The organism is Indioceanicola profundi (assembly GCF_003568845.1).
GTDB classification, from domain to species: Bacteria; Pseudomonadota; Alphaproteobacteria; order Azospirillales; family Azospirillaceae; genus Indioceanicola; species Indioceanicola profundi.
Genome location: NZ_CP030128.1, coordinates 286352 through 401694, shown reverse-complemented (window position 1 = coordinate 401694; position 115343 = coordinate 286352). Strand labels below are relative to the sequence as shown.

The following is a 115343-nucleotide window of genomic DNA, read 5'->3' as shown; positions in this document are numbered from 1 at the left end:
GGATTCCGGGGTCGTCAGCGAGGCCCTGCGGGCATTGGCGGCGAAATCGCTGATCGAGATCATGCCCTCCGGCGACGGAATCCGCTGTCGCATGCTGGACACCACGCGCGAGTTCGCCCGCGCGGAACTCGAGACCTGCGGTGAATTGGACGTCATGGCACGGCACCATGCCGAATACTGGGCGGCATGGCTCGAAACGTGGGCGCCCGATGCTGCGGAACGCGCGGGGCGTTGGCAGGATTGCGAGGCTGTTCTGGCGAATGTCCGATCGGCTTTGAACTGGTGCTGGTCCGACAACGCCCGCCACGCCCTGGGCATCCGTCTCAGCCTGGCCGCAGTGCCGCTGTGGGCCAACCTCTCCCTCATCGGCGAGACGATCGAGAATGTTGAACGCGCCCTTGACGCTTCGGACGTGTCGGACCAGCACGCCACCTTGCGCCTTTACGCCGCCTTGGGCGGCGCCCTGATGAACATCTATGGCGGTGGCGAGCGGGTGACCCAGGTTTGGACCCGGGTGCTTCATCTGGCGGAGCAGAGGGATGTCGGAGCCCGCCTGCAAGCGCTCTGGGGGCTGTGGGTCGGACACCGCAATGATGGCGATGTCCGCAACGCACTAGAGATCGCCGAAATCTATGCCCGGCTTGCTGGCGATGCCGACGATTCCCGGTTCATCGCGCTCGGGGACCGTATGCGCGGGGTATCCTATTTCTTCGTCGGGCGGTTCGCCGAGGCGCGCGCCTGCATCGAACGGACGCTTGCAGGCACTCCGCCCGCCAAGCGCAGGGCCCAGATCGCCGCATTCCAGTTCGATCAGGCAATCGCCGCGCGCTGCTTTCAGGCGCAGATCGCATGGATGCAGGGGTATCCGGACCTGGCGATGACGGTTGCCGCGAAGAACGTGGAGGACGCCGTTGCCTGCGACCACGCTGGATCGCTCAGCTACGCCTTGTCGGAAGGCGCCTGCCCCGTCGCGCTGCACAATGGCGATTTCGACAGCCTGGAGCGGTTTGTCGCACTCCTGCTGACGCGAACCAGGGGCCCGGGGCTGGAAATATGGCACACGCTGGGGCGCTGCTTCGAAAGCCTTCTCCTCCTCCGCCTTGGCAACAAGGCAATCGGCCTGCAACAGCTGGAGGACGTGCTCTGCGAGCTCCGGGCCAATCGGCATGGCCCCATCTACACGCTTGCCCTGGGCGAGTTCGCACTGGCGCTGGCCGATGCCGGGCGCGCGCCTGAAGCCGAATCGGTCATGAGGGCGGCCTTCACCCGCCTCGAGCGGAACGGAGAGCTTTGGTGCTCTCCCGAACTGAAGCGTATCAAGGCGGAACTTGCCGTCCGTAGCGGCGGGACCGAGAAAGCCTTGCACTGGTTTGCGCAGTCCCTGCGGGAAAGTCGAGAGCAAGGGGCGGTCGCCTGGGAGCTTCGGGCCGCGACGGGTCTCGCCAGACTCCACCTGGACAAGGGCTGCGATCAACGTGCTGCCGACGCGCTGGCCGCGGTGCTGGCGCGCTACTCGGAGGGAACAGGGACGAAGGACGTCCTGGCCGCGCGGGCTGTTCTCGATGCGCTGCGATAGGCGATCAGACGTCGCCCCTCCTCACACCACTTCACACATCTTAAGTCGCTGGCGGCAAACGCGGATGGAAGGATTCGTCCCGCGGCAGAATGGTCTGCCGCCGTGCTGAACGGAGCGGCAGATGTCCATGCCCTATTCGCTCGACATCAACGGCGAGACCCATTCTGTGGAGGTGGATGCAGACATTCCACTTCTCTGGGTGCTGCGCGACATCATCGGGTTGACTGGAACCAAGTTCGGCTGCGGCATCGCCATGTGCGGCGCCTGCACCGTGCACCTCGACGGGATGGCTGCCCGTTCCTGCGTCACGACGGTGGCCGATGCCGCCGACCACGCCATCACAACCATTGAAGCCGTTGGCAAGACGCCGGAAGGCGCGCGCATCCAGGAAGCCTGGTTGAAGGCGGAGGTGGTGCAGTGCGGCTATTGCCAGTCCGGCCAGATCATGTCCGCGGCGGCCCTGATCACCCTGAACCCGTCACCGACGGACGCTGACATCGATGCCGTGATGGCCGGAAACATCTGCCGCTGCGGCACGTATCCGCGCATCCGCACAGCCATCAAACAGGCAGCGGCCACCGGGGAGGGCCGGTGATATGGGCACGCTCTCCAATGCCGTTTCCGGCCGTCTCTCCCGGCGGGCCTTCCTGATTTCGGCGACGTTCGCCGGCGGGAGTCTGATGATCGGGCCGCGGTTCATCGCGAGCGCGGAAGCGGCCGACAGCTTCATACCCAACGCCTTCATCCAAATTCCCGAGACGGGAAAGGTCGCGTTGATCATCCCCTCGGCTGAGATGGGCCAAGGCGTCTACATGGGGCTGGCCACGCTGATCGCCGAGGAACTGGAACTGACGCTGGATCAAGTCCAGCCCCTCCCCGCCCCGGCCGATCCATCGCGGTATGCGCACCCGCTGCTGGGGGACCAGGTGACCGGCGGGTCCGTTACCATCCGCGGCTTCTGGGAACCGATGCGTCAGGCAGGGGCCGCCGCGCGCATGATGCTCATCGCCGCCGCCGCGCAGGACTGGGACGTTGCCGCCGCGTCCTGCCGCGCAGAGAAGGGGCTTGTGCGGCATGCGGCAAGCGGGCGCCGTGCGACTTACGGGGAATTGGCCGCAATCGCGGCCAAACAGCCGGTTCCGGATCGCGTCGAATTGAAGCCTGCCAGTGAGTTCAGGCTGATCGGCAAGACGCTGCCACGCATCGACAGTCCCGAGAAGGTGACTGGCACGGCTAGATTCGGCCTGGATGCCCGCCCGCCGGGGTTGAAGTTCGCGGCCATCGCTGTCAGCCCCGCCTTCGGGGGAACGCTCCGCTCCGTGGACGACAGCGCGGCCATGCGGGTCAAGGGCGTACGGCAGGTTGTCCGCCTGAGCGACGCGGTCGCCGTCGTGGCGGATCACACGGGCGCGGCCCGCAAGGGTCTCGCCGCCCTGCACATTGCCTGGGACCCGGGCGCCAATGGCGGCCTGACAACGGCCGAGCTCGAGCGCCGTGCCGAGGCAGCCATGGCCGACGACGGCTTGGTCGCCCATGAGCATGGGGACGTCGCCGGGGCGGAGACCGCCCATGAGGCCGGGATCGAGGCCGTGTACCGCCTGCCCATTCTGGCCCATACGGCCATGGAACCGATGAACTGCACCGTCCATGTGCGCGCGGACGGCTGCGACATCTGGGTGGGTACGCAGGTCGCTGGCCGGGCCCGGCAAGCCGCCGCGGAGGTCATCGGTCTGCCGACGGAGAAGGTGGTGGTCCATAACCATCTGCTAGGCGGCGGGTTTGGCCGTCGGCTCGATCACGATGGCGTGATCATGGCTACCCGCGTGGCGCAGAAGGTCGAGGGGCCGGTCCAGGTCGTCTGGAGCCGAGAGGAGGATATCCGCCACGACAGCTATCGGTATCTCAATCTCAGCCGAATTGCCATCAGGCTGGGGCCGGACGGAATGCCCGTCTCCTGGCGGCATCGCGTGGTCGGTCCGGCCGTGATGGCCCGGTTCCTCCCGATCCTCTTCAAGGACGGCATCGACCTGGACATCACGGGCGGGGCTGAAGGCCCATATGACATTCCCAACAAGCGCGTCGAATATGTCCGTCATGAGGGCCCCGACGGAATGCTGACCGGCAATTGGCGCGGCGTCGGTCCCACTCGCAATGCGCCGGCGGTCGAGGGGGGATCGACGAGGCGGCGCACTTGGCCGGACGCGACCCGGTGGAGTATCGCCGACAACTCCTGGGCAAGAATGCCCGGCTGCGCGCGGTGCTGGATCTGGCCGCGGACCGGGCAGGCTGGACGGCTCCCCTGGGGCCGGACCGCGGCCGCGGCGTCGCCGTACTGTCGGATTTCGGCAGCGTTGCCGCGATGGTGGCGCAGGTGCATGCGACACAGGATGGTGTGCTGCAGGTGGAGCGCATTGTCTGCGCTGTGGATTGCGGGCAGGCCGTAAACCCAGACATCGTCCGGCAGCAGGTGGAGAGCGGCATCGTTTACGGGCTGAGTGCCGCGCTCTATGGGAAACTCAGCATCGAGAACGGCGCTATCGTCGAGGGGAATTTCGACGACAGTCCGGTGCTGCGCATCAACGAATGCCCACAGATCGACATCATCGTCGTGCCGAGCACGGAAGCGCCGGGCGGCGTCGGTGAACTGAGTACGCCGGGCGTTGCCCCCGCGCTCTTGAATGCGATTTTCGCAGCGACGGGCAAGCGGCTGCGAACGCTGCCGATCGACATCTCGCAGTTCGGGAGGGCCTGACGATGCCGCTTCCATATCGAAGAGCCTTGCAGGTCGGGCTCGTCCTCGCCGCCACCGCGGTTGCAACCGAAGGCGTCACCCGTTCCGGCATCAGTAAATTGCCTCACGCCGCCAATGTTGAACGGTCATTGTTGGCCGTCGGCGCGTTCAGCTCCATTGCCGATGTCAATGAACGCTCGCGGGCCCTATTCAAGGAGGCGGCGAAGGTCATCACCGACCCGCGCTGCATGAATTGCCACCCGTCCAGCCGTCAGCCCACCCAGGGTGACGACATGCGCCCGCACATCCCCTTCATGCAGGCAGGTCTATCCGGCATCGGCGTGGATGGAATGACGTGCAACACCTGCCACCGGGCCGAGAACACCGTCATTCTCGGCAGCCGCATCGGCTCCGTTCCTGGCAACAGCCATTGGATGCTCGCGCCCGCAAGCATGGGATGGCAGGACCGGTCGCTGGGGGATATTTGCAGGCAGATCAAAGATCCCGTAAGGAACGGGGGTCGCTCTCTGGCGCAGATCCGCACGCATATGGCGGAGGATCATCTCGTCGGTTGGGCTTGGCACCCCGGGGCAGGTCGGCGCCCCGCGCCGGGCACGCAGGCCGAGTTCGCCGACCTCATCTCCGCCTGGATCGAGACCGGCGCAGCCTGTCCGGAATGAGCAAGGGCCGGCGGCGGATGACCAGGGTCCGACCGCCGGCCCTTGCCACACGGCGAAATCAGGCCGCCTCTGGCCGCAGATGCGGGATCACGTCGGCGATCCTGGCCGTGGCGCCTTCGATCGCCTGGCTGCGGGCATCGGGCCCGAAGCCGATCTTCTCGGCGCGGACGAAGGTGACGTCGGTGACGCCCATGAAGCCGAAAAGCTGGCGCAGGTAGGGCTCCTGGAAATCCAGGGCCTGCGCGGGACCTTCGCTGTAATGGCCGCCGCGCGCCTCGACCACGAGGGCCCGTTTGCCTTGCAGCAGGCCCTTTGGGCCGCTTTCCGAATAGCTGAAGGTCTGTCCCGCCCGCAGGACGTGATCGAACCAGGCCCGCAGGGCGGTCGAGATGCCAAAATTGTACATGGGCGCGCCAACCAGAATGATGTTGGCCGCCTTGAGTTCCGCAATGAGCTGGTCGGAAAGCGCACGCGTGAGGCGTTCCTCCTCCGTCACGGGTTCCCCACGCACGCCCGCGATGCTGGATGTTGTCAGATGCGGGATCGGATACAGCCCGAAATCATGGTGCAAGACGCGGCTCTCCTTGTCTGCGGTGCGCAACCTGTCCAGAGCGTCACGCACCAGCAGCTTGCTGACGGACGAATCGCCGCCTGTTGAGCTTTCAAGGACAAGGATGGTGGTCATTTCGATCCTCACGATTTAGCCGGGTTCTGACCGGGAAGTTGTCGTTGCGAGGACCGCGACGGTAGTGGCATTAACGGGCAAAGCCTGTTGCAGGATCGGCAACGCCAATGTTTGATCTGGATGATCTGCGCGCCTTCACGGAGGTTGTCGAGGCCGGAGGGTTGACCCGTGCCAGTCAGCGCCTGGGCATGTCCAAGTCGCTGCTGAGCCGTCGCGTCGCTCGACTGGAATCGCAACTCGGCGCCCAACTCCTAGCGCGGACCACCCGGGGCATGTCGGTCACCGAAGCCGGGGCGAGCTTCAAGCTTCATGCCGACCGGATTGTTGCGGAGATGCAGGCTGCCATCGACGCCGTGAGCGCCGATGGCGAGGCGTGCGGCCTTCTGCGCATCGCGGCGCCTCTCACCTTTGGTCTGCTGCACCTGGCGCCGATCCTGGCGGAGTTGGCGGTCCGGCATCCCCGCCTGGAGATCCGGACCTCCTACAGCGACCGCTACGTCGACATCGTCGGCGAGGGGTATGACGTCGCAATCCGGCTTGGCAATCTGCCGGACTCCTCCCTGGTCGCACGCCGGATCGCGCCCGTGCATGGCGTATTTGTGGCGAGCCCGGCCTATCTGGCGCGGTCGCCGGCGCTGCGCGTTCCAGCCGACCTGGACGAGCACGAAGCCGTGCGGCAGGGCGACGAGATTTGGCGGATTTTGGACAATGGCCGTGAGGTGAGCATCCGGCCGCAGGGACGGTTCATTGCCGACAACGGCCAAGCAGTCCTTGCGGCCGTCATCGCCGGTTTGGGTGTTGGCCGCCTGCCAGCCTTCCTGGCGGGGCCCGCCATCACGAGAGGCGACGTCGCGCAGGTGCTGTCCGACTTCCCAATTCCCGAGGCTGGCATCTATCTGCTGCGCCCGCCGCCCAGCACGTACCTGCCGAACAAGATCAAGGTGCTTGCAGACCTCCTGATTGAGCGGTTTGGAGGAGATCGGAATTGGGAGGGCTGCCCGCGTATGGCGCGGGTACCAGTGTGACAGGGGCTGTTTTGGTATGTCCGGCGCTGCTTGGATCGCCTGGATCCTCGGCCGGTTCGGCGGCTGGGGTGACAAGGTGATGCGAGCGGCAAGAGCCCGTGCAAGGGCCGGCGGTTCACGGCGGGCGTGATCCTGTGAGCGGTACGCTGATACCTGCAATCCCCGATCAGCGCTGGCGCTTCGCCTCCCGCAGCGCTTTCAAATTTGAAGCAGACCTGTTGCAGCGTTCCGCCCAGGGAGAGGGCCGTGCTTTGAAGCTGCCCAAAAGGTGTAAAGTGAAAATAATCTGCGGCGTGTCACATCGGGCAGCGCCATGTCGTCATGCTGGTGTCAGACCAAACAGGAGATTATCATGGCACCCCGCATGACCGACCATTTCAAACGCGCCGGAGCCGGATTCAAGCCGCTCTTTGCTCTTGAAGCCGCAATCAAGGCCGGCCCGCTCGAGCCGCCGCTGGTGCATCTGGTGAAGCTGCGTGCCTCGCAACTGAATGCATGCGCCTTCTGTATCCAGATGCACGTGGCGGAAGCGCTGAAAGATGGTGAGACGCCCCTGCGCCTGCACATGCTGCCCGCCTGGCGTGAAAGCCCGCTCTATTCTGATCGGGAGCGTGCCGCGCTCGCCTGGACCGAAGCTCTGACGCTGGTCGCTGATACCGGTGCGCCGGACGAGGACTGGGCACGTCTGGAAGCTGTTTTCACGCCTGACGAGCGAGCATGGCTATCGCTGGCGATCGGCGCCATCAATCTCTGGAACCGCGTCCAGGTCGGGTTCCGCGCCACGCATGCCATGGATCTCCCCGGAGCACAGGCTCATGCGGCCTGATCCCGTCGCCATCTTCGAGGCGCAGCGGTCCCGGCTGCTGCGTCTCGCCTACCGTATGCTGGGTTCACACAGCGAAGCTGAAGACATGGTGCAAGAGGCGTGGCTGCGCTGGCATCAAGCCGATTTCAACAGTATCGCCGAACCTGCAGCCTGGCTGACCCGTACGGTGTCGCGGCTCGGCCTTGATCAGATGAAATCTGCCCGGTCGCGTCGGGAGACCTATCCGGGCACGTGGCTGCCCGAGCCGCTCGTCGAACCGGACGATGACGCGCTACGTCCGGACAACCTGACTTTGTCGCTGATGATGGCGCTGGAGCGCCTGTCGCCGCTCGAACGTGCGGCGTTCCTCCTGCATGACGTCTTCGGCCAACCCTTGGAGGAAGTCGCGGTCACCATCAACAGAAGTAACGCCGCTACCCGCCAGCTGGCCAGCCGGGCGCGGGCGCACGTCCAGATCGATCGGCCGCGCTATCCGGTGCCGCGGGACGTGGGCGAGGAGCTGACCCGTGCATTTTTCGAAGCTTGCCGGTCCGGCGATGCGGCCAGGCTTGGCGCCATGCTGGCGGAAGGCGCAACGCTCCATTCGGACGGCGGCGGCAAGGTCCTGTCCTATCCAAATGTGATCGAGGGGCTCGAAAACCTGGTCCGGCTGTTCACTGGCCTCTCGCGCAAGTTCGGACCGCAGATGGAGTTTCTGGGGGCCACTATGATCGATGGTCTTCCGGGCTTTATCAGCCGCATCGACGGCAACCTGCAGACAACGGCGCTGGAGGTCGAAGGTGGCCGCATCACAGCACTCTACATCACCCGGAATCCGGACAAGCTGACAGGCGTCCTGATGCGCTGAGCATTGTTCTCGACCCAGCCGGCCAGCGAGCCGGCATTTTGAGCACAGCCTGCCCTACATGCCGTGGCCGCACGGCCACCATGACCCGACGGTTTCTCCTAAGTGGAGCCCCACATGAAATCTGATGGGGTGGATGGCCCCCTCCCACCGGTGCTGTGGCAGGATGGTTGCCATCGGACCCCAGCAGGACAGGAGTGCGCCAAGATGCAGATCACGACGGTCGGCCTCGATCTGGCCAAGCATGTCTTCCAGCTTCATGCCGTGAATGCCGCCGGCAGCGTCGTCGAGCGGCGTAGTCTGCGCCGCGGGCAGGTCCTGGCCTATTTTGCAAAGCTCTCTCCCTGCCTGGTCGGCATGGAAGCTTGCGCGACTGCGCATTATTGGGCACGGGAGTTGCGCAAGCTCGGCCATGAGGTCTGGCTGATGCCAGCCCAATATGTGAAGGCCTATGTTCGGCGCGGGAAGACCGATGCTGCGGATGCAGCTGCCATTTGCGAGGCGGTGAGCCGCCCAAGCATGCGGTTCGTCTCGGTCAAATCGGAGGATCAGCAGGCGGTGATAACCATGCACCGGGCCCGTGACCTCCTGGTCCGGCAACGCACACAGCTGGTCAATGCCGCGCGCGGGCATCTGGCCGAGTTCGGCTTGGTCCAATCCAGAGGCCTTGCGAACATCCCAGCCCTGCTGGACAGCATGCGCCAGGACCCGGCCATTCCGGCCCTGGCCCGTGAGGTCGTTGAACTGCTCGCGGCACAGCTGGATGCGGTGGAGAAGCGCATCGCGGACCTCGAAGCAAAGATCAAGGCTTGGCATCAGGCGAGTCCGACAAGCCGGCGGCTGGCAACCATCCCCGGTATCGGTCCGCTGGTCGCCAGCGCCATTGCGGCCGCCATTGCCGATCCCATGTTCTTCCGGAACGGCCGGGAGTTCTCGGCCTGGCTGGGGCTCGTGCCGCGGCAGAAATCAACCGGCGGCAAGCAGCGCCTGGGACGGATCAGCCGGCAGGGTGATCAGTACATCAGACGCTTGCTGATCATCGGAGCGCAGACCGTGCTGCTGCGGTCCAGGATGATGCGGTCCAACCCATGGATCCAGGGCATGCTGGCACGCTGCCCGCGCCTGAAAGTCGCCGTGGCCCTGGCGAACAAAACAGCCCGCATTGCCTGGGCGGTGATGGCGAAGGCGGAGCCCTACAGGGGAGCGGCTATGGCATAAGCAGAGCCGTCCACCGAAGGAACGCTTGCTGGGGAGAGGTGATGGGATGGTCGGCGGCGTGCCGACGGGTTGGGAGAACCTGGAGAAGAGATGGGCCTTGAACCCGAGTATCTGATGAGGACCCGACCTGCGGACACCCATAGGGGCCAGCGGCCATGTGCGCCGCGTGAAAGGCCGGACACATGACTGCAAGCAACCTGCCCGCCAAACCTCAACTTTTCCCTTGCGAGCCGGGGGCCATCCACACATGCTCTTCTGGTGAATGCAAGCCCGATGGGCAAGCACGCGCGCGGCTATCAGCTTGCAATGCAGGCCGTTGACAATCTGCGGCGGTCCCATTCCGATTACGCTTTGACCGAACGCGACCTGGCTGCGGGCTGCTTTGGCTGGATATCCGCAGACTGTGCAACCGCCATCATTCAGCGGCTCGACAGGTCTGTGCCTGAATTCCAGGCTTCCGAAGCTCTGATCCGCGAACTCGAAGACACAGATGCGCTGATCATTACGACGCCGATGCACAACTACACGGTGCCTGCCGCGCTCAAGCTCTGGGTCGACCTCGTCCTGCGACATGGGCGCAGTTTTGCTGCGAAGGACGGGCAGAAGGTCGGGCTTCTTGCAGACCGACCAACCCTGGTCATCGTGGCCTCCGGCGGCTATATCCGCGGCGGGAAGGCAAAACAGCCGGATCACCTGACGGGCTATCTCACCGATGTGCTCGCCACCCTCGGGATTCACGACATCCGTTTCGTGTATTTTGAAGCTCTGGCTCAGCCTGATCGTGCCGCACGCGCCATGATCGAAGGCCATAGCGCGATCATCTCTGACGAGCGCTTTAGCAGGCCGTCAAGCAGCCAGCGCGCAAGCTCCTGAAGCGGCAGGGCTGGGCGTGACGGGCCATGTTCACGGACAAGCAGGCCAGTTGTGCGGCGGCAAAGCGGACGATCATGCCCGAGACTGAGCATCGGTAGCACAAAGGGCTGAACAGGGCCGGGACCAGCCACCCGCCGACCCGACGATGTGAGCGGATGATGAAGCGCTTCACGCCGCCGGGCCATGCCCAACGGTACCTCGCCATCCACGACCAGGTTGCCAACCTTTTCCGCCGCCCGGCCAACCTCTTCAATGCCGATGATCGCCGAGACAGGGCTCAGGCCTTCCAGACCTGGAATGCTTCAGGCCGCCTGAACCGGACATGGCCGCCCCATGATTGGGCCAAGGTTCAAGAGCTTGACGGCGCGTTACCGCAGGTCATCCAGCCCGTCGAGTTGATGGCGCCCCGGTTTTTTCCTTATCCATGGGCCGAGGTTACATCGCTGCGCTCCACCGGGAAGATGATCTCAAAGCAGGCTCCCTGCCCCGATGATCTGTTTCCGGCCTTGAAAAGGCCCTCGAGTTGAGCCGCCAGGGCCTGCAGCAGGGTCATGCCCAGGCCGGGCCGTCCAGCCGCGCCAATGCCGGCCTCGAGCCCCTTTCCTTCGTCCTCAACCCGCAAGCTGATCAGATCATGCGCTGGTAAGCAGTGCAGGCCGACATGAACCGGCCCGCGCGCCCGGCCCGCATAGGCATACTTCAAGGCGTTCGTCACCATCTCGTTGGCGGCCAGACCGAGCGGTACCAGCCGGTCCGGCCCGAGGGTGATAGGATCGCAGGAGAAGCGGATATCCACATCGCCGCCGGAATAGGCCAGATCGGCACAAAGATCCCGGAGATAAGCGCCGGCATCTGCCGTTTCCAAGCTGTCGGTCCGATAAAGCCGCTCATGCGCCATGGACACGGCGTCAATCCGCCCGGCTGCTTCAGCCACGGCCTGACGGGCCCTGGGATCCATGGTGTGGGCCAGGGTTATGCTCATCATGCTGGAGACGATCTGCAGCGAATTCTTGACCCGGTGGTTCACCTCCCGCAGCAGGGCCGCTTTTGCCTCCGCAGCCGCGCGCAACTCGGTCTCCAGGCGTTTGCGTCTTGTAATGTTGCGCAGTGACACGGCCACACCATTCCCAACCGGCACGGCCGAGATCGCCATCCAGCCGTCAAAGGCACCATGCTCGACCCGGAGTTCGTCTTCGTACGGCCGCCCCGTTTCCATGACCTGAGCGAACTGTTCGATCAGCATCGCCCAATCCGGAAACCGCACCAGCAACCTGGAAGCTTCCGCCTCGGCCGGATCCAGGCCGAGCAACCGGCCGGCGGCCGGGTTGATGTAGTCCAGCACGAAATCCCCGATGCGTCCCTCCTCCGCCCGAAGTGCGTGCAAGAGGCCGAGGCCTTCGACCGAGGCGTCGCGAGCAGACCGGAAGCGCTGCTCCGCCTGCTCGGCCGCAGCCCGCGCCATCTCCAGTTCAGTCACGTCCAGAACGGCGCCTTCCAGGATCACGGGCTGCCCATCCGGGCTGCGCGTTACCCAGCCACGGTCGAGCACATGGCGCACGCCGCCGTCCGGCTGCAGAATGCGATAGCTGCAGGAATAATGCCCGCCGGCTGCGATCTGCTGATCGACACAGCGCTGGAAATGCGCACGGTCATCAGGATGGATTAGGGCAAGAATGTCGGCGAAGCAGAGCTGGCGACCCACAAAGGCGCCAAAGCCGGGGATGATATCCGGCGCGCCGAAATGCTCAATGCGGTCGGCCGCGATCTCGTACCGGAACAAATAAGCACGGGCGGCCTCGAGGATCAGCGGCAGGCTGCGCGCCCAGGAACCTGCTTGATCCAAATTTCGAAGCAATGGCGCAGGACCTGAAGGCGTCTCGCCTGCGCAACCGGAGCTGGGCTCGTCCGATGATCTCGATTCCGGCATTCTTGGATGTCCAGCATTCATAGCAGAACCTGCATGCCATTATATGCCAGCGTCCAGAGGCACTCCACCACAAGATAAGGTAAATGGGCCTTCTGCGCGCCCTTGTTGCGATGCACCAATAGACTGAGGTGGGTCTCAACTGGAAAACTGGTCCGCGGCAGGCGCGACCATCCAAGCTCCGCCTGTTCAGCAGCCCTGAGCGACGTCGGCGGTCGCCCTTGCCGCCGGGATGCTTCTGCCAATGGCATGGGGCGGTCCAGCAGAAGCCCCTGCCCCACCGCCTGGGCCCGCAGGTTCTGCACCGAGGAGATCGCCCACGGATGCTCGCCTGTTCTGTAGCATCACGGCCCCCGGCACCATTCTCATGGTGCAATTCGGGCCGGACAGCAGCTTCCTGGTCGGCCTTGCAGCCGCAGGCGTTGCCATACCCCTGGCCGTCTCTGTTCCAATCGTCGAGGAATTGATCAGCTGCCTTTGGCCTTATCCCGTCACCTCCGCCAGCGGAGCGCCTTCTTGCTCCGTCCCGGCCTGGTTCATGAGGCGCCGCTGTTCCGCAACCTGCTTGACCCGCAGCGACAGGTCTGCGTTGCTCTTCAGCAGGGTGCGGAACTCCTCGGCGCCAAGCTCGAGCAGATGGCAGTAGGATAGAGCCGTGACGTCGGCCATGCGCCGCCTGCGGCCAAGCAAGCCCATTTCCCCGAAGAAGTCTCCACGGCCCAGCAGTACTTTGCCGGTGCCGGTTGAGATTTCCACCGCACCCGAGGCGATGAAGTACATGCCCGCCGCCCGCTCTCCGCGGGTGATCAGCCGTTCGCCGGGCCTGGCAAATCGCGGCATCAGCAGGGCCGCCACCTCCGCCAGCTGGGCCTCGGAAAGGGGAGCGAAAAGTGGGAACTGCTCCACCAGCGTGCGGCGGTCCAGACGGATGTCGAGGCGGGGCCGCTCGGCTGTCGCGGCCGCTTCGGCAGCCAGATCGTTGCGCAGATTATGATAGAGCTCCGGCCCGATCAGCCCGTCTTGCAGCAGGGCCGCGTATTCCGCCTCCTCCAGCCGGAGCGCATACTGGCGCAGAAACCGCCGCTGCAGCGCCAGGGCATAATGCGGATATTGCAGCTGCAAGGCCTCAAGGCCCTTGCTGGTTGCATCAATCCGCTGCTCCAGAATGTCCCCGAGGATGCCCGTGAGACGCCCGCCCAGCACGGGGCCGAGCTTGTCGGTGGAAAAGCGCCGGAGATCCTCCAGCACGATTCGGCTGACCAGCAGGGTTTCAAAGCGGTCGGCCAGCCGGTTCGCCAGCATGCGCTCAATGCGCAGATGGCGATGAAGGCTGGCCGCCACTGTAAAGGAGCGATCAAAGCCCAGCCAGCGGCGAGCCTCCTTGTTATAGGCGGTGCGCCCGCCACGACGGGCCGCCTCAACGATCCGGTCACTCTGCTGGATCATGGCTTCCAGCACATGGGCTGAAGCCGTTTTTCGATGGAAGTGTTCGAGCAGAACGTCCCGCTCGCGGTCCGCCAGCGCCACCAGCCCAATATTCAGCCGGTCACGGTCGGCAATCGCCTCCTCGTCGACCCCGTCCCCTGCCGCCGCAATGCGGTCAGCATAGGGGTGGAGAATATCCTCGGCTACCGAGTTGGGCAGGTGATAGGCTTCGGCCTCGCGCTGCACCGCGTCTCGGACGGAAACCAGCGAGATCGCAACCACCCGGCGGCGCAGGGCCAGATCCAGCGGGCTGAGGCGGTCCAGCCCGAGCAATCGGATCACCGGGCGCAGCGTGGTTCCGTTCACCAGCAGGGTGAATAGAACATAGCCCGTGGCCAGGATGGCGATGAAGCGCTGCACCTCCGGAGCCATGGCGCGGTTCTCGGTGACGGCAAGCGCCAGGGCCAGCGTAACGGCACCGCGCAGCCCACCCCAGAGGATCACCAGCTTATATGGCGTCGACACGGCCTGGGCCAGTTTGAGGCCGCTCAACACCGGCAGCAGCAGAAAGAGCACGAGGGCCCGTGCCACGAGGCTGGAAACGACGACGATGCCAACCAGGCCGACCTCGTCCCACCCCACCCCGGTCAACAGCCGGGGCACCAGGATGGCGGCCAGGATAAAGACCAGCGAGCTCGCCCAGAAGGCTAGCTGCTCCCAGACCTCCTGCAGATAGCGCCAATGCTCCGGCGAGACGCGGGACCGTCCCATGACCCCGAGCACCAGCCCCGCCGTAACACAGGCCACGACGCCGGATACGCCGAGATAGCGTTCACAGACGACGAACGCCACATAGGGTAGCGCCAGGGTGAGCGTGACTTCCGCCGTACGGATATCCCGCACCACGGGCAACAGAGCCGCCACCAGCCGGGCGGCTACCAGCCCCACCAGCAGGCCGCCGCCGAACGACCGGGCAAAACCCGCCAGGGTGGCGCCGACATCCGGCTCCTGGGCCGCGGTCACATAGCTCAGGAGCACGGTGAAGATGGCGATCGCGGTGGCGTCGTTGAGCAGGCTTTCGCCTTCCACCAGCCGCGTCAGCCGGGCCGGCGCCCCGAGATCCCGGAAGATGGCCACCACCGCTGCGGGATCGGTGGTGGCGATGATGGCTCCCAGCATGAGGCAGATCGCCAATGGAACCGTGGCGAAGGGCTCCAGCGCAAAGCCTACGACCGCTGTCGTAACCACCACCGCGACCACCGCCAGCAGGAGGATGGGGGCGGCATCCTCCGCCATCCGCCGCACGTCCAAGGTCAGCGAGGCCTGGAAGATCAGGACGGGCAGGAAAATGAAGAGGAACGCCTGCGAGGTGACCGGGAACTCCAGGATGAGTTCAGCCGGAACGTTGAAGGCATCCGTCAACGAGGTGTTCAGCAGAAATGCCGAGCCGAACCCGATCAGCACGCCCACTACGGCCAGGAGCACCGTGTAGGAAAGCTGTAGCCGTTGTGCCAGCGGCTGTACCAGGCTGGTCACGCCAAGCAGGAAGGCGATGCTGATCAGGACGGAAGGCAGGTCGGTCATGAAAGGTCCGGTGCTGATGAAACGTCAGAATGGCGCCCAGTGCCGCGCCCGGCACAATTTCTGACACGCGATATAAAACCTGAAAGAACGCCGTTCCGCTCACTCCAAAAGTGGTGCTCGCGGCGGCTCTCCAAAGGCCAGGATCATCAGGCTGGCGATCTGGACAGCACCGACATGCCAGCCCGCTCCCTCGAGCACCCAACCGAACCCGCCGAAATGCCGGAGCAGTCCACCGGTGCGGGCCAGAAGAAGCATCACGTTCAGCGAGGCCAGGTTGATCCAGAGATTCATCTGTTGGCTGTCGCTGATCAGCATATAAAGCACCCCACCCCAAACCAGAGCCACCCAGAGGAAGCGACCAGCCGCCCGATGTTGAATGATGTGTCGCGGGAAATTTCGGTTCATCTATTCGTTCCTGCTCCCATCATGTGGCCTCGCCCGCAGTCGTCGCTCTTCCAAATCAGCCAGTCCGCCGCAGGTCGGATGTTCAGACGAGAAGAAGAAGCACGATCCCGAAGCCAAGGGCCCAGAGCAGCAAGACACCAATCAGGCTTCCGAAGAAAGCCGCCATGGTTCGGGTGTAGCGTCCCAAAAACCGCACCGCTCGCCTCCCATATTCAGCCATTACAGTACACAGACCGCCACTCGGCTGTACCTGTTCTTTGCGCAATCTATTGGCCTGGTTGGATCGCCACATGATTTTTGTATGGTCATGGTCGGATCAGCCCAGCACGCGCTGCGAGGAGGGCGGCCTGAATACGGGAACCGACGCCCAGCTTTCGCATGGCGTTCTCCACGTGAAAGTTCACAGTGCGCTCGGTAACATTCATGAGGATTGCGGCGTCCGCAGATGATTTCCCCCGTGCCGCCCAGGTGAGCGCCTCCGCCTCACGACCCGTCAATTGCACATCGAGGCGCCGTATCCTGGCAGGTCCACGCGAGAGGCGAGCACGCACGATCTCAACCAGCAGGTCGAAGTCGATCGGCTTGGTCACAAAATCGTCCGCACCGAGCCGGCGTCCGTGGAGTTCCGTATCCCGGTCGGCAAAGGCCGTCAGGAAGATGAAGGGAATGCTGTCCAGCTGCGGATAGCCTGATCCCAAATCCTCCAGCAGATCAAAGCCGGAGCGGATCGGCATGGAAATGTCGCAGATGACAAGGTCTGGCTGGAAATCCAGCATGGCTTGCAGGCCGGCTGCGCCATCACCTGCCGTTTTCACGGTGAACCCGGCCTCCGACAATTCCTCGACGATCAGCTCACGCGTTTCCGGATCGTCCTCTATCACCAGCAAGGTATCTATCATTACGCTGCCTTCGCCTTGATTGGTGCAGGACGGGACAGCGGCAGGCGCACAGTGAATTCAGCGCCCCCACCCGGCCGGTTCCGGGCCGTGACCGTTCCGCCATGCAGGTCGACGAGGAGCCGGACAATGTGAAGCCCAACCCCGGTCCCTGGAACCGCCCCTGCATTGCTGGCGCGGAAATAGCGCTCGAACAGCCGCTCCAGATCCGCCTCCGGCAAGCCTATTCCCTTGTCGGCTACGCGGACCAGTGCCCAGCCCGGCTCGCTGGAGCCGACCACCGACACCGTGGTGTCGTCCGGCGAAAATTTCAGCGCATTATCAAGCAGGTTGTCGAATACCTGTCGCAGGAGTGCTGCATCTGCCTCAATCAGGGGTGGCAGATCGGAAAAGCTGCTTTCAACGCGCCGGGCTTCGGCACTGGACTGCGCCGAAATGGCGTCACTGAGCAGGTCGACCAAGCAACACTCCTCCGGCTCGAATGGAATTTGGCCTTCCGGCGTGCGAGCCATCCGGAAGAAGGCATCCATGACGCGCGTCAGCCGGGCCACCGCGCGACGGATCTTGCCGATCCGCTCTGCGAGTTCTTCAGGCGTCAGCACGTCGCGCCGCTTGAGGATGCGGTGCGCCTGGCCGTCGATCACAGTTAACGGGGTCCGGAACTCATGCGACGCCATCGCGACGAAGTTCCGCTGGACCGCGACGATCTCGCGCTCACGAGTCAGCGCATTTTCCAGCACGGAGGCCTGCGTGGCGAGCTGCTTGCGGCTCTTCTCCAGCTCCACGGCATTCTGCCTGAACACCTCGACCGAGCGAGCCATACTGCCGATCTCATCACCGCGCTGCAGGTAGGGCGGCTGAATGGACGTATCCTCACTGGCGAGCGCCCGCATGACGCCGGTAAGGCGAACGATGGGGTGCACAAAGCTGCGTGCGAACAAGGCGCGTGCAAGGACAACCAGAGCAGCCTGCACCAGCAGGGCGACCACGATGAGCGTCAGGCCCTTCTTATAGGCTCGCTCTGACTGCCGAGCGGCATCGATGCCGCCAGCGACATTATAATCGGTCAGTACGGCAAGCTGCTCACTGGCTGCTGTGTAAGCTGGGGCACTGCCCTCCTGGTACATCATGGAGGCGCTGACAGGGTTGGCGCGCGATACAGCGAGCACCTCGTTCAGAGCCGAAAGGTAGGATTGCCAACTGTCCAGGAACGCCTGGTAAAGCCTGGCTTCCTCCCGGCTGCGGGGCAGCTGCTCGTAAGTGGCCTGTGCCGTCCTCACGTCTGCAAGCGCCATGTTCAAGCCTTGCTTCGCCGCATCGGCCTCCTGGTCGGACAGCGCAAGGATGTGCGCGCCTTCCAGCTCCCGCACCAGGGAGATACGCTTGTTCAGGTCTCCTAGAATCTTGGTGCTCGGCAGCCAGTTCTCCTGGAGGCCACGTGCTCCCGCGTTCACGGCGCCGAGTTGGAGCACGGCAACGGCACCGAGGACCACCGTCACAAGGAAGAAGAACCCGAAGGCGATGACCATCTTGCTGGATAGTGGCAAGGACGACAGGGACCGCATCGTCTCCGCTCATGCAAAGGGCCTGGGCCATGGCAGCCAAAGTGCCCACGCCAGCAGCCTGCTGCAACCTGTCAAGCTTCACAGGTTGATCTCATCTCCTGACAACCCTCATCCTGACATCAACCCGCTGGTTGCGGGCGCTGGAGAGGCAGATGTCGGCGGATGCAGATGCTGCGCAATTGCGGCAGATACTGGAGCAGGTGGAGCAGTGCACCCGGTATTTGGTCGGGCTGGGCAGCATGTCGGCAGCCACGCTCGGCGTCACGGCGCTGCTCCTGTCCCGAACATCACTTTATGCCGGTGTCGCCATTCTGGCCCTGCTGATCCTTACAGCGGCTGCTGCAGGGGCCAGCCACCTTGCCGCTGAGCGGCGGCGCTGGAGGGCCGAGGTGCAGCGGCTGCGGCGCGCCATTCTTGCGGCCGGGTATCAGGTCCGCGTGCTGGGTACGGAGGTGCATATCCGCTCCGCAACATCGGGATGGCGGATCGTTCCAAACGGCCGAATACCGTCCGTGCTCAAGGTCGAGGATGCAGCTCGTCGCTCTGGATAGCAACCCTGCAACGAAAGAACATCGACATCGAGCCCCGCGGACACAGCCTGGAGGCATAGAAAGGCGGGCTGAAGCAGGAGAACCTTGCACGGCTGCATCCCGGTGTTGCCTGCCTTTCGGCAGGTGATCATGCCTGCGCGAAACAGGTGCTTGGAGCCGTGGACGGGGCGGACGGCACGGCGGACTTGGCCCGGCTCTGGTTGTTGATGCAGCCGTCCCAGATAAAGCCCGAGGCTGATTGAAGGAACAAACCGCCGCTGATCACGAGCCACTGCGTCCAACGGGCCGGATGCCCGGCTGGTCGGCGGCGATGGTCCGGTCTGCTGTCCGGTGATCAGCAGAATGGAAGCATTGGCCCTCCACCGGCTGAATGGCCATAGTGCGGAGTATATCAGCCTTGGCAGGTGCGCCAATGGACAGCAGGCTCGTTCTCGCGGTGTCTCTGGGTTACGTGGCGGCCTTGTTCGCCATCGCGTGGCGAGGCGACAGCGCTGGCCCCGTTCGTGCCCTCAAGGACCAGCGTCAACCCCTGCTTTATGCGCTTAGCCTTGCCGTTTACTGCACATCCTGGACCTTTTACGGTGCGGTCGGCCGGGCGGCCACAGCCGGATTCGACTTCCTATCCATCTATGCAGGACCCATTCTGGTGCTGATGCTGGGCTGGCCAGTCCTGGCAAAAATGGTTCGGGTGGCCAAGGCGGAGAATGTGGTTTCCATCTCCGACTTCATCTCCGCCCGCTATGGCAAGAGCCGAGGGCTTGCCGCGCTGGTTACCGGGTTGGCCGTGATTGGCGTGCTGCCCTATTTTGCCCTGCAGATCAAGGCAATCACCATCAGCCTGGAGGCGCTGACCGGCGGCGCCCTGACGCCAGGCGATCCGGAACGGCCGGGCTACACCACCTTAACCGTTACAGCGGCCATGGCCGCTTTCGCCATCCTGTTCGGTGTGCGGAATATCCATGCCAACGAGCATCACCGCGGCCTAATGCAGGCGATCGCCACAGAGTCTCTGGTGAAGCTTGGGGCCGCCCTGCTGGTGGGCGGGGGCATTGCAATATTTCTATCTAACGGACCAGGGCGGCTGGCTGATGCAGTCGCAGCCGATCCTGCGCTCCGCGAACTGCTGCGCCCGGACCTTGATGCCGGATGGTGGGCAATGACGCTGCTGGCCGGGCTCGCCATCATCTGCCTACCGCGCCAGTTCCATGTCATGGTGGTGGAGAATACGCATGTGGCCGATATCCGCACGGCATCCTGGCTGTTCCCCGTCTATCTTCTTGGCATCAACCTTTTTGTCCTGCCGGTAGCGCTGACGGGGCTGCTCCTGTTTCCAGACGGATCTGTCAGCGCCGACACCTTCCTGGTCACCATACCCATGCAGCAGGGCTGGCCCTGGCTGGCCCTGGCCGCTTTTATCGGCGGCCTTTCGGCGGCGACCAGCATGATCATCGTCGGCGCGGTTGCGCTCAGCACCATGGTCAGCAACGACTTGGTCGTGCCGTTGCTGATGTATTGGAAGCCGGCCCTGACCCGCTGGCAGTCCAACCCGAAACGCCTGCTTCTGGTCGTGCGCCAACTGGCCGTGGTGGCGCTCCTGGGTCTGGCTTATCTCTGTTATCTAATGATCGGAACGGTGTTTCCCCTGGCCACCATTGGCATGGTCAGCTTCGCGGCGGTGGCCCAGTTCGGCCCGGCCCTGCTGGTTGGGCTGTTCAACCGGCGGGTCACCCGGGCCGGCGCCTTCGCCGGTATCTGCAGCGGTTTTATGGCCTGGACCTGGACTGTGATGCTGCCCAGCTTCGCGGCGGCCGGTCTCATCCCGCCGGATGCATTGGACGGCAAGCTGTTCGGCCTGAGCTGGACGGGCCCCGCTGATCTGGGGGGCCTCCATGATCTGGACACGCTTGCCCGCGGCGCCCTTGTAAGTCTTGGCCTCAATGCGGCTCTGCTTGTCGCGGTTTCTGCGTTGACCCGCCAGTCGGAGTTGGAGCGGCTCCAGGCCCGCCGCTTCGTCAATATGCGGCACGACATGCATGACGGTCTCCGGTCCCAGCGAAGCGTTACCCTGGCTGACCTCTACGAGTTGGCCACCCGCTATGTCGGCCGGGCACGGGCGGAGGCAGTGTTCCGCGATCTTGCGGTCCTGCGCGGCAGCGGGGCGGACATCCTGGAAGGCGCCTTGCTGGTCCGTGTCAACGACGAGGCTGTTCGTGCCACCGAATGGCTGCTGGCTGGCGCCATCGGGTCGGCCTCGGCGCGGGTCGTGGTCGCCGGTTTGCTGACCGACCGGCGCCTGTCCAGGTCTGACGCACGCTCAATCATCGGCGACGCCTCCCGCGCCATCCTGGACCAGCACCTCCTGCTGCGCACCACGCTGGAGCATGTGGGAAAGGGCATCTGCGCCTGGGACCGGGATTTTCGAACGCTGATCTGGAACCGCCGCTTTCTGGAATTGCTGGACGTGCCGGATGGGCTGATGCAGGTCGGGATGCCGCTCTCCGAACTGGTGGCGTATCTTCGCAGTCGGGGCGAGTATGGCCGGAACGGCGAGATGGAAACCCTGCTGGCCCGCCGGTCCGACCCGCAGCGCCAAATCGGGTCCGACCTCTACCACCGGGTCCGTCCAGATGGCACGGTGCTGGAGATTTCGACCGACCCGCTGCCGGACGGCGGCTTCGTCGCTGTATATACCGACGTCACTGAACGGCACCGGGCGGCGGAGGCACTACGGGAGGCAAATGAAGGGCTGGAACGCCGCATCGCCGAGCGCACCCAGGCGTTGGCCGCCGCAAAAGCGGAGGCCGACCACGCCACGCAGGCGAAGACGCGCCTCCTGGCCGCCGTCAGCCATGACCTCCTGCAACCGCTGCATGCGGCCCGGCTTTTCATTTCCGCCGCCATGGAGCGGACACCCGACCCGCTGATTCCTCAAGCCGATGCGGCTCTGCGCTCCGTCGAGCAGTTGCTCGGCGACCTTCTGGACGTCACCAAGCTGAACACTGGCGTCATCAGACCCATGCCCACCAGCGTCTATATCGAGGATGTCCTTCGCCCCTTGGCGGAAGAGACAGCGGTAGTGGCCAGCCGCCAGGGGCTTGCCCTACGCCGGGTACCGTGCCGCTTGTGCGTGAGGACAGATCCCATGCTGCTGCGGCGCATCCTCCAGAATTTTCTGGCCAATGCCGTGCGTTATACGCAAGGGGGGAAAATCCTCCTCGGTTGTCGCCGTGCCGGCGATCATCTGCGGATCGAGGTCTGGGATACCGGCGCCGGCATTCCGGCCGACAAGCTTCAGGAAATTTTCCAGGAGTTCCGCCAGTTGGACGTGGCAGGTGGCCGTAAACAGGCCCCTGACCGAGGGCTAGGTCTCGGCCTTTCCATCGTCGAGCGGTTTGCAGCCCTTCTGGGCCACCGCGTCACCGTGCGCTCTGCCGTCGGGCGGGGAAGCTGCTTCGCCGTGGATGTGCCGCTGGCCGCCGCCGCGGCGCCAGCACGCCTTTCAGCCGGCGGCGCGCAACAGGCGGGTTTGGCAGGAACGCTTGTGCTGTGTGTCGAGAACGAGGCTGCCGTCGCGGCCGCTACCCGGGAATTGCTGAGCGGCTGGATGTGCGAGGTGGTCACGGCCGCCAATGCGGAGGAAGCGTTGGCGGCCCTGGGCGGACGCCGACCGGATGTGGTGCTGACCGACTTCCATCTGGATCAGGGCCGCTCCGGGCTGGAGGTGCTGGCCTGCATTCGGGCCACGTTCGGACAGGACGTGCCGGCGGCGGCCATCACCGCCGACCGTAGCCCCGCTGTTCGTGAGGCCGTGGCGGCCGCCGGCGGCCGCCTCGCCTACAAGCCGATCCGGCCGGGCGCCCTGCGGGCCCTTCTCGGTCATCTCGCTGCGGAGGGACGGCGCGGCAAAGCGGTCTGATCAGGACCAGCTCTAGGCCTGAGGCGTTTCATAGGCCAGGCTTAACTTCAACCGGCTGGCGATCAATGCGGCCTGGGTGCGGCTGTGTACGCCCAGGCGGCGTAGGATGATGGTAACGTGCGCCTTCACCGTTGTCTCCACGACGCCCATCTCATGGGCAATCTGCTTGTTCAGCTTGCCATTTGCGATGCCGGCCAGGACACGGAGCTGCTGCGGGGTCAGCCCGCTTACCCTTGCGGCCAAATCTGCCCCATCCTGCGAACAGGTAGGGTCCGCTATAGGGAACCAGATGGCCCCATCCAGGACCGCCTGCACTGCCTCTCCAATGCGGCCGATCGGGGCGGATTTCGGGACGAAGCCGGAAGCCCCATACTCCATGGTGCGCTGGATGGTGACCGGATCCTCTTGGGCGGAGACGACGATGGCGGGAATCGCGGGATGCTCGTTGCGCAGCAGGGTCAGGCCGATGAGCCCGTCCATCCCCGGCATGTGCAGGTCGAGCAGCATCACGTCGAATCCAGCCGATGTCGCTAAAGCGGATTCCACCTCTTCGAAGCTGGCGGCCTCCACTATCTCTCCATCAGCCAAGAACTGGATCACCGACTGGCGCAAGGCCCCGCGCATCAGTGGATGGTCGTCAGCAATCAGGATGCGGACAGGCATTCGGTCAAAATCCCAGGCGCGCTCCAGGGCCATGATGATGCCGCCTCTTCGGGAGTTGGCAAAGACCAGATGAGGTTCGGTGGCTCATATAAGCAAGGGCGGGCGGGTCATTACCCGCCCGCCCCTGCCTTGTCGCGGAAAACCGCGTCAGTCTTGCGCGTAGATATCGACGTCCTTGGTTTCCTTCACGAACAGCAGGCCGATTACGAAGGTGATCGACGCGATGATGATCGGGTACCAGAGGCCGGAGTAGATATCGCCGGTGGCCGCCACGATGGCGAAGCTGGTGGTAGGCAGGAAACCGCCGAACCAGCCATTGCCGATGTGGTAGGGCAGCGACATGGAGGTGTAGCGGATGCGGGTTGGGAACATCTCGACCAGCATGGCTGCGATCGGGGCGTAGACCATGGTGACATAGATGACCAGTACGGTCAGAAGCGCCACCACGGCAATGGTATTCACCTGGGCCGGATCCGCCTTGGGCGGGTAGCCGGCCGTGCTCAGCGCATCGCTCAGCGACTTTTCGAAATCTGCGCCGGCGCTGGCCGGGTCGACCGGGGCCGCACTGTGGGCGGGCCCGTGCAGGCTGACCTCGGTCTTGCTGGCCTGGCCTGTCGCGTCATAGGACGGGATCACCGTCTGGCCCACGCTGACCTGGGCCACCGTGCCGGCAGGAGCCTCTTCGTTGCTATAGGGGATTCCCCGCTTCACCAGGGCTGCCTTGGCAATGTCGCAGCTCGAGGTGAATTTGGAAGTTCCCACCGGATTGAACTGGAAAGAGCATTCCTCCGGGTTTGCCCTGACTACCACGGGGGAGGTGTCGACGGCGCGCTCCAGGGCCGGGTTGGCGAAGTGGGTGATGCCCTTGAAAATCGGAAAGTAGGTCAGGACGGCCAAGGCCATGCCGGCCAGGATGATCGGCTTGCGGCCAATACGGTCGGACAATGAGCCGAACAGCAGGAAGAAGGGGGTGCCGATCAGCAGGGAGGCGGCAATCATCAGATTGGCTGCCTGCGCGTCAACCTTGAGCGTCTGGGTCAAGAAGAACAGCGCGTAGAACTGGCCCGTGTACCAAACCACCGCTTGACCGGCGACCAGCCCGAACAGGGCCAGCAGAACCACTTTCAGGTTCGGCCAATGCCCGAAGCTCTCGGTCAGCGGCGCCTTGGAGTGCTTGCCCTCCTCCTTCATCTTTTTGAAGGCCGGGCTCTCGTTCAGCATCAGGCGAATCCACACGCTGATGCCAAGCAATACGATCGAGACCAGGAACGGAATGCGCCAGCCCCAGGCATTGAAATCCTCCGCTGGCATGGAGAGGCGGCAGCCCAGGATGATGAGCAGGGACAGGAACAGGCCCAGCGTCGCCGTGGTCTGGATCCAGGAGGTATAGGCGCCGCGACGGCCGTGGGGCGCGTGCTCGGCCACGTAGGTGGCAGCACCGCCATATTCACCGCCCAGTGCCAACCCCTGCAAGAGGCGCAGCACGATAAGGATGATCGGGGCGGCGATGCCGATGGTCGCGTAGTTGGGAAGGATGCCCACGATGAAAGTAGAGACACCCATGATCAGGATGGTGACCAGGAAGGTGTATTTGCGTCCGATCATATCGCCGAGACGGCCAAAGACCAGGGCGCCGAACGGGCGTACGGCGAAACCGGCCGCGAAGGCCATCAGTGCAAAGATGAAAGCGGCCGTGGGATTGACCCCCGAGAAGAACTGGGCCGCGATGATCGCCGACAGCGAACCGTAGAGATAGAAATCATACCATTCGAATACAGTGCCCAATGAGGAGGCGAAGATGACCCGCTTCTCCTCCCGGGTCATGGGCGAGACGGCAGGCGCCCCCCCGACAGCTATGTTTGCCATGTTTCCTCCCGGTCTCATATTTTGAACCGCCGTACGCCTGGACGCGGCGGAGCCGGGTGGTCCGGCATTGGCTGCGGCGTACTCCGTGGCGCCAGCATCCTGTGCTGCAGCTCAAAGCACAGCCCCGACCTTGGTCGGGGGCACCGCTTGCGTCTTTTCGAAAACCGTTCTCGCCACGGAGGCTGCTAAGGGGGTTCGCATCCAGATACTCAGGCGCGCACCGCGGACCCGAGTTCCGCACTGCGAAGTGTCAGCGATCGCGGCCTGCGCAGGTGGGATTGCACAGCCACCAACTTCTTGTGACCGACTAAACGAATACCAGCCGGGCATGCGGCAGGGTGTGACCATCATCCACTTGCGCGCTTTCCGCTCCTCCGACATTACAATCGTCATCGTGGTTTTCAGGAGACGCGGAAGACATGGACTACATTCTTGCCCTGGCCGCGGACCCCGCCGCATGGATTGCGCTGGCGACCTTGATTGCCATGGAGGTGGTGCTGGGGATCGACAATCTGATCTTCATCTCAATCCTCACCAACAAGCTGCCGGAGCACCAACGGGAAAAGGCACGCCGGTTGGGGATCGGGGCGGCGCTGCTGCTCAGGCTCGCTCTCCTGAGCACGGTCGCCATCATTGTCGGGCGACGGCTCCCGTGTTCGAACTCTTCGGGCACGGCTTCTCGTGGCGGGACCTCATCCTGATCGCCGGCGGACTGTTCCTGGTCTGGAAGGCGACCAAGGAGATCCACCACAATGTGGATCCCGACCCGGTACCGGATCTGTTCGACACCGCCCCCGCCAGTTTGGGCATGACCGCAGCCATCGAGCAGATCCTGGTGCTCGATCTGGTATTCTCCATCGGGACTATCGCCTTGACTAATGCGATCCCCAGTTCTATGTACAAAGCATGAACGAAGCGGCTCTCTCCCTGCGCGACTTCAACCGGCTTTTTCCCGACGAAGAGGCCGCTCGCGCTTGGTTCGAGGACTCTCGTTGGCCGGCTGGCCCGGTGTGCCCGGCCTGCGGATCGGTCTCCGATGCCTATTGGCTGAAGTCGGTGCGGCGCTGGCACTGCAAGGGCTGCACGCGCCAGTTCACGGTGACGGCGGGCACGCCGATGCACCGCACCCACCTGCCGCTTCTGGTCTGGGCGCAGGCCATCTACCTGATCATCGTGTCCAGCAAGGGCATCTCCGCCGTGAAGATGGCCGAGATGCTGGGCGTATCCTACGAGACGGCGTGGCATCTCGGTCATCGGATCAGGGCCATGATGGCGGAACGCAACCCGCAGCTGTCGGGCATCGTGGAAGCAACCTGATGTCCCGGACCAAGTCTGCGCATCTGCCTGTCATGCGAACCGACCTGCTCCCGTCCAACATGACGGCGAGCAAGGAGGCAGCAGTTCTGGCCCTGCTGCGGGCCTATCGGGCTGGTGCGGTGCTGCTCGGCCGCGAGCAGTGGCGGCTGTTTTTCGAGACGGGCCGGTTCGACAGGAATCACGACTTGGACAAGGTAACCTTCGCCGCCGTCATCGGCGCGGCTAACCGGGTCCAAATGTGCCGCTATCAGGTCGTGGGGCAGTTGCAGGGCTGGGTGAGCAACCGGGCCAACGAGTTCCGCGATACGGTGAACGCCAGCAGCCTGCCGTCCGACACCAAGCACATGCTTCACACCATCAACCGCGCGGGCGCTTGGTTCTCCCGCACGGACGTGGTGATGAAGGGAACGGGCGAGATCATTTCCGCCGCCGTGCGCAAGCTGGCCCGCAACATCATGCACCACTGCATGGACAGGCACCGTCGCCCGGACCTGTCCTGCATCTCCATGCGGCTGGACCACCGGGCGGGCTCCATTGCTAAGCCCGTAAAGGCGATGCAGGGCGGCCGGGTCGGCTGGTGGGTCAGCCTCTCCACCATGGAGAAGGGCCGGAGGATCTCGGTTCCACTGCTGACCTACGCCTACCACGACAAACGCCCAGGCCGCGCCACGAACGGAATCCAGGTCAACGAGCGGGACGACCGGCTGACCTTCGGCGTGATCACCGATATGGGCGAGGCGTGCGCCAAGGGCCGCGCCGCCTATGAAGGATCGGGCGTGATTGCCTTGGACTTCGGCTTGTCCACGCTGTTCGCCACGTCCGAAGGACAGTTGCTCGGCCAGGGCTGGCTCAAGCAACTCCGGCGCTACGACAGCTTGATCTCCATGATCGCCGCCAGCCAGCAGCGCGCCGGGCGTAAACCCCGTGACAGCAAACGCTACCGCGCCTTCGTCGAGGACGTGCGCGGGTTCCTGCGCACTGAGATCGGGCGCGTGCTGAACAAGTTGGTGGCCGACGGCAAGCCCGCAGAACTGGTGCTGGAGCGTCTGGACTTCCGGCACACGGATCTGTCCCGCCGCCTGAACGCCATCCTGCGCAACTGCGGACGATCGATCATCGAAGCCAAGCTGGCGGACTTGAAGGACCGATTTGGCATTGTGTCCACGGAAGTGAATCCGGCCTACAGCAGCCAGACCTGTTCCTGTTGCGGCTATGTGGACAAGCGCAATCGCCCATCGCAAGGCGTCTTCAAGTGCCTGTGGTGCGGGAACACAATGCACGCCGACCTCAATGCGACAGCCAACATCGAAGCGCGCCGTGCGCGCCCCCATGGTTGGCTGTTCCAGAGCAAGGCTGCGGTCCTTGCCGACCTCGTGCGCGGGTTCGGTGAGCGACGGGTCAGGGCATTACGCTCTGACCGATCCGGGAGCAGGGGTGCCCCCGCCGACCCACGCCTGACCAATCCCTACTTCGGTGGGGTGAAGCCAGTCGTGGTGAGGTCCACCGGAAGCCGCAAGGTTTCCAAATCGCCGAAAACTCGAGCCCTTGTGGCTGCCTGAGTTAAAGCGCTAGTGCCCTTCTCCATCGACAGCATCATCACAGCCGTAGGCATGACCGATCACGTGCCGATCATGATCATCGCTGTGCTTGTCACGGTGGCCGTGATGCTGCTTGCTGCCACACCACTCGCCAACTTCATCCAGGCGAACCCGACTGTGGTCATGCTGGCACTTGGATTTCTGCTGCTGATCGGCAACCACGTTGATCGCGGAGGGGTTCGGAGCGCATGTTCCCAAAGGCTACATCTATGCCGCCATGGCCTTCTCGGCTCTGATCGAGGTGTTGAACATGTTCTCAAGGCGAGCTCGCAAGCGGAAGGTCGCTGCCAACCGTTCAATCCCCGAGGCGCCGCCCCAGTAAGTGCAAAAATCCGGCATCATTGCGCCAGTCGCCGGACCTCATGCGCTCCGGCGGCTTCGTTCATAGTCGCTGCATCGGTGTTCATGACCGTTGCTGTCCCGGTTCGGCCTTGCCCCAAGCGGTAGAACGCCAGGAGCCATCCAGATGAATTCCCTTAGATACTACTATTGGTCATTCCTGTTCACGGCCTTCTGCCTGATCGCTGCCGGCGCCCTTGGCTATGTGGAAAGCGGGACAGTCGGCGGCATACTCAGCGTGCTGTTCATCTGCAGCGTGCTCGGCATTCTCGAGGTATCGCTCAGCTTCGACAATGCACTGGTCAATGCCAAGATACTGAAGGACATGGACGAGGTCTGGCGGCGGCGCTTCCTGACCTGGGGCATTCTGATCGCGGTGTTTGGGATGCGGATCGTCTTCCCCATCCTCATCGTCGCAATTGCCGCAAAGCTGGGTCCGATCGACGCGATCACACTGGCAGCAACCCAACCCGACGAATATTCGCGCATTCTGCACGATGCACATACCGGTATCGCGGCCTTTGGCGGCACCTTCCTGCTCATGGTCGGCCTGAAATATTTAAGGCTTATCCCGTTCCGTCCGGTGAACCCAACCCATAGAATCGCTTGACATTCGATTGCATTGTACATACATTGGGTTACGCCAACACGGAGGTGTTCCATGCGTCAGTCAGTCACCATGCGGCTTGATCCCAGCGTGTTGAGTGCGGCCCGCAACAAGGCAACGCACGATAACCGCAGCCTCACGAATTACGTAGAAACGCTCATGCGGAAAGACCTTCAGATGCGACCCGATGAGCCTTCAATCGAAGTTATCGCGCCGCCCGACATCCGCCGGGCCGTTGCTGTTCCATTGCCGGGCGAGACCGAAGAAGAACGTCAGCGCCGTGACGCGATCTTCCATGCGGTGCTCGATGCTGGCGGCTACTGATGCAGCCGCCCTTTGAGCCTCGTCAATTCGTCTGGTGTCAGTTCCCCTACTCTGAAGAACCCCTTCGGCCGGGACCCGATGAGCATGTTGGATATGTGGCCGACATCCGGCGGATCGACGGCAACGCCCACTTAACGGTCATGTCTCTCTACACGACGACCACCAAATGGGAACCTGGTGTGCGGCTTCCTCTCGGCGTAATCCCCGTCGATCCCGCATTGGCCGCGAAGATGAACCAGAAGGGGTTCGTCATGGACGCGCGGCGAGTTGCTTTCATTCCCGTGAACAACGGGTTCTTCCCTCGTTTGAAGAACCCGGACAAGGGTATCGTTCACACGGCGTCGCTGAAGTTTCATACGCTCGTAGAGAACACGCTGATGGAATTGGCAAAACGCCCGGAACTTATCATCAAGCTCGGGCCTGATGTACCGGGAATGGCACGTCGCCCCTCACGCTCTCAACGAGATGAGGATAGTGGTCCGTCGGGTCCATCTGGCATGTTCTAGCTCAAGCCACTCTGGCCCTGATGTCGTCGTAGGTCGCTGGTCCAACCGCCACGCCAATCCCAATCAGTCGCTCGAAGGCCGAGCGGTAGCTGTGACGCCGGTTCCAGCGAAACACGAACTCGTTCAGATAGGCGTCCAGATACTTCCGCCGGAAGCCATGGAAGACGCCGATACCCCAGCGTTTCAGGTTCGAGAAGACGCGATGAATCCACGGCATGATGATGTGTGCAGCCATCTTGCCGATGACGCGCGGCGTGTGATCGAAGCCGTTCAGCCCGTAGTAGCTCTTGTTGTCATCGGTCCAGATGTGGCTACCGCCCTCGATGTGGTCTTGAATGAAGCCTTTCAAGGTCTCGCCTCGATAGTCCGGGATGACCTTCAGCCTGATGCGGCCGGGCTTGTTGCCCGCCTCCAGTTCGACAGCACCGACGACGGCGATCTTGCCGATGGGGCTCCGGCCCTGGCCGCCGCCGATGGGGTCGTCGAGCGTGCGGAAGGGCAGTGTCGTCTCATCGACCTCGACATCGCCGGACAACATCGTGCGGTCAGGATCGATCATGGCCCGGCGCAGCTTGTGCAGCAGCAGCCAGGCCGTCTTATAGGAGCCGAGATCCAGCTTTGCCTGTAGCTGGAGGGCGGACATCCCGTTCGAGTGCGTCGCCATCAGGTGTGCCGCCAGAAACCATGTGCGCAGCGGCACCTTGGTGCCGTGCATGAAGGTTCCGGCCGTCACGGAAGTTTGCTGCCCGCAATCTCGGCATTCCCAGGTCCATCGCTTGGTCTGGAGCTTCCACCCGCAAACGGAGGCGCACTCCGGGCAGATGAAGCCATCAGGCCAGCGGCGCTGCTCCAGATAGGCGGCGCAAGCGTCGTCATCCGGGAACCGGTCCTTGAAGGATTGGAGCGATGGCGGCCGGTTCGTGCTGTTCCAACGGGCTGGCATAGCCAAAGCCTGCAATTCCCGGCGCGGAGAGTCAATCAGCCTGCCGAGGTCATCCGACTAGGGATGGTGGGCACCGGAAGGAACGGGATAAGCCTTAAATATTTCTTCGATTCCGACAAGGACATCCACTGGATCGCGGTGATTGAACGCAAATTGACGGCCTTCGGCAGGATTGAGGCAATCGAAATAGGTCTAGCCTTGCTGCTGATCTACGGCTTTTCCCGTCTGACCCCGCCAGAAGAGGCCTATACCTTTATCGTTGCGGGTATCTTCGGCCTGCTGACCTATATCGCGGTCGAGGGGCTGGGCAGTGTATTTGAAACCAGCGAGGAAACGATCGAAGCCGCGAAGCGCTCGGGCTTCGCATCCTTCCTATATCTCGAAGTCCTAGATGCGTCGTTCAGCTTCGACGGCGTGATCGGTGCCTTCGCCCTGTCCAACAATCTGTTCATCATCGCGCTGGGGCTTGGCATCGGCGCCATGTTCGTACGCTCAATGACCATTCACATGGTCGAGATGAACACGCTAAGTAAGTTCCGCTACTTAGAGCACGGGGCCTTCTGGGCCATCCTGGCTTTGGCGCTGATCATGTTCCTACAGGTCTATGTCCATATCCCTGAGGTCATCACGGGCCTGATCGGCGCCATGATGATCGGGTTGTCTCTCTGGTCGTCTATCCGGTACCAGCGTACGGAGGCGTCAGGAAGCTCAGGCCTCATCGCCGAGGTTGACCAACAGATGTGAGATTCCTGGATAGAAGCCCGGTGGACGCAGTTTCATACCTCCCATAGACCCCGGACCAAACCCGGGGTCAGGGCCACATGGTCGTCAGGCTATGCCGATCCGGTCACCGCAGCTTCAAGCACGGCGATATCGATCTTCTTCATGGTCATCATCGCCTCCATCGCGCGTTTGGCCTTGGTGCGGTCGGAACTGGCCATCAGGTCCATCAGACGCTTCGGCGTGATCTGCCAGGAAAAGCCCCACCGGTCCTTGCACCAGCCGCAATCGCTCTCGGTGCCGCCGTTGCCGACAATTGCGTTCCAGTAACGGTCGGTCTCTTCCTGATCTTCGGTCAGCACCATGAAGCTGACAGATTCATTCGCTTTGAAGTTTGGGCCGCCATTCAGGCCCAGGAACGACTGGCCAAGGACGGTGAACTCGACCGTCAGCTCGTTGCCTTCCTCACCGCCGGGATAATCGGCCGCGGCCGCGTTCACCCGGCCGACATGGCTGTCTGGAAAGGTGGCGGCATAGAACTCTGCCGCCTTGCGCGCGTCGCCGTGGTCGAACCACAGGCAGGTCACGAGCTTCTTCATTCCCAATCTCCTTGCTTCTTGGGGTTGCTTGCGCCGCTTCAAAGAATCCAGACCGTAGCAATTCAACGGTTCAGTCAGTGTTCATCAGCATGCCCGGGGATGCAGCCCTCGTGCTGACGAGCGTGTCGTCGCGTGAGTGGTTCTCGATGATCCTCATCTCTCGATGCATTGTTACCCAAGGACGAACGGCTGGCGACCTTCCCGACACCGACCCAAAAATTTCCGGCCAGTACACCACTGGCGCGTTCTCCCGGCGCCTGCCTCAGCCACGGTTTGATTGTCGCCGATCCTATGTACATGGCCGGAACTTCACAGCACATGATCGTCTGTTCAGCCCGGCTTGAAGCCGTCACGCCCAGCAACCAGATGTGTGACATGGGGTCCGGGCCCCTCTGGCAGTCAGAACCTGACTGTGATGTCGGACTCTTCCACCTGATGCGCACGCGGCATGCGCTTTGGTTTTGGGAGATGTCTCGGATGCCTTCCTCCGATGTGCAGAGTCCGGTTTTCGAAGCTTCTCCGCCGCTCAAGACGGCAATCCTGGCCCCGCTGGATAGGGCAGACAATATTCGCGCCACCCGGCGTGTCGGCGTTGAGGTTGAATTTACCAGCCTGGGCGCCAGGGCTGCGGCTTATGCCTTGACCACTGCTTGGGGCGGAACTGTCGAGAGGGAGGACGCCCAGGCCTATGTCGCGCGTGGCACTGCGCTTGGCGATCTTGCTGTTGAACTTGATGTCCGGCATCTGCACCCCAAACGGCACCCGGCCGTGCGCCTGCCCCAACTAGGGGAACAGCTAGCTGCTGTAGCAGGATGGATGCTCCATCGCTTGGTTCCGTGCGAACTGATCACCGCACCACGCCCGGTGGATAGGCTAACGGATGTCGATCTCGCTTGTGCTGCCCTCCGCCGCGCGGGTGCTCGTGGAGCAGGAGCGACAGCCTTTGCTTCGCTTGGCATGCATCTCAATATCGAGGCCCCTTGCCTGGAGGCCGGCTATCTCACCGCCGTGTTGAAGGCCTATCTCTTGCTGGAAGCGTGGCTGCGCCGTGAAACACAGCCAGCCAAGCAGGTTTGGGCGCCTCATCGCCCCCAGCGCTTTCCGCACGCCTATGTCCGCCAGGTGATCGCACCGGATTACTGGCCGGACATGGATCGCTTCATACGTGACTATCTCACCGCCAACCCGACCCGCGACCGCGGCCTTGATTTCCTGCCGCTTCTTCTCCACCTCGACGAGGCCCAAGTGAGATCGCGCCTGCCCTATGAAAAGATCGGGGCGCGGCCTGCTTTTCACTACCGGCTTCCCCTCGCCTATGTGGGCGATCCAGCATGGAGCATCAGGCCAGACTGGACTCGCTGGCTTGCGGTCGAGGTACTGGCGGACGACCCTGAGAAGCTAATGGCGCTTGGCGAGCTGTATCTGTGCTTTCAGGGAACGTCGGATGCCTGGGCCGATATGGTCATGCCGGACGAAACCAGCAGGCCTTGTTCAGAACCGAAAAACTGGTCTCCAACAGCCGGGACCTCGTAGGCGCCGGCTATTCAGCAGCCTTAAGCGCTTCGCCAGGCGCCCTTGCCGTCCCGACGCCCTCAGCTATGGCCCGGACCAGCCTCAATCTTCGGCCAGCGCCGACAAGCACCTCACGCGGACCGCTTGGCAGAACCTGGCCTGCAGCCCGCCTGCCATGAAAACGGGGCAGTACCTGTAGAGAACCGCGCCGGAAAAGGCCTGTGCTGGGTCCGGCCGAACGGATGACCTCCGTGACAAGGCCGTCACCGCTCCATCGCAAAGGCGGCTGACCAGCCCTCACGCAGGCTCCGCCTCCCGCACCAGCCCCTGCTCCTTGGCGCGGTCCAGCAGGTTCTTGACCGACGAGCGGCTCCAGCGCAATCCGCCGCGCGGCGTGCGCTGCCCCATGCTCTGGAGCCGGCGCGCAATGCCGTCCAACGTGAGGCCGGGTTCCAGGCGCGCCAAGCCGGCCACCATGAGCACCAGGTCGTCACTGTCAACACGCTTGGGCGCCGCAGCGAGCACGTCCTGGGGGACCAGACCCGCCGCCGCCAGCCGGCGCACAGCCCGGATCAGGCTGTTGGGCGTCCATGGCTTGCGATCCCACGGCCGGATTTGGCCCGAAGCATTCAAGGCGCGCACCACCTGATCCCAGGCCGCGGCCGGCCGAAGCGCCTCCACCATTGGCAGGAACTCCTGCGCGTGGGCGATGACGAGGTCGTCCCGGGCCACCGCCCTCCCCTGCCGCACCTTCTCCAGAGCCGCAGGGTCGCGCCGGCGCAGTCCCGGATTGCCGGGCGCCTTTCCCCTGGCCACGGCCGCTCTGAGCCCGGCGATGGAGCGCTCCCGGATCAAGGCCCGTTCCAGTTCGGCTGCCGCACCCAGGACCTGCAGGGCAAAGCGCCCTTGCGGGCTGGTGGTGTCGATCGGGTCGCCCAATGACTTGAAGGTGACGCCGCGCTGCTCCAGCCCGTCGATCACCTCCGCCAAGTGAAACAGCGAGCGCGCCAGCCGGTCGATGCGGGCCAGCACCAGCGTGTCGCCCCTCTTCAGGCTGGCCAGGACCTTGGCTAGCACCGTCATGTTGACTGCGGACGTTGTTCCGAGCGCCCGGTCCGGGCGTTAGGAGCGGCATGACGACCCGTTCCGATCTGATGTACGCCGGCTACCGCTTTCCTGGTGAGGTGATCAGCTGCGCGGTATACTTATATTCTCGCGCTCTGCTGAGCCTGCGCATGGTCGAGGAAATGCTGGCGCTGCGCGGGATCGTTATCAGCCATGAGACGATCCCGCGCATGGGCACTCAAGTTTGGCCAGCAGATCGCCAATCGCATCCGACAACGGCGTCTGGCCCGCGGCGACACGTGGAACCTCGACAAGGCCGTCATTAGTATCGCAGGCAGGAAGCACTGTCTCTGGCGCGCCGTGGACCAGGACGGCTTAGTGCTCGACGTCCTCGTCCAGAGGCGTCGAAATACTGCCGCCAAGCGGGCGTTGCGCAAGTTGCTGAAGAGGCAGGGCTGGGCGCCGCGAGTGATGGTCTCGAACAAGCTGGCCAGCTACGCCACGGCGAAGCTGGCCGTGATGCCCTGTGTCGAACACCGACAGCGAAAAGGGCTGAAAAAGGGCCAAGAACAGCCACCAGCCTCCCCGACGACGGAAACGGATGATGAAGTGCTTCACATCAACAGGCCAGGCGCAGCGATTCCTGTCTCTCCACGACCAAGTTGCGAACCTCCTCCGCCATCCCGCTTATCTCTCCAATACGGACCATCACTGCCATCGGGTTCAAACTTTCCGGACCTGGACCGCGGTGACCGGTGCGGCCTTCGCGGTCCGAGAGAGAACGCACCAGCCCACTTTGCGACCGACGACCGGCAAGTTGACGGCGCTGCTGGAGATCAAGGTGGAGGCACGCCCGCCAGCGGAATGGGGACGGCAGATATTTTCTCCTCACATTACTGATTCCAGCCCAAGGTAGGGATGAGGATTTAGCCTCTATCCCACTACAAGCGAGTAGAACATCCAGCCGGTGTCTGTTTCCGATCTGTGCGCGAGAAGCAGGAGGTTGGGCAGTACCTATTGGACGCCTGTCTTTGAATCCCGCCCAAACCCGTATCTGGCAAGCTGAAAATCTTAATTTAGTCCAGAATGGACCGCTAAGGCTTACTTCTCCCGATCCGCTTGGGTTAAGCTGTTCTCGCTCTTGATCGTTTTCTCCGGTGACGATCATGGCCAGGCAGGAGTCGGTAATCTCGCAACTGACTCCTGCCATCCTCTGGGATCAAAAGAGTTCCCGTTCAGTGACCTGATGCAGCGGCCTCTCGGATATTCCGACAGCGGCTATTCTGCGATATGAAACCGTCTGAGAAGGCGGGCGCATGCCCCATCATGACCAACCACTCATTCTGCAACTGGTACGCTTCCCGCTCCCGTGCTGCAGGGCAGGGATAGATCCGGCCGGACATGTGTTGGACATGATGTACCAGTTCATGGATCAAAAATCCCATATCCCAGCTGCTTCCTTCATCAAAGCCGGCCTGATCAAGGATGATCAATCCTGGCACGTAGGCAGCCTGGATGGTTGAGCGTCGGTCCAGCGAGGCGTGGATCATCTGTGTGTTGGTATGCTCGTAAAGGGCAGCGCGGCTGATCAGGATCTTGGGCATCTCTGGAACAGGCGCAGCCAGCTGATCCGCCACCCAGGCCAGTTGGAGCCGATAAGTGTCGGGCGACAGCAGGCGTTCCTGCCATCCGGCAGAACAGCCTACCGCCAGGATCAGCGTGATGCCGGCACCGCATAGAGCGAGGCGCGATCCCGTCGCGAGCTGCGGTTTTTTCATGGCGCACCTCCCCCACTTTCGGAGCGGGCCGGTCATGCCGCCCGCTTCCACCTTTTTGTTCTAACAATGCGCACGATCCTCAAAGCTTAACAATAATCCAAGGGACAGCGGGTGACCTATTCCGGGTGTCGACTGGGCGAGCCGCGTGGACCGCGAATAAGGTGACAGGTGCAATCCCCCGGAGTATTCCCTCTCCGTCACCTCGCCGGACTGCGACAATGCCCCTGCTTTCCCCGTCGGTGCTGCCGGCCATCGCCATGATCCTTGCCGTGCTGCTGGGCATGGCGGCCGGTCCTGTCGGCCGGCATCTGGCAGGGTGCGCGGAAGCGGGGCCGCAAGGGTGGCGCAAGCTCCTCCCCGTCGCGGCGGTGCTGGCGCTGTCGGCGCATGCGCTACTGGTTCTGCCGTCCGCCCAGGCGCTGCCGGCCGTTATTCTGGCGGCCGTGCTGGTGGCGATTGCGGAGGCGGATCTGGAAACCATGCTGATCCCGGACGCGCTCAGCCTGCCGCTGATCCCGCTCGGCCTGTTGCTGACGGCGGCCACGGCGCCCGATGGACAGGCATGGCCAGCGCTGGCGCTGCACGGCATTGCCGCGGCTGCGGGATATCTGCTGGTCTGGGGTCTTGCGCTGCTGTGGCGGCGGATGCGCGGCATCGATGCCATCGGCCTTGGCGATGCCAAGCTTCTGGCCGCAGCAGGCGCCTGGGTGGGGCCGGCGGGATTACCCGGCGTCCTGCTCTATGCAAGCGTGGCGGGCCTTCTGGCAGCGCTGATCTGGCAGGGTCTCAAGGGAGGCCGGCTACAGGCGGGGATGGCGATTCCCTTCGGCCCCTTCCTGGCACTGGGGTTCTGGCTGGTCGCGATCCATGGCCCGGCGGGGCTGTGAACCGGCGCGTCAGCCCGGCTCGCAACCGATCAGCCCGGCCACGGGCATGACATGCGACCAGCCATCCGCATCGCGCAGGTCCAGCACCCCGCGCGGCACCAACGCACCGCCCACCAGATCGGGCCGGCGCTCGAATTCCAGGGTCAGGCCGATCTCCGCCCCCTCGCCCTTGAAGGTTTGACGGGGAAACTGGCCAAAGACGGGGTCGCCCTCCGCCGATGCGCGGAGCAGATCGACGATGCGCCCATCCATGGCGATCCGTGCGCCGCCATCGCGGCCGGCCCCGAACAGCACCAGCCGGGCAGGCACCGTCCTGCCCCAGAGGAACAGGCCGCACTGCCCCGCCGCCAATCGTTGCGGCGGCAGCTCGCCAAGGCGCGTGTCCGGGTTGATCGGCGCAGGGCTTCCGGCAGCGGCGGCTTCCCTGGCCGGCTGCAGCTGGGCGGCACAGGCCTGGAGCAGCGTGGCTGCAAGCATCAGTGCCGCAAGCGTGCCTTGCCGGCGCTCCATCTTCATGATCCCGAATCTCCTGTTTCCGCCGAGCTGAAGGTCAAGGCGCTGCCCTCCGCCCTGAATCCCGCTGCCTGGAGAACTCTTTTCAGCTCCGGCCCCGCCTGTTCCACCCGGATACGCGGCCGGTTCAGCGCATCGGGCTCCAGCTCAAGGGTGGCGGAAATTGGCCCATCGGCCGCCTGCCCTGCAAGGGCAAGATGCAGCGCGCCGTCGCGGCAGGACAATGGGCCGGACAGGTCCGGCGCATTCCGCCCCGCCAGCGGTAGCTCCAGCCGCAACATGGCCTGCCCTTCTCCTTCTACGCAGCCCGCCTGCGACAGGTCCAGACTTGCCCGCTCGATCTCCACCACGCCCGGAACCGGCACTGCCGGAAGCAGAGCGCCGATCGCGCCGCTGAGACGCAGATCGCTGATATGAGCCTGCCCCAGACCGGGCATCAGCCGGCCATCGGCCGCCAGCTCCCGCCCGTCCAACCGCCAGCGCCATCCCGTGCCGGCGAAGGCCAGCCGGATATCGCCGAGCGGGCGGCCTTGGAACGTGACGCCGCGCAGGCTGCCCTGCCATATCGTGCCCTGCACCTCCGCGACGCGGATGCCCGGCGGGGCGGCAAGGTTCAGCGCCGCCGCCAATGGCAGCCGGGCGATGACGAAGCCGGCCAGGGCCAGCAGGAATACCAGAACTAGCGTGCGCAACCTCATCACCCGTTCCCCGCACCGAACAGGATCTGCGCCCGCACGGTGGCATTGTCGTCGTTGGCGCGGACGGAGGCGCGCCGTACCTCCAGCCCATGATCCGCCTGCAACCTGCCGAGCCAGCGGTGCAGCTCGTCCGCCTTCACCTCATCCATCCAGACCGACAAGCCGTCCTGGCCCGGCTCCAGCCGCGTCAGGGTAAGGTTGGCCTCCCGCGCCGTGCGGATCACCGTGCCTCGCGGATCATCCGTTGCCGGAACACTGGCCTGCGCCTGCTGACCGGCCCGGCTTGCGGCCGCCTGCACATCCGCCAGGATCAGCCGCGCTGCATCGCGCGCCCGCACGGCCTGGTCCTGCGCCCGGTCCAGCGGCAGCCAGACAAGCTGCACCGCCGCCAGCACGATCCCGGCCGTCAGCAAGGCCAGAAGCAGAATCCGCTCCCGCGGGGTACGCCCCTCCCACCAGGCGTTCATATCCGGGCTCCTTCAGCAAGCGTGAGGGTGATGGTGGCCAGGGTCCGGTCGCCCTCCTGCCGCGCCCCGCCTTCGGTCAGCTCGCCGCCGGCCTGCCCGATGGCGGCGCGCAGCCGCTCCATCTCCACGTAGGAGAGATAGCTCACCTCGACCGCCAGCCCGGCCCGGCCCGGTTCGAACCGCAGGCTCTTCACCGCCACGCCCGGCAGGTCCTGCAAGCCGGAGAATAAGAGCTGCGACAGGCGCAGATAGGCGTCCCCGCCGCTCTGCTGTTCCACCAGCCGCGCCCGCGCCTGGGCCCGCAGATTGACGATGCGGCTGGTGTCAGGGAAAGCCTGGCGGAACACCGTTTCCGCCTGCTGTTCCAGGGCCGCGGCCTCGCTTTCCAGCCGCCAGGCGGAAATGGCGGTGATGCCGAGATGCAACCCTGCCGCCACAGCCGCCATGGCCGCCGCCCGCCGCCACAGAAGCAGCGACGACCCGTCCACCCGCCGCTGGCGGAACCGGCCCTGGAACAGATCCAGCGGCCGGTTGCGGCCCTGCATGCGGCCCAAGGCCAAGCGGCAGAAGGCCGGCCCGTCGAGGGCTGGCAGCCGATCCACGGCCAGACCCGCCGGCAGCGGCATCTCATCCCCATAAAGCGTCACATGCTCCACCCCCGCCAGCACGCCCGGCAGCAGCAGGGGCAGCAGCTCCCGCTCCGCGGCGAAGCGGGCGGCCGGCGTGCAGACCAGCACATAGCCTCCCCGGTCCAGCAGAAGGGCAGCGCCCTCCTGCGGTTCGGGCAGCGCGCTGTCGGGGGTCAGCAGGATGGGATGGCCCGCCGCGGGGCCAGCAGGGCGCGCCAGCGCTCCATCAAGGCCTGGTCCACCGCCGCCGCCTCGCGGCTGCCATCCGCCCGTGGCGCGCCGAGGGCGAAATGCAGCCGGTCGAGGTCCACCGCCAGCTCATCCTCCAATGCGAAGGGCAAGGCCGCCAGGGCGTTCCCCTTGGGCGGCAGCCGGACATCGCGCAGCAGCACCTCCGTCCCCGGTGCCAGCGCCACCACCTGCCCCACCTCGGCAAGCTCCAGCGAGGGCAGGGCCGCAGCGGCCGGCAGAACGCCGTCCGTCACGGCATCGCCGCCGGGAAGGCCGCAGGCCCAGGGCACCGGCCGTTCCGCACCGGCCGAGAGGTCGAGCACCAATATCCGTTTCACGATCCCACCTCGACCCTTCTCATTCCGGCACGCCGAACCGCCGCGCCACCACGGCGGGCTGCCGCCCCCGGCCTACAGCCAGGAGGGAGGTCAGGCCTGTTTCCCGACCGTCCAGCGCCACCGTGACCTGCAATTCGTAATAGCGCGCTTCCACGCCGGTCTGGCGCATCGCCGCTTCGCCCGGATTGCGGCCCGCAAGCACGGTCTGAGCCCAGAAGGCCTCCGCATCCGCGAAGCCGCCGCCAGGGCGCGCGGCGATGGCCTGCCGGGCGGCATCCAGCGGCAGCTCCTTGCCCGCCAGCATGATCAGAAGCGGCACATCCTCGGGAGTCAGGCTGTTCAGATTCAGAACCGTCTGCTCCATATCCGGGCGGGCGCAGACGAAGGGGCGCAGCAGGCGGTAGGTTTCCAGCTCGAATCCAGCCACCGCCCGCAACTCCCCCACCCCGGTCAGCAGGGCGTTGGCGGTGCGGAAGGGCGGGTCCAGGCGGGTATAATGCTGGTCCTCAGCCCCCGGGCTTTCCGGCCGGCTGTCCTCATCGACCCAATCGGTCAGGGCGCCGGCCAGCCGGTCCTGGTCCCCGTCGAACAGGCCTAAGGCGCGCAGCAGGTTGCGGAACTGCTCCTGGGCGCGGGCGCGTCCCTGGCTTTCATCTGCCCCCGCCGGCTGGGCCAGGCTGTTGAGGTTGAAGCAGTTCGTGGCATCGCGGATGGTGGCCACCATGCGTCCGCCATCCACCGGCAGAACCATCGGCTGGCCCAGCCGGGCGCGGACCTGCTCCCCAGCCCCCAGCTTTTCCGCCCGCGCCACCAGCTTGGCCGCGAAGGTCTCCGCCCCCAGCGCATACCATTGGGCCTGCGCGCTGATCTCCGCATTGGCGGTGCGCTTCACCGACAGGCGGATTTCCTCCATCATCGCCACGGCCACGGCCGCCATCACCGCCACCATCAGCAGCACGGTCAGCAGCACGGCACCGGATTCCTTCCGCCGCGTCATCGCGCCGCCTCCCCGGTCAGGAAAAGCTGGCGGATGTGGCCCAGCCCGGCAAGATCGAGGTCAAGCGCCACGGCATCGGGCAGCCGCGCCGCCTGCCCGGCCGCGGCAGGCCCGCCCCAGCCATCCAGCCAGCGGCTGCCGGCCAGGAACTCCAGGGCGATGCCCTGAACGCCCTCTATCAGGACCGTTTCCGCAACCGGCGTCTGCGGCGTCGGGTCGGGGCGCAAGGTGGCGCGGCGCAGCAGCCGTCCCTGGTTCAGCACATAAGCCACATGCAGCAGGGGCCCGCGATCCTCCAAGGCGCCGGGATTCTCCCAGCCCGCGCGCAGGAAGAGCAGTACCTCCCCCTCCGCCCCACCGGTCAGGGCGCCGGCGCCGCCGGTAAAGCCCCGCCCGCCAACACCCCGGGAGTCGCGCGCCGGGCGCGCCACGGCGTTCAGCAGATCGGCGCGCAGGATAGCGCGGGCGGTCTGCAACTCCGCAGCGCGCGCCTGCCGATCCGCCAGATCGCTCCGCCCGCTCAGCACGAAGCGGGTCATGGCACTGCCAGCCACCGCGATCAGGGCGAAGACAAGCAGGGCCACCATCATCTCGACCAGGGTGAACCCGGCCTGCGGCGATGGCTGTGCCTTGCGCGCCGCCATCACAGCCCCCGGAACCCGGTCAGCACGGCCAGGACCTGCTCCCGTCCCGCGGCGCGCACGGAGATATCCACGCGCAGCATGTCCGGATCGGGGGTGACGGCGATGATCCGGGTCCAGTCCCAGTCCCGGCCGGCCAGCTCCACGGCTCCGCTGGCAGTACCGGGCGGGCGGGACGGGCCGGTCATGGTCTCCACCAGCATATTCTCCGCCACGATGCCGGCCAGCAGCCGCTCCTCCACATGGGCGGCGGCGCGGATATTCTCCCCATGCACATTCAGCAGTGCGACAGCGCCGATGGAAAACACCACCAGCGCCACCAGCACTTCCGTCAGGGTAAATCCCACCTCCCCGCGCCGCATCTCAGCCCTCCTCCCCCGCCCGCAGGGCAACCCGGCCGGCGGCGTCCACCTCCACCAGCGCGGACGCGCCGTCCCCCTCCACCCGCAGGGCGAAGGGGGTGGCGAGCCCGACCGGATCGAAGCGCAGGGCCGGGATGGCCGGGGCGGAATCCCCCGCCGCCTGCTTCGCTCCGGACAGGGTGGGGCGCGCCTGCACGCCGTCGGACCAGAGGCCCGGTGCGACATCGGGCAGCGGCGTCCAACCGGCGGCATCGGCGCGCAGAACGGTCCAGCCGCGCCCGTCCAGGGCCAACCCGTAGGGCCGGCCGGTGACGATGCTGGCCTCCGCTGCCTGGCGCGCATCCGCGGCGAAACGGCGGGCGTCCGCCAGGGCCGGCGGGTCCGCCGGCGGCCAGGTCATCACTACCACGCCGGATAGCAGCCCGATCACCGCCATCACCACCAGCAGCTCGATCAGGGTGAAACCGCCCTGGCTGCCGGCCCGGCGGTTATTTCCAGTTGCCGATATCGGCATCCAGCCCTTCCCCGCCCGGACGGCCATCCGCGCCCAGGGAATAGATGTCAAAGGCCGACCGCTCCCCCGGATAGGCATATTGGTAGGAGTTGCCCCAGGGGTCCTCCGGCAGGCGGCGGATATAGCCGTCCTGGCGGTAGCGCTCCGGCCGGGACAGGCCGGCGGGGGCGCTGACCAGCGCCTCCAACCCCTGCTCCACCGACGGGTAGGACATCAGGTCCATCCGGTACATCTCCACCGCCTGTTCCAGCAAACGTACATCGGCGGTGGCCTTTTCCTGCATGGCGCGGTCCTGGCTGGGCAGAACATTCAGCATCACCACGGTGGCCAGCAGGCCGATGATGACGATCACCACCATCAGCTCCAGCAGGGTGAATCCCTGCTCGCCCCGGCGTGCGGCCTTGCGCGCCTCCATTCTTGTCCTGATCATGCCAACCCCATGGTATTGAACTGAATGATGGGCAGCAGGATGGAGAGGATGATGGTCGCCACCACGCCCCCCATCGCCACGATGATCGCCGGCTCCAGCAGGCTGAGCGCCAGGGAGACGGCGGTGTCGAATTCCGCTTCCAGATGGTCGGCGCATTTCTCCAGCATCGGCCCCAGCGTGCCGCTGCGCTCCCCCATCGCCGCCATGTAGGTGACCACGGGCGGGAAGCGGTCGGCCCGGCGTAGGGCGCCGGACAGGCTGGCTCCCTCCCGCACCTGCACCGCGATCCCGTCCACGGCCTCGCGCAGCACGCTGTTCGCCACGGTGGCGCGGGCGGCGCCGAGCGCATCCACCACCGGGCTGCCGCTGGCGATCAGCGCGCCCAGCGTGCGGGTCAGCCGCGCCGTTTCCAGCCCGCGCAGCAGCTTGCCCACCAGGGGCAGCCGCAGCAGCGCGCCATCGGCCCGTTGCCGCACGGCCGAGCGGCGCAGCGCCCTGGCCCCGGCCAGCAGGGCCAGCAGGAACAGAAGAAGCCCGGCCAGCCCCCAGTCGCGCACCGCATCGGACAGGGTGATCATCAGCCGGGTCAGGGCGGGCAGCTCCCGCCCCATGCTCTCGAACTGCTCCACCACCTTGGGCACGACGAACAGCATCAAAGCGACCACGACGCCCACGGCGGTCAGCGCCAGCACGGCCGGATAGACCAAGGCCGTCATGGCCTTCGCCCGGACCTTCTGCGATTTTTCCAGATGGTCCGCCAGCCGCTCCAGCACCGGCCCCAGCCCGCCCGACTCCTCCCCGGCCGCCACCATGGCGCGGTAGAGCGGCGGGAAGCTGCGCGGATGCTGGGCCAGGGCGCGGGACAGGCTCTGCCCCTCCGTCACCCCGGCGCGCACGGACATCAGGATGCGTTTGATGGCCGGTTTCTCGGCCTGCATGCCCACGGTCTGCACCGCCTCCTCCACGGGGGCGGCGGCGCTGACCAGGGTGGCGAGCTGGCGCGTGACCAGGCTCAGTTCCCGCCCGGCCAGGCGGGGCGTGAACAGCCCGGCCAGCCGGCCCAGTCCCGCAGTCTTAAGTCCGGCGGCCTTGCGGTCCACCATGGGGCGCAGGGCCACCGGCAGCAGGTTCTGCCGGCGCAGTTCCCGCCGGGCCAGCCGTGGGCTGTCGGCGGTGACGGTGCCGCGCAGCCGCTTGCCGGCGCTGTCCAGCGCCTCATAATCAAACGCCGCCATGGACCTCATCCTCCCGGCGGACCACGCGCAGCACCTCTTCCAGCGCCGTGTCGCCGGCCAGCACGCGGGCAAGGCCGGCGGCCAGCAGGGTATCGCCCTCGCCGAAGGCGGCGGCGGCCAAATCGGCCTCCGCCGCATCGTCATGGATCAGGCGGCGCAGCTCCCCATCCACTACCGCCAGCTCATAAAGCCCGATGCGGCCCCGATAGCCGGTGCCCTTGCACTCGGAGCAGCCGGCGGGCCGGTGGAGCATTGGCGGCTCGCCCGCTTGGCGCAGCAGCGCCATCTCCGCCGGATCGGCCGGATGGGCCTGCTTGCAGGCGGGGCACAGCCGGCGGACCAGCCTTTGGGCCAGGATGGCTTTCAGGGAGGACGCCAGAAGGAATGGCTCCACCCCCATGTCGCGCAGCCGGGTGACCGCCCCCACGGCGGAACTGGTGTGAACGGTGGACAGCACCAGATGGCCGGTCAGGCTGGCCTGCACGGCGATCTGCGCCGTTTCCACATCGCGGATTTCGCCCACCATGACCACGTCCGGGTCCTGGCGCAGAATGGCGCGCAGCCCGGCGGCGAAGGTCATGCCCACCTTGGGATTCACCTGGGTCTGCCCCACCCCTTGGAGCGCGTATTCCACCGGGTCCTCGATGGTGAGGATGTTCCGCTCCCCGTCATTCAGGGTCGCAAGGCCGGCATAAAGGGTGGTGGTCTTGCCCGAGCCGGTGGGACCAGTCACCAGGATGATGCCGTTCGGGGCCGCCAAGGCCCGCCGATAGGCGGCAAGCACCGCCGGCGGCATGCCGAGATCGGCGACATCCAGCTTGGCCTGTTCCTTGTCCAGCAGGCGTAGCACCACTCGCTCCCCATGCCGGGACGGCAGGGTGGAGACGCGGACATCGATGCTGCGCCCGCCGATGGCCAGGCTCACCCGCCCGTCCTGGGGAATGCGCCGTTCCGCAATGTCCAGCCGGGCCATGACCTTGACGCGGGAGATGACCAGCGGCGCCAGCCGTGCCGGCAGTTCCAGGATTTCCCGCAGCACGCCATCGACGCGCAGCCGCACCGCCAGCCGGGTTTCATAGGGTTCCAGATGCACGTCGCTGGAGCGGGACTTCACCGCCTCCGCGATCACGCCGTTGATGAGCTGGATGATCGGCGCGTCATCGTCGGTGTCCAGCAGATCGGCCGTGGGCGGCAGCTCGCCCACCAGCGCGTCCAGGCTGCCATCGGCGCCGATATCCTGCGCCAGCTCGGCGGAGGCCAGCCCATCCACGGCATAGCTTTCCGACAGCCGCCGGTCGAACTCCGCCGCACTCAGCCGCTCCACCGCGAAGGGCCGGCCAAGCGCCCGCCGCACCTCCACCAGCGCCAGCGGGTCGGCACGGTCGGCCAGCCCCACCAGGGCGCGGCCGGCCCCGTCCTGCCCATCCAGCAGGATGACGCCCCGGTCGCGGGCGAAGGCGTAGCTGAGGATCGGGTCCGCGCGCATGGCCCCGCCCTTACGGCCTGGAAGGCGGCAGGGCGGAGGCCGCCGGAAGCGTCGCCGGCGACGCGCCCAGCACCTCGCTGGTGAAACGGTCCAGGCTCGACAACCCGTCGGGGCTGCGCTCGATCTGGCCTTCGCGCATCAGGTCATATTTGCGGCTGGTCACCGCCTGCACATCCTGGGCGTTCCGCACGATGGTGGGGCGCAGGAAGACCATCAGATTGGTCTTGGTCTTCGACTTGCCCTCGCTGGAGAACAGCCGCCCCAGGGCCGGGATGTCGCCCAGGAACGGCACCTTGTCGATCTGTAGCTGCTCATCCTCCTGGATCAGCCCGCCCAGAACCACGACCTCCCCGTCATCCACCACCACCGTGGTGCTGAGCTCCCGCTTGTTGAGGACGAGTTCGCTGGAACTGGAGCTGACCGGGCCGAGGATGCTGGACGCCTCCTGCCGGATGAACAGCTTGATGGTTTCGCCCTCATGGATCTGGGGCTTCACCTCGAGTTCGATGCCGACATTCTGCCGCTCCACGGTACGGAACGGGTTCTGGAAGTCGGACCCCACCACCTCGCCGGTCGTGACCGGGATTTCCTGGCCGACGATGATGGAGGCTTCCTCATTGTCCAGGGTCAGGATGGAGGGGGTGGAGAGCACGTTGCTATCGGTATCGCGGCGGAGCGCATTCACGATGACGCCGAAGATGGTGCCGTCCTTCTCGCCCGCGATGCCGCCGATGAAGCCGTTGACGCCCAGCAGGCTTTCCACCGCCGCTTCGCGCAGCAGGTCGGAGATATCCTCCGTCGATTCCTTGTCCGGCACCGCGATCGCGCCGACGGCCGCCAGCACGTTGGGGGCCGAGTTGGAGAAGTTGGTGGCGGAGAAGGGAACCCCGTTCTTGCCGGTGCCGGACAGCACATATTGCAGTCCCAGCTCGCGCGCGGCCTGATCCGACACCTCCACGATGATGGCCTCCACCAGCACCTGGGGCCGGCGAACATCAAGCTCCCCCACCACCGCGGCCAGGGCGCGCTGCATTTCCGGCGCGGCATTGATGACGATGGCGTTGGTGGCGGCGTGGAAGCCGATGCTGGTGCCGCCGGGGCTGGCGGCAGCCACAGCGCCCTCCGCCCCCGGCGCGGCGGCGATGGAGGCGCTGACCTCCCGCAGCAGGGGCACCAGCTCCTCCGCATTGGCGTGCTTCAGCCGGATCACGCGGACGTCGCTCTGCTGCGGGCGTTGCGCGTCCAGCTCCCGCAGCAGGGTGGCCGTGCGGGCCACGGCGGGACCGGGTCCGCGCAGGATCACGGTGTTGTTGGATTCAACCGCCACCGCGGCGATGCCGGAACCCGCCTGATCCCCCTGGGTCTTATTGAGCTGGTCCACCATGCGGACCATGTCGCGGGCAGCCGTGTTGCGCAGGGCCACCGTTTCCACCGCCGAGGTGTCGCGGTCGATCTCCGCCATCACCTGCCGCACCCGGGCGATGTTGGCGGCCTGGTCCACCACGATCAAATAGCGGCTGCCCCGGTTGCCGATCACGCGGCCGGTGGCCTGGACGATGGGCTTCACCATCTCCGCCGCCGTGGTGCCGTCCACATTGTCCAGGCGGAAGACCTGCGTGACCATGCCCTCGCCGCCAAGGCCTTGCGGCGCAACAGCGCCGGGTTCCGCCGCTGCTTCCGCCAGCGGAACGATCTTCAGGGCCCCGGCGGCGGTCGGCACGGCGGCGAAGCCATGGACCCGCAATGTGGCCTGGAAAACATCCATTAGCTCCTCCGTGCCCACCGGCGCATTGGAGATGACGGTAACCTTTCCCGATACGCGGGGATCGACGATGAACATGCGCCCGGTGGCCAGCGAGATGTCGCTGACAAAGGCGCGCAGATCGGCCTCCCGGTAATTCAGCACTTGACCCTGCTGCTGCGCCTGGGCAGCGGCCGGCGGCAGACACGCGCCTGAAACCGCGGCGGTCAGGCACCAGAGAAGAACCGCCGGCCGTGCAAGACCGGACGCCATGCTGCGGCGGATGCTCATGGAACGCCTTCAAGCTCGAGATCGACGATTTCCGTGCGGCCGCCCCGTTCCACCTGCAGGCGCAGGCGGCGGCCTTCGGCCAGGCGCTCCAGCGCCCCTTCAAGGTTCTGGGTGCTGGTCAGGCGGATGCGATCCACCTGCATCACCACATCCTCCGGCTTCAGCCCCAGCGGCGCCAGCCGGCCGGGATCGGCCGTGGGCACGATGGCAAGCCCGTTCATCCCCCGCTCCCCGATCCGGGGGCGGGCCAGGCTGGCGAAATCAGCGGCAAGCGTCCGCACCGCGGCGGCGGGAACGCGCCGCACAGCAGCACCAGCATTGGCATCGGCGTTGGACGTGCGCGGCCGGGGCACCGAGGCCGTAGCGAGACCAGGGGCCGGCGATGCGGCGGCAGCCGTCCCGGACATTGCGCCGGCTTCCGGCCGCGGCGCACCGTCAAGATACAAGCTTTCGCGCGCACCGCCCCGCAGAAGGGTCACGCGGTCCCGGTGCACGGCGGCAAGCGTCACGCCCGGCACCACCTCCTGCCCCACGGCATAGGCATCCTGGCGCAGGTCGGGGGTCCGGATGATGGCGCTGTGCTTCGCCTCCTCCGCCGCAAGGCGGACGCCGAACAGGTCGAGGTCCAGCAGCGTTTCGGGCGCTGCCGATTCCGCCAGCTTCGTCTGGCTGGAACCGCTACGATGGAAGGGATCGAAGGAAAGATCGGCGGCGACCATAGCCGGCAGAGCGGCCATTGCAGTCGGACCCGTCGCTTGTCCGGGCATCGCCGCCGGCGGCGTCATGAGATCCACGGCCAGCGCGGCGCAACGCTCCGCCAGGATCACGGCCAGCGCCAGCTCCACCGCTGCCACGGCGTGTTTCGCATGGATGCGGCCAAGCACGGCCGCAAACATGGAGACCGCAGGATGGGACGTTGTGAAGGGCATGACCAATAATGGCAACGGGAACGGCGCCGGCCGGGAGTGGCTGGCGCCGTGTTTCTTCATGGTGCGGAGCGGGAGACTAAAGAGTTACCGCTACAGAAATGTGAAGCTCCGCAAATTCAGCCCGTTTTTTTCGACGCATCTTGCACAGGACAAACTGCACCGGATGCGTCATGGACCTTAGTAGCTGATGCTGATCCCGGCCTGGACCGTCACGCCCAGATCGTATTCCAAGGTGGTGATCGGCCCCTTGGTGAGCTTGTAGCTCTCGTTCAGCAGGTTGCGCGCCTCGAGCGTGACCTCGTACCGGCCGCCCAGCATCTCGAACTCCCGGGCATAGACGGCATCGAGCAGCAGCGGCGGCTCCTCCAGCGTATTCTCCTGACCTGCGAAGCCCAGGGATTCAATCCGCTCGCCCGTGTAGTTGAGCAGCAGCGCGAAGCGTTCTCCCTCCACCTCGTCGCGCCAGCCGAGCTGGATATTGCCCAGGAAGTCCGACTGACCCTGGAGATCATGGGTCGGCTCGGTCAGCTGGGACACGCCCTCCGGCACGGAGGCTTCCGAGTTGGCGTAGGTGGCATTGGCCCGGACAAAGAACTCCCGGGTGCCGAGCGCCGACCACCAGTCGGCAACCGGCAGACCGATTTCGATCTCCGCCTCGACACCGTACACCTCGGCCTTGTCGCCGTTGATGAACTGGCGCTCGAACTCGGACCCGACCTGGTTGAAGACGATCTCGATCGGGTTCTTGATATCCTTGTAAAAGACGCCGACCGTCAGGAATTCCTGCTGACTGAAGTACCATTCCCAGCGGGCATCGTAATTGTTCAGCTCAGCAGCCCGCAGCAGCGGATTGCCCGACACCGGCTCATTCGTGTCCGGATCGCGGAAGGGCGAGGTGGAGAGCTCGCGCAGGCTGGGCCGGTTCAGGGTCTGGCTGAAGCCGACGCGGAGCTGGTGATCCGGCATGAACTCCCAGGTTGCGGTTGCCGCCGGAAGCCAGACATCGTCCGCCACCAGGGCGTCGATCTGCTCATCCGGCAGATAGGCCGTGCTGCCGCCCGCCGCGCAGCGGGGCGGGTTGGTGCCGCGGACCCGGATATCGGTGCAGGGGATGACGGAGCGGGCGAAGGTGGTGGCCGTCTGCTCGAAATCCTCGTAGCGCACGCCGCCGGCCAGCCGCAGGGTCGGCAGGACCTGGGCATCGAACTGCGCATAGTACTGGTAGTTCTCAATCTCCGCCGTAAAGGCGTCGGAGGGGGAGGTCTTTTCCGTCAGCCGGAATCCGTTCGGGTCCACATTGATCGGCCCGAAGATCACCTCCGGCACCTGCTCGCGCAGTTCGTCATTGTTGAACGGGCCGAGGAAGCCGAACTGCCGGGTGGCGCTGTCGCGCTCCTGCCGGTAATAGGCGGCGCCGATGCGGAAATCCACCAGCAGGGAGGAAATCTCGGTCGGGATCAGCAGGTCGGCGCCGGCCTCATAGGTGATATCGTCCAGATCGCCGAAATAAATGTCGTTATTGGCGTTGGAGATGTTGCTGAAGCGCCAGACGCGGTCCTGCTCATCCCAGAAATACTCGAACTCGCGGCGGTCCTTCAGCTCGCGCAAGGATTCCGAATAGGCGCCGCGCCATTCCAGCACCACCGGGGACGGGCCGCCCAGATCGATGTCGTGCTCACCGGTGAGCTGGTTCGACCAGGTCTGCTCTTCCAGCCATTCCTTCGAGCTCGCCTGGACGATGGAGCCCTCGATGTCGTCGCCCTGCTCGATCAGCGCCTGCTTGGTGGTCTTGCGCAGCAGGAAGGTGGTGGCGCGCACGACGTTGCTGGCATCGAACTCGAAGCCCAGCGAGGCCAGGCCGTTCAGATCTATGGTCTGCTCCGTCTCGCGATAACCGCAGCCGTCCGGATCGCCCTCGCCGGCGCAGGCTTCCGGCGAATAGTCGATCTCGACATTGGTTCCGGTGGTGACGCCGCGGCGAACGCCGTTCTTGTTCTGCCAGCCATTGTCGTAGTCGATGGCGGCAATGAAGCCGATGGAGCTTTCCGAGCCCACGTCGAACCGGTTGCCATAGGTCAGGCTGCCGGAACCGCTGAGCGGAACATCACGGTCCAGGATGGACCAGTCGTTCCCGAGCCGCTCCGCCACGACCTCGCGCTCCGCCGGGGTCAGGGCATCGAAGGCGGCCTTGTTCTCCGGGAAATTGTCGGGAAGGCTGAAATCGCCGCTGATGTCGAACCCGGTCCAGTCGGCCTCGCCCTTCTGGAAGGTCAGGCCCCGCTCACCGGTGGTGGCCGAATTCCATGTCCCGGAGATGCCGATGTCGATGAATTCCTCTTCCGGCACGGCCAGGGTGCGCAGCTCCACTAGGCCGCCGCCGAAGTCGCCGGGGAACTGGGGCGACCAGGTCTTCTGCACCAGCACGCCGGAGATCAGGCCGGTGGGGAAGATGTCCAGAGGCACCGCCCGCTGCAGGGGCTGGTTGCTGGGCATGTTCACGCCGTTGACCAGCACCTGGGAGTAGCGCTCGTTCAGGCCGCGGACGATGACGAACCCGCCATCGGAGCTGATGCCCGTCACGCGTTGCAGCGCTTCGGACAGGTTGCTGTCGCCGGTGGTGCGGAAGGACTCCGCGTCCAGGATGTTGGCGATCTCGGAGGTGGCGCGCTTCTCGTTCGGGATGTTGCGGCCGGTGACCACGATCTCCTCCACCGGCTGGGGCGGCAGCGGAGCGGTATTCTGCTGCGCCCAGCCGGTGGCCGGCATGATGATCGCGGTCGACGCCAGCAGGGCACCGACAAGGGTACGGGTCATGGTCATGGCAAGCAGCCTCAGACAGGTGTGCACGCGGTCGTGAAGAAGGCGGCGGCGGCCGTGAAAACCGCCGCCGCCCGCAGGTCAGGCTGGGATCACGGCTGGTTCAGCCAGACCGTCCAGCCCGCGGTCCAGTTGCCCTCGGTACTCGGCACCGCGCCGATATGGCTGGTCGCCTCGAAGAAGGAGTCGACCGCGCTGGCATCGGTGGCCGTGACAGCCGCCTCGGCCGTGCCATTGACGAAGGCCTTGCCGCCATTGGCCGGAGCCGCCAGCGTGGTGGCCGCAATCACATTGTTGCTGCCGGCGGCATTGAAGGCGTCGGCCAGGGTCGTGGCATCGGCATCGTCGCTGTCGGTTTCCAGCGGCGCGCCAACCGCATTGCCCAGCAGCATCGAGCGGAGTACCAGGTTGCCTTCCGTGATCTGTTGGAAAGTCTGCGCCGTGTCGACGTCGAGTTGGGCGTCCGGGAAGCCCGTGACAACGAAGTTGTAGTAGTGCCCGGCGGTGCCACGGCGGAGAACCATGCCGCTATCGCCCGTCGAAGTGCCGATCAAGGTCACGTTGGACAGGATTGGATTGGAGCGCGGAGCGGCATCAGCATTGCTGCCGAAGTTGTCGGCTTCGATGCCACGGCTGTCGTCATTGGTTTCGCTGTTGTCGGGGTTCTGCACGACCACGGCATGCTGCACCCGGCCTTGCCAGCCGTCGGTCCAGTCCATGCTGTCGTCGCCGGCCCCGGTGATGACCAGGTGGCGGACATCGACCGTGCCGCCGAACCACTCGATGCCGTCATCCTGGGCATTGTGGATCTGCAGGTACTCGACCTCGGTGCCGCGGCCAACGCCCTGGAAGGCGATGCCGTTCAGCTCATCGCCCGAGTTCTGGCGGAAGCCGGCATTGAGGACGCGCACATACCGCATCGCGCCGCTGCTGTCGTCCGGCAGGCTGCCGCCGAACAGGCCAGAGCTGCCCTCACCCGTGCGCTCCAGGCTTCCATCCGCCGCTGTCTGGCCGTTGTTGATGGGCGCGCGGCCATTGATCACCAGACCACCCCAAGACGGGGCGGCATTGTTGCCGTAGCTGTTCAGGTTCGCCGGAACGGTGAAGTCCAAGCCCGCCGGGGCAAAGGTGATCGGCTGGGCGGCGGTGCCGTTGGCGATCAGGCGGGAGCCGCGGGTGATGACGATGGAGGTTTCACCCGTCATGCCGCGGACGGTGACGCCCGGCTGGATGGTCAGATTGACCGCGGCGGCATCGGCAGCAGCGCCATCGGCGCCGACATCGTTGCCGATGAAGATCTGACCGTCAACATGGTACTCGAGGCCGGTCATGAACGTCATGTCTTCAACATAGACGCCCGCCGCCAGCGTGCAGATGCCATCCGCCGGCGCGGCTGCGCGCGGCGTGACACCTTCCACGTCCGGGCAGGCCGCCTCCGGCACATTGTCCGGATCGCTGAGCAGGAAGGTGAAGCCCTGGGTCCAGTTCTGGAGATAGTCCGGATCGGCGCTGGCATCGTCGTAATCGGCGCTGTTCACGGCGCCGGCGAAGGGCACCTGGACGAAGAAGCTGTCGCCGGACAGATCCGCCGCCGGAATGTCCTGCTCGGCCGAACCGTTGACGTAGGCGCCGCCCAGGGCCTGCTGCAGGGAGGTGGTGCCCAGCCGGTTGCCGGCCCCGGCCAGGAACAGGGTCTGCAGGTTGGCGTCGTCCTCATCCGTCTCCAGCGCGCTGGACGGGGTGACGTTGTCCAGCAGGACCGAGTTCAGAACCAGGTTGCCCGCGGCGTACTGCGCATAGGTCTCGGCGGTATCCAGGTCCAGGCTGGCATCGGGGAAGCCGGCAATGACGAAGTTGTAGAACTCGCCGGCGGTGCCGCGGCGCAGCAGCATGCCGGTATCGCCCGTCGCGGCGCCGACCATGGTCACGTTGGCGAATTTCGGCTGGGAGCGCGGGAGCGTATCGGCATTGGCGCCCAGATTGTCGCCTTCGATGCCGCGGCTGTCGTCGTTGACCTCCGGATTGGCGCCGGACTGGATCACCAGACCGAACTGCACCCGGCCCTGCCAGCCGTCGGTCCAGTCGAAACTATCGTCGCCCGTGGCGGTGGCGACCAGATAGCGGCCGTTCACCGTGCCGCCGAACCACTCGAACGCATCGTCGGAGGAGCCGTGGACGTGCACATACTCCACCACGGTGCCGGAGCCGACACCCTGGAAGGCGATGCCGTTCAGCTCGTCCGTCGGGCTCTCGCGATAACCGGGGTAGCGCACCTGCACGAAGCGCAGCGTACCGCTGTTGTCGGTCGGGTTGTTGCCGCCGAACAGGCCGGAATCCACCTCGCCCTGGCGCTCGAACCCGCCGCCGGCAACGGCCGTGCCGTTGTTGATCGGGGCACGGCCGTTGATGATCAGGCCGCCCCACTCGCCCGTGTTCGGGTCTTCGGCGATCAGGCCGCTCCAGGCCGCGCGGCCGGTGCGGCCAAGCTCGTCGGCATAGCCCAGATCCTCGGCGCTGGTCATGACGATCGGCTCGAACCGAGTGCCCTCGGCCTCGATCCGGGAGCCGCGGCTGATGATCAGCGCGGACTGGGCATCACGGCCGTAGATCGTGGTGCCGGGCTCGATGGTCAGGATGGCCGGGTCGCCGCCATTGCCGTTGGCGCCGGTATCCTCGCCGATGAACACCACGCCGTTGAGCTGCCAGGTGGTATCCGCCGTCAGGGTGATGTTGTCGGTGATGACACCGGCGTCCAGGGCGCAGTGCGTCTCGCTGCCGACCGTTGTCTCCGTCGCGAATTCCGGGCAGGCAGCCGGCGGGGGCGGCGGGGAAGCCGGCGGCGAGGTCGGCGGCGGCGGGGGCGGAAGCGGCACTCCCGGATTCGGGCCGGTATCGCCGGCGGAAGCCAAATCGGTGGATGCGTCGCACCCGACCAGAACCGTGGTGGCGAGGGCCGCCATCATCAAGTTCCGAACCGTGAAATTCCTCATTAAGAAAACCCCCTGGTCTAGCCATCGCCAGCCCGGCCTTTGCCGAACCGTGACACGGACGCCCTCTCGGCCCTTCCCCTGGGCAGGGTTGGTCCGAGCAGGCATTGCTGATGTCGCCATCCGGCAGCGCGGATGGCGTGGAACCGGCGCGGCACCCTGGCGCCGCACGTGAAGGGGCTTGTGCCGATGATCTGTTACATTTTTTGGGACAGCCCGCCCAAAGACTTAACCATATCGGTGTGAACTACGCCGTATCGACGGCTGAATGGGCGCAGGCCAAAGTCTGCTCAAGGAGAACAGGTGAAGGCGTCGGGACGGAGCAATGAATGGGTCGCTCCATTTTGGATGGAAATGCCAAGCCTTGAAGAAGGCAAAGCATCCATTTCAAGCTCGTGCGGATCGCCAGATCACTTGCAGGACCTTCACATATTTTTCGCAGAATCTTCACATTAGAAAATTTTCGCTCTTCCTTTGTAGACTCTATTGCCGATCGCGCATGCGCTGCTGCATCCTGCCCCCTTATTTCAGAGAGCAAAGGTGCGAACGTGGCGTGGTCGGCCGCAGCGAGCAATCCAGCCGAAAGATCGTCGAACCAGAGTCGCAAGGGCGTCGGCCCGATCCTCGTAACCAGTCGTGCGGGTATCGCGGATATGGTTACGCAGGCGGCCCACGACGCCGACCTGGATGTCCGCCACATCCGATCTGGAGACCAGTTGCTGGGAGAGCTGGTATCCAGCTCGAGCCCGTGTCTCTTGGTTCTGGACATGGACAGTGTTGAACCAGCCATCGCCAAGCTGGCGGTCGAAGTCGTGCGCCGGTTTAGCGGGCGCTTATTTCATTTTCTGTTCCTCGGCACAGGGGCCCTGGCGCCAAGGGTGACTTTGTCCGGGCTCCCGCCCAGCACGTATGATGTTGTCGGTGAGCCAATCCGGCAGAGCAACCTGACGAGCCTGCTGGCGCACGCGGCGTTCCGGCTGGATAGCGACTTGGGAACGAGGGAACCGAGCGATGCAGCCGGTTTGATTACCCGGGCACTACGAGATGCGCAGCGCCTGATCACATCGGTCGAGGCTCTGCATTGTCTGGCAGGCACGTCTGCAGAGCAACGGGACCAGAAGCGCACGCAGCTTGATCACCTAGCTGCGGTCATCAGGGCTCGGCGCGCCCGCGCGCGTCTTTTCGGCGAGGAACTCTTCGCTGACCCGGCTTGGGACATGCTACTGGACTTATTCGACCATCATTTGCGCGGCCAGAAGGTGACCGTGTCCAGCCTGTGTATTGCCGCCGCCGTTCCGCAGACCACAGCCCTGCGCCGGTTGGATGAGATGATCAAGGCCAAGTTGGTCATGAAGGAACGCGATCCTGCCGACGGCCGTCGCATTTTCGTGCGCCTCAGTTCGGGTGCGGCAGAGAAGATGCAGGTGCTGCTTGACCAGTATGGACTTCTGTCCTGAAAGGTAAGTTATCTCCGCGTCCCGGCCAGCTTGGCGAAAGGGGCGGCGTTGCACTGACATTCATCCCGGACCACCAACGTGGGGCAGGTCACCACGGCGAACCCGTCCTGAACCGCCACGGAATACCGTTCGGCACCCGCCGGTCGCCGATCCGCGGCGCTCCGCGCGGCTGGTCCAGCCCTCCCTCTAAGGCTGGTCGGTTCCATGGGGCCTGCCGGTACAATTCCTGCTCGCCCTGTCCGCCGCTATTCTGATCACACCCACCCTCTACGGGTTGGTTCTCGGTCGCGGGATGGCGCCCAAAACGGACAGGAAGATCCTGGCGAGCGTCTGGAGCGCTATCGCGCTTCTGGAGGAGTCCCCGCCCCTGCTGGCTGTCGGACCTGAACGGCTGCGGCCCAGAGGCCATTACATGGCACAACGATTCACGACCCTGATGATCTGGTCAGGGCTTTGACGGCGGTATGCGGTTTCAGACCTGTATCCGGACCATATCACGCGCCGGATCACATGCGGGACGCGCGGTCGCCATCCGGGGAGAACCACGGCCAAGCTGTCGCAATCAGGGTCTCCGGGCTGGACCGGCTGGTCCGTAGGCCGAGAACAGTCCGGGCTGCGCCGGCATCGGCCACGAGCTGCACTGGATCTCCCGGACGCTGCGGCTTGAGCAGCCGCGGTATCGTCCGCCGGGTGACCTGTTCCGCGGCCTCGATCATCGCCAGAACCGATGTGCCGCGTCCGGTGCCCAGGTTGAAGGCGTGGAAGCCGGCTGCCCCACTCAGATATTTCAAGGCAGCAACATGGGCGTCAGCAAGATCGCTTACATGGATGTAGTCCCGGATGGGCGTGCCATCCGGTGTCGGCAGTGCGGTTCCAAATATCTCCACCGCTGGCAGCCGGCCGGCTGCAGCCATCAGAATTCGCGGGATCAGGTGCGGTTCGGGATCGTGATCCTCTCCGAGCTCGCCATCCGGGTCGGCTCCGGCCGCATTGAAGTAGCGCAGGCAGACGGCTCTCAGCGCATAGGCCGCAACATGGTCGCCGATCATCCATTCAACCGCCAACTTCGTCCGACCGTAGGGATTGCACGGCCGCTGGGGCGTGGCTTCGTTAATCAGGCTGTCATGATTTCCGTAGGTGGCGCAGGTACTGGAGAAAACCAGTGCTTCGATCCCTGAGAGCCGCATCGCCTCGAGCAGTGTGGCGCTCCCTTGTACGTTGTTGCGCCAGTAGCTGGCCGGGTCCGCAACGGACTCCCCCACATAAGCGGACGCGGCGAAGTGCATGACAGCAGCTGGACGCCAGGTCCGGATCACCTCCTGAAGCCGTGGCAAATCCTTCAGGTCGCCATATTCGAAGGGCCCCCAGCGCACCGCAGAGCGATGCCCCGTCGAGAGGTTGTCAAAGGTCACAGGCACATATCCTGCTGCGGCCAGAGCCTTGCAGGCATGACTTCCGATATAACCGGCGCCACCGGTGACCAATACCGTTGTCATGCTCCAATCACCCCAACTGATTTGACATAGCTTTGACGGCTTGAGGATGTCCAAGTCTGTCGGCGAAGTAGTCCACGGTGCGCCGCAGCCCCTCCTCCAGCGACACTCTCGGCTCCCACTCCAGCATCGTGCGGGCGCGGGTGATGTCCGGGCAGCGCTGGATCGGGTCGTCCACCGGCAAGGGCTCGAACACGATGGGGCTGGAGCTGCCGAGATAGTCGCGGATCTTTTCCGCCAGCTCCAGCACGCGGGTCTCCACCGGATTGCCGAGATTGATCGGGCCGGTCACCTCGTCCGGGGCGTTCATCAGGCGGATCATGCCCTCGATCAGATCGTCCACATAGCAGAAGGACCGGGTCTGCGAGCCGTCGCCATAGATGGTGATCGGCTCCCCCTGCAGGGCCTGGACGATGAAGTTCGACACCACGCGCCCGTCCGCCGGGTGCATGCGGGGCCCATAGGTATTGAAGATGCGCATCACCCGGATGCGCAGATCGTGCTGACGGTGATAGTCGAAGAACAGGGTCTCGGCACAGCGCTTGCCCTCGTCATAGCAGGCGCGCGGACCGATCGGGTTCACATTGCCGCGATAATCCTCGGTCTGCGGATGCACCGTGGGATCGCCATACACCTCCGAGGTGGAGGCCTGGAGGATCTTGGCCCCGGTGCGCTTCGCCAGTCCCAGCATGTTGATGGCGCCGTGCACGCTGACCTTGGCCGTCTGGACGGGGTCGTGCTGATAGTGCACCGGGCTGGCCGGGCAGGCGAGATTGTAGATCTCGTCCACCTCCACATAGATCGGGAAGGTGATGTCGTGGCGCATCACCTCGAAATGCGGGTTCTGCAGCAGATGGGAGATGTTGGCGCGGTTGCCGGTGAAGAAGTTGTCGACGCAGAGAACCTCATGCCCCTGCCCGAGCAGCCGCTCGCAGAGATGCGAGCCTAGAAATCCGGCTCCCCCCGTCACCAGACTGCGAATGGGCCGCAGGGTTGCGCGCCTTGGTTTCGCCATTGGTGCCCCTCTCCAGTCCAATCAGTTCGCGTCCTGGGGAACGCTGGTCGAACAGACAGTCTGAAGCGAGCACTTTTCCGAATAGGCGGCGAAGCCAGAAGCGCGGCGTCAATCCCCGATGTGGATGTCAGATGCACTGCAAGGCAATCTTCCTTTGCAGCGGCACAATCGCCTCGGAGGCAGTTCCGCGCCTGCATTGCTTACCCCTGTTTGCCCGTATCGCCATTTGCCTATATTTCCGGGAGCACTGGAGCTAGCGCGCTTCCCCGGTCGGCTTTTCAGATCGGCCTCCCTAGTGTGGCCCTGTCCAGAGCCGACAGGTTCTGACTACAGCGGCAGATAGTGGTTCAGACGCATGAAGAACAGCGCCACGATCCTGGTCACAGGCGTACATGGCTTTACAGGTGGCCACCTTGCCCGGCGGTTGGCCGGCGACGCCCATTGCGTCAAGGGTCTCGTCCGCAAGCCTGCCGATGCCGAGGCGCTGAAACGTCACGGGATCGAGCCGGTGCTCGGTGATCTCAGCGATCCCGAATCCATCCGCGATATCTGCCGGGGCGTCGACACCGTCTATCACATCGCCGCCCTGTACCGGCAGGAAGGCGATCCCGCCCCGTTCTTCAAGGTCAATGCCGAGGGCGTCCGGCACCTGCTGGAGTCGGCCGAGCGGCACAATGTCAGCCGCTTCGTCCATTGCAGCACCGTTGGCGTGCATGGCGACATCAAGAGCCCGCCGGCGGATGAAAACGCGCCGCTGGCGCCGGGCGACCACTATCAGGTTTCCAAACTGGAGGGTGAGAAGATCGCCCGCGCCTTCATGGAGGCGGGCCGGCTGCCCATTTCCATCTTCCGGCCGGCCCCGATCTACGGGCCGGGCGACCTGCGGCTCTTGAAGATGTTCCGGGCGGTCAAGCGCCGCCGCTTTCCCATGATCGGCAGCGGCAAGCCCTATTACCACATGGTCTATATCGATGATTTGGTGGACGGGATCATCCGTTGCGGCACCCTGCCCCAGGCGGTCGGCGGCACCTACATCCTGGCCGGTCCCGATTGCGTCAATATGAACGAGCTGGTGCGCATCATCGCCGCCGAGTTCGGCACAACCCCGCTGGGTGTCCACATCCCCGTCGCCCCGGTCAAACTGGCTGGCGCGCTGTGCGAAGCCGTATGCCGGCCCTTCGGAATCGACCCGCCGCTGCACCGGCGTCGGGTCTCCTTCTTCGAGAAGAGCCGCTCCTTCGACATCTCCAAGGCCAAGGCCGAGATCGGTTATGAGCCGAAAGTGTCGATCCGTGAGGGCGTCCACCGCACCGCAATGTGGTATGCAACCCAAGGGCTTCTGTAATGGCCGTTCCCCGTCCGACTCCACTCGCCTCCCTGTCAGACCACAAACCAGTCCAGTCCTCGACGCCCTGGCTCGACGAGGCTGGCCTGGCGGGCGAGGAACCAGGAGCTTCGACTCCACCATGAACCCGGCATGGCGATAGTGGAACCTGCTGCCACCATTTGAGCCCGCTCGAGGCGCATAGCCCCCTCCCGCAGCTGCTGCATTGACCTGTCGCTGCTTGCCTCCGCGCCCGGGCCGCCATGTCCAGAGGAGACGGTTCATGAGAATTCTTTGCTTCGCCCCCCAGCCTTTCTTCCAGGACCGCGGCACCCCGATCCGGTTCAAGGCCATGGTCGACGCCCTGGTGGCGCATGGCCATCAGGTGGATGTCCTGACCTTCCATGAGGGCGAGGATGTCGACATCGGCGGTGGCCGCATCTTCCGCATCCCCGCCCTGCCCGGCCTCAGCAACATAAGGCCGAGCTTTTCCCTGAAGAAGGTGATCTGCGATCTGCTGATGCTGGTCCGGGCGGTGCCGATCCTGGTCCGCACGCGATACGACGTGATCCATGCCGTCGAGGAGTCGGCCTATCTGGCGCGGCTCCTCAAAATCGTGTTCCGGGTGCCCTTCGTCTATGACATGCACTCCTCCGTTGCCCAGCAGATGGTGGAGAAGTTCCCCGGCCTCTCGCGCCTGTCCTGGGCTTTGAACGCAGCGGAACGCGGTCTGATCAAGAGTTCAGCCGGCGTTGTCGCGGTCTGCCGCGATGTCGAGCTCTATGTGCGGCAAGCCCGGCCGGATGCCCATGTCGTGCGTCTGGAAGATATCAGCTTCGTGGGCGACACCCCGGCGGCGCCGGTTGCGCCACTGGACGTGCCTGGACCGGTGGTGATGTATGTCGGTAATCTTGAACATTATCAGGGCGTCGGCCTTCTGCTGGAGGCGTTCACCCGGGCGGTCAAGCAGGGAGCGCCCGGCACCCTGGTGATCGTCGGCGGCTTGCCGGAGGATGTGCTCGACTACCGGCGCCGGGCGGCAGACAGCGGGATCGCCGACCGTGTCCGCTTCCTCGGCCAGCGGCCGGTTACGGAACTGGCGGGCCATCTGGAGCAGGCCGACATCCTGGTTTCCCCACGCACACACGGCGTCAATACGCCGATGAAGATCTACAACTACCTGGGATCGGGTCGGGCCGTGCTGGCCACGCGCCTGCCGACCCACACCCAGGTGCTGGATGATTCCATCGCGTGTTTGGTGCCGCCGGAGCCCCAAGCTATGGCCGAGGGGCTGATGCGACTGATCACGGATGCGGAGATGCGGGGGCGGCTGGGGGCGGCGGCGCGCGAACGTGCCCTGGCCGAGCATACGTTCGAAGCCTTCAGCCGGAAACTGACCGCCTTCTACGCCCATATCGACAGCGCTGCGCCCTCCAAGGTGCAGCTTGAAGGGGCCGGAACAAACCTGAATTCCGCCTTGGTCTTCGCGTCTGCAATTCCGTGGTGACTCTGCCCGACCAGGAAACGATCCGCTTCTGTTAGCCTAGCAAATATGTCGAGCAGCGCGAAGATGTGGTGAGACAAAAGCCACATCCGCGCGCCTCAACTGAGGTTCTCCGTTGAATTCGTGCGTCTGCTCATAGAAGCCGAACAGAAAATATCCACGCTCTTCCAGCCAGTCCTGGAACGCGCGGAGTCCCACATGGCGCTCGTTGAGCGGATGAAGGCCAGCCTCAACTTGAATGATATCGATGCCGGCTCTGCTTATCAAATTCTCGCCGCCACGCAGCACATCCAGGTCATGCCCCTCCGTGTCGATCTTGAGAAGCGTGATGTGATCTATAGCATAAGACCTGCAGAATGAGTCCAATGTCTGGACACGGACATGGTGCACCTCCATACCGTCCAGATTCTCTCCCTCTTGTGCCAGGTGTGAGATCAGATTTTTGAGGACAAAGAGGCGCTCATCGGCGCGAGCCCCGAGCGCCACCTTGTGGCAGCTGATCCGGGGAACATCGGTTGTGGCAGAGACAAGCTGCTCGAAAATGCCATTGCCTGGTTCAAAGCTGTAAATGGACGCTCCTGGAAACTGCTGAGCAAACCGAAGCGCCGACTGCCCCACATTGCCGCCGATATCAAAGATTACCTCGACTTTCAGATCGGGAAGCCATCGGGCGATATCATGCGCCAGATCAAATCCCGCCGGCAGCTGTCCCATCGCCCGGAAATCGAGCCACCGTTCCAAAAGGCGGGTAATGCGCTGCCTCATCGCTGTTCTACTGAGTTTCTTTGATGGCCGGATATCAGCACTGAACCGCGCCTGGCAGCAAGACGCGCATTGGGGTGGCCTTGCGAGCAAGCCCCCTTCAGAATCCACGCCGTCAAGGTTCTTCGATTACAGAAGTGCTGGAGCACGCTGGCTGTCACCCGCCTGGGGGACGGGACAAGTGCGAGCCGAAGCCAGCACTGATTCGGATGGTCCCCGCCAGCGCGCTTTAGCACCACACAGGAGGCCAGCATGCTGCCGATGCTCGGCCAACGCCGATGGGCCGCCTTGTTGTCCGCCGCAACCGGCCAAGTTCGACACACCGGGGCGGGTGCCGAGCGCGCCGATGCGCCCGTCCGTTCAGATGAGGATCCCGAGCCGCTTGCGCTCGCGTGCCGGCGGCAGCACGACCCTCTGTTCCTTTCGCCTGTCGGCGCTGCTGCGCTTGCTCGGCCTCCTCGGCGGCGAGGAAGCCGACGGTGATGCAGTCCCGCTTGCCGTAGTAGATCACCGCTCTCCACGGACGATAACCGTATAGGCTCAGAGTCTGCCCGCAGACCGCCAGAGCCGGCGGTCTGCGGGCCGATCCGGGCCTCATGATCCGAAGCCCGAGGACCGTTGCTCTTGGGGCAAGAACAACCTGAGTTCGCAACCTGTCAAGTGAGCATCCAATCGGTGCCAGCCACCAGATCCGTGACGCCCAGAACCGTGACCTTGCCCGTGTTCGTCGTAAAGACCGTGTCGTCGCCGACAACGGCCGCCCTGACCCCCTGTGCACCCGTAAGGAAGTGCAACTTGTCTACGCCTTTCTCAAAGCCGCTGACCGTGTCGTTGCCGTTGGAACCATAGAAGTTTGCGTGCTGAACACCGGTTCCGAAGTCGTAGAGGTCGTCGCCCGATACTCCGCCAGGGCTTCGGTCGTCGATGGTGAGGCCGCTATGTGCATTCACCGTATCGTTGCCACTGCCGCCCCTGAGGATCGATGTCTCACCCGCACCGGTCCCCGCGAAGTTGAAGGTGTCGTCTCCGTCGAGCCCGTTCAGCAAGAGCTTTTGCGTCGTGGCCTCCACAGTGATCACATTGGCCTGACCATCCCCGTTGACCGTCAGCGTGCGAGCGGCGTTGGGGGATGTCACACCTTTCAGGGTGATGTTCTCCACGTTCTCGATCGGCTTGCCGGCATAGGGCGTGCTCTGGACCGTTCCCCCGAGGGTGATCACATTTGCCCCGCTGCCAAGAGCGAAGGAGTTGAACACCACGGTATCGATGCCGTCGCCGCCGTTGATGGGGAAGAAGTCCGTCTGGCTGGATGTGCTGTTGCTGGTTGCGATGATCGTCTCATCGCCAGCATCCATCCCATGGACGTTGATGGTGATCGTCGCCGGCGCACTGTCCTCCTTTCCGTCATTTACCTTGTACGCAAAGGTGACCGGCAGCACTTCCCCGCGGGCAACGTCAATCATCCCGGGATTGCCCTCAAAGCGGAAGGTCTGCCCATCGGGATTGAGTGTCACCGTGCCCTGCTCGGGTTGGGAGACGATGGCGTAGGTGACGCCGGTCTCCGCATCCGAACCGAAGCCAGTGACATCCACGCTCAGATCATCCTCCCAAATGTCCACTGTCACCGGGCTGGCGGTCGGCGCTGTATTGACCTGCTCATCGTTGTCGATGACTGACACCAGCGGATCGTAAGGGGCCGCGAGGCCATCATAGAGTGGATCATCACTCGTCGCCGGTGAGAAGAACACGGAGTGCGCGTGTGTGCCCTCATAGTCCGGATCGTCCTCAGCCGTTACGGTGAGATCCTGGACATGGTTCCAGTTCTCGGGCGTGAAAGTGAGTGTTCGCTGCGACAGCGCAAGGCCGGGATCGGCGCCAACCTGGATGGTCACATCCGCCGTTGGTTTGCGGGTCAGGACAATGCCGATCGTGTCGGTTTTGCCGCCCTCCGCCACTTCCGTGCCGCCAGCCTCAGAGAGCAGGATTCCGGCATCACCCGTGGGCTCCTCCGCGTCACCGCCTGTCCCCGGAGGCGTACCTTCCGCCGTCCAGTGCGTACCGAACTCCAGGCCTGTGACATTCTTCACGGTCACGGTACCGGTGGTGCCGCCTTGGTTGATGGTGAAGACCGTATCGCCGGCGTTTTCCGCCACCATCACATTGCTGGCCTGAATCCCGGCTGCTGCGAAGTTCAGAACGTCGGAAGGTACTGTTGCATTCCCGACGCTGTATTTCGTGACGGTATCGTTGCCGTTATCGGCTCCGAACAGCAGTTCCTGCTTGAACAACCCGGTCCCGAGATCATAGGTGTCATCGCCCGATGCTCCGCTGGCAACCCGGTCATCAATGGTGGCCCCGTTCGCCACCGTGACCTTGTCGTTGCCAGCACCGCCGCTGATCACCGAATTCATGGCTTCCGATGCGGCGCCGGTCGTGCCGGTAAAGCTGATCGTGTCATTGCCATCGCCTCCGTTGATGTCGGTTTTACGGGTGGTTCTGGTCACGGTCAGGATGTTGTCCCCGGCATCCCCGTTGATGGTCAGCGTCCGGCCGGAAGGCCCTTGGATATTCTCGAACGAGAGATTCTCGATGTTCGAGATGGTCTTCCCAGCGAAGGGCGTTCCCACGATGGTTCCGCCGAGGCTGATCGAAGCGTTGGCAACGGAGCCGCCCAGCAACTGCGTTGTGCCCGTTGGGATGATCGGGAACAGCAGGGTATCGTTCCCCTCGCCGCCGACGAAGCTCGAGGCCTCCGTTGTCGCGACAATGGTCTGGTCAGTTGGCGTCACAATGACCGGCTCATCATTGTCGATGATGCTGCCCGATGCGGATCCGGATTGCTGGTTGATTGTGTAGCTGGCATCCGGCTTCAGCGTCACGTCAATCGTCTCGTTCGCCTCATCGTCTGTGTCATTGGCGGTCTCGACCGTCACAGTTGTCGTGTCCTGGCCGGCCACGAACGTCACGGTGCCGGAAGGCGACGTGAAGTCGGATCCAGCTGTGGCCGTGCCGCCCAAGCTGTATGACACGTCCAAAGCCGCGTCCGTGCTGCCCGACCGGGTGAAGGTGTAGGTGAGGGTTTCGCCTTCCGTCACGCCATTCGCCGGGCCGCTGACACTGACCTCCGGCGGCACAGGCTCTTCGGCAACCGGTTCATCGTTGTCGAGAACCGTTCCCGTCGCCGTATAGGGATCATCGTAGAGGTAGAGATCGCTCGGCTTAACCGTCAGGGTGCCGAAATCCTCGCTGCCCTCGACAAGCGTGTCATCCTTCAGAACGAAGGTCAGGGTCGCGGTCTGCGACGTGCCCTTGAAACCCTCATATCCGCCCGCTTCGCCATTCCACTTGATGGCCTCAATATCATCCGGGCTGATCGTTCCGCCCGTACGTTCCCAGAGGATTGGCAGGTCACCGCTGGCTTCCGAGCGATGGAAGGTGAAGCTCATCTCTCCGCCTTCCGTGGCATCGCCGCCGAGATTGGCCACGGTCACGTAGGGAATCGGAGCGGGTTCGCCTGGACCGTCGGTGATGGCGACCGGCAGGTCATCCGGCATGAGACCGTCATAGTCCGGGTCGGTGCTCATCGTATAGAAGGTCACCACATCGGAGTGCGGCCCCTCCGTCTCATATTCATCATCCGCCTTGACGGTGATGGTCTGCGGGACATTCCAGTTGGCTGAGGTGAAGACCAGTTCCGAGGAGCCCCCGTTCGGGCCGAGTGCGGTAAGCTGGTTGCCCGTTGCAACCTGCACCGTGACATCGGCCGTAGGTTGGGTCGCCAGGGCCACCGTAAATGTGTCGGTGGCGCTGCCTTCGGTCACGGCGGTCGACCCGCCGGTCTGCGTGATGACAACGCCAGCCGGAAGGAGTTCCCCGTCATCATTTAGGATCGTGCCTGTGCCTTCACCATCCACAATGGTTGCGGCGGTTTCACCGTTCGCATTCGTCACGCTTAGGATCTTTACCGTAAAGGTCTCGTCAGATTCGGGAAGAGCATCCTCAATCGTCGCGACGTTAAATCCACGATCTGTTATGTTTCTAGCAATCGTGAGGGTGCGCGCTCCTACAGGAACATCGCCCCTGGAGGTTGTGCCATGCTCGATCTGATAGGTGACCGTCAGGGGTTCCGGGACCGGTTCAGACAAGATCAGCCGGAAATTGGCATTGCCGCCCTCAGAGGCCGACGCGTCGCTGATGGAGAGGGTCGGAAGAACCCGAGCGGGAGGAGCGTCAAGCAGGTCCGTGGGCATCGTGTCCGAAGCGCCGATCCTGTAGTCCGCGCCTGGCGCGATCGCCACTTCGATCGTCTCGACAGGTTCGGCCTCATTATCCGTTGCGGTCTGGATGTCGAGGGTTGCCGTGGCGGCCCCCGCCGCGAACGTCACCTTGTCCGGAGCCGCCATGTAGTCCTGGCCCGACACTGCAGAGCCAATCACAGTGATGGCGATGTCGAGGGCTGATGTTGTGTTGCCCGTGCGGGTGAAGGTGTAGGTGGCCACGCCGCCTTCGACCACTTCACCAGTGCCGGAGAGGATGTTGATCTCAGGAAGCGCGGGGGCCTCGTCGACCGGCTTTACCGTGATCGTGGCGGTGGCGACGTTGCTGTCCGCTTTTCCATCACTGGCCTTATAGGTGAAGGTCACCTCACCGTTGAAGTCCGGTGCCGGCGTGAAGCTATAGGTGCCATCTTGCTTGAAGACCAGCGTGCCCTGATCCTCATCCGGGCCGTCCACCAGATTGTAAGTCAGCGTGTCGCCATCCTCGTCCGTCGCGGTGACCCTGCCGCTGATGACGGTATCCTCGTCGCCTTTGGCCGAGGCGTTCTGCGCCACCGGAGCACTGTTGACCGCGTCCACGGTGATCGCGACCGTCGCGACATTGCTGTCGGCCGTTCCGTCAGTGGCCTTGTAGGTGAAGCTGGCCTCGCCGCTGAAGCCTTTGACCGGCGAGAAGCTATAGGTGCCGTCCGGGTCGAGGTTGAGCGTGCCCTTGGAGAGATCAATCCCCTCGACCAGCTCATAGGTCAGCGTGTCGCCGTCCCGGTCGGTAGCCGAGACTTTCCCCTCAATGCGCGCCGCATCCTCCACGCCGGAAACGGACCCGTCCTTCGCCACCGGCGCATCATTGACAGACATGACGTTGATCGTCGCGGTCTGGGGCGCGCTCTCGAGCGTGCCGTCCTTGGCCACGAACTGGAACGTCACCTCGCCGTTGAAGTCCTTCGCCGGGACGAAACTGTATGTGCCGTCCGCATTGAAGGTCAGCCCCTCTGGGGTATCGCCATGGACTGCATAGCTCAGCGTGTCACCGTCCTCGTCCACCGCGGTGACCTTGCCCCTGATGACCGTATCCTCATCGCCGTTTACCGAGCTGAACTCAGCCACCGGCGCTGTGTTGACGGGAGCTTCGTCAACCGGGTTCACGGTAATCGTGACGGCCGCGACGTTGCTGTCCACCGTTCCGTCATTGGCCTTGTAGGTGAAGATCACCTCGCCATTGTAGTCCGGTGCCGGCGTGAAGCTGTAGGTGCCGTCCGGCTTGAAGTCGAGCGTACCCTGGTCCGGCTTTGGCTGTTCCACCACCTTGTAGGTCAGGGCGTCCGTGTCGGCATCCGTGGCTGCCACCTTGCCGGTGATGATGGTGTCCTCGTCGCCTTCCGCGGCAACGGCTGCAGCCACCGGGGCCGTGTTGTTGTCCGGCGTGAAGGTGATGGCGCTGGCGCCATCCGAGGAGGAAACCGTGAAGTCGTTGGGATCAAGCTTCGACCCGTCCAGCCCGTCGCCTTCGAGCCTGACCGTTGCATCGACTGAGCCATTCGCGTCCGTGTCGAGGTGAAGGATCGCCGAGCCGGCCGTGACGTCCAGGATCCGCAGAGACGGCGCTCCCTCGACCACGATCCGGTCATTGGTGCTGAAGCCGGTGATGTTGGCGCCGTCGAGTTCATCGGCTGTGCCGGTGACGCTGTCAGACCCGCCTTTTGACAGATTTACGTTTTTCTCCTCGGCACTGCCGAGGCTGAAGTTGTTGTTCCCGGCATTGTCCTGGATGTTGAGGGCGCCGCTTCCTTCCATCTGGAAGTTCTCGATCCCCTCTTTCAGGATGAACGGGCTGCTGGCTGAGCCCACGGGACCGCTGCCGGTGTAGACCACCGTATCCACCTGGTCCGTGCCCACAACCTTATCGAGGCCGGCTGGATCGGATACGGTCTGGACGCCCCCATTGGCCTTGCCTGTGACAATCACTGTTGCCGTAGAGGTCGCTGTGCCGCCATGGCCGTCGGAGATCTTGTAGGTGATCACCACCTCGGCCGTTTCATCCGGAGCGAGGCTGTCATAGGCGCCGGCGGGGTCATATTTGATCGTGCCGTCCGGATTGACGCTCGCGGTGCCCTGCCCCTTGCTCACCTCTGCCGAGGTGACGGAAAGACTGTCCGTCGCATCCTTGTCCGTGTCGTTCTGCAGCACCGCGATGTCGATTGCTGCGGACTCGTCGGTCTTGGCCGTGTCCTTCACGGCCACGGGACCGTCATTGGTGCCCTTGATGGTGACCGTCAGGGTCGATGTGGCGACAGAATTGCCCTTACCTGTGGCGACATAAGTGAAGGTCTCGGCTAGGGTCTCATCCACCCCGAGGGCCTGTACGGCGGCGTCCCTGTTGTTCAGGGTATAGACCCACTTACCATCCTGGCCGATGGCTAGCACACCATGCTCACCCTTGACCGCAGCCGCCTTCAGCGATGTTGAGAGCTTCTGCCCGTTGACCGATGCGACCTTGAGGCCAGAGGCATCATTGGAAAGCACATTGCCGGAGACCAGGGCAAGCCGTGCATCCTCGCTGATCGCCGATGCATCGGGATTGGCCGTTGCCGTCGGCGGGGTCGGGTTGGGGGGCGTGACCGGAGGTGTCGCCGGCTTCGCGACGCCGATCAGGTCGGACTGGGCGATGCTGGTGACGCCCTTGAGGTCGATGCGCATGTCGGCGGCGCCATTGCCGTCGAGATCGACGAACAGAGAGGCCGTGGATCCCGTGGCGCTGTACCAGGCCGAAGGGGTTCCCCCACCCAACGCGGCTTGCCCGCCCCAGCCGATCTTGCCCAGGGCTGAGAGGTCGATCCGGTCGCCCTCGCGGGCGTTGAAGTCGGTGATGAGGTCGTGCCTGCCCTCTTCGTTTACCGAGTCCGCCGCTGTCTTGTAGGTAAAGGTGTCCTTGCCACGTCCGCCGGATTGTACATCGGCGCCACCGCCGCCGATGACCAGGTCATCGCCGTTGCCTGCCTTGATTGTCTCGGACAGGTCGGTGCCGTAGATCGTGTCCTTGCCGTTGCCGCCCTCGACATTGATGGATTTGACCACCTGCGCCTTTTGAGTGGGTGAATAAGACTTGGACGAGAGGTCCCGATAGGGGTTCTTGCTGGTGTCCTGCGCCACCGCGCCGTTGCTGAAGGTAAACTTGATCAGGCCGTCGTCATAGAGTTCGCGAAGCACCCGGCCCAGGGACTGATTGGTCCCGAAAGCGGTGAGAATTTCTCCCCAGCTGATGTCGCTGCCATTGCTGACGGGCGAGGACCCGTCGCGGTTCGAGTCCAGGTGACGAAGATCAATCGTAGCCATAACCAAAGATTCCCCTTGCCTCAGCCAAGTGCACCAGGACAGCCGTATAAACCTGTCCCTGTCAGAGAGGACGGCGAGCGCAAGAAAGACCCGATGTGGAGCAAGGGCCGGAGCTTTCCCAGCCTATGTAAGATCCAACTGCCTGGAAGTTTCCAATGCTGGAGCCTGGGCCGAGATGAGCGTCCAACTGCCGCTGTTCCGGCCTTTCTCCGCTGTGTACCTCTGCTATTCCAGACGAGGCAGAAGAGATTTTCTTCTCAGCCCAATGCGGATTAATACGGATGAGGTGCCGGTACCGCCGGCATGGCTTCATCACGACGGGAAATCGGCATCTCAATGGGCCTCGCCGGCATTCTGCCTGATCCAGCTCCACCGGCTAGGATTCCGCCCGAGGCGTTTAGAGCTCATACACAAACGGATGCCGGTCTGCTGAGGCGGGCATTGTTGGCGGACTATGGATGAAGTCCGCTTTGCGCCAACCCCCGTTATCGGTCGATCGCTGCCCCCAGAGCTCCGTCCGCCGACCCCTCCGGCTGCATTGGGAGAACAGCGACACAGACCAAGCTGCAAGGGAGACAGCGCATCGAGGGCTTCGATCCCGGGTACCGAAGCCCTCACGCGCAGACGCACAAGGCCTCAGACCTGCGCAAGTCCACCATCGACGAACACCCCGCCGCCGGTCATGAAGCTGCTGTCCGAGGATGCCAGGAACGCGGCCACCGCCCCCGTCTCCGCCGGGTCGCCCATGCGCCCGGGGGGCGTCGTGCGGCCGAGCGCATCCATCCCCATGCCCGCGGGCTGATTGCTGAGGGGCAGGAACGAACGTTCTACGGTCCAACCAGGATTCCATTCCAGGCGAGTGTCACAGGCCTTGCGAACGGTCCCAATAACGCAGTGCAGCTTGGGCGGGGTCACGATCGGCGCCGCCCGTGACCTTGCTCTTCTTCTCCAATCCCACGCGCGAGATCAGTCACTCGCGCACCGTTTCAGGTGGGGTCAAACATCGGAACCGATCGACACCGGAGTCCGGCATCCGCAGCCGTTGGCTTCTCGTCGGGGCGCAAGGTCAGGACTCGCACGCCATCGCCCGTTACAGCGACCGTGTGTTCGAACTGGGCGGACAGTTTCCCATCCATCGTCACCACGGTCCAACCGTCCGCCTCCGTCCGCACCGTGCGCCGTCCCTGATTGAGCATTGGCTCGATGGTGAAGACCATGCCTTCCTTGAGGGTGATGCCCGTCCCAGGCCGCCCGAAGTGAAGCACCTCCGGCGCCTCATGCATCTCGCGCCCGATACCGTGACCGCAATATTCCCGCACGACCGAATAGCCGTTGCGCTTGGCATGCCGCTCGATGGCATGACCGACATCACCCAGTCTCGCGCCGGGGCGCACGGCACCGATGCCCTTCCACATCGCCTCGTAGGTCACCTGAACCAGGCGCCTTGCCGATGGAGCGACCGTTCCAATGAGGTAGGTCTTGCTGGAGTCCGCGATATAGCCGTGCTTTTCCAGCGTGATATCGAAGTTGACGATGTCGCCGTCTTTCAGGATTTCTCCGTCCGATGGAACGCCGTGGCAGACAACCTCGTTCCTGGAGCAGTTAAGCACATAGCCATAGCCATACTGGCCCTTGCTGGCCGGGCGTGCATCCAGGTGCTCGACAATAAAATCCTCAACCAGGCGGTTCACCTGCATCGTCGACAGACCGGCAAGTGGGACCGCGTCGAGATGGGCGAATACCAAGGCAAGCAGCCGTCCGGCTTCGGCCAGAAGCTCGATCTCCTCAGGCGTCTTCGTCACGTTCAGGCAGCCTTCAGGTCCTTGGCATCGACCCCGGCTTGCCGCAGCTCGCGCGCGACGATCGCATGGAAGGTGAGGTCGGGGTTCAGCTCGCAGAGCATGCCGATCCTGATCCAGAAGGCCGCCTGGGCGTTTATCGATCGGCAGGACACTTTGCATGCCTTGCGCAGTTGATCGTGCAGCTCATCATCGATGTTCACGATACCCATGTGATCCCCATATACGATTCATATATGGAGCATACATGGAATAGATAGACCGAGGCAAGCCCACCGCCACCATCTGCTGGGCCGCCGCTCCCACGCTTGGTGATCGCGTTGAGGCGTTCGGCGGTGATGTTGGGAGCAGCCGGGCCGCCATTCTTGCACGCCGGCAGCTACCCTATCGCTTTCGGTGATTCCGGCCGCCAGCGCTTTTCAGTAATCAGCTCCAGCAAGCCCCACGCGCCATTGCCCGATCAAGCAAGCTGTTCACCGAAGCCGCTGGCCAGGTCGCACGGCCAATTCGCATCTTCTCCCGCATGGCTTCCAGCAGCGCCGCGACAGAGCGGAATGACAGGGCCAGGTTCGCGCGCAATATCGGCCACGAGCGCCATCAGGCGATCATCGGCCGCTTTGGTTGGCAACAATGGCCCCTGCCCTGAGAACAGCCCGTCGCTCAGCCAGAAACAGCCCTGATCCATAACAGATCTCCCTTCGGAGACCTTGAACCACATTGCATCCGGCGTCCACTTTATGGGTCCCGGCTCTAGGCCGGCACAGAGGGCCGTTCTGTTACAAGGCCGGACGGCGGACGCATGAGGCCGACGTCACAAATCCCCTCCGCAGCGAAGGAGCGAGATGTTGACGGCGCCTTCCACCTCTCCACCTTTCCGCACGCGCGCCTCGCTCCGCTGCGACCTGCAAGCCCTTGGAATCGGGAGCGGCGACATGGTCATGGTCCACGCAGCCATGAGCCGGGTGGGACGGCTGCTGAACGGGCCGGATGCGCTGATCGGGGCCCTTCTCGACGCAGTCGGCCCCTCCGGCACCATCCTCGCCTATACGGATTGGGACGCCGCCTATGACGAGTTGCTGGACGGGAACGGCTGCGTTCCGCCCGAATGGCGCGACCACATCCCGCCCTTCGACCCCGCGGTCTCCCGGGCGAGCCGCGACAATGGCATTCTGGCCGAGTTCATCCGCACCACATCTGGGGCCAGACGGAGCGGCAATCCGGGCGCCTCCGTGGCCGCGATCGGGGCCTATGCCGACCGGCTGGTCTCGGCCCATCCGCTTGACTATGGCTATGGGGAAGACTCGCCGCTGGCGCGGTTGGTGGAGGCCGGCGGCAAGGTGCTGATGGTGGGCGCCCCGCTCGACACCATCACGCTTCTTCACCATGCCGAACATCTGGCCCGTATTCCGGGCAAGCGCATCCGCCGCTATGAGGTGCCCTTCGCCATGCCCCGAGGCGTGCTATGGCGCATGATCGAAGAGTTCGAAACAGCGGAGCCGGTCGTGCCCGGCCTGACCGACGACTATTTCGCCCAGATCGTGCGCGCGTTCCTGGCGGGCAGAGACGGAACGCAAGGCTTGGTCGGCGCCGCGCCCTCAGTCCTCGTCGATGCGGCGTCGATCTGCGCCTTTGCGGTCGAATGGTTAGAGCGGCAGGTCGGTGGCTGGGTCCCATGATGTGGTCCGACACTGCGGGCGGCCGGACGGGAACGGCCGCGCCGGTCGCACTCAAATGTGCCCATTCTTGTACAGACAGGTGACACGGCAGAACGCGTACAGTATCAATCCGAAAGAATCGGCCGTTTACATGCGGAGCTACACCGCTATTCCGTGATCTCGCGGTGGAACGACCTGCCGAACACAACTGAGTCCTTTCAGACATACTTCGGCAACAGGGGCAGGATAGACCCTCTCATCTCCATGGCGTGCCGATCCGCGCCCGATATGGAATGAGGATCATCATGAAACGACAGCTGCTCACAACGGCGCTGACCGCGGCCATCCTGGCTGTTGCCGGCCACATTCCCATGCCCGTAGCGGCCCGGGAACCAGCCTGCCACGCGACGAAGACCACGGAATTGAAGCAGTTCACGGGCAATACACGTCCCCGTGAAGGAAAGGGCGATGCCGAAGTTCCCCTATGGGACAACCTGCTGGGCCATCCCTTCCCGACCTCGACCCAGGTGAAGGAGGCGCAGCGCTACATCGACCAGGCGATCATGCTGACCTTCGGCTTCAACCACGCCGAGGCGGCGCGCAGCTTCCGGGCCGCCCAGGCCCTCGATCCGTCCTGCGCCATCTGCTACTGGGGCGAGGCGCTGGTGCTCGGCCCCAATATCAACGCCCCTATGGACCCGTCGGCCAATGAACCGGCGCTGGCCGCCCTGGGCCGGGCGAAGGCGCTGGCCGCAAAGGCCCCCCCCCGCGAGCAGGCGTTGATCGCGGCGTTGGACAAGCGCTATGCGCCGGCGGAGTCCGGACTTGGCCGTGCCGAGCTGGACAGGGCCTATGCGGATGCAATGGAAGATGTGGCCGCCCGTTTTCCGGATGAGGATATCGCTGTACTCTATGCGGAATCCCTGATGGATCTCAGCCCCTGGGATTACTGGACCGACGGAGGCGCCAAGCCGAAGAACCGCGGGGCCGACATAGTGGCCACGCTGGAGCGGGTGCTGAGGCGCAATCCGGACCATCCTGGGGCCATCCACTTGTACATCCACGCGGTGGAAGCCTCGGACCGGCCGGAGCGGGCAGAACCCTATGCCGACCGGCTTGCCGGGATGAAAATCGGGGCGGGTCATCTGGTCCATATGCCGTCGCACATCTATTACCGGATCGGCCGGTACCAGGATGCGCTTGTCGCCAACCGCCGGGCCGTTGCCACGGATGAGAACTTCTTCGCCAAGGTGGCGCCGGAGGGCCTCTATGCCGGCGGGTACTACCCGCACAACATCCACTTCCTGCTGGTTTCGGCGCAGATGGCCGGCGACGGTGCAACAGCCATCGCAGCGGCGGAAAAGCTGAGCCGTACCGTTTCCGACACGCTGGCCCGTGCGGCACCCGCCTTCGTGCAGCCGATCAAGGCCGCGCCCCTTTTCGCCCATGCGCAGTTCAGCGCCCCGGACGCCGTCCTGGCCCTGCCGCGGCCGTCCGGCGATTTCCCCTTCGTCGATGCGATCTGGCACTATGCGCGCGGCGTCGCCCAAGCCGCCTTGGGCGATGTGGAGGCCGCGCAGCAGGAGCGTGACGCGATCGCCAGGATCGCCCGGACCGCCGATCTGTCCGGGTTGGTGGAGGGCGGCGTTCCGGCCCAGGAGGTTCTCGGCATCGCGGCCAATATCCTGGACGGACGGATCGCACAGGCGGAGGGCGACTGGCCGGCGGCGGTCAGCGCCTTCAGGCAGGCGAAGTCGCTCGAGGACCAGCTCCCCTACATGGAGCCGCGGCACTGGTACTATCCCGTCGGCCAGTCGCTGGCGGCAGCGCTGATGAAGACCGGCGATCTGGCCGGAGCCGAGGCGGCATTCCAGGACAGCCTGCGCCTGGCGCCCGGCAATGGTTGGGCCCTCTACGGCTTGGCCGAGCTCTACCGCGTCCGCGGAAACCTGACGGAGGCCCAGGAGATCGAGAGCCGGCTGAAACGAGCCTGGGTTGGCAACCGGTCGCTGTTGCGTCTGGAGCGTCTGTAGCCACCGGCCCCGGTGAGGCGCACGCATCGGGGCCGGTTTCCGACGGGAGCGCGACCTGAAGGCCGTAGGCCAGGCTGACCGGCTGTCCGGACCAGGGCAGGCTCGCGGCACCAGCGCTGCCCCTAGCCAGGGGCGGAACCCTAGTCCCCGGCATAGGCCTCGGCATCCGCCAGCTCCAGGAGCCGGGACGCGGATTGAGCCGGTGCGTTCTGGCTGTTCGAGGATGCGTGATCCAGCACTGCCATTGCGGCGGTACGGATGGCCATATCCTGGAAGTCTTTCAGCAGGTCATTGACGCGATCCATGGGGCTGCCTTCTTTTCATTTGTCGTTCTCCGAGCGCTTGCAAGGACTCCTGCGACTTCTCAATCCATCTGCATTCATTAGATGTTGATGAAACACTCACATCTGAAGCAGAGGACGCTGCTTGCACAAAGGCAGCGAGGTAACCACGCCAGGAGGTCTCGCGCTTATCTGATCCATGTCTTTATACAAAATCGAAAGTGTTACAAATAGGCCTAGTGGCCTATGTGGCCATGTCCCGCCAAGGCCTTCAGGAGGCGACCTGTCGATCAGCTGTCATAAAGCTGCGCTACGCTGAGCGGCCCCAAGTTCCGGACGGGTGGACCGGCTGGGCCGGCCATGTCAGCTCAGGAGGACGATCAGATGCAGACCGGCTACGTTCGGACATATGAACGCATCGCGCCGCTCTATGATGTGCTGGACAAGGGATATGAGGTTCTCTGGAAGCGCCGGCTCCGGACGGCCGCCTTCGCCGGCATCTCCGGAACGATCCTGGATGCCGGGGCCGGAACGGGATGCAACATCCCCTTCTATCCCCATGGTGCGCGGATGGTGGCCGTGGACGCCAGCCCGGCCATGCTGGACCGGGCGCAACGGCGCGCCGCGCGGCTGAACCGGGAGGTCGAGTTCCAGGTCCTGGATCTGACGGACACGGGCCTTCCCGATGCCAGTTTCGACCATGCCGTCGCGACCTTCGTGTTCTGCGTGCTGCCCGACGAATTGACCCTGCCGGCTTTGCAGGAACTGGCACGCATCGTGAAGCCGGGCGGCACCATCCGCATCCTCGATTACACCCTGTCCCGGCGCGCCGCGGCACGCGTCTGGATGCGGCTGGTCGCGCCCTGGCTGCAGTTCGCCTTCGCCGCCCGCTACACGGCCCGGTTCGAGGAGCTGCTGCCCGCCGCCCGGTTGGAGGTGAGCGAAAGCAGGTTCGTCTTCGGCGACTCCGTGAAGTTCCTGGCGGCCCGCAGAACCGACGGGACCCAGGATGCCGGCCTGCCCGGATTGCACCCGGCATGAGCGCTTAAAATTCCGGGCGGGATCGACCCGCTTCCCGGCGCTCCTCAGCAGCGCTGGAAAATGCGGCGACACCCTGGATCAGGCGTCGCCGCATGTCGCGACAGGCCGGCTCCCCTCCCCGCTCAGGCCACGATCCGGACGTCGGCGGCGATCCGGGCCGGGTTCTGCTCGCTGGCCGGCCGCGCGTGACGGCTTGCCAGCAGCAGATAGACACAGGGCAGCACGAACAGGGTGAAGACCGTGCCGATGGCCATGCCCGACACCAGCATGATGCCGATGCTGTTGCGGGCCTCGGCGCCGGGGCCGCTGACCAGCACCAGCGGGAAGTGCCCCACCACCGTGGCGGCCGTGGTCATCAGCACGGGCCGCAACCGGGTCAACGCCGCCTGACGCACCGCCTCCAGCTTGGACAGCCCCTGCTCCTGCAGATGGTTGGCGAACTCCACCACCAGGATGCCGTTCTTGGCGATCAGTCCGACCAGTGTGATCAGACCGACCTGGCTGTAGATGTTGATCGTGGTCGCCCCCAGGAACGGGAAGACCAGCGCCCCCGACAGCGCCAGCGGCACCGATCCCGCCAGCACCACCAGCGGATCGCGGAAGGAGCCGAACTGTGCCGCCAGCACCAGATAGATCAGGACCAGCGCGAAGCCCAGCGTGCCGAGCAGCGTGCTGCCCTCCTGTTTGATCTGCCGGGATTCGCCGGCATAGTCGACGGAATATCCGGGCGGCAGGATCTGCTGCGCCGCCGCCTCCATCGTCTCCAGCGCCTGCGCCTTGGTGACGCCGGGCACGACGCCGCCATAGACGCGGAAGCTGTCCGCCTGCTGGAAGCGCGCCAGGCTGCGCGGGGCCACCTGGGTTTCCAGCCGGATCAGGCTGGACAAGGGCACCTGCGCGCCGGACGGCGTCCGCACCTTCATGTCCAGGAGCTGGTCGGCCGCGGCCCTGGCATCCCGCCCCACCTGCGGCACCACCTTGTAGGCGCGCCCCTCATAGTTGAAGCGGTTCACATAGTTGCCGGCCAGCAGCGTGCCGAGCTGCCGCCCGACCTCCGCAAGGTCGAGGCCGAGATCGGCCACCCGCTCCCGGTCCACCACGATCTTCACCTGGGGCATGTCCACCTTCAGGTCGGTGTCGGCGAACATGAACTGCCCGCTCTGGAACGCCGCCCCGACGAGCTGACCGGCATAGCCGGCCATCTGCTCCGCCGTGCCTGTGCCTTTGACCACCAGCTCGACATCGTAATTGCCGGCCCCCGGCAGGCTGGGGAACAGCACGGGGAAGACCTGGATGCCGGCGATCTGCGACATGGCCCCGAAGTAATCGGGAAGCTGCTCCATGGCGCTGCGCTCCCGCTCGCGCCAGTCCTTCAGCTCGATGCCGCCGAAGGCATTGGTGGGGAACACCACCTGCCAGATCTGGCCGGAATCGGGCAGCCCCGCCGCCCGGTCCACCACCTCGTTCATCTGACCGCTGGTATAGGCCAGGGTGGCGTCGGGGGCGGAGGAGACGAACAGGCCCACCATGCCCTGATCCTCCACCGGGGCCAGCTCCTTCGGCGACATGGTGTAGAAGGGCACGGCCAGCACCAGCACGAAGACGCCGGACACCAGCACCTGCGGGCGGTTGCGCAGAACCCAGTCCAGGGCAACGGCGTATCCGGCCTGGACCCGGTCGAAGCCGTGCCCGACCTTGCGGGTAAACCATCCCTCCTTGCCGCCTTCCGGCGCCACCCAGGAACTCATGATCGGCGACAGGGTGATCGCCACCACGCCCGACATGATGACGGCGATGGCGAGCGTGAAGGCGAACTCCTTGAACAGCACGCCGGTCAGGCCGGAGAGGAAGCCGATGGGCGCATAAACGGCGGCAAGCGTGATGGTCATGGCCACGATCGGCCCGAAGAGCTGCCGTGCGCTGGCCAGGGCGGCCTGGGTGCGGCCCATGCCCTCCCGCATGAAGCGGGCGACGTTCTCGACCACGACGATGGCGTCGTCCACCACCAGCCCGACCGCCAGCACGATGGCCAGCAGCGTCAGCAGGTTCAGGGAGAAGCCCATGGCCAGCATGGCGCCCGCCGCCCCGATCAGCGAGACCGGAATGGCCACCAGCGGCACCAGGGCGGTGCGGATGGAGCCGAGGAACAGGAAGACCACCAAACCGACGATCAGGACCGTCTCGGTCAGGGTCTTGCCGATCTCCTTCAGCGCATCCTCCATATAGACCGTGCCGTCATAGGCCATCTTGATCTCGACGCCGGCCGGCAAGGCCGGCGCGATCTCCGCCAGCGCCTCGCGCAGGGCATAGCCGACGCTGATCTCGTTGGAGCCGGGCAGCGGCCAGACGGAGAGGTAGATGGCGTCCTGCTTGTCCAGCCGCACATCGGCCGAGGGCTCCTCCGCCCCGAGCTCCACCGTGGCGATATCGGACAGGCGGATGATGGCGTCCCGGCTCTCCCGCACGATCAGGCGTTCGAATTCGGCCGGCGTCTTCAGGTCCGTGTCGGTCAGCAGGTCCACCTGCACGGACCGGCCCTTCGCCTGCCCGACCGCGGCGATGTAGTTGTTGCGGGTCAGTGCCGCCTGCACGTCGTCCGGGCTGATCCCGAACGCGGCCATGCGGGCCTCGTCCAGCCAGATGCGCATCGCCTGGGGACGCGCCCCTTCCAGCCCGACCCGCTGCACCCCCGGCAGGGTGGTCAGGCGCGGCTGCACTTCGCGCGACAGATAGTCCGTCAGCCGCGGCAGGTCCATGGAGCTGGCCGTGACGCTGACATAGAAGGTGGCATAGGGCCGGTCGGCCCGCTGGATTTCAACCGTCGGCGGCTCGGACTCGGCCGGCAGCTCGTTGCGGATCTGGTCCAGGCGGTTGCCGACCTCGGCCAGCGCCACGGTGCTGGGATGGTTCAGCTTCAGGCGCACGGTAACGGTGCTGGCCCCGGCGACGCTGGAGCTTTCCACATAATCCACCCCGGCGATGGAGGAGACGGCCCGCTCCACCGGCGTGGTGATGAAGCCGCGGATCACGTCCGCGGGCGCTCCTACATAGACGGTGGTGACGATAATGGAGGAGCTTTCGATGCGCGGGAACTGCTGTACCGGCAGCTCCTGCGCCGCGCGCCAGCCGACGAGCACCACCACCAGATTGATCACCAGGGCAAGGACCGGGTGTTTGATGAAGATATCGACGAATCTCATGGCCGGCCCCTCTTAGCGGGACGCCGTCTGGGCCGGCAGGCCCGCCGCGGCGGCGGCAATGTTCACCGCCAGCCCTTCACGCAGCTTGAAGGAGCCGTTGGCGGCGATGGTCTGGCCGGGTTCAAGCCCGCTCAGCACCACCGCCTCCTCCCCCTGGACCGGGCCGAGGCGGACGAATTGCTGCTTCGCGCGCATGACGCCGTCCTGCTGGGCCAGCAGGAAGACGTGGTCGCCATAAGGCGCCCGGCGCACGGCGGTCAGCGGAATGAACAGGGCCTGCTGCGGATCGGCGGTCGCGGCGGTGACGTCCACGAAGCTGCCGGGCAGCACCTTGTCGCCCATGCCTTCCAGCACGGCGCGGAAGCGGATGGACCGGCTGCCATCATCCACGGCGGCATCATGCGCCACGATCCGGGCCGGCGCTCCGCCGGCGGGAAGCGCGCTGCCGGACACGGTCACGCTGCTGCCGGGCCCCAGCCGGGCCGCCACATCCTGCGGAAAGGCGAAGTCGACATAGGCGTCCGGATCGGCGCCTTGCAGCAGGGCGACCGGGGTGCCTTCGGACAGATAGGCCCCGGGCTGCAAATCGCGGATGCCGACGCGGGCCCGGAAGGGCGCAACCAGGGTCTTCTTGGTGATCCGGACCTCCAGCGTGGAGACCCTGGCGCGGGCGGACGCAAGCGTGGCGCGGGCGGCATCCAGATCGGCGGCGCTGCCGGCCTGGGTGGCGGCAAGCCGCTCCCGCCGCTCCAGCGTCAGCCGGGCCAGTTCCGCATCCGCCTTCGCCGCGGCCAGCTCGGCCTCCTCCTCCCGCGTGTCGAGCCGGACCAGGATCTGCCCCTGCTCGACCACCGCGCCGGACTCGAACCCGACCTCCACCACGGTGCCGGCCAACTCGTTGCGCAGCTCCACCCTGCGCAGGGCCGCGGCGGTGCCGACCGCGCGCGAGCTTGCCGACCATGTGCCCAGCCGTGGCTGAATGGCCATGACCGTTTCCATCGGCTCCGGCATGGCGGCGGCCTCCGCGATGGCAGCCGAAATCTGAAAATATTTGAAGCCGCCGAGACCGCCGGCCGCGATCACGATGCCGGCCGCAACCGCTGCCCAGGATTTCGCACTCATGATTGTTTCCCTCATGCCGTCGGGGCAGCCATTCGTCCGCCCGTGCGTCTACTCCAGCCACGTTTCCGTCATGTTGCAGCCAAGCGTCACAATGGCCTCGCATCGAGAAAAAGCACCAGTGCCGGTTCTATTCCGATGTCGGATGCGTTCATTGCCATGGATCGGCTCCGACCACAAGTGCTCAATCCACGCTCCGGTTCGACCTTGTCGGCAGGCCGCGCAGCAAAGCCTCGCATCCGCTTTTCTCCTCTTCCGCCGTCCGGACCTGCTGCCGGTGCTGCTGCCCCTGCCCCAAGGACGCGCGAGCGTGGCTGCCCCCGACAGGGGAGAGCGGATTTTCTCAATTGGGCATCTGCTGTCATTGCCCCGGTCCCTCGGTGCGTTGCCGCCATGGAAGTCCCGTGGTACGACCTCAACTTAACTTGAGGTCAAGAGGCAAAGCGCATGCGCGGGAGCGACGCAGATCCGGTCGCCAGGGATCTTTCCGTCGGCGAGGTTGCGGAGCGCAGCGGCGTCGCCGTATCCACGCTTCATTTCTATGAGGCCAAGGGTCTGATCTCGAGCAGCCGGAACCGCGGCAACCAGCGCCGCTACGGGCGCGACGTGCTGCGCCGGGTCGCCGTGATCAAGGCCGCGCAACGCGCGGGCATCCCGCTCGCCTCCATCCGCCATGCCCTGGCAAGCCTTCCGGAAGGGCGCACGCCGACGGCGGAGGATTGGAGCCGCCTCTCTGCCGGATGGAAGGCAGAGCTGGACCAGCGTATCGACGCCCTGACGAAGCTCCGCGATCATTTGAGCGATTGCATCGGATGCGGTTGCCTCTCCCTGTCCGCCTGCCCGCTGCGGAACCCGCAGGACATGCTTTTCAAACGCGGGCCCGGGCCGCAGCTCCTGGAGCTTGGCGGCGGGGAGGAATAAGGTCCCGGCAGGCCGGTCGGGTCCGATCAGGCCGTGAGATTTCGCGGATGCGAGCATGCAATCCGCCCTCCCCGCGTGTTCAGTGCGGGGTGCAATGCGCTACGCTCCGTAGCGCCTCTGCTGCAATGCATGAACTCGGATGGGGAGCCTTTGAATGCTGGGCCTGTTCGGCATCATCCTTTCCCTTGGTCTGCTGATGTATCTTGCCTACCGGGGGATCACCGTGCTGGTGCTGGCGCCGTTGCTGGCGACGCTGGCGGTTTTGATCGGCGGCGATGCGCCCCTGTTGGCGACCTACACCCAGATTTTCATGCAGTCCGCCGGCGCCTATGTGACGACCTTCTTTCCCCTGTTCCTGCTTGGCGCGGTCTTCGGGAAGCTGATGGACGACAGCAAGTTCGCCGCCGCCATCGCGCGCTGGATCGTCACCCATACGGGGGCGGAGCGGGCGATCCTGGCCGTGGTGCTGTCCTGCGGCATGCTCACCTATGGCGGCGTGTCGCTGTTCGTGGTGGCCTTCGCCGTCTTCCCCATCGCCGTGGCCCTGTTCCGGGAGGCCGGCGTGCCGAAGCGGCTCATTCCCGGCACCATCGCCCTGGGCTCCTTCACCTTCACCATGACGGCCCTGCCCGGAACGCCGGCCATCCAGAACCTGATCCCGATGCCCTATTTCGGAACGGACGCCTTCGCCGCTCCCGGTCTCGGCATCATCGCCGGACTGATCATGTTCGGGCTGGGCACCGCTTGGCTGAGCTTCCGGCATCACCGCGCCAATGCCGCAGGCGAGGGTTTCGATGAAGCCTCGGCCGGCAGCCTCGCCCCGGGGGAGCGGCCGGCGGCCAAGGCGTTCCAGCCCCCTGTCGAGGGGGACCGGCCGCTCCCCAGCGCGGCACTCGCCTTCCTTCCCATCTTCCTGGTGGTCGGGCTGAACTACCTGCTGAGCAATGTGGTGATTCCGGCCATGGACACGGGCTATCTGGCCCAGCCGGAATATGGGGAAACGACGGTGGACCGGGTCAAGGGCACCTGGGCCATCATCATCGCTCTCACCGTGTCCTGCTTCACGATCCTGGCCTTGACTTGGCGCAGGCTGGACGCGCGGGAGGCCGTGAACCGGGGCGCCATCGGCTCGTTGCTGCCGATCTTCAACACGGCGTCGGAGGTCGGGTATGGCGCGGTGATCGCCTCTCTGGCGGCCTTCATCGTCCTGCGCGACGCCGTGCTCGGCCTGTCGCCGGACAATCCGTTGATCTCCCTCGCGGTGGCCGTCAATGTTCTGGCCGGCATCACCGGGTCCGCGTCCGGCGGCATGAGCATCGCGCTGCAGACCCTGGGCGATACCTATGCCGCCATGGCCCAGTCCGCCGGGATCAGCGCCGAGCTGATGCACCGCGTCACCGCGATCTCCTCCGGCGGCTTCGACGCCCTACCCCATTGCGGCGCCGTGATCACGCTGCTGAGCATCTGCGGCCTGACGCATCGCCAATCCTATCCGGACATCTTCGTGGTGGCGATCGCCATCCCGATCTTCGCGCTGGTCACGGTGATCGTCCTGGGCTCCCTGTTCGGAAGCTTCTGACAAGCCTCAACCGCCCGGGGCGCCCCATCGACCGTGATCCGATCCCGCAACGGTTCCGGATTTCAGTCAGGGTTTTCTCTAAGGCGACCTCCGAAGCGTCTCTGCCCGCTGGCCGGAATCGGCGCGAAAATGGCGCCGGCGCATCCGGCGCCCCGGGGAGGCAGAGATGCCCGTCTTCATCATCGACGAAAACGACCACCAGCTTCTGATCGGCGGCAGGAATGGGACTCTCGACGGACGCAGCCGCGCGCGGGGGCAGGATCTCGACCTGGACGACCGTGACACGCTCGGCTTCGGTCGGCTGGTGGGCGACGCCCGTCGCCTTCCGGACAGGGCGCGCGGCGGTAACGATCTGAGGGACTTCGGATCACCTTCGACGAGAACCCGATCCTGCTGGTCGGCGTCGAAAATCGCTCGGCGCGGGATGTCGTTCTGGATTGGCGCTGAGCCGACGGAAGACAGTCGCGACGTCGGCGGGCGGGTGCGACCGCGTCCGCGCCTGACAAGCCCGAATATCCAGGACCAGGCCACACCGCAGGCTTGGCGGGCCAGCCACCTTCGACCTAGTGCTGCCGCTCAGCGTTTCCAGCCAGACCAGGGCTGCTCCGGCCATTGATTTCACGCTGTTGCACAGGCGCTGCAACAACGGAGTAGCCGTGCCGTTGCTCAGAGGAGATGTGAAATACGGCCAGGACGCCTGCAGAACGCACCCAGGCTCGCGGGCGCTCTCCATCAGGTGCAAGCCGATGCCGAGGATGATGTCATGCGGGAAGTGAGCCGGGGGGAGCACGGATTTGGGAAAAGGTCCGGTTTTCGCCCTCTGACGCCCTCGGAGGCCGCCTTCGTCTCCGCTCTCACCCAGCGGCAGGTTCGTCGCATGCGTAACGCCTCCATCATCGAACCCGGACAGACCGACGCGCCCCTGTACACCCTTCACCAGGGCTGGGCCTTCCGCTACGTGCCCTTCGCCGACGGCTCGCGGCAGATCGTCGAATTCCTGCTGCCCGGCGATCTGGTCGGGCTTCCGGCCGCATTCCTTCCGCGCATGATCTACGGGGTCGAGGCGCTGACCCGGGTGGAGCTCTCCTTGCACAGCCGCGAGACCGTGGACCGGATCTTCGCGGAGCAGCCGGACCTCGCCAAGGCGCTGGTGCGCGGACTGATCGATGATCGGCGGCGCTCCGACTTCCGGCTCGCGGTGCTCGGGCAGAAGCAGGGTCCGCACAGGATCGCCTACCTTCTGCTGGAGCTGTGGGAGCGGCTTGAGCGCATCGGGCTCGTGAATGGAACCACCTGCGAGATGCCGCTGCGCCGCCGCCACTGGGCCGATGCCGCCGGCATGTCCGGGACCCACGTGGCCCGATCGCTGGACTGGCTCCGCGACCACGGCCTGGCGGAGGTGCACGACGGCGCCGCCGACATTCTGGACCGGGACGGGCTGGCCAGCCTCTCCGGCTACATTCACCTCGACGCCGCGCCACAGCGCCTCCTGCTGCTCTGACCCGCCGGTCGGAACCGAGGGCTGCTGACGCCCAAGGGTGCACGCACCCTGGCTTTTCAGCACATATGTGCAGATTTCCTGTGACAATCTGTGGCCGCTCCGGTTGGCAGCGGTGAAGCAGCCGACGAACCCCACCGTGCCCTGATCCAATCGGGCCGGACAGGCGGCCCTGTGCCGAAGGGCAGGCTGCATCTGCGGAGAACAGAGAGGATCGGCCTATGAACGACCCGCTTGTTTCCGACGTGACCGCAGCGTTGCCGGAACTCCAGCGCTATGCTCTACGCCTAACCCGGAATCCCGACGATGCCCAGGATCTGGTCCAGGACTGCATGGTCCGCGCCCTGTCCAAGCTCCATCTGTTCGAGCGGGGCACGAATCTCGATGCCTGGCTGACCACCATCCTGCGCAATCTGTTCATGAACCGCTGCAAGGCCGCCCGGCGCTGCGCCGAGGTCGAGCTCGACCACGAGACCCCGGTCGCGGCGGGGCAGGAGCATCAGGTCGAGCTTCGCGAGGTCGGGCATGCCTTCAACCGTCTGACGGCGGAGCAGAAATTCCTGGTGCGCCGCTGTGGCGTGGAGGGCAGGTCCTACAAGGCCGTCGCCGCCCAGCTCGGCGTCAGCATGGGCACCATCCGGTCCAGGCTGAACCGGGCCAGATCCCGGCTGAAGGAACTCGCAGCAGCGCCCCGGCGGGGGCCCCGACCCCATGCTCTCCGGACTCCGGACCCGGCCAGGGTCGCTCCGGCGCGTCCCGCTCCCCAGCCGGCGCCGGCCCTGCCGAAACGCCCCGTGCGGATCGCCGCCTCTGCGCTGCGCCGCGCCCGGCCGCCGGCCTGCCTGCGTCCAGCACCACCCCGGAGCGGACCAGGCGAATGCCGCCGCAACGCAGGCGCTCCTGCGCCGCAGAACAGACGTCCCGTCCAGAGATTCCGAAGGTCCGGCGCGGGCGTGTCCGCGCTCCGAAAGCAGCGGGCCGCATCGGTCCGCCCACGGCATCGAAGCCGTTCCGGCGCGGAAGAGGACGATCGCGCCCGCCGAGGCCGGGCTATCGCTTGGTCGCTGCCGGCCCCCATCGATCTCCTGCCCATCCCGCCTCCCCGATGAATGCAAGCCGACTCTCTGGAAGGCTGCCCCGAGACAGGGCCCGATCAGGATGGGGAGTCCGATCCCTCACGACGTCCAGCCATCTGCGCCTGTGCTTGAGGCGTCTGTCGGGGCGTTGGCATTCTGAAGCGGGCCGCGTCCGCAACCTGCCGGGTTCGACTTCGGAGAAGACATGACGGTTCCTGCCGCCGCAGCCCTGGCCCTTTTTATCATCGTTCACCTGTTCGTCGGCAAGCTCCGCTTCCTGCACGGCGTCCCGCGCAGCCGATGGCTCTCCATGGCGGGCGGCGTCGCGGTCGCCTATGTGTTCCTGCACGTCCTGCCGGAACTCGGAACCCACCAGAACAGGGTCGAGGCGGAGGTCGGCGCGGGCCTGCTGGAAACCGAAATCTATCTCATGGCCCTGCTCGGGCTGGTGTCCTTCTACGGGCTGGAGCGGCATGTCCGCGGCTCGCGCGCCCAGATGCGCGCGCGCGGTGGGGAGGACCATCCGGAAGCGGGCGTCTTCTGGCTGCATATCGGGTCCTTTTCCCTCTACAACCTCCTCATCGGCTATCTTCTCCTGCACAGGGAGGAAACCGGGATCTGGTCGCTCGCCCTCTATGCCGTGGCGATGGCGCTGCATTTCGTGACCAATGATTACGGCCTGCGGGAGGACTATAAGTCGGCCTACGACCGCATCGCCCGCTGGCTCCTCTCCGGCGCGGTGGCCGCAGGCTGGCTGCTCGGCCTGATCCTGACGGTGTCGGACATCGCGGTCGGCCTGCTCTTCGCCTTCCTGTCCGGCGGGGTGGTGCTCAACGTCCTGAAGGAGGAGCTTCCCGAAGAGCGCCAGAGCCGCTTTCTGCCCTTTCTGGCGGGACTGACCGGCTATGCCGCGGTGCTGATCATGGCGGGCTGAGCAGGGCCGGAACGGCGCGGCGGCGTGCCCTCGCCCGCCAACCTCTCCGCGCTCGACACAGACAGAAGAAAACGGGCGGCCCGTTGACCGGGCCGCCCGCCTTCATTCGATCAGTGCGCCTCTAGGTGCGCCTTACTGCTCGCCCATGCCGACCATGTTCTCGCCGAGCTGGTCGCGGTTGAACTCCGGCATCGCCTCGATCTGCTCCTTGGTCAGGCTCACCGAGACGCTGCCCTCGCCCGGATTGTAGTTCGCCTCCTGCCAGGGGATCATCACCTGGCGGCCGCCGATGCCGAGGAAGCCGCCGACTTCAACGACGATGGCCTGGATATCGCCGCTCGTGCGGTCCACCAGCAGATCGTTGATATCGCCGATCTCTTCCCCGTTCGGACCCATGACGGACTGGCCCATCAGGTTCTCGGCCTGCGCCAGACCGGCGGACTGCCCGGCTGACTGGCTGGGTGCAGCGGCGGGATCGGCAGTGGCCGTCCGGGTCTCCTCCATGCCCGCCGGACCGATCGGCTGCGCCTGCCGGGTCTCGGTCTCGCGCTCCGGCTCCGCGCCCCCGACCTGGGCGGTCTGCTGTTCCTCGTCCGGACGCAGGACGGTGACCTCCGTCTCGCCCTCGCGCACCACGTCGACCTCGGCCTTGCCCTGCTGCTGGACGGTGACGTCCGGCTTGGCCTGGTTGACACTCACTTCCGGCTCGGGCTGCCGCACCGCCACGTCGGGGGCCTGCTGCTGCACCGTGACGTTCGGTGCGGGCTGCAGCACGGTCACATCCGGCGAGGGCTGCTGCACCTGGATCTCCGCCGCCTCCGCACCATCCGCCTGGGCGCTCTGCTGCTGGCCCTGCTGATTGGACCCGCTCTGGGACTGGGCGGTCTGGACCTGCCGCATCTGGGTTTCAAGGTCCGTGATGGCCTGGACGGCGGCCTGCTTGTCCTGGTTCTCGGCCGCCTGCTCCAGCGCCTCCTCGGCGCTGTCGATCCGGCTGGTCAACTGCTGGAGCTGTTGCTTGTCCAGCTGGCTGCTTTCCAGCGCCTGACGGATTTCGGACAGGGTGGCCTTGGCCTGGGTCACCGGCTGCTGCAGGCTATCAGCCTTGGCCGTCTCCAGGCTGCTGCGGACCTGCTGCAGCTTCTGCGCCTGCTGCTGGACCTGCTGGGTCTGGCCGGCCTGCTGCCCCTGGCTGGCCTGGGGCGGCTGCTGGCCGGACTGCTGAGCCTGGGCGATTGAGGCGGTGCCAAGCACGAGCGCGACGGCCGTGCCCAGCCAAAGTGAGTTCCGCATGGAGCTCCTCCACTGTGTCGGGTTGGTCTTGCGGTGATGCTGTGTCACCTGCGCCACCAACTGATCAGTCCCTGGGCGGTTCCCAAAAATGTCCTACTCGATCTGCCCAACGTTTGTAGCACCTTCTTCAAATGCAGGCAGGGCGCTGATCTCGGCGGCCGGATGCGAGACCACAATATTTTCGTTCAGCCGCGTCACCGACATTTCACGCCACGGGATCGCGACCCGCTTGTTCTCCAGCGCGACAAGCACATGCGCCGCGCCCTCGCTGTCCACCAGGATATCCTCGACCTCGCCCAGCGGTTCTCCGCCCAGGGTCTGCACCTGCTTGCCGATGACCTTGGCCAGCCCGACCGGGGCGTCGGTGTTGGCGGCGCGGGCATAGGCCGGCTGGCCGGGATAGGGCTCGCGGTCGGCGTCCAGCGCTTCGGGCGGAAGCTGTGCTGCGCCCGGCGCAGGGGTGGACGGTTCTGTATCCTGCGTCTGGGCAATAGCGGCTGGCGCGGCCAGGAGCAGCACCAGCGTCGAGGCGATTGAAAGGCAATGGCGCATTCCGATCCTCCGGAAGTGGATTGGTTTAAACGGGTGATGATCACCCTTCACGCGCCCAACCACCCGACGCGGCACCCGTTGCCGAAATTGTCGGCATAGCGGCCGGAGACGGTGTCCTTGCAGGTCGGAAACGGGCCGGGACGCGCCCTGTTCTATATGCACACCCCATGAGGATGGAGAGAACCGTGCCCCCGAGACTGCTGGCCCTTGCCGTGCTGACCGCTGTCTGTGCTGCGCCCGCCTCGGCGCAGAACCTGCCCAATTCCGGCAGCCAGGGCATGCCGGGAGGCCTCGGGGCGGCCGCATCCCAGGCCGCGCAAGCGCTTGGGTCCGCCGCCAAGGACAAGATGATGATCAAGGACCTGCTCGGCGCGCAGGTCACTGGCCCCGGCGGACAGGTGATCGGTACCGTCGACAATCTGGCGGTGGTGCCCGGCGGGCGCATCGTGGCGGCCCTGATCTCGACCAAGGACAAGAACACCGGCCGGCTGGCCGTGCCCTTTGCCGCGGCGAAGCTGTCTGCCACCGCGGGTAAGATGGGTCTGCAGCTGCCGATGACGTTATCGGAGCTGCAGAGCAACAAGGACATACAGGCGCTCACCCAGACCGTTACCGGCATGGCGGGCGGCAGTCCCTGAGCGCTGGCCGTTACGGGTTCCGTGCCGGAAAACCCTGAAACAGGTCTTCTTGGGTGGTGTTGTGCGGGCCGTCCAAGCCTGGACCGACAAGCCAGAAGCAACGAGGAGACACACCATGCGAACCCTGATCGTTCCGGCCGTGGCCCTTGCCATGTCCGTTTCGTCGGTGGCCCTGGCACAAGGCCAGCAGGGCGGCTCCCCCCAGGGCGGCAGCCCGCAGCAGAGCGGCCAGACTGCCGGCCAGTCCGGCGGCCAGCAGTCTCAGCAGGCATCGACCCGCAGCTACAAGGAAGTCGAGGAGGCCCTGAAGCAGGCCGGCATCCAGGATGTCCGCACCCTGAACGCGGCCTATCTCGTCAGCGCCGTGACCAAGGACGGGGAGCAGGTCACCTTCGTCGTCGATCCGCCGGCCGCCAGCGCTGGGGCCCAGTCCGGCAACGGCAGCCAGCAGGGCAACGCGTCCGGCCAGCAGAGCGGGAACCAGCAGAGCAGTGGCGGCCAGCAGGGCGGCGCGTCCGGTCAGCAGATGGCCCTGCGCGGTCAGCAGCAGGTCATCGATGATCTGAAAAAGGCTGGCTTCACCAAGGTGCAGATCCTCGATGCCGCCTATCTGGCCACCGGCAAGACCAAGAACAATGACGAGATCACGATGATGATCGATCCGACCTCGTCTGGCGGTTCCGGCCAGAGCGCATCGTCGCAGTAAGAAACATAGGTAGAGCCGGACTGCCCGGCCACTGCCACATCGCCCCGCCCGGTGCCCGCACCGCGGCGGGGTTTTTTCGTCTCTGCAGCCCGACTGCTCCGCAGCTGTCATTTATACGGCGACAGTCCCTGACCCAGGGCGTTGGCCTAAGAACCCCCGCCAGAGGGGGCATGGCAGCGACACTGGGGAGGAGTCGACATGGTCCGTCTCGTGCTTGTGCAGGATGATGAATGCACCGCTTCGGCGCTCCAGGATGCGCTATCGGCGCTTGGCCATAGGCCGGTCGCGGCCTGCCAAGAGCCGGAGGCTGCCCTGGAGGTGGAGCGGCACGGCCCTGGGCTTGTCGTGGTGGAGTGCGGACGGGAGAAGGCGCTGGACGGCGTTATCAGGGCCATCCGGCTGTCCCGACTTGGATACCCGCTGCTTGCCATTTCCGCTTACGGCAAGCTGGGACCACTTCTTCGGGACTACGGGATTCATCATCTGCGGATTCCCTATTCCGTCGGGAAACTCCAGCATGCCGTCGTGCAGGCCTGTGCCTCGCCGCCGAACACGGCGGATTCCGATACATACCCGCATTTCGGTCGCGCACGCCTTTTCCGGGCTTGAGGCCGGCTACCGGGTTGCCGTCTCGTCGGTTTGGCCGGCCAATGTGCGCTCACACACCCGCTCTTCCGCCAGTTTGGTCCAAAGGGACGCGTTGACGTCGATGTTGGGATTGGTGAGAGGTCCGGTGGCGTCCACCGGAACCGTCATGTCCAGCAGCTTCCGGTTCTTTGGGCGGGGCACGATCCTGACATCCATGGTTTCTTTTGCCAGATTGACCTGCCCCTTGCCGCGCACGACCATTTCCGGGGTCACGAACACCATGGTTTCCGGATCAATGGTGCCGTTCACGATGTCGAAGGAGCCGACCACGCAATCGATGGGCCTGGCCTCCCCGCCAGAGAACAGGAAGCCCAGAGCTTCCCCGATATTCACGGCCATGGCATCGATGAGCCTGGTGGTGAACTTGCCGTCCGTTACATAGAAGCGCATCGATCCGCCGAGAGTCTCGGAAACCATCTGCAATGTCGGACCCGCCGAGGTGAGATCGACCGTCCCGTGCATCAGGCCCTGCACCTCACCAGGGATCGGCAGTGCGGCCAGGGCCGCTTTCATGCTGACGGCATCCAGATCGGCTTTCAGCCCGACCGTCGGCGGCGTTTCCTGAGCATCGGCGGTGAAGCTGCCTTTCACGCGCCCCTCCGCAACCGCGACGGTGAAAGGATCGACTTGCAGCCTGCCATCCTTCAGCCTGGCCTCAAACTGTCCGCCGCCGACCGGGAACCCAAGGCCGGTGACCTCTGCAATGTCCACCGTGACGTCGGCATTCGCCGCCTTCAGCGTTTCGAACGGGATCGGAGCGGGAGGAATAAGCTGCTGATCGCCCGCTTCCCCCGAGCCGCCGCCCGATGCCGGGATCGCCTTCTGCAAGGGGCTCCAGGCGAGGCGTGGGATCGAGAGATCGGCCCGGACCATCGGCACCGGCCCCTGGAAATCCGCCGATGCCGTGCCGTTCATCTGGGTTTCGCCAAACCTTGCCTGAAGATTCCGGGCGGCCACCCGCTGAGCCTCAAGCTGTAGATCGGCGCTGGCCTGCACTGGCGTGGCGCCGACCTCGCCGTTCAGCTTCACGGGCATGCTGTCCGCGTCGGCGTCCCGCTCCGCCGAGAGGGTAAGGGTGAGCGGCTCCTCGCCGAGCTGGCCGTCCACGCTGCCCTGGAACGAACCGGCCAAGTTGGCCAGCAGCGCCGCCATGGATTGGCCCTTGCTGCGCACATCGGCGTTTCCCTGCATTTGGCCGTCCAACGCCTGCATCCTGATCGGCAGAAGCTCGACCGGAAGGCTCTGTGCTGTCGCAGTGAGCTGGATCGCCGGCGGGATCGCCGTCGCGTCCACCTCCATCGTTCCGGTCAGGTTGCCCTGATCCGTTTCCACCCGCATGGGATCGATCCGGAGAACCCCTTTCGCCAGTCGGATGGAGGCGCTGGCCGCTTGCAGCGGCAGGGCGGAACCCAGTATCCGCTCGGCCCGCAGCATCAGCTCTGCGTTCACCGCCTCCAGCCAGTGAAAGGGAAGGTCCTGCGGCCCGTTGCCCTGCCCGCCCCCGCCGTTTCCGATGTTCAAGCCGCGGAGCTGATCAGCGGCGAGCGTGATGGCGACAAGCTTGCCGCTGACCATCGGCTTGGGGCCGGAGCGGTCCAGGGTCAAAGCGCCCGTCAGCTCGCTTTCGCCAAGCCGGGCCTGGAGGTTTTCCGCACGCCACTGCTGCGGGCCGGTCGTGATCTGCGCTGCGGCATGGAACGGGGGCGTGGAACGGATCGACAGGCCGGCCAGGGACAGCAGCGGCTTGAGGTCCTTGCCGTCGACAAGAAGGTCGAAGCTGGCTGACGGCGTCTGGAACAGGTCCTGAATTCTACCGGACATTCTCGCCTGCACCGGTCCTGTCAGCGCTTGCGCCTCGACCGGCACGTCGCCCTGGCGCAGCTCATCCAGCGTGCCGGTATGTCCGCTGAAGCTGAAGCTCTGCAGGGGCTGCTGCCCGGCCTCGATCCTGCCCTCTCCCTCGAAGCTGACGGGCTCGTTCGCGGATGGCGCGGCGACGCGCAGCCCCTCCAGCCGGACCATCTGAACCGCATCCAGCATGGCATCGCAATACGTCAGGCTTCCGTCGACGACCAGGAGTTCCTGAAGCCCGTAGAGAGGCGCTGAGGTCTGCGATTGCGGCTGCTGTCCGGCGGACAGCAGCCCCTGCCAGTTCGCCCTGCCGTTCCCGTTCACTTCCAGGAAAGCGGCCGGCGCCTGCACCTCCAGCCTGGGCACCTGTACTTCGGGCGGGAAAATACCGGTGATTTCGACGGCGGCTTCGATCCGCTCCGCCCTGGCAAGCCAGGGCTGCTCTGCCCATTCGGGATTTCCAAGGGCCAGGTTCGTCAGCTCAAACCTCGCCGGCATCCCCCAGTCCAGCACGCGAATGCGTCCAAGCTGGACATCACGGCTCAGCACCATGCCGGCGGCAGTCTCCGCGGCGCTGGCGAGAACACGGCCATTCACGGTGGCCGTGGCCAGCACCAGGGCAGTCAGCCCGGCCGGAACGACAATCAGGCCCAGAAGAATGGCGAGCAAGGCTTTCAAAGCTGCCTCCGCGGTCCAGGATCGGTCGCGCCGCAACCGGCTGGCCTGTGGAGCCGTGCTCCCGGCCAGCGGATCGCGAAGCAAGAAGCCAGGGAACGATGCCATGGCCCGATCATCCCTGGCGCGGGCTCCGGCCCTGCCCGGCTGCAAACCGATCCCGCAGCCGGGCAGGGCCGGAAGCGGCATCAGTTCCGCTGCTGCTGGGGACGCCGCGGATCATCCGTTGCGCCGGGCGCATCGGTGCCGTCGATGGGGCCGGTGGATGCGTCCGCCTGTGCCCCGCCGCTCAGCGCGGATTCCGGCGCCGGCCGGACGGCCACCGCCTGATAGCTGTTCCCCTGCACCCGGTAGCTCACCCGCACCGGATCGCCCTTGGAAATGCTGTTGGGATCGATGTTGCGGGCCAACTGGAAGGAACTGCCATTCTCCAGTGTCAGGGTGCGGTTCTGCCGGTCGATGGATCGCACCGTGCCCAGCACCAGCCGCCGGATGCGGCTCGGCTGCGCGGCATCCTGCTGCTGCGCCCCCTGACCGGCCTCCGCATTCTGCTGCTGCCCGGAGGCGGCGGCCGACGCCGCCGGAGCCTCGACATAGCGGTCAAGCCCCTGCCGGCCGGACTGGCCGCCCAACTGCGGCTGGGCTGAGGCCTGCTGACCCGACCGGTTGGACTGTGCCGCCTGCGGGTTGCCGCCGGACCCACGATAGGCTTCCGGGCCGTAGCCGCGCTGACCGCCAGCCTGGGCCTGCCGGTTCTGTGCGGCGCTGCCGCGGTTCTGGTTCTGATCCTGCGGCATCGCGACAACGCCCACCACCATCGCGTCGGGCGCCAGGACGAAGGACTGGCCGTCCGACGCCAGCTCGACATCCTGATAGGCAATGGGGACAAAGCCGGTGCCAAGCGGCGGCGTGTTCCGGGTCAGCCGGTTCGCACTGGACTGCTGAAGCGCCAGCAGATAGGAGACGGCCCCCCGTTCGATGTCGATCATCACCGACTGGATTTCGCCGATCCGGGTGCCGTCAGGCGTGGTGATGGCAAGGCCCTGCATCTGGTCCACCGTCGTGACCGCCGGCGGCGTCAGCATGCCGACCACGCCGTGGCCGATCACCATCTGCGAGGATGCGCCGCCCTGCCCGCCGGACCCGCCGCCCGGTGCGGGCGCGTAGTATTCGACCAGCCGGGCCATCACCCGCGGGCTGGTGATGCGGGAGATTTCCGCATCCGTAAGGGTCGGCACCTGGCGGGCGACCTGCATGGGCACCTGCGCCACGATCTCGCCCGTTCCGCCCTGTGTGACGTCGATGGCGTGCCAGGGCATGGCCAGCAGCGGCGCGCCGCTTTGCTGCCCGTCTTGCTGGCCGCCCTGGTTTCCGGCCGGACCGGCCCCCTCCTGACCCTCCTGGTTCTGGCCGGACAGGGCTGGGACGCGGATCAGCAGCGTGGCGATGCTGCCCGTTTCCGGATCGACCACGATGTAGTCCACCCGACCGAGATCCTGGTCGTCGGCGGTCACCACATTCTTGCGGATCAGCTGCGTTGCGGAGACCATCCGGGCGGCGGGATTGCCGCCGGACGCCTGCCGGTCCCGACCGGCCGGGTGATGCTGATGGTGGGGATGGTGCGGTCCGCCCGGACCCTGCTGCGCCAGGGCCGGCGCGGAAAGGGCAAGGCCCATGGCCGTTGCGATCATCAGTGATTTCATGGGTTCGCTCCATTGGTTCGGTGGCAGCCGGCCATAGCGCGTGGCGCCAGAGATCGGCCCGGCCGCGACAAGTCGAAGGATGCGCCTCCGTGGAGCGGAGGCGCTTTGGGACCGGCCCGCTTACAAGGCGCCCTCATCCTCGCCGAACAGGCTGTCATTCTCGCCGAGCATGCCGCTGTCGTCGCCGAACAGCCCGTCGCTGTCGTAGCCGGCGGTGTTCCATTCGTCGGCGCTGATCAGCCCGTCGGCGTTCATGTCCCAGTCGCCGAAGAGACCGGCTTCCTCGACACCGCTAGTGAACTCGTCCTCATCCAGCCAGCCGCTGGCATCGGCATCCCAATCGGCAAAATGATCCTCGCCATCGAACAGCGTGTCCGCATCCGACTCGTACTCCGCTTGGGTCAGGCGGTTGTCGCTGTTGCGGTCCATGCTGTCGTAAAGCGCCGTCCCGATTTCCTGATACCGGGCGGCCTGCGTGCCGCCGCCAGTTCCACCTGACGCCAGCGCGGTGCGGAACTCGCCCTGCGAAACCGTGGCGTCGCCATTCTGGTCGATCCGGGCGAACAGGCCGGACTGCCGGATCGCGCGGCGGAACTCGCCGCGGGAAATCGTGCCGTCCTTGTTGGGGTCCCAGGTCTGGACGTCCAGATTGATGCCCTGCTCCCCGAAGGCCCGGTCCGCCGCGCGGTTCCATTCCCGGACGCTGAGGCTTTTATCGCCATTACTGTCCCAGCGGGCGAACAGGGCATTGGTCATCTCACGGCGGTTCAGCCGAGAGTCCCCATCCATGTCGAAGGAGGCGAGGTTGAACGAGCCACCGCCCTGATTGGCTGCCTGCTGACGATTCTGCTGGTTCTGCCGGTTGGAGGCCTGCTGGGCGCTTCCGCCCTGGCGGCTTGCCGGTCGGTTGACGTCGTAGCCGCGCCCCTCGTAATTGACGGCGTTGGCCTGCAGGATCACGCGCTGGCTGCCCACGGTGACCGGACGGCCGCGCACGGCAAGCTCGGTGCCCTCGCGCAGGCGGATGCCGATCCGCTCGGTGCCGAGATCGACCACGGTGCGCTGCCCGTTCCGGGTTTCGAGCAGAACCAGAACGGCCTGCTTGTCGGAGTTGCGCAGGTTGACGCGCTTGGCATCGACGATGGTGCCGCGCACCTGGCGGTATTCCATCGAACTCTGCTGCGTCTGCTGTGCCTGCTGCCTGCCCTGCTGGGGCGGCGGCTGGGTCTGCTGGGCCGCGGCGGTGCCGGTAAGCGCCAGGGCGGAGACGGCTGCGGCGAGCGCCAGCCGGTTCGCGATTCTGGTCATGAGACAAATTCCTTGGATTTGGTGAAGCGGACACGGCGGGATCGGTTAGAACCAGTCGTCCCACTCGCTGTCTTCGAACGTGTTATCGTAGTATCCGGCGTAGGAGTCCTGCCGCCAGAACTCCCGCTCTTCCTCGCCAAGGGCGATCTGATCTTCCTGTTCAGCGCCCTCGCCGATCTCCGAACGGTCCCGCGGATCGGAGAGTGCGGCCGCACCCTCATTGTCAAGGCCGTAGTCCTCGTAATTCTCGAGGTCGGCGAAGCCGCCTTCCTCATAGGCCTCCTCATCCTCCCACCACTGGGCGGAAGCGGCGTACGGGGCGGCGATGAGCCACAGGGCGGCCAGGGCCGCGGCTCCTTTGCCGAAATGGTTGCGCCATTCAGCCATTCTCGGGTCCTCCTGTTCTATTCAGTGACCTCCGGCGATGGCAGGCCAACTTCGGTGCGGCAGGTGTGTCGCAGAGAAAAGGCGGTGGACTTCCACTTCCGAGTGCGCGGCGCGCCCTGCCGCTGGAACGAACAAGGGGCTTCCGCCGCCTGTGAAATCGCGAAACAGGCTGAACCCGATCCGGTTGAACCAGGGACTCATCCCCGGACAGCAAGAGATCGACATGCTGACCCGATGCCAGACCACAGCCGTTCTTTTCCTTGTCCCGGCCCCAGTCGGAGCTCTGGCGCAGGCTGATCAGGTTGCCGTTGGCGAGCCGCCCCGCGAAGCCCTGCAAAGGGCGCGGGCGGAAGTCGCTTCGGCCATGCAGCTACTCTCCCAGGCGGACGGACCTGAGCAGCGAGATGCCGTGGCGGCCGCGATGAGGAATGCCATCGACGCGCGAAGGGCCATGGAGCAGGCCGTCACCAGCGGAAAGGCGCTGGCCTCGCCACCCGATACGGCGACGGATCGCCTGCACCGGGCCATCGACAAGGTAAGTGAGGTCGAGCGCAGCCTGAGGCAGCTCAACCCTCCGATCGCCGATGTCGGTCTGGATGCGGCGCGCGCCCATCTGGCGGAAGCGGCATCCGCCATCGACGCGGTGGAGGGGCGGCTGGCGCCCTTCGACGAATGAAAGCCGGCCCGGACACCTCCGGGTGTCCGGGCGCAACGAATAATCCTACTCCGGCCCGGGGCCGCCCTCTTCCACAGGCTCGGCGGCAACGGGCGGCGGCTCCGAATCCCCCGGGGTGCGTGGCGAGGTTCCCGCTTCGGCGGCATTGTTGCCGGGCGAAACGGCGGGGCCGGCCGTATCCGTATCCGGGGCGCGGGTGCCCTGCATCGTCGGGGCCGGCGCCAGGCTCCTCTGCACCTCGGGCGAGGTCAGGCCCCTTCTCTCGGCCTCATTGGGATCGCCGGGGCCGGATTCACGGTCGCTGGTGTCCCAGTTTCCAAGGGATTCCGGCCAGTTGGGCGAATCCTTGCCGCCGGGTTCATTCTGATCATGAGTCTGCGCCGGGCGCTCAGTGTCGTAGGCCGGCGCGTCCTGCGCCATCGCGGCTGTTCCCGCCATTAGCATGGCCGGGATGATCAGCGAGGCGGCAGTCATTCTGGTCGCGTGGCGACGGGGTCGCATCGGTTTTCTCCACCAGTCTGTTGGCTGGCCGGCCAAGGATCGGGATCAACAGGCCGCGTCCGCCATCGTCGCGGAAACAGGCCGGTCCTGCCGACCCCGACCGGCCAAACCGCTTAGTCGCTACGCGCGACAATGGTCCCGCTCATGGGATCGATGATCACTGTCTGCTCTTCGCCCTCGGGCGAGGTGACTTCTGCAACATAAGTTTCGCCGTCACGCCGGAAATTGCTCACCTTCGAATAGCCGAGCTGGCTGAACCGGTTCAGCAGCGTTGTCTGCATCAGGGCCAGACGTTGCCGCGCCGGGCCGTTGCGCGCCTCCAAGTTCGGGACGTCGTCGATCTCTACCAGGACCCTGCCCTGGCCGACGCCGGCCGGCTGCTCCCCGATGGCTGCATCCTGCTCCAGACCGGGCAGCTGGCCGGTTGCAGGCATTCCACTGCTAGGGGACTGCGCCACCGCAATGGGCGGGGCCAGGGTCAGCATGAGGCTGGTCACGAGTAATCCTATCCGCATGGTATGCTCCTTTCCCTGCGGGTCGGCTGGCCCGACCGCTTGGCCGTGCGCCAGCCGCCGTGAAGAGGTGTCAGCCGCCGCCGCTCATGGTGCTGAGGTCGCGGACCGGCGGGGCGGTGTCCTCGTCCTCGAGTACGTCAAGCTGCGCGCCGGACGGGTTGGCCTCGATGCCGTAAGGGCTGACCTCCGCATCCGCATCGGTTGCCCCCGGTGTGCCGCGCGGAGCACGGTCCATCCCCCCGGCGGCGACCTCCTCATCCGCACCGGCACTCAGCGTGATCTGGCCGTTGCGGGCCTGACGGAACTCGGTGCCGCTGATGCCGCCGCTGCGGTCGGCGTCGATCTGCCTGAACAGGCCGGACTGCCGCATCGCCGTGCGGAATTCACTGCGGCTGATCCGGTCGTTGCCATCCGGGTCCCAGGCCTGGACGGAGAGGTTGATGTCGCCTTCGCCGAATATCCGGTCCATGCCGCGGTCCCATTCGGCCACGCTCAGCACGCCGTTCTTGTCCCGGTCGAACCGGTCGTACAGCGCCCGGCTGATCTCGGCGGTACTGAACTGGGCGTCGTTGTTGGCGTCGTAGGGGCCAAGACGGAGGTTGCCCTGCTTCTGGTTGCCACCGCTCTGCTGGCTCGCAGTCTGCTGGCGGTTCCGCTGCTGGTTCGGCTGCTGATTGCGCTGGCTATCAGACGCCTGCTGCCGGTTGCTCCCACCCTGCTGCCTCGATGCTTGCTGCTGGCGGTTCTGCTGCTTGGCAGTCTGCTGGCCGGACGGGGCTGTTGACGTCCGTTGCATCGCCGGCCGGTTGACGTCCAAGGTCCGGCCCTCATATCGGACCGCATTGGCCTGCAGCACGACCCTCTGGTCACCTATGGTGACTTGGCGGCCACGGACGGCCAACTGACTCCCTTGGCGCAGGGACACCGGCACGTCGGTGCCCAGATCCACGACAGCGCGGTTGCCCTGGCCGGTTTCCAGCAACACCAGCGTTGCACGCTGGTTCTGCCCACGCAGCTTGACCTTGCGAACCTCCTGAATGGTGCCGCGGAGCTGCTGATATTCCATTGGCATCTGCTGCGTCTGGGATTGGCCCGGCTGTTGCGGCTGAGCCTGCTGGGACTGCGGGTTCTGGGAACCCTGCTGGTTCGACTGCGCGGTTGCAGCGCCGGTCAGCGCTATGGCGGACACGGCGGCGGCAAGCGCCAGGCGGATGGAAACACGGGTCATGACGACTCACTCCTTTTCTGATCGTGTCAGGGGAATCCGGGGCGATCGAAGCCGGCTAAAACCAGTCCCCCCACTCGCCGGTCTCGAAATCCTCCTCGTAGTAGCCGCCATAGGAATCCTCATCGCCGAACTCGGCGTCGTTCTCGCCCAGCCAGCCATCCTCCTCGTCGCCTAGGGCGATCTCGTCATCGCCTCCGAAGGCTTCGCCGGTATCAAGGGCGCCCTCATCCTGGAACAGGCCGTCCTCCTCATCCCCGGCCCAACCGGAGCCGAAGTTCTGTTCACCCTCGGCGAACGCCCCCTCATCCTCCCACCACTGGGCGGAGGCGGATTGCGGCACGGCGATGAGCCAGATTGCGGTAAGAGCCGCAGCGCCGGTTCTCTTCAGATCCAATCTCCAGCCATTCATTTCTCAGTTCTCCTCTCGTTGGGGACAGTGTCGGGCTGCTCAGCCTGCCCCCCCAACGACGCTCATTCCGGGTTGTCGCCGGGAATATTTTTGCCGGCCGCGCTCGAACCGACCTGGACTGCCGCTGTTGTGGCGAATGGACGGGCTTTACTGGAGGAGAGGAGGCGCAACACTGGCGTGGCGCTGATCTCCGGTGCCGTGCTCACGGTCGCCGGCTTCGATAGCGTCCGCTGGTCTCAGCCGCAGACCGACGGCGGCCGGTGCGGCGGCAATCCGGTCTCCTGACCAGGACCCGAAGGAAACAGGCACCGCCCTTCCCCTGGGGAGAGCGGCGGAAACTCCTGCTGAAAGGATGATCCCATGACACACAGGCTCACTTGGCCGCTATCGGCCTTGCTAGTCCTCGCCGCAGCGCCAGCGCTTGCGCAGACGGCGGATCGGGACCGGCATCAGGAAGGCATCGTGACCGACTCCACGGCAGCGACAAGCGCCATCACCAAGACGGAGGACACGCCCGTCATCGAACAGAACGAGGAAGACCGGGACGGCGATATGATCGGCGAGGGCCGTGACATCGATGTAGTCAGGGAGACGCCCGATCCCGACCCTGTGCCAAGGGCCGGTAACCCGCAGGACCCGAATGCCGCCCTGGCTGTCCGTGGCGCCGCGCCGGACGTGGAGCCTGGAGACGGCGCGACACGCATGTTCCCAGGGCAGATCGCACCGACCAACATGGGCCCGACCGGCTCCGGCCGCATCCTCGCTGCGGATCTCAAGGACTACACGGTGCGCCTTGTCGACGGGCAGGAGGTCGGCGCGGTCGAGACGCTGATCATCGATCTGCAAAGCGGCCGGGTGGAGCAGGTGGTCGTATCGACGGCGGATGGTCTGCTCGGTATCGGTGACGCCCGCGTCGAGCTTCCCTTCAGCGAGATTTCAGCTGTCGATACCTCCGGCAGGCAACTCGGCGTGAATATCAGTCGCGAGCAGCTCGAGAGCCTGGAAGCAGCCTCGGCCAACCGGGAGTGACCCTGGCTCCGGCGCTGGCGATTAATCTGCAAGGATGGCGATACGGACACGGCGGGAAGCCGTTCGGCGGCATGCGCCAGCCACAACCGGTCCGGATCAGCTGGCGGATCGCCTCCGTCACCTCCCGCAGGCTGGTCACGCAGCCACAGCTCTCTAGGCCTTCGTGTTCTGTGCCGGAGAGCTGCGGGACCGGCTCAGGCGGCTAGACGTTCCGAATCGGCGTCGGGGACCCTCTGCCTGCCCGCAGCGCGTCGACGCTCCAGGCGCCGCCGCCGGCGAATGCGAGATAGAGGAACACAAAGCAGTAAAGGATGGCGGCGTCGCCGCCGTTGAGGACTGGAAAGAAGCTGCGCGGCGCGTGTCCGATCCAATAGGCAAAGGCCATTTCGCCCGAGAGAATGAAGGCCACCGGCCGGGTGAACAGGCCGAGCGCCAAGAACGCGCCGCCAACCAGTTCCAGCGCGCCCGCGATCCAGGACAGCGAGAGAAGTGCGGGCGGGTTTTCGGTCGGCGGGAAGCCCAACAGCTTCTGCGAGCCATGTTCGAAGAAGAGCAAGGCGGCAACGATGCGCAGCACGCTGAGAATGCGGGGAGCCCAGACGGTCTGAAGCGTGTCGGTGTTCATGATCCATCATTCCCCTGTCGACCGCGGACGGGATGAAACTTGCCCGGCCCCGTAATTAGGATGATAATAAGTCGCAGGTGCAGCTGAGCGCAAGGACCGGTCGCACGGTGGACAGATATTTCGACCTGAACATCCTCATGATCCTTACGGTGCTGCTGCAGACGAAGAGCGTCACCAAGACAGCCAAACGGTTGGGACTGAGCCAGCCGACGGTCAGCCGCGCACTGGCCCAGATGCGGACCAGGGTCGGCGATCCCCTGCTTGTCCGCACCAGCAGCGGCATGGAGCTGACGCGCCGGGCCGAAGACCTCCGGACTCCCCTGCAGCACTGGCTGGCGAACACCTCGACCCTGTTGGAGCCGGCGCAGTTCGACCCGGCCACGCTCCAGCGGCGGTTCCGCGTGGCATCGACCGATTTCGGCGTTGCGGCGGTCGTGGCGCCGGCACTACCCCATATCCTGGATCAAGCGCCGTCAGCGACGTTGGATGTGGTGCCCTTCAGCGACAGCATGATGCAGAGGCTGGTTTCGGGCGACATCGACCTGATCATCACCGGCCTGGAACCTGATCGACAGGCGGCCCATGTCCGGTTCCTCTTCTCGGAGCGCTTTTCCTGCCTTCTCCGCCGTGATCACCCGCTGCTGACCGGCAATGGCGCTACATCGCTTCCGCTCGACCTCTTCCTGAAATGGCCGCAGATCAGCGTCGTGGTGGGAAGCGACGAGTTCGACCGCATCGACCTGTTGCTGGGAGAACGCGCCCGGGAGCGGCGCGTGATTGCGCGCCTGCCCTACTTCCAGGCGGCTCCCTCCCTGCTTGGGCGGTCGGATGCCATCATGACGCTGCCGACGCGGTCGGCGGAGATGCTGGCGGCCTTCCATGGCTTCGTTTGCCTGCGTGCGCCTGCCGAAATCCCTGGTTTCGACTATCACCTGCTCTGGCACGAACGCAGCCACCGCGACCCGGCCATTCAATGGCTCGCGGATCAGCTCTCGGCCCATTGCGCCTGCCTGCCGCAACCGGCTGAATAACGCTTATTCGTGTTTGTTGCTTGGCAAACCCCCGGCAATCTGACACTCAGCAACTGCGAGTTATTCGCAATTGCATAAGCGGTGCCGCACATGCATCCGCCCCAGCCGCCTTGGTCCACGGCAGGGTTCGCGACGCGCTTGTGGACGGTACGGGGTGTCGAAGGGGGCGTTCCAATGGGTTTTCGTATCGGGTTGCTGGCTGCCGTCGCATTGACCGCCATCGCGGCGACGGGGAGCATGGCAAGAGCCGAAGAGATGCAGGTGGCGGCGGCCGATGTGGAGGAGATCGTCATCACTGCCACGGCCCGCCAGCAGACGATCCGGAACGCACCCGCTTCGATCAGCGTGATCACCCGAGAGGATCTCGAACGGACGCCCTACCGGGAGGTCACGGACGCCCTGCTGGAGATTCCCGGCGTTGCCGTCACGCCGGGCGAGGGGAACAGCCGTGACATCTCCTTGCGCGGGATGGCGCCGAAATACACGCTGATCCTCGTCGACGGTCGCCGGCTGAGCTCACGGGAATCGCGGACGAACGGCGGCAGCATCAGCGAGGGCGGGCTGCTTCCCCCGTTCGAGGCGATCGAGCGGATCGAAGTGGTCCGGGGACCGATGTCCTCGCTCTACGGATCGGACGCGATGGGGGGCGTGGTCAACATCATCACGCGGCGGATCGGCGATGTCTGGCAAGGCAATGTGCGGGTTAACGGCACCCTGCAGCTCGACGACGATTTCGGAAATTTCGGCGATGCCAATTTCTACGTCTCCGGACCGCTGACCGACGGGCTCGGGCTGCAGGTGCAGGGCGCCGTCAACCGGCGGGAAGAGGACAGGATCATCGGCGGAACGCCGGAGCGCCGGGACGACACGATTTCCGCCAAGCTCGGCTTCGACCTGACGCCCGATCACCGCTTCCTGGCGGAAGGGGGTTATTTCCGGCAGAAGGTCATCGCGACGGCCGGACAGACCTTCAAAGCCACCGCGGAAGAACCCGCGGGCACGGAATCGACCCAGACGCAGAACCGCTATGTCGGCTCGCTGAGCCATAGCGGCGACTGGGGCTTGGCCACGTCCGAGAGCTATGTCCAGTATGAGGACGCGGAAAACGTCGAAACGGAAAAGCGCATCAAGAACACCGTCGGCCAAAGCATCTGGGTGGTGCCGCTGCCATCCAACATGCTGAGCCTGGGCAGCTATTTCCGGCATGAGGACCTGACCGACCTGACGGGCAACAGGCTGGCCGGATCGACCAGGACCGGCGCCAGCCGGACCGCATGGGCGCTGTTCGCGGAAGACGAGTTGCAGCTGTTCGACGGCTTCGCCCTCACCGGCGGCATCCGCATGGATGATGACGAACAGTACGGAACCAACTGGACCCCGCGCGCCTATGCGGTGTGGAACGCCACCGATGCCATCACGGTGAAGGGTGGATATTCCAAGGGGTTCCGCGCGCCCGACCTGCGCCAGACCCTGGCGGATTGGGGCCAGAGCAGCCGTGGCGGCAACATCTATGGCAATCCCAACCTGGAAGCGGAAACCTCCCGCACCTACGAGGTTGCACTCCTCTATGCCGCGGACGGCTTCCAGGCCGGCATCACGGCCTATGACACGCGCTTCAACGACAAGATCACGCGCCTGACCTGCGTGGAGGCCGGCGCTTGGTGCATCGACGAACCGCTCAGCTCCCTGGGCAGGCCGCCGACCACCTACATCAATGTCGACAAGGCGCGTATCCGGGGCATTGAGCTCACCGTGAGCCTGCCCATCACGGAAGCGCTGCGCCTCGACGCGACCGGCACGCTGACGGAGTCCGAGCAGTTGACGGGCGCCAATGCCGGTTCGGCCCTGAACGACACGCCCAAGCAGCAGGCGAGCGCCTCGTTGAACTGGCGGCCGACCAGCCGCTTCGACAGCTACATCCGCGCCATCTACCGGGGCGAGGAGGCCGTGACGGAAGCGCAGATCAGCGGCGAAAGCCTGGTGGCGCCGGCCTACACCACGGTGGATGTCGGGGTCGCCTATCAGGTGACGCCCAGCCTGAAGCTGCATGGCGGCATCCAGAACCTGTTCGACGAGCGGCTGGACTACGAGGAGTCCGCCTATGCAATCGACGGGGCGCGTGTCTGGACCGGCATCAGCGTCAGCTTCTGACCGGCAGGCGGACAACCCCGATGGCAGCCGGGCGAAAGGCCGCTGACGACCGAAAGGATGAAAGGACAAGGACGATGTCACATTTCCTGAAGCGGCGGGCCTTGCCGGGCCTTCCCAGATTGTTCTCCGCCGCCGTCTTGGCCCTGGCATTCGCGCAGGCCACGCCGGCGCTGGGTCAGGAGAAGATGGAGGTCCGGCATGCCCAGGGCACCACGAGCGTCCCGCACAACCCGCAACGGGTCGTGGTCTTCGATCTGGCCTCGCTGGACACGCTCGACGCGCTCGGCATCGAGGTGGACGGGGTTCCAGGCGGCGTGCTGCCGGACGACCTGTCCGAATATGCGGCGGACGGCATCCCGAAGGTCGGAACGGTGTTCGAGCCGGATTACGAGGCGGTCAACGCCCTCGAACCCGACCTGATCATCGTCGGCGGCCGCTCCGCCGCCAAGTACCAGGACCTCTCCCGGATCGCGCCGACCATCGACCTCACCATCGACACGGCGGACTACCTGGCCGACGTCGCCAAGAACGTCGAGCTGCTCGGCGGGATCTTCGACAAGGAGAAGGAGGCGGAAAGCAGGCTCGCCGCCCTGCGCCAGTCGGTCGAGGGCCTGCGCGCCGCAACGTCGAAGATCGGGAACGGGCTGCTGGTCCTGACCACCGGCACCAAGATGAGCGCCTATGGCCCCGGCTCCCGCTTCGGCATCCTGCACGGCACCTTCGGGGTGACGCCGGCCATCAAGGACCTGCAGGTCTCGCAACATGGCCAGTCTATCTCGTCCGAGTTCATCCTCCAGACCAATCCCGACTGGCTGTTCGTGATCGACCGCGACGCGGCGATCGGGCGGGGCGGTGCCGCCAAGACCGTCCTGGACAACGAGCTGGTCACCCAGGCCAAGGCCTGGAAAGAGGACCAGGTCGTCTATCTCGATCCAGTGAACTGGTACCTTGTCGGCGGTGGCCTGAGGTCGGTCCAGAACATGGTCGACCAGCTCGCGCAGGCGTTCAAGAAAGGCTGATTTCCACCAGGCGTGGATCGCGCTCCCGACGGGCAGGGCCGCTGGCTTGGCGGCCCTGCCGCCGTTGCGTCCGGTCCCGCCGCACCTCCGCATCCGTTCCGCAGCCCGCAGAGTTCCTGTGCCCAAACTTCTCCTTGCCGCGCTCGGCGTCGCCCTGCTGGCCGTGCTCAGCCTTTTCGTCGGGGCGACGGACCTGTCGCCCGCCGCACTCTTCTCCTCCGGGCCGGAGAGCGAGGCCATGCGGGTGATGCTGGCCAGCCGCATCCCACGCACCGCAGCCGTGCTGCTGTCCGGCATGGCCATGGGCGTCAGCGGCATGATCATGCAGATGCTGGTCCGCAACCGCTTCGTCGAGCCCGGCACCGCCGGCACGGTGGAATCCGCGAGCCTGGGAATCCTGGTCGTGACCCTGCTGGCGCCCGGCATCGATCTGTTCGTGAAGATGCTGGTCGCCGCGCTTTTCGCCCTGTCCGGGACGGCCCTGTTCCTCGCGATCCTGCGGCGCATTCCCCTGCGGTCGGTTCTGATGGTGCCGCTGGTCGGCCTGATGCTCAGCGGCATCTTCGAATCCGTCACCACCTTCTTCGCCTATCGCTACGACCTGCTGCAATCGCTGAATGCCTGGATTGTCGGCGACTTTTCGGGCGTCCTGCGCGGCCGCTACGAGCTGCTGTGGTTTGCCCTCGCCCTTACCGGTGCCGCCTATCTGGCGGCGGACCGTTTCACGGTGGCGGGGATGGGGCGGGACTTCACGACCGGTCTGGGGCTGAACTACCGCCGGGTCGTGTCCTTCGGCCTGATCATCGTGTCCATGGTGACGGCCGCGGTGGTGGTCACGGTGGGCACCATTCCCTTTCTCGGCCTGATCGTGCCCAATCTGGTCAGCATGACCGTCGGCGACAATGTGCGCCGTGCGGTGCCCTGGGTGGCGGTGGTCGGCGCCGGCTTCGTCCTGGTCTGCGACCTGATCGGCCGTACGGTGCGCTACCCCTATGAAATCCCGGTCGGCACCGTTGTCGGCGTCGTCGGGAGCGCGCTGTTCCTGTATCTGCTGCTGCGCAAGGATTCATCCCTTGGCTAGGTTCCGCAAGCCCTCGCCACGGCAGGTGCTGCTGCTCCTCGCACTCGCCTGCCTGGCTGTGATCGCCGCCTTCATGACCGTCGGCGCCAAGGGGAGCTGGGGGTTCATCCTGTCCTTCCGCGGCGCCAAGATCGCCGTGATGGTGGTGGTCGCCTATTCCATCGCGGTGTCCACCGTGCTGTTCCAGACGGTCACCAACAACCGCATCCTGACGCCCGCCATCATGGGCTTCGACAGCCTCTATGTCCTGATCCAGAGCGGTATGGTCTTCCTGCTCGGCTCCAGCGGGATCGTGTCCGTGGACCCGCGCCTGCGCTTTGCGGCAGAAATCGCGGTGATGGTCGCCTTTTCGGTGCTGCTCTACGGCTCCCTATTCGCCGGCGGGCGGCGCAGCCTGCACCTGCTGATCCTGGCCGGCATCGTCTTCGGCATCTTCTTCCACAGCCTGTCCACCTTTCTCCAGCGCCTGATCGACCCGGCCGAGTTCGCCTTTCTCCAGGACCGGTTCTTCGCCAGCTTCAACTTGGTCCGCCCGGACCTGCTGGTCACGGCCGTGGTCATAGTGGCGGTCGTGACCCTTGTGGCGTGGCGGATCATGCACAGCTTCGATGTGCTGGCGCTCGGGCGGGATCGGGCGATCAATCTCGGGGTCGACCACCGCCGTATGGTGACCATCATCCTCATGCTGGTCGCCATCCTGGTGTCGGTGTCCACGGCGCTGGTCGGGCCGATCACCTTCTTCGGCCTGCTGGTCGCGAATCTCGCCTATCTGGTGATGCCCTCGGGCAAGCACCGCCACATTCTCCCCGCCGCCATCCTGCTGGCGATCATCTGCCTGGTCGGCGGTCAGATGATCCTGGAAAGGGTGTTCGGCTTCGATGGCAATCTGCGCATCGTCATCGAATTCCTGGGCGGGATCACCTTCATCGCTCTGCTTCTGCGCGGGACCGCACGATGATCGAAGCGCGTAACGTCACCAAGGTCTATGGCGCCGCCGTCGTGGTGAAGGATGTCTCCCTTTGCCTGCCGGCGGGCGGCATCACCTCCATCATCGGGCCGAACGGGGCCGGCAAGTCGACCCTCTTGTCGATGATCAGCCGGCTGCTGCCCATGTCCAGCGGCACGGTCACGGTGGACGGGCTCGATGTGACACGAACGCCGGGCGACGTGCTGGCGCGCCATCTCTCCATCCTGCGTCAGGACAATCATCTCTCCTCGCGGCTGACCGTGCGCGACCTGGTGGAATTCGGGCGCTATCCCTATTCCAAGGGCCGGCTGACCGAAGCGGACCGCGCGCATGTGGAGCGCGCCATTGACCATCTCGGTCTCGGGCCCTTGTCGGGGCGCTTCCTGGACGAGCTGTCGGGCGGGCAGCGCCAGCGCGCCTTCGTGGCGATGGTCCTGTGCCAGGATACGGATTACGTGCTGCTGGACGAGCCGCTGAACAATCTCGACATGCGCCATTCCGTGCAGATGATGAAGCAGGTGCGGCGCTTCGCGGATGAGATGGGAAAGACCATCGTCATCGTCCTGCACGACATCAATTTCGCATCCTGCTATTCCGACAATATCATCGCCATGCGGGATGGGGGGGTCCTGTTCCAGGGCCCGCCGGACATTGTGATCCAGCCGGACGTTCTCCGGGCCATCTACGACCTTGACGTCACCGTCCAGGTCATCGACGGAAAGCGCATCTGCAACTATTTCACCTGAGCGCCGGAGCGCCCGTCAGCGGAAGGCCGTCAGGACAACGCCGGCCGCTATCAGGACGACTCCCAGCCAGTTCACGGGGGAAAGCCGCTCCCCCAGGAAGGCGGCGCCGAACACGGCCACCAGGACCACGCTCAACTTGTCGACGGGTGCAACCTGGGAGGCGGGGCCCAGCTTCAGCGCCCGGAAATAGCAGATCCACGAAGCCCCCGTCGCCAGCCCGGAGAGCGTCAGGAAGACATAGCTCTTCACCGACACGGCCGAGAGGTCGAGCGTGGCGTCGGAGGCCAGGAACATGCAGACCAGCAGCAGCAGGACCACGGCCGTCCGGATCAGGGTCGCCGCATCGGAACTCAGCCCGGCGACCCCGACCTTGGCCAGCACCGCCGTCAGGGCCGCGAAACAGGCCGAGAGAACGGCCCAGCCCAGCCAGACCGGAAAAGTGGCTTTCATCATCTCCATGGCACTGCCAGCGCTCCCGCAGCGGGTTGGGCCGGTTCGGCGGTCAGCCGTTCTGCCAGTTGAACTGCAACGGCGCTTCACGGAAGGCGAAGCGGTCGAGGTGACGCGCCACCGCGTCCTTCAGCGCCGCGAGCTGCCCGTCCGCGCTCGCCTCCAGCCGGCATTCAAGCACATCCTCATGGGCCTGCAATGTGAGGATGGCGTCGCCGGGCCAGTCCGCGCCGCGCGCGTCGCGCGGAAAGACCACCGTGCCCGCGTCGGGCGTGAACTCCACCGTGAGATTATGGCTCCAATGCTTGCAGAGCTGCTGGAGGTAGCGGCTGCCATTGGCTGTCGGCACGCGGGCCGTGCTGTTAAGGCTCATGGCCTGTTCCTTTCCTTTATTCCACCACGCGGCAGGTGGCACGCATCACGGCAGGCGCTCGATCCGTTGCGCCGCCTCGTCAATGATCGCGGCGGCGGCGTGCAGCGTCTCCGTATCGACCTCCTCCCGCCCGAGGCGATGCGCCAGCACCGCCCGCAGATTGTCCATGGCCCGACGGATCGGCGCTGCGTCGATGCGCTTGCGCTTTGCTGCAAGCTCTTCAAGCCGTTCGAACAGGCTGTCGACCAGCTCCTTGTCGGCCGTGAGCTGGGCAATACCCTCTTGTGTGATCCTGAATGGCTTGCGCGCAGCCTCGGACTGAACCTTCTCGACCTGCCCCAGCTCTTCCAGCATCGCCAGTGTCGGATAGATGACGCCCGGGCTCGGCGCATAGCTGCCGTCGGTCAGCTCCTCAACCGCGCGGATCAGGTCATAGCCATGCCGCGGATGGTCGGCGAGCAGCTTGAGCAGCACGAGACGGAGCTCGGTCGCTTCGAACACCCGACGGCGGCCGCCGCGGCCACCGCCATGCCCCCGATCGGGTCCAGCGCCGTGCCGGCCGAACCCGCGCGGGCCTGGGTGGTGCATGCGCAGCTTGCCGCCGCAATGGTCAGGAAACAACCGCACTCTTCTCGCCTTTTACCACGATGTATCCACGATATATCTTATATGTTTCTATGGCAAGCCCTTTCCAGAAGCCTGAACCGGTTCGCGGGTACGCATATTCCGCCCGCTGGCGGCGCAACATCACCCGCGAGTTGGATCCGATCCCATAGGCGCGTCATGAGCAGGGTCGGTACTTGAACAATGGCGCCGGTCTCTGGCACCAGCCGCTGTGGCGGCGCGAAAGGACGATGCTGCGCCTCTTGTCTCCTGCCCTACCCTGCGCACCGTCCAGGCACAGGCCGTAGCCAATTGGCAAGCCGCGACGGCTGTGGCGCAACACAGCCAGCAGACATGCCGGCAGCTGCCTTGCGGATGAGGTGCCAACGACCTGTCTTGCGCAGCACATGGCTTGCCGCGATGTCAGCCTTCCCGGACATGCCGCTCGCAAATGCGTCGATGCTGTCAGCCGTCCAGGGGCCATCCTGGCGGCTCCAGCCATCATACCAGTCGCGATGATAGAACTCGCACATGTCGCCATAGCGGTTCACCCAATCCTTGACCCCGGAACAGGCAAGGTGAAGGGGCGGGTGCGCCGTTCCCCGATCGTAGCCGATCCGAGCGAGGCATCCCATGGCCAACAATTCGCCAAGGGCTGTGCGGTCGCTCCATGCCTCCTTGAGCACCTGACCGATGCCGGCCGGGTCGCCCTCAAGGTTGCAGTGGACGTAGGTGACGCTTCCGTCCTCGTTCTCGATGCCAATCTGAACCCGTGCCGACATGACTTGTCTCCTTGCGTGCGGAGCTGATTATCGGCCCTGCATGTCCTGCGGACGCTGATCCAGGTCAAAGGCAGCCACATATCCCTGGGTTCTGGCATGCCCCATCGGCGTGAATGTCCAAGCTGGAACGACATCGCCGCTGGCGCCATCGGCGGACAGAACCGCCATGGCGGCACCTCCCCTCCTGGATACACTGACGCTTGTTCCATCCTTGGTCCGGCCAGGCTCAGGACGAAAAGCGGGTTTTCCTGTTCTTGGACTGGCGCAAGCGGCAGAAGGCGCCGGACGGCAGAACCGTCAGGACCTTTCTCGTGATCTTCGCTTCTGGGCTGAAGGAATGGACGCGGCAAGGCTATGAAACGCCTATGGAAGCTTACCGGTGCAGGAGCCATCGCCGCCGCTCTGGTGGGGTGTACGCTCTCATCGCCCCATTTTCAGGGGGTGCGGCCGACACGAGCGGAACATCGGGCGCTGCAGGAGTGCATCGATACGCAGGTTGCGCAGCACCTCACCCAGGAACCTGAGCGACCGGACCCGGAGATTGCCAGCTCGGCCGTGGAGCAGTGCTTTGGTCCGGTGGAGCACAAGCTGATCCTCAGCCCCGGAGGGGCCACCGAGGCGCGGGAGTTCGAGAGCCACCTGCGTACGGAGACCCTGGTCGCCATCCGGTCGGAACGGGCACGTCGACTAAGCCCTCCAGCTGGTCCGGATGTGAAATAGAGGTCTTATCGAGACAGGGTGCGTCAATCGCCGCGTCAGTGCGGAATACAGGCCTGCCGACTGATCCGACCAGGATCAATCTTCTGAGCCGGCCCTCTGCGCGCGGACCCGCACGTCTCTTCCTTGGACTTCGACCCGAAAGCCCGAGGCAACGATGGATCGTTGCAATCGATCAATCTGCTGAGCCAGTGTACGGCGTTCCGTGAGTACGGGAACCATGATGGCGCCGATCAGGCTGAGCATCAGTCCAGCCAGAACGGCCCCCCAGACACTATGGCGCGTGATGGCGACGCCGAGAATAATGGCAACGAGCACGGCGATGCAGCCTTCCGCCGCCAGCAGGCGGGTCTCTCTCCGATGCTCCGCATAAAGCTGACGGAGGATCTGCACATCGGCGTCGAGCAGCGTCCTACCCTGGTCGCCAACGCCACTGCCATTCTCCAGCTCCGTCACATCGCCCCCAACCGACGCCACCGAGATCACGCATCCAGTCCTGAAGCAGCAACCCTCTCTCCTGTCCCCTTGCTCTGAGAGACCTATCTGCTTTCCTCACCGCGAGGTGCGGCCGCCATCATCACCTTGCTCGAACGCAGGCTGAGGCATGTTGTTGCGAGCGCTCCCGGTCAGGCGATCGGAACATCGGGACTCATGGTCCAGCAGATTGCCGGTCGCCGCCGCTTCGACGAGGTGAGCCGGCGGGGGCGAACGGTATTACGGGAAATGCGGCTTTCCCGGGCTGGGCCGGCCACCAGCTTCCACCTGCGATCATCAGCCATGCCGCCCGGCTCTGCTCCCGCCTATATATCACTTACGGTTTTACTAAGACCGGCCTAATATTTATTCCGCCTTCTTCAGTATTAATCCGACTCATCTTGGAAATCCGCGCTGCTCGTTTCGTCTCAGGGCTACATATCAGTCAGGTCCGGCACCGGACGCGAGGCGATGACCCTGCTCTGGGGGAAGGCAATGAAACGCGCGATCATGCTGGAAGCGGTGGGGCGACGCTCCGTCATCATGTCCGGGCTGCTTGGGTGTGCAGCTCTATCCATGGCGAGCGCCACGACCATGGTCGACGATGAGGTCTCCGTCCCGGAAGACGGTCACGATCAGACGATCGTCCTTGAGATCCACGATGTTCTGCTGGAGTTGATCGACGGGAAACAGGTGTTCATGTACGCCTTTTCCCTGAAGGATGAGCAGCCGACCGTGCCGGGCCCGGTGATCCGGATCAAACCCGGCCTGAATGTCCGCTTCCGGGTGCTCAACAACAGCAGCCGCGCCCATGATTTCCAGATCCTGGGCATGGGGCCGTCCATGGGGCTGATCCCGCCGGGGGAGCGGGGCGAGGTCACCCTGACGGCCTCGCGGTCCGGGACCTTCATGTATGTGGACCCGGAGAAGACGCCGGTGAACCGGGTTCTCGGCCTGCACGGCATCATCGTGGTCGACGGGGCGGAGAACGCCACCAGCAACGGCAAGCCCATGCCCTATGCGGCCGCGGATGCGCCGCCCGGGAGCGCGGTGGACGCGCTGTTCGGCCGGCTGGCGCAGAACCCGTTCCCCGGCAAGCGCTGGCGGCACGGGGCGGCCCGCGAGAAGGTCTGGGTCTTCAACCAGGTGGATGAGCGCTGGTGCGCCCGGGCACGGGCGGGCGAGGATTTCTCCGCCTCGGATTTCATGAACGACTTCCGGCCCCGTTATTTCACGCTGAACGGCCACAGCGGCTACGATGCCGTGCACGATCCCGACTGCGTGCCGACCGGGGTGATCGGCGACCCGTTGTTGTTGCGCATCGCCAATGCCGGCCTTGCCTGGCACTCCCCCCACATCCACGGCAACCACATCTATGCCGTTGGTTCCAGTCGCGGTGAGCCCGGCCCTTCCCGGCCGCTCTCCAACGTGAAGGAGATCGACACCTGGACCATGCCGCCGGGCGCCGTTGCCGATTACCTGCTCCCCTTCCGCAAGCCGCCGGACATTCCGGCTGCGAAATGGCCGATGACGCAGGAGCGGTTCCCGCTGGCGTATCCGATGCACTGCCACAACGAGATCTCCCAGACCTCCGGCGGCGGCTCCTATCCCATGGGGCTCGTCTGCGACTGGGTCATCGAGAGCGCTTAGCCCAGCAGGAGACCGGTTCCATGACGGACGAGACCATCATTCCGCGCGCCCCTGCCGATCCCGAAGCCTTCGATGAGTTCGGCTGCCGGGTGTTCGCCAGCAGTCCGGCCACGCCCGACAGGCTGACGCCGACCGTGAGGTTCCACCGGCAGGTCGCTGATTTCAGCGTCACGATGGCGGACGGCAAAGTGCTTCCGTTCTGGGGCTTCAAGGACCCGGACGACAGCGGCGGCGACCGGACCTGGCCGTCCAAGATCATCCGCGTCAATGAAGGCAGCGTGGTTCATTGCGAGCTGAAATCCGGCAAGAACACCCATACGATCCACTGGCACGGGATCGACCCGACGCCGATGAATGACGGGGTCGGCCACACCTCCTTCGAGGTCAAGAGCGACTATACCTACCAATGGTACGCGTCGCAGGCCGGCACCTACTTCTATCACTGCCACAAGAACACGGTGCTGCACTTCGAGATGGGCATGTACGGCATGCTGATCGTCGATCCGCCCAACGGTCCCGGCAGACTCTACGCCGCCCGGTCCACGGACGACATCAGCCCGCTGGAACCGCGCGACCTGGCCTATGCGGCCGAGGCGATCTGGATCTATGACGATGTCGACCCGCGCTGGCATGAGCTGAGCCATCAGGCCGGCATCTGCGGCGAGGATGTGGGGCTGGACCGGTTCGAGCCGAAATACTTCCTGTGCAGCGGAATCCCGAACAGCCGCACCTTGACGCAGGCCAATACCGTCGTGAACGTGCCCCGCAGCAGGACGGCCCTGATCCGCGTGCTGAATGCATCCTACAGCACGCTGCACGTGACCTTTCCCTTTCCCTGCTACATCGCGGAATCCGATGGACGCCCGCAGCGCTGGAACCCAACACGGGGAGACTATGCCAGGCCGGAGCGGATCGAGGCGGACCAGCCCATTCTCATGACCTCGGCGCAACGGCATGGAATCCTGGTCCGTCACGCCGATGTTGCCCCTGGAACCTACACGGTGCGAGCGGAGTTCCTGCACTGGATCACGCATCGGCCGCATGCCGGCGGGCAGGTTCTGACCAGGGTGAACGTCGTGGCATAGCCTGGGCGACCGGGCATGGCCCAGACCACCCTGACCGGGAGACCGCTACGGTTTGACGATCTTGAACAGCCTGCGGTCGAAAGGCAGGCTCGCCGTGCCGGTGATCCGGAGCCGATGGGCATCGGGGTGCAGCGGGTTCAGCAGGACGTTCCAGATGCCGGGCATGATGGCGCTCGGCACGCGCAGCAGGGCCGAACGTGCACCTTCCAGCCACCGATCGCCGGCGGCGCGGGAGACCTGCCGGTTCTCGGCCCAGTCATCGGGCAGGTCCACGCAGCTTTCCAAGCCGATATCCCCGTCCGCCTCGATGGTCAGCAGCGTGTAGCGGTCCGGCAGATCCTCGAGCCGGCTGACATCCACATGCACCAGAACTTCGATCAGGGCGCCCGGCGGGCTTTCCGCCAGATAGACGATC

General features: G+C 65.1%; 99 protein-coding genes and 8 pseudogenes (2 of these 107 running past the window's edge). 49 read left to right on the top strand and 58 right to left on the bottom strand.

The features are described 5' to 3' along the window. From DOL89_RS23060 to DOL89_RS23045, 5 genes are all read left to right on the top strand, one after another. Positions 1–1576: the 3' portion of an ATP-binding protein gene (locus DOL89_RS23060; protein WP_119681697.1), read on the top strand. 1343 nt of this gene lie to the left of the window's left edge; 1576 of the gene's 2919 nt are visible here — the last part of the coding sequence; its start codon lies beyond the left edge, outside the window; it ends in the stop codon at positions 1574–1576. Between the two features lie 127 nt (positions 1577–1703). Continuing rightward, positions 1704–2171 carry a (2Fe-2S)-binding protein gene (locus DOL89_RS23055; RefSeq protein ID WP_119681772.1) on the top strand — a complete coding sequence of 156 codons (468 nt, stop codon included), beginning with the start codon at positions 1704–1706 and terminating at the stop codon, positions 2169–2171. Between the two features lies 1 nt (position 2172). Then, the gene (locus DOL89_RS23050; protein ID WP_318658554.1) at positions 2173–4020 is read left to right on the top strand and encodes a xanthine dehydrogenase family protein molybdopterin-binding subunit; all 1848 of its coding nucleotides are present in this window, start codon (positions 2173–2175) and stop codon (positions 4018–4020) included. Beyond that, positions 3978–4328, top strand: coding sequence for a molybdopterin cofactor-binding domain-containing protein (locus DOL89_RS25985; RefSeq protein WP_318658553.1), 351 nt, complete (start codon positions 3978–3980; stop codon positions 4326–4328). The genes DOL89_RS23050 and DOL89_RS25985 overlap by 43 nt, the downstream gene beginning before the upstream one ends. A 2-nt stretch (positions 4329–4330) precedes the next feature. Beyond that, a complete protein-coding gene (locus tag DOL89_RS23045) occupies positions 4331–4987 on the top strand; it encodes an Isoquinoline 1-oxidoreductase subunit (RefSeq protein WP_119681696.1) in 657 nt (218 codons plus the stop codon). Positions 4988–5045: 58 nt separating this feature from the next. On the opposite strand, the gene DOL89_RS23040 is transcribed toward DOL89_RS23045, so the two are convergent. Beyond that, positions 5046–5672 carry an FMN-dependent NADH-azoreductase gene (locus DOL89_RS23040; protein WP_119681695.1) on the bottom strand — a complete coding sequence of 209 codons (627 nt, stop codon included), beginning with the start codon at positions 5670–5672 and terminating at the stop codon, positions 5046–5048. Positions 5673–5779: 107 nt separating this feature from the next. On the opposite strand from DOL89_RS23040, the gene DOL89_RS23035 reads away from it, so the two are divergent. The 6 genes and pseudogenes from DOL89_RS23035 to DOL89_RS26165 all read left to right on the top strand — a co-directional run. After that, positions 5780–6697 carry a LysR family transcriptional regulator gene (locus DOL89_RS23035; protein ID WP_119681694.1) on the top strand — a complete coding sequence of 306 codons (918 nt, stop codon included), beginning with the start codon at positions 5780–5782 and terminating at the stop codon, positions 6695–6697. 352 nt (positions 6698–7049) lie between these two features. Further along, complete coding sequence (locus DOL89_RS23030) at positions 7050–7523, top strand: carboxymuconolactone decarboxylase family protein (RefSeq protein WP_119681693.1); 474 nt, start codon at positions 7050–7052, stop codon at positions 7521–7523. Then, a complete protein-coding gene (locus DOL89_RS23025; RefSeq protein WP_119681692.1) occupies positions 7513–8370 on the top strand; it encodes a sigma-70 family RNA polymerase sigma factor in 858 nt (285 codons plus the stop codon). Before DOL89_RS23030 ends, DOL89_RS23025 begins: the two co-directional genes overlap by 11 nt. Positions 8371–8574: 204 nt before the next feature. Further along, a complete protein-coding gene (locus DOL89_RS23020) occupies positions 8575–9585 on the top strand; it encodes an IS110 family RNA-guided transposase (protein ID WP_119681691.1) in 1011 nt (336 codons plus the stop codon). A gap of 258 nt (positions 9586–9843) precedes the next feature. Continuing rightward, complete coding sequence (locus DOL89_RS23015; protein WP_225890068.1) at positions 9844–10458, top strand: FMN-dependent NADH-azoreductase; 615 nt, start codon at positions 9844–9846, stop codon at positions 10456–10458. Next, positions 10434–10757, top strand: a pseudogene (locus DOL89_RS26165) (IS6 family transposase); the annotation flags it as partial. The gene DOL89_RS23015 and the pseudogene DOL89_RS26165, both read left to right, overlap by 25 nt. A gap of 119 nt (positions 10758–10876) precedes the next feature. Here DOL89_RS26165 and DOL89_RS23010 read toward each other — a convergent pair. The 5 genes from DOL89_RS23010 to DOL89_RS22990 all read right to left on the bottom strand — a co-directional run bounded on the left by DOL89_RS23010 (position 10877) and on the right by DOL89_RS22990 (position 18257). Next, positions 10877–12313, bottom strand: a complete 1437-nt coding sequence (locus DOL89_RS23010) for a sensor histidine kinase (RefSeq protein WP_162937836.1) — start codon at positions 12311–12313, stop codon at positions 10877–10879. 552 nt (positions 12314–12865) lie between these two features. After that, on the bottom strand, positions 12866–15391 hold the full coding sequence (locus tag DOL89_RS23005; protein WP_119681688.1) for a cation:proton antiporter: 2526 nt from the start codon (positions 15389–15391) through the stop codon (positions 12866–12868). Positions 15392–15490: 99 nt separating this feature from the next. Then, entirely contained in the window at positions 15491–15796 is a 306-nt protein-coding gene (locus DOL89_RS23000; protein WP_119681687.1) for a hypothetical protein, read from the bottom strand. Positions 15797–16101: 305 nt separating this feature from the next. After that, on the bottom strand, positions 16102–16695 hold the full coding sequence (locus DOL89_RS22995) for a response regulator transcription factor (protein WP_119681686.1): 594 nt from the start codon (positions 16693–16695) through the stop codon (positions 16102–16104). Next, positions 16695–18257, bottom strand: a complete 1563-nt coding sequence (locus DOL89_RS22990; protein WP_119681685.1) for a sensor histidine kinase — start codon at positions 18255–18257, stop codon at positions 16695–16697. Before DOL89_RS22990 ends, DOL89_RS22995 begins: the two co-directional genes overlap by 1 nt. 152 nt (positions 18258–18409) lie before the next feature. Here DOL89_RS22990 and DOL89_RS22985 point away from each other — a divergent pair, with 152 nt between their 5' ends. After that, the gene (locus tag DOL89_RS22985; protein ID WP_119681684.1) at positions 18410–18808 is read left to right on the top strand and encodes a hypothetical protein; all 399 of its coding nucleotides are present in this window, start codon (positions 18410–18412) and stop codon (positions 18806–18808) included. 412 nt (positions 18809–19220) lie between these two features. After that, complete coding sequence (locus DOL89_RS22980) at positions 19221–22724, top strand: hybrid sensor histidine kinase/response regulator (RefSeq protein ID WP_119681683.1); 3504 nt, start codon at positions 19221–19223, stop codon at positions 22722–22724. A 12-nt stretch (positions 22725–22736) separates the two neighbouring features. Here the strand turns inward: DOL89_RS22980 and DOL89_RS22975 are convergent, their stop codons facing one another. Beyond that, on the bottom strand, positions 22737–23387 hold the full coding sequence (locus tag DOL89_RS22975; RefSeq protein ID WP_119681771.1) for a response regulator transcription factor: 651 nt from the start codon (positions 23385–23387) through the stop codon (positions 22737–22739). A gap of 147 nt (positions 23388–23534) precedes the next feature. Further along, entirely contained in the window at positions 23535–25253 is a 1719-nt protein-coding gene (locus tag DOL89_RS22970; RefSeq protein WP_119681682.1) for an MFS transporter, read from the bottom strand. 419 nt (positions 25254–25672) lie between these two features. Between DOL89_RS22970 and DOL89_RS22965 the strand changes: the two are divergent. The 7 genes and pseudogenes from DOL89_RS22965 to DOL89_RS22940 form a co-directional block, all read left to right on the top strand. Beyond that, a pseudogene (locus DOL89_RS22965) lies at positions 25673–26121 on the top strand (TerC family protein); the annotation flags it as partial. 38 nt (positions 26122–26159) lie between these two features. Next, on the top strand, positions 26160–26570 hold the full coding sequence (locus tag DOL89_RS22960) for a transposase (RefSeq protein WP_119681681.1): 411 nt from the start codon (positions 26160–26162) through the stop codon (positions 26568–26570). Then, entirely contained in the window at positions 26570–28129 is a 1560-nt protein-coding gene (locus DOL89_RS22955) for a zinc ribbon domain-containing protein (RefSeq protein WP_119681680.1), read from the top strand. The genes DOL89_RS22960 and DOL89_RS22955 overlap by 1 nt, the downstream gene beginning before the upstream one ends. A gap of 18 nt (positions 28130–28147) precedes the next feature. After that, positions 28148–28490 (top strand): annotated as a pseudogene (locus DOL89_RS22950) (TerC family protein); the annotation flags it as partial. Positions 28491–28634: 144 nt separating this feature from the next. Then, positions 28635–29066, top strand: a pseudogene (locus DOL89_RS22945) (DUF475 domain-containing protein); the annotation flags it as partial. 102 nt (positions 29067–29168) lie between these two features. Further along, positions 29169–29438, top strand: a complete 270-nt coding sequence (locus DOL89_RS25245; protein ID WP_162937465.1) for a hypothetical protein — start codon at positions 29169–29171, stop codon at positions 29436–29438. Positions 29439–29533: 95 nt separating this feature from the next. Continuing rightward, positions 29534–29944, top strand: a complete 411-nt coding sequence (locus DOL89_RS22940; RefSeq protein WP_119679206.1) for a hypothetical protein — start codon at positions 29534–29536, stop codon at positions 29942–29944. A gap of 1 nt (position 29945) precedes the next feature. On the opposite strand, the gene DOL89_RS22935 is transcribed toward DOL89_RS22940, so the two are convergent. Next, positions 29946–30887 carry an IS1595 family transposase gene (locus DOL89_RS22935; RefSeq protein WP_119679207.1) on the bottom strand — a complete coding sequence of 314 codons (942 nt, stop codon included), beginning with the start codon at positions 30885–30887 and terminating at the stop codon, positions 29946–29948. 69 nt (positions 30888–30956) lie between these two features. Here DOL89_RS22935 and DOL89_RS22930 point away from each other — a divergent pair. Next, positions 30957–31631: pseudogene (locus DOL89_RS22930) on the top strand (DUF475 domain-containing protein); the annotation flags it as partial. An 89-nt stretch (positions 31632–31720) separates the two neighbouring features. Here DOL89_RS22930 and DOL89_RS22925 read toward each other — a convergent pair. Then, positions 31721–32206: a VOC family protein gene (locus tag DOL89_RS22925; RefSeq protein WP_119681677.1), complete on the bottom strand. Its 486-nt coding sequence runs from the start codon at positions 32204–32206 to the stop codon at positions 31721–31723. Between the two features lie 477 nt (positions 32207–32683). Between DOL89_RS22925 and DOL89_RS22920 the strand changes: the two genes are divergently transcribed. Beyond that, positions 32684–33739: an amidoligase family protein gene (locus DOL89_RS22920; RefSeq protein WP_162937835.1), complete on the top strand. Its 1056-nt coding sequence runs from the start codon at positions 32684–32686 to the stop codon at positions 33737–33739. 276 nt (positions 33740–34015) lie between these two features. Here DOL89_RS22920 and DOL89_RS22915 read toward each other — a convergent pair whose 3' ends face one another. After that, on the bottom strand, positions 34016–34801 hold the full coding sequence (locus tag DOL89_RS22915; protein WP_119681675.1) for a recombinase family protein: 786 nt from the start codon (positions 34799–34801) through the stop codon (positions 34016–34018). A gap of 50 nt (positions 34802–34851) precedes the next feature. Between DOL89_RS22915 and DOL89_RS22910 the strand changes: the two are divergent. Continuing rightward, positions 34852–35543: pseudogene (locus DOL89_RS22910) on the top strand (IS6 family transposase); the annotation flags it as partial. Positions 35544–36018: 475 nt separating this feature from the next. Here DOL89_RS22910 and DOL89_RS22905 read toward each other — a convergent pair. After that, entirely contained in the window at positions 36019–36561 is a 543-nt protein-coding gene (locus DOL89_RS22905; RefSeq protein ID WP_162937834.1) for a DUF6647 family protein, read from the bottom strand. Between the two features lie 218 nt (positions 36562–36779). Between DOL89_RS22905 and DOL89_RS22900 the strand changes: the two genes are divergently transcribed. Continuing rightward, positions 36780–37448, top strand: a complete 669-nt coding sequence (locus DOL89_RS22900) for a prepilin peptidase (protein WP_119681673.1) — start codon at positions 36780–36782, stop codon at positions 37446–37448. A gap of 9 nt (positions 37449–37457) precedes the next feature. On the opposite strand, the gene DOL89_RS22895 is transcribed toward DOL89_RS22900, so the two are convergent. The 16 genes from DOL89_RS22895 to DOL89_RS22820 form a co-directional block, all read right to left on the bottom strand. Continuing rightward, positions 37458–37964 carry a hypothetical protein gene (locus DOL89_RS22895; protein ID WP_119681672.1) on the bottom strand — a complete coding sequence of 169 codons (507 nt, stop codon included), beginning with the start codon at positions 37962–37964 and terminating at the stop codon, positions 37458–37460. Beyond that, positions 37961–38659: a type II secretion system protein N gene (gspN, locus tag DOL89_RS22890; RefSeq protein ID WP_119681671.1), complete on the bottom strand. Its 699-nt coding sequence runs from the start codon at positions 38657–38659 to the stop codon at positions 37961–37963. The genes DOL89_RS22895 and gspN overlap by 4 nt, the downstream gene beginning before the upstream one ends. Beyond that, positions 38659–39126: a type II secretion system protein GspM gene (gene gspM, locus DOL89_RS22885; RefSeq protein ID WP_119681670.1), complete on the bottom strand. Its 468-nt coding sequence runs from the start codon at positions 39124–39126 to the stop codon at positions 38659–38661. The genes gspN and gspM overlap by 1 nt, the downstream gene beginning before the upstream one ends. Continuing rightward, the gene (gspL, locus tag DOL89_RS25730; protein ID WP_263973610.1) at positions 39123–39914 is read right to left on the bottom strand and encodes a type II secretion system protein GspL; all 792 of its coding nucleotides are present in this window, start codon (positions 39912–39914) and stop codon (positions 39123–39125) included. Before gspL (DOL89_RS25730) ends, gspM begins: the two co-directional genes overlap by 4 nt. 14 nt (positions 39915–39928) lie before the next feature. Further along, positions 39929–40324: a type II secretion system protein GspL gene (gene gspL, locus DOL89_RS25905; RefSeq protein WP_162937833.1), complete on the bottom strand. Its 396-nt coding sequence runs from the start codon at positions 40322–40324 to the stop codon at positions 39929–39931. 19 nt (positions 40325–40343) lie between these two features. Further along, complete coding sequence (gene gspK / locus DOL89_RS22870; protein WP_119681667.1) at positions 40344–41321, bottom strand: type II secretion system minor pseudopilin GspK; 978 nt, start codon at positions 41319–41321, stop codon at positions 40344–40346. Continuing rightward, positions 41318–41965: a type II secretion system minor pseudopilin GspJ gene (gene gspJ, locus DOL89_RS22865; RefSeq protein ID WP_119681666.1), complete on the bottom strand. Its 648-nt coding sequence runs from the start codon at positions 41963–41965 to the stop codon at positions 41318–41320. The genes gspK and gspJ overlap by 4 nt, the downstream gene beginning before the upstream one ends. Beyond that, on the bottom strand, positions 41965–42324 hold the full coding sequence (gene gspI / locus DOL89_RS22860; protein WP_119681665.1) for a type II secretion system minor pseudopilin GspI: 360 nt from the start codon (positions 42322–42324) through the stop codon (positions 41965–41967). The genes gspJ and gspI overlap by 1 nt, the downstream gene beginning before the upstream one ends. A 1-nt stretch (position 42325) precedes the next feature. Next, the gene (gspH, locus tag DOL89_RS22855) at positions 42326–42838 is read right to left on the bottom strand and encodes a type II secretion system minor pseudopilin GspH (protein ID WP_162937832.1); all 513 of its coding nucleotides are present in this window, start codon (positions 42836–42838) and stop codon (positions 42326–42328) included. After that, positions 42813–43268, bottom strand: coding sequence for a type II secretion system major pseudopilin GspG (gspG, locus tag DOL89_RS22850; protein ID WP_119681664.1), 456 nt, complete (start codon positions 43266–43268; stop codon positions 42813–42815). Before gspG ends, gspH begins: the two co-directional genes overlap by 26 nt. Further along, the gene (gene gspF, locus DOL89_RS22845) at positions 43265–44503 is read right to left on the bottom strand and encodes a type II secretion system inner membrane protein GspF (RefSeq protein WP_205574736.1); all 1239 of its coding nucleotides are present in this window, start codon (positions 44501–44503) and stop codon (positions 43265–43267) included. Before gspF ends, gspG begins: the two co-directional genes overlap by 4 nt. Then, entirely contained in the window at positions 44490–45989 is a 1500-nt protein-coding gene (gene gspE / locus DOL89_RS22840; protein WP_119681662.1) for a type II secretion system ATPase GspE, read from the bottom strand. The genes gspF and gspE overlap by 14 nt, the downstream gene beginning before the upstream one ends. A 10-nt stretch (positions 45990–45999) precedes the next feature. After that, the gene (gene gspD, locus DOL89_RS22835) at positions 46000–48021 is read right to left on the bottom strand and encodes a type II secretion system secretin GspD (protein WP_119681661.1); all 2022 of its coding nucleotides are present in this window, start codon (positions 48019–48021) and stop codon (positions 46000–46002) included. Further along, entirely contained in the window at positions 48018–48917 is a 900-nt protein-coding gene (locus DOL89_RS22830) for a type II secretion system protein N (protein WP_162937831.1), read from the bottom strand. The genes gspD and DOL89_RS22830 overlap by 4 nt, the downstream gene beginning before the upstream one ends. 210 nt (positions 48918–49127) lie before the next feature. After that, positions 49128–51770 carry a TonB-dependent receptor domain-containing protein gene (locus DOL89_RS22825; protein WP_119681659.1) on the bottom strand — a complete coding sequence of 881 codons (2643 nt, stop codon included), beginning with the start codon at positions 51768–51770 and terminating at the stop codon, positions 49128–49130. Between the two features lie 89 nt (positions 51771–51859). After that, complete coding sequence (locus DOL89_RS22820; protein WP_119681658.1) at positions 51860–54730, bottom strand: hypothetical protein; 2871 nt, start codon at positions 54728–54730, stop codon at positions 51860–51862. A 791-nt stretch (positions 54731–55521) separates the two neighbouring features. Here DOL89_RS22820 and DOL89_RS22815 point away from each other — a divergent pair. Further along, entirely contained in the window at positions 55522–56211 is a 690-nt protein-coding gene (locus DOL89_RS22815) for a winged helix DNA-binding protein (protein WP_162937829.1), read from the top strand. 91 nt (positions 56212–56302) lie between these two features. Here the strand turns inward: DOL89_RS22815 and DOL89_RS26120 are convergent. From DOL89_RS26120 to DOL89_RS22800, 3 genes and pseudogenes are all read right to left on the bottom strand, one after another. Beyond that, a pseudogene (locus DOL89_RS26120) lies at positions 56303–56386 on the bottom strand (IS5/IS1182 family transposase); the annotation flags it as partial. Positions 56387–56717: 331 nt separating this feature from the next. Then, positions 56718–57707, bottom strand: coding sequence for a UDP-glucose 4-epimerase GalE (gene galE, locus DOL89_RS22805; protein ID WP_119681655.1), 990 nt, complete (start codon positions 57705–57707; stop codon positions 56718–56720). A 7-nt stretch (positions 57708–57714) separates the two neighbouring features. Next, positions 57715–58719, bottom strand: a complete 1005-nt coding sequence (locus DOL89_RS22800) for a UDP-glucuronic acid decarboxylase family protein (protein WP_119681654.1) — start codon at positions 58717–58719, stop codon at positions 57715–57717. A gap of 355 nt (positions 58720–59074) precedes the next feature. Here DOL89_RS22800 and DOL89_RS22795 point away from each other — a divergent pair, with 355 nt between their 5' ends. Together DOL89_RS22795 and DOL89_RS22790 are read left to right on the top strand one after the other, a co-directional pair. Next, positions 59075–60064, top strand: coding sequence for an NAD-dependent epimerase/dehydratase family protein (locus tag DOL89_RS22795; RefSeq protein WP_119681653.1), 990 nt, complete (start codon positions 59075–59077; stop codon positions 60062–60064). 262 nt (positions 60065–60326) lie between these two features. Continuing rightward, on the top strand, positions 60327–61550 hold the full coding sequence (locus DOL89_RS22790; RefSeq protein WP_119681652.1) for a glycosyltransferase family 4 protein: 1224 nt from the start codon (positions 60327–60329) through the stop codon (positions 61548–61550). 36 nt (positions 61551–61586) lie between these two features. Here DOL89_RS22790 and DOL89_RS22785 read toward each other — a convergent pair whose 3' ends face one another. From DOL89_RS22785 to DOL89_RS25240, 6 genes and pseudogenes are all read right to left on the bottom strand, one after another. Further along, complete coding sequence (locus tag DOL89_RS22785; protein ID WP_119681651.1) at positions 61587–62312, bottom strand: FkbM family methyltransferase; 726 nt, start codon at positions 62310–62312, stop codon at positions 61587–61589. A gap of 653 nt (positions 62313–62965) precedes the next feature. Further along, on the bottom strand, positions 62966–69919 hold the full coding sequence (locus DOL89_RS22780; protein WP_119681650.1) for a tandem-95 repeat protein: 6954 nt from the start codon (positions 69917–69919) through the stop codon (positions 62966–62968). 636 nt (positions 69920–70555) lie between these two features. Continuing rightward, positions 70556–70705 (bottom strand): annotated as a pseudogene (locus DOL89_RS22775) (SDR family oxidoreductase); the annotation flags it as partial. A gap of 200 nt (positions 70706–70905) precedes the next feature. Continuing rightward, positions 70906–71721: a type I methionyl aminopeptidase gene (map, locus tag DOL89_RS22770; RefSeq protein WP_119681649.1), complete on the bottom strand. Its 816-nt coding sequence runs from the start codon at positions 71719–71721 to the stop codon at positions 70906–70908. A gap of 2 nt (positions 71722–71723) precedes the next feature. Further along, a complete protein-coding gene (locus DOL89_RS22765; RefSeq protein ID WP_119681648.1) occupies positions 71724–71930 on the bottom strand; it encodes a ParD-like family protein in 207 nt (68 codons plus the stop codon). Positions 71931–72178: 248 nt separating this feature from the next. Further along, positions 72179–72436, bottom strand: coding sequence for a hypothetical protein (locus tag DOL89_RS25240; RefSeq protein ID WP_162937828.1), 258 nt, complete (start codon positions 72434–72436; stop codon positions 72179–72181). Positions 72437–72560: 124 nt separating this feature from the next. On the opposite strand from DOL89_RS25240, the gene aac(3) reads away from it, so the two are divergent. Together aac(3) and DOL89_RS22755 are read left to right on the top strand one after the other, a co-directional pair. Continuing rightward, a complete protein-coding gene (aac(3), locus tag DOL89_RS22760) occupies positions 72561–73394 on the top strand; it encodes an aminoglycoside 3-N-acetyltransferase (RefSeq protein ID WP_119681647.1) in 834 nt (277 codons plus the stop codon). 272 nt (positions 73395–73666) lie between these two features. After that, positions 73667–75406: a tetratricopeptide repeat protein gene (locus DOL89_RS22755; RefSeq protein WP_119681769.1), complete on the top strand. Its 1740-nt coding sequence runs from the start codon at positions 73667–73669 to the stop codon at positions 75404–75406. A gap of 140 nt (positions 75407–75546) precedes the next feature. On the opposite strand, the gene DOL89_RS25235 is transcribed toward DOL89_RS22755, so the two are convergent. Then, the gene (locus DOL89_RS25235; protein ID WP_162937827.1) at positions 75547–75711 is read right to left on the bottom strand and encodes a hypothetical protein; all 165 of its coding nucleotides are present in this window, start codon (positions 75709–75711) and stop codon (positions 75547–75549) included. A gap of 360 nt (positions 75712–76071) precedes the next feature. On the opposite strand from DOL89_RS25235, the gene DOL89_RS22750 reads away from it, so the two are divergent. Further along, complete coding sequence (locus tag DOL89_RS22750; protein WP_119681646.1) at positions 76072–76728, top strand: class I SAM-dependent methyltransferase; 657 nt, start codon at positions 76072–76074, stop codon at positions 76726–76728. A 122-nt stretch (positions 76729–76850) separates the two neighbouring features. Here DOL89_RS22750 and DOL89_RS22745 read toward each other — a convergent pair whose 3' ends face one another. After that, positions 76851–79928, bottom strand: coding sequence for an efflux RND transporter permease subunit (locus DOL89_RS22745; RefSeq protein ID WP_119681645.1), 3078 nt, complete (start codon positions 79926–79928; stop codon positions 76851–76853). A 12-nt stretch (positions 79929–79940) separates the two neighbouring features. Continuing rightward, on the bottom strand, positions 79941–81050 hold the full coding sequence (locus DOL89_RS22740; RefSeq protein WP_162937826.1) for an efflux RND transporter periplasmic adaptor subunit: 1110 nt from the start codon (positions 81048–81050) through the stop codon (positions 79941–79943). Between the two features lie 444 nt (positions 81051–81494). On the opposite strand from DOL89_RS22740, the gene soxR reads away from it, so the two are divergent. The 6 genes from soxR (at position 81495) to DOL89_RS22710 (ending at position 87055) form a co-directional block, all read left to right on the top strand. Then, a complete protein-coding gene (gene soxR, locus DOL89_RS22735; protein ID WP_119681643.1) occupies positions 81495–81968 on the top strand; it encodes a redox-sensitive transcriptional activator SoxR in 474 nt (157 codons plus the stop codon). A 157-nt stretch (positions 81969–82125) separates the two neighbouring features. Continuing rightward, complete coding sequence (locus tag DOL89_RS22730; RefSeq protein WP_119681768.1) at positions 82126–83547, top strand: GntP family permease; 1422 nt, start codon at positions 82126–82128, stop codon at positions 83545–83547. Positions 83548–83713: 166 nt separating this feature from the next. Then, positions 83714–84163, top strand: coding sequence for a hypothetical protein (locus DOL89_RS22725; protein WP_119681642.1), 450 nt, complete (start codon positions 83714–83716; stop codon positions 84161–84163). 261 nt (positions 84164–84424) lie between these two features. After that, positions 84425–85048, top strand: coding sequence for a Crp/Fnr family transcriptional regulator (locus tag DOL89_RS22720; protein WP_162937825.1), 624 nt, complete (start codon positions 84425–84427; stop codon positions 85046–85048). A 218-nt stretch (positions 85049–85266) separates the two neighbouring features. Beyond that, positions 85267–86154, top strand: coding sequence for a sigma-70 family RNA polymerase sigma factor (locus DOL89_RS22715; RefSeq protein WP_119681640.1), 888 nt, complete (start codon positions 85267–85269; stop codon positions 86152–86154). Positions 86155–86326: 172 nt separating this feature from the next. Continuing rightward, on the top strand, positions 86327–87055 hold the full coding sequence (locus tag DOL89_RS22710) for a hypothetical protein (RefSeq protein ID WP_119681639.1): 729 nt from the start codon (positions 86327–86329) through the stop codon (positions 87053–87055). Positions 87056–87187: 132 nt separating this feature from the next. On the opposite strand, the gene DOL89_RS22705 is transcribed toward DOL89_RS22710, so the two are convergent. Together DOL89_RS22705 and DOL89_RS25230 are read right to left on the bottom strand one after the other, a co-directional pair. Continuing rightward, positions 87188–88348, bottom strand: coding sequence for a PRC-barrel domain-containing protein (locus DOL89_RS22705; RefSeq protein WP_119681638.1), 1161 nt, complete (start codon positions 88346–88348; stop codon positions 87188–87190). A 93-nt stretch (positions 88349–88441) separates the two neighbouring features. After that, positions 88442–88900 carry a PRC-barrel domain-containing protein gene (locus DOL89_RS25230; protein WP_162937824.1) on the bottom strand — a complete coding sequence of 153 codons (459 nt, stop codon included), beginning with the start codon at positions 88898–88900 and terminating at the stop codon, positions 88442–88444. A 185-nt stretch (positions 88901–89085) separates the two neighbouring features. Between DOL89_RS25230 and DOL89_RS25225 the strand changes: the two genes are divergently transcribed. From DOL89_RS25225 to DOL89_RS22685, 3 genes are all read left to right on the top strand, one after another. Then, a complete protein-coding gene (locus DOL89_RS25225; protein ID WP_162937823.1) occupies positions 89086–89538 on the top strand; it encodes a hypothetical protein in 453 nt (150 codons plus the stop codon). A 115-nt stretch (positions 89539–89653) separates the two neighbouring features. Then, positions 89654–90244, top strand: a complete 591-nt coding sequence (locus DOL89_RS22690; RefSeq protein ID WP_119681635.1) for a hypothetical protein — start codon at positions 89654–89656, stop codon at positions 90242–90244. 198 nt (positions 90245–90442) lie between these two features. Next, positions 90443–90853 (top strand): response regulator transcription factor, encoded by a 411-nt coding sequence (locus tag DOL89_RS22685; protein WP_119681634.1) that lies wholly within the window; start codon positions 90443–90445, stop codon positions 90851–90853. A 6-nt stretch (positions 90854–90859) separates the two neighbouring features. On the opposite strand, the gene DOL89_RS22680 is transcribed toward DOL89_RS22685, so the two are convergent. The 4 genes from DOL89_RS22680 to DOL89_RS22665 all read right to left on the bottom strand — a co-directional run bounded on the left by DOL89_RS22680 (position 90860) and on the right by DOL89_RS22665 (position 96816). Next, the gene (locus DOL89_RS22680; protein WP_162937822.1) at positions 90860–93526 is read right to left on the bottom strand and encodes an AsmA family protein; all 2667 of its coding nucleotides are present in this window, start codon (positions 93524–93526) and stop codon (positions 90860–90862) included. 80 nt (positions 93527–93606) lie between these two features. After that, positions 93607–95121 (bottom strand): PRC-barrel domain-containing protein, encoded by a 1515-nt coding sequence (locus DOL89_RS22675; RefSeq protein ID WP_119681632.1) that lies wholly within the window; start codon positions 95119–95121, stop codon positions 93607–93609. A gap of 120 nt (positions 95122–95241) precedes the next feature. Further along, the gene (locus tag DOL89_RS22670; RefSeq protein ID WP_119681631.1) at positions 95242–96429 is read right to left on the bottom strand and encodes an EF-hand domain-containing protein; all 1188 of its coding nucleotides are present in this window, start codon (positions 96427–96429) and stop codon (positions 95242–95244) included. Between the two features lie 45 nt (positions 96430–96474). Further along, positions 96475–96816, bottom strand: coding sequence for a hypothetical protein (locus DOL89_RS22665; RefSeq protein WP_119681630.1), 342 nt, complete (start codon positions 96814–96816; stop codon positions 96475–96477). Between the two features lie 364 nt (positions 96817–97180). On the opposite strand from DOL89_RS22665, the gene DOL89_RS25220 reads away from it, so the two are divergent. Then, complete coding sequence (locus tag DOL89_RS25220) at positions 97181–97492, top strand: hypothetical protein (RefSeq protein ID WP_162937821.1); 312 nt, start codon at positions 97181–97183, stop codon at positions 97490–97492. A 45-nt stretch (positions 97493–97537) separates the two neighbouring features. On the opposite strand, the gene DOL89_RS22655 is transcribed toward DOL89_RS25220, so the two are convergent. The 4 genes from DOL89_RS22655 to DOL89_RS22640 form a co-directional block, all read right to left on the bottom strand. Then, positions 97538–97993, bottom strand: coding sequence for a hypothetical protein (locus DOL89_RS22655; RefSeq protein ID WP_162937820.1), 456 nt, complete (start codon positions 97991–97993; stop codon positions 97538–97540). A 113-nt stretch (positions 97994–98106) separates the two neighbouring features. Next, positions 98107–98490, bottom strand: coding sequence for a hypothetical protein (locus tag DOL89_RS22650; protein ID WP_162937819.1), 384 nt, complete (start codon positions 98488–98490; stop codon positions 98107–98109). A gap of 88 nt (positions 98491–98578) precedes the next feature. Then, positions 98579–99736, bottom strand: coding sequence for an EF-hand domain-containing protein (locus DOL89_RS22645; RefSeq protein WP_119681626.1), 1158 nt, complete (start codon positions 99734–99736; stop codon positions 98579–98581). A 55-nt stretch (positions 99737–99791) separates the two neighbouring features. Continuing rightward, positions 99792–100145, bottom strand: coding sequence for a hypothetical protein (locus DOL89_RS22640; protein WP_119681625.1), 354 nt, complete (start codon positions 100143–100145; stop codon positions 99792–99794). A gap of 462 nt (positions 100146–100607) precedes the next feature. Here DOL89_RS22640 and DOL89_RS22635 point away from each other — a divergent pair, with 462 nt between their 5' ends. After that, a complete protein-coding gene (locus DOL89_RS22635; protein WP_162937818.1) occupies positions 100608–101174 on the top strand; it encodes a PRC-barrel domain-containing protein in 567 nt (188 codons plus the stop codon). 202 nt (positions 101175–101376) lie between these two features. Here DOL89_RS22635 and DOL89_RS22625 read toward each other — a convergent pair whose 3' ends face one another. Next, a complete protein-coding gene (locus tag DOL89_RS22625; protein ID WP_119681622.1) occupies positions 101377–101799 on the bottom strand; it encodes a DoxX family protein in 423 nt (140 codons plus the stop codon). Positions 101800–101906: 107 nt separating this feature from the next. On the opposite strand from DOL89_RS22625, the gene DOL89_RS22620 reads away from it, so the two are divergent. From DOL89_RS22620 to DOL89_RS22595, 6 genes are all read left to right on the top strand, one after another. Next, a complete protein-coding gene (locus tag DOL89_RS22620; RefSeq protein WP_225890067.1) occupies positions 101907–102830 on the top strand; it encodes a LysR family transcriptional regulator in 924 nt (307 codons plus the stop codon). A gap of 237 nt (positions 102831–103067) precedes the next feature. Further along, positions 103068–104981 carry a TonB-dependent receptor domain-containing protein gene (locus DOL89_RS22615; protein ID WP_225890066.1) on the top strand — a complete coding sequence of 638 codons (1914 nt, stop codon included), beginning with the start codon at positions 103068–103070 and terminating at the stop codon, positions 104979–104981. Between the two features lie 74 nt (positions 104982–105055). Beyond that, on the top strand, positions 105056–106000 hold the full coding sequence (locus DOL89_RS22610; RefSeq protein ID WP_404813518.1) for a siderophore ABC transporter substrate-binding protein: 945 nt from the start codon (positions 105056–105058) through the stop codon (positions 105998–106000). Positions 106001–106118: 118 nt separating this feature from the next. Then, positions 106119–107081, top strand: a complete 963-nt coding sequence (locus tag DOL89_RS22605) for an ABC transporter permease (RefSeq protein ID WP_162937817.1) — start codon at positions 106119–106121, stop codon at positions 107079–107081. Further along, a complete protein-coding gene (locus tag DOL89_RS22600) occupies positions 107074–108039 on the top strand; it encodes an iron chelate uptake ABC transporter family permease subunit (RefSeq protein ID WP_404813517.1) in 966 nt (321 codons plus the stop codon). The genes DOL89_RS22605 and DOL89_RS22600 overlap by 8 nt, the downstream gene beginning before the upstream one ends. Beyond that, complete coding sequence (locus tag DOL89_RS22595) at positions 108036–108794, top strand: iron ABC transporter ATP-binding protein (protein WP_119681619.1); 759 nt, start codon at positions 108036–108038, stop codon at positions 108792–108794. Before DOL89_RS22600 ends, DOL89_RS22595 begins: the two co-directional genes overlap by 4 nt. A 15-nt stretch (positions 108795–108809) precedes the next feature. Here the strand turns inward: DOL89_RS22595 and DOL89_RS22590 are convergent, their stop codons facing one another. The 6 genes from DOL89_RS22590 to DOL89_RS22565 all read right to left on the bottom strand — a co-directional run bounded on the left by DOL89_RS22590 (position 108810) and on the right by DOL89_RS22565 (position 112205). Then, positions 108810–109244 carry an EamA family transporter gene (locus DOL89_RS22590; RefSeq protein ID WP_119681764.1) on the bottom strand — a complete coding sequence of 145 codons (435 nt, stop codon included), beginning with the start codon at positions 109242–109244 and terminating at the stop codon, positions 108810–108812. A 52-nt stretch (positions 109245–109296) separates the two neighbouring features. Further along, positions 109297–109617, bottom strand: coding sequence for a DUF2218 domain-containing protein (locus DOL89_RS22585; protein WP_119681618.1), 321 nt, complete (start codon positions 109615–109617; stop codon positions 109297–109299). 45 nt (positions 109618–109662) lie between these two features. After that, on the bottom strand, positions 109663–110244 hold the full coding sequence (locus tag DOL89_RS22580; protein ID WP_225890065.1) for a PadR family transcriptional regulator: 582 nt from the start codon (positions 110242–110244) through the stop codon (positions 109663–109665). 251 nt (positions 110245–110495) lie between these two features. Further along, the gene (locus tag DOL89_RS22575; RefSeq protein WP_119681617.1) at positions 110496–111002 is read right to left on the bottom strand and encodes a hypothetical protein; all 507 of its coding nucleotides are present in this window, start codon (positions 111000–111002) and stop codon (positions 110496–110498) included. 27 nt (positions 111003–111029) lie between these two features. Beyond that, positions 111030–111170: a hypothetical protein gene (locus tag DOL89_RS25215; RefSeq protein ID WP_162937816.1), complete on the bottom strand. Its 141-nt coding sequence runs from the start codon at positions 111168–111170 to the stop codon at positions 111030–111032. 627 nt (positions 111171–111797) lie between these two features. Continuing rightward, positions 111798–112205, bottom strand: a complete 408-nt coding sequence (locus DOL89_RS22565) for a hypothetical protein (protein WP_119681615.1) — start codon at positions 112203–112205, stop codon at positions 111798–111800. A gap of 483 nt (positions 112206–112688) precedes the next feature. Here DOL89_RS22565 and DOL89_RS25210 point away from each other — a divergent pair, with 483 nt between their 5' ends. Both DOL89_RS25210 and DOL89_RS22560 read left to right on the top strand, forming a co-directional pair. Beyond that, on the top strand, positions 112689–113843 hold the full coding sequence (locus DOL89_RS25210; protein ID WP_162937815.1) for a cupredoxin domain-containing protein: 1155 nt from the start codon (positions 112689–112691) through the stop codon (positions 113841–113843). A 20-nt stretch (positions 113844–113863) separates the two neighbouring features. Continuing rightward, positions 113864–114928, top strand: a complete 1065-nt coding sequence (locus tag DOL89_RS22560) for a multicopper oxidase domain-containing protein (RefSeq protein ID WP_162937814.1) — start codon at positions 113864–113866, stop codon at positions 114926–114928. Between the two features lie 45 nt (positions 114929–114973). Here the strand turns inward: DOL89_RS22560 and DOL89_RS22555 are convergent, their stop codons facing one another. Further along, a protein-coding gene (locus DOL89_RS22555) for an RES family NAD+ phosphorylase (protein ID WP_119681613.1) crosses the window boundary here: on the bottom strand, positions 114974–115343 show its 3' portion. It continues 89 nt past the right edge of the window; the window shows 370 of its 459 coding nt (coding positions 90–459); its start codon lies beyond the right edge, outside the window — the gene reads right to left on this strand; its stop codon occupies positions 114974–114976.

What these genes read in the sequence shown, in the direction of transcription:
- DOL89_RS22925 (WP_119681677.1), bottom strand. Translation starts at nt 32,206, where the DNA reads ATGAAGAAGCTCGTGACCTGCCTGTGGTTCGACCACGGCGACGCGCGC.
- gspI (WP_119681665.1), bottom strand. Translation starts at nt 42,324, where the DNA reads ATGCGGCGCGGGGAGGTGGGATTTACCCTGACGGAAGTGCTGGTGGCG.
- DOL89_RS22980 (WP_119681683.1), top strand. Translation starts at nt 19,221, where the DNA reads ATGGACAGCAGGCTCGTTCTCGCGGTGTCTCTGGGTTACGTGGCGGCC.
- DOL89_RS25215 (WP_162937816.1), bottom strand. Translation starts at nt 111,170, where the DNA reads ATGGCGGTTCTGTCCGCCGATGGCGCCAGCGGCGATGTCGTTCCAGCT.
- DOL89_RS22820 (WP_119681658.1), bottom strand. Translation starts at nt 54,730, where the DNA reads ATGATGGCGGCCCTCGCCACCACGGTTCTGGTCGGGTGCGACGCATCC.
- DOL89_RS22825 (WP_119681659.1), bottom strand. Translation starts at nt 51,770, where the DNA reads ATGACCATGACCCGTACCCTTGTCGGTGCCCTGCTGGCGTCGACCGCG.
- DOL89_RS22715 (WP_119681640.1), top strand. Translation starts at nt 85,267, where the DNA reads ATGAACGACCCGCTTGTTTCCGACGTGACCGCAGCGTTGCCGGAACTC.
- gspM (WP_119681670.1), bottom strand. Translation starts at nt 39,126, where the DNA reads ATGAACGCCTGGTGGGAGGGGCGTACCCCGCGGGAGCGGATTCTGCTT.
- gspN (WP_119681671.1), bottom strand. Translation starts at nt 38,659, where the DNA reads ATGAGGTTGCGCACGCTAGTTCTGGTATTCCTGCTGGCCCTGGCCGGC.
- DOL89_RS22675 (WP_119681632.1), bottom strand. Translation starts at nt 95,121, where the DNA reads ATGAAATCACTGATGATCGCAACGGCCATGGGCCTTGCCCTTTCCGCG.
- gspG (WP_119681664.1), bottom strand. Translation starts at nt 43,268, where the DNA reads ATGATCAGGACAAGAATGGAGGCGCGCAAGGCCGCACGCCGGGGCGAG.
- DOL89_RS22590 (WP_119681764.1), bottom strand. Translation starts at nt 109,244, where the DNA reads ATGAAAGCCACTTTTCCGGTCTGGCTGGGCTGGGCCGTTCTCTCGGCC.
- DOL89_RS22575 (WP_119681617.1), bottom strand. Translation starts at nt 111,002, where the DNA reads ATGTCGGCACGGGTTCAGATTGGCATCGAGAACGAGGACGGAAGCGTC.
- DOL89_RS23020 (WP_119681691.1), top strand. Translation starts at nt 8,575, where the DNA reads ATGCAGATCACGACGGTCGGCCTCGATCTGGCCAAGCATGTCTTCCAG.
- DOL89_RS23050 (WP_318658554.1), top strand. Translation starts at nt 2,173, where the DNA reads ATGGGCACGCTCTCCAATGCCGTTTCCGGCCGTCTCTCCCGGCGGGCC.
- DOL89_RS22920 (WP_162937835.1), top strand. Translation starts at nt 32,684, where the DNA reads ATGCCTTCCTCCGATGTGCAGAGTCCGGTTTTCGAAGCTTCTCCGCCG.
- DOL89_RS22625 (WP_119681622.1), bottom strand. Translation starts at nt 101,799, where the DNA reads ATGAACACCGACACGCTTCAGACCGTCTGGGCTCCCCGCATTCTCAGC.
- DOL89_RS23045 (WP_119681696.1), top strand. Translation starts at nt 4,331, where the DNA reads ATGCCGCTTCCATATCGAAGAGCCTTGCAGGTCGGGCTCGTCCTCGCC.
- DOL89_RS22595 (WP_119681619.1), top strand. Translation starts at nt 108,036, where the DNA reads ATGATCGAAGCGCGTAACGTCACCAAGGTCTATGGCGCCGCCGTCGTG.
- DOL89_RS22725 (WP_119681642.1), top strand. Translation starts at nt 83,714, where the DNA reads ATGCCCGTCTTCATCATCGACGAAAACGACCACCAGCTTCTGATCGGC.
- gspJ (WP_119681666.1), bottom strand. Translation starts at nt 41,965, where the DNA reads ATGGCGGCGCGCAAGGCACAGCCATCGCCGCAGGCCGGGTTCACCCTG.
- DOL89_RS22740 (WP_162937826.1), bottom strand. Translation starts at nt 81,050, where the DNA reads ATGAGTGCGAAATCCTGGGCAGCGGTTGCGGCCGGCATCGTGATCGCG.
- DOL89_RS22765 (WP_119681648.1), bottom strand. Translation starts at nt 71,930, where the DNA reads ATGGGTATCGTGAACATCGATGATGAGCTGCACGATCAACTGCGCAAG.
- DOL89_RS23030 (WP_119681693.1), top strand. Translation starts at nt 7,050, where the DNA reads ATGGCACCCCGCATGACCGACCATTTCAAACGCGCCGGAGCCGGATTC.
- DOL89_RS22670 (WP_119681631.1), bottom strand. Translation starts at nt 96,429, where the DNA reads ATGACCAGAATCGCGAACCGGCTGGCGCTCGCCGCAGCCGTCTCCGCC.
- DOL89_RS22975 (WP_119681771.1), bottom strand. Translation starts at nt 23,387, where the DNA reads ATGCCTGTCCGCATCCTGATTGCTGACGACCATCCACTGATGCGCGGG.
- DOL89_RS23005 (WP_119681688.1), bottom strand. Translation starts at nt 15,391, where the DNA reads ATGACCGACCTGCCTTCCGTCCTGATCAGCATCGCCTTCCTGCTTGGC.
- DOL89_RS23055 (WP_119681772.1), top strand. Translation starts at nt 1,704, where the DNA reads ATGCCCTATTCGCTCGACATCAACGGCGAGACCCATTCTGTGGAGGTG.
- DOL89_RS23040 (WP_119681695.1), bottom strand. Translation starts at nt 5,672, where the DNA reads ATGACCACCATCCTTGTCCTTGAAAGCTCAACAGGCGGCGATTCGTCC.
- DOL89_RS22800 (WP_119681654.1), bottom strand. Translation starts at nt 58,719, where the DNA reads ATGGCGAAACCAAGGCGCGCAACCCTGCGGCCCATTCGCAGTCTGGTG.
- DOL89_RS22790 (WP_119681652.1), top strand. Translation starts at nt 60,327, where the DNA reads ATGAGAATTCTTTGCTTCGCCCCCCAGCCTTTCTTCCAGGACCGCGGC.
- DOL89_RS25210 (WP_162937815.1), top strand. Translation starts at nt 112,689, where the DNA reads ATGAAACGCGCGATCATGCTGGAAGCGGTGGGGCGACGCTCCGTCATC.
- DOL89_RS22915 (WP_119681675.1), bottom strand. Translation starts at nt 34,801, where the DNA reads ATGACGGTGCTAGCCAAGGTCCTGGCCAGCCTGAAGAGGGGCGACACG.
- DOL89_RS22645 (WP_119681626.1), bottom strand. Translation starts at nt 99,736, where the DNA reads ATGACCCGTGTTTCCATCCGCCTGGCGCTTGCCGCCGCCGTGTCCGCC.
- DOL89_RS23000 (WP_119681687.1), bottom strand. Translation starts at nt 15,796, where the DNA reads ATGAACCGAAATTTCCCGCGACACATCATTCAACATCGGGCGGCTGGT.
- DOL89_RS22900 (WP_119681673.1), top strand. Translation starts at nt 36,780, where the DNA reads ATGCCCCTGCTTTCCCCGTCGGTGCTGCCGGCCATCGCCATGATCCTT.
- DOL89_RS22780 (WP_119681650.1), bottom strand. Translation starts at nt 69,919, where the DNA reads ATGGCTACGATTGATCTTCGTCACCTGGACTCGAACCGCGACGGGTCC.
- DOL89_RS22815 (WP_162937829.1), top strand. Translation starts at nt 55,522, where the DNA reads ATGGACAGTGTTGAACCAGCCATCGCCAAGCTGGCGGTCGAAGTCGTG.
- DOL89_RS22970 (WP_119681682.1), bottom strand. Translation starts at nt 25,253, where the DNA reads ATGGCAAACATAGCTGTCGGGGGGGCGCCTGCCGTCTCGCCCATGACC.
- DOL89_RS22985 (WP_119681684.1), top strand. Translation starts at nt 18,410, where the DNA reads ATGTCGGCGGATGCAGATGCTGCGCAATTGCGGCAGATACTGGAGCAG.
- gspF (WP_205574736.1), bottom strand. Translation starts at nt 44,503, where the DNA reads ATGGCGGCGTTTGATTATGAGGCGCTGGACAGCGCCGGCAAGCGGCTG.
- DOL89_RS22685 (WP_119681634.1), top strand. Translation starts at nt 90,443, where the DNA reads ATGGTCCGTCTCGTGCTTGTGCAGGATGATGAATGCACCGCTTCGGCG.
- DOL89_RS22960 (WP_119681681.1), top strand. Translation starts at nt 26,160, where the DNA reads ATGAACGAAGCGGCTCTCTCCCTGCGCGACTTCAACCGGCTTTTTCCC.
- DOL89_RS25240 (WP_162937828.1), bottom strand. Translation starts at nt 72,436, where the DNA reads ATGTGGTTCAAGGTCTCCGAAGGGAGATCTGTTATGGATCAGGGCTGT.
- gspH (WP_162937832.1), bottom strand. Translation starts at nt 42,838, where the DNA reads ATGCCGATATCGGCAACTGGAAATAACCGCCGGGCCGGCAGCCAGGGC.
- DOL89_RS25220 (WP_162937821.1), top strand. Translation starts at nt 97,181, where the DNA reads ATGCAGCTACTCTCCCAGGCGGACGGACCTGAGCAGCGAGATGCCGTG.
- DOL89_RS22755 (WP_119681769.1), top strand. Translation starts at nt 73,667, where the DNA reads ATGAGGATCATCATGAAACGACAGCTGCTCACAACGGCGCTGACCGCG.
- DOL89_RS23035 (WP_119681694.1), top strand. Translation starts at nt 5,780, where the DNA reads ATGTTTGATCTGGATGATCTGCGCGCCTTCACGGAGGTTGTCGAGGCC.
- DOL89_RS22995 (WP_119681686.1), bottom strand. Translation starts at nt 16,695, where the DNA reads ATGATAGATACCTTGCTGGTGATAGAGGACGATCCGGAAACGCGTGAG.
- DOL89_RS22795 (WP_119681653.1), top strand. Translation starts at nt 59,075, where the DNA reads ATGAAGAACAGCGCCACGATCCTGGTCACAGGCGTACATGGCTTTACA.
- DOL89_RS22905 (WP_162937834.1), bottom strand. Translation starts at nt 36,561, where the DNA reads ATGAAAAAACCGCAGCTCGCGACGGGATCGCGCCTCGCTCTATGCGGT.
- gspE (WP_119681662.1), bottom strand. Translation starts at nt 45,989, where the DNA reads ATGCGCGCGGACCCGATCCTCAGCTACGCCTTCGCCCGCGACCGGGGC.
- DOL89_RS22655 (WP_162937820.1), bottom strand. Translation starts at nt 97,993, where the DNA reads ATGCGACCCCGTCGCCACGCGACCAGAATGACTGCCGCCTCGCTGATC.
- DOL89_RS22990 (WP_119681685.1), bottom strand. Translation starts at nt 18,257, where the DNA reads ATGCGGTCCCTGTCGTCCTTGCCACTATCCAGCAAGATGGTCATCGCC.
- DOL89_RS22560 (WP_162937814.1), top strand. Translation starts at nt 113,864, where the DNA reads ATGACGGACGAGACCATCATTCCGCGCGCCCCTGCCGATCCCGAAGCC.
- DOL89_RS22615 (WP_225890066.1), top strand. Translation starts at nt 103,068, where the DNA reads ATGGCAAGAGCCGAAGAGATGCAGGTGGCGGCGGCCGATGTGGAGGAG.
- DOL89_RS22680 (WP_162937822.1), bottom strand. Translation starts at nt 93,526, where the DNA reads ATGGCATCGTTCCCTGGCTTCTTGCTTCGCGATCCGCTGGCCGGGAGC.
- DOL89_RS22750 (WP_119681646.1), top strand. Translation starts at nt 76,072, where the DNA reads ATGCAGACCGGCTACGTTCGGACATATGAACGCATCGCGCCGCTCTAT.
- DOL89_RS22610 (WP_404813518.1), top strand. Translation starts at nt 105,056, where the DNA reads ATGTCACATTTCCTGAAGCGGCGGGCCTTGCCGGGCCTTCCCAGATTG.
- gspD (WP_119681661.1), bottom strand. Translation starts at nt 48,021, where the DNA reads ATGAGCATCCGCCGCAGCATGGCGTCCGGTCTTGCACGGCCGGCGGTT.
- soxR (WP_119681643.1), top strand. Translation starts at nt 81,495, where the DNA reads ATGCGCGGGAGCGACGCAGATCCGGTCGCCAGGGATCTTTCCGTCGGC.
- DOL89_RS22665 (WP_119681630.1), bottom strand. Translation starts at nt 96,816, where the DNA reads ATGGCTGAATGGCGCAACCATTTCGGCAAAGGAGCCGCGGCCCTGGCC.
- DOL89_RS22895 (WP_119681672.1), bottom strand. Translation starts at nt 37,964, where the DNA reads ATGAAGATGGAGCGCCGGCAAGGCACGCTTGCGGCACTGATGCTTGCA.
- gspK (WP_119681667.1), bottom strand. Translation starts at nt 41,321, where the DNA reads ATGACGCGGCGGAAGGAATCCGGTGCCGTGCTGCTGACCGTGCTGCTG.
- DOL89_RS22745 (WP_119681645.1), bottom strand. Translation starts at nt 79,928, where the DNA reads ATGAGATTCGTCGATATCTTCATCAAACACCCGGTCCTTGCCCTGGTG.
- DOL89_RS22705 (WP_119681638.1), bottom strand. Translation starts at nt 88,348, where the DNA reads ATGCGGAACTCACTTTGGCTGGGCACGGCCGTCGCGCTCGTGCTTGGC.
- DOL89_RS22690 (WP_119681635.1), top strand. Translation starts at nt 89,654, where the DNA reads ATGCGAACCCTGATCGTTCCGGCCGTGGCCCTTGCCATGTCCGTTTCG.
- DOL89_RS22935 (WP_119679207.1), bottom strand. Translation starts at nt 30,887, where the DNA reads ATGCCAGCCCGTTGGAACAGCACGAACCGGCCGCCATCGCTCCAATCC.
- DOL89_RS25235 (WP_162937827.1), bottom strand. Translation starts at nt 75,711, where the DNA reads ATGGATCGCGTCAATGACCTGCTGAAAGACTTCCAGGATATGGCCATC.
- galE (WP_119681655.1), bottom strand. Translation starts at nt 57,707, where the DNA reads ATGACAACGGTATTGGTCACCGGTGGCGCCGGTTATATCGGAAGTCAT.
- DOL89_RS25245 (WP_162937465.1), top strand. Translation starts at nt 29,169, where the DNA reads ATGCGTCAGTCAGTCACCATGCGGCTTGATCCCAGCGTGTTGAGTGCG.
- DOL89_RS22955 (WP_119681680.1), top strand. Translation starts at nt 26,570, where the DNA reads ATGTCCCGGACCAAGTCTGCGCATCTGCCTGTCATGCGAACCGACCTG.
- DOL89_RS25230 (WP_162937824.1), bottom strand. Translation starts at nt 88,900, where the DNA reads ATGCGCCATTGCCTTTCAATCGCCTCGACGCTGGTGCTGCTCCTGGCC.
- DOL89_RS22830 (WP_162937831.1), bottom strand. Translation starts at nt 48,917, where the DNA reads ATGTTTGCGGCCGTGCTTGGCCGCATCCATGCGAAACACGCCGTGGCA.
- DOL89_RS22785 (WP_119681651.1), bottom strand. Translation starts at nt 62,312, where the DNA reads ATGAGGCAGCGCATTACCCGCCTTTTGGAACGGTGGCTCGATTTCCGG.
- DOL89_RS22710 (WP_119681639.1), top strand. Translation starts at nt 86,327, where the DNA reads ATGACGGTTCCTGCCGCCGCAGCCCTGGCCCTTTTTATCATCGTTCAC.
- DOL89_RS23025 (WP_119681692.1), top strand. Translation starts at nt 7,513, where the DNA reads ATGCGGCCTGATCCCGTCGCCATCTTCGAGGCGCAGCGGTCCCGGCTG.
- DOL89_RS22585 (WP_119681618.1), bottom strand. Translation starts at nt 109,617, where the DNA reads ATGAGCCTTAACAGCACGGCCCGCGTGCCGACAGCCAATGGCAGCCGC.
- DOL89_RS22720 (WP_162937825.1), top strand. Translation starts at nt 84,425, where the DNA reads ATGCGTAACGCCTCCATCATCGAACCCGGACAGACCGACGCGCCCCTG.
- DOL89_RS22640 (WP_119681625.1), bottom strand. Translation starts at nt 100,145, where the DNA reads ATGAATGGCTGGAGATTGGATCTGAAGAGAACCGGCGCTGCGGCTCTT.